This is a genomic window from Pseudophaeobacter sp. 1A09344 (genome assembly GCF_041008745.1).
Taxonomy (GTDB): Bacteria; Pseudomonadota; Alphaproteobacteria; order Rhodobacterales; family Rhodobacteraceae; genus Phycobacter; species Phycobacter gallaeciensis_A.
The window spans coordinates 284,804-398,656 of sequence record NZ_JAXGFS010000004.1; the positions used below are offsets into that span (position 1 = coordinate 284,804).

Genomic DNA, 113,853 nt, shown 5'->3' on the forward strand with positions numbered 1-113,853 from the left:
TCACCAGCATCGGGAAGAAAACCATCACCACGACAACCGCCGCCTTGGACTGCCAGTCAAAGCCGAACCACATCACCAGAATGGGCGCGGTACCAACAATCGGCAGGGCCGCGACAAAGTTACCCACGGGCAGCAGCCCCCGGCGCAGGAAGTCGCTGCGATCCACAGCCACCGCCATCAGCAGCGCTGCCACGCAGCCCATGATGTAGCCGGACAAGGCGCCCTTGATGAAGGTCTGGGAGAAATCCTGCCACAGGATCGGGATCGAGGTCGCAAAACGTGCCGCGATCAGCGAAGGCGCAGGCAGGATCACCATGGAGACCTCAAGCCCCCGCACAAGCAGTTCCCAGACGATCAGCACGGTCACGCCAAAGATCAGCGGAACGGCCAGTTTCACAGCTTGCGTCTTGGCCGCGGGACTGTTGGCCAGACGGCTGTTGATCCACCAGCCCGCAATCCAGACCAGAGCAGCAAAAACAACTTCGATCATGCGCTCATCCCCATGCGTTTAAGAACAACTCGTTCGATCAGACCCAGAAGCGCCACCAGAAGCGCCGCAAGAATGGCCGCTGCGAACAGCGCCGACCAGATCTGCACCGTCTGCCCATAGTAGCTGCCCGCCAGAAGCCGCGCGCCAAGGCCCGCAACCGCACCAGTCGGGAGTTCCCCGACGATGGCCCCCACCAGCGAGGCAGCGATGCCGATCTTGAGCGAAGCAAAGAGATACGGCAGCGAGGACGGCAACCGGAGCTTCCAGAAGCCCTGCGATGTGCTCGCACTGTAGGTCTTCAACAGGTCGAGTTGCATGCTATCGGGGCTGCGCAAGCCCTTTACCATGCCAACAACGACCGGGAAGAAACTGAGATAGGCCGAGATGATCGCTTTTGGCAGGATCCCCTGAACGCCTATGGAATAAAGCACCACGATGATCATTGGTGCCAGAGCGATGATCGGAATGGTCTGGCTGACAATGGCCCAGGGCATCACCGACATATCCATCACCTTAGAATGCACGATACCCACGGCCAGAAGGATCCCCAGGCCCGTGCCGATGGCAAAACCCAGCAGCGTCGCGGAGAGCGTCACCTGCCCGTGGTAGATCAGGCTACGTTTTGAGGTGACCTTTTTCTGCACCGTGGTTTTCCACAGTTCCACCGCGACCTGATGCGGCGCGGGCAGACGCGGGCGGTCCTGCGCCCAGGTGTCCCCAATGGCAAAAGTGTTCTTCGCCACCAACCCAAAGGTGCCCATGTCACGGCGTTCCTTGGCAGTCGCCGGGGTGATTTCGGCCCCTGCCCGTTCTGCCTGATCCAGAACGCCCTTGATGTTCATCGGAACGCAGGCTGCATACCAGAAGGCAATGATAGCGGCGACAACGGTGAGAACGGCAAAAAAGCTCTTCATGCCTTGCCCTCCCCATTCGGGTTCAACGTGGCGTTATGCGTCATCGGAGTGCCCCGCGCGCAGACCTTCACGCACCCGGTGCGCGATGTCGATGAACTCTTGACTGTCACGAATATCGAGCGGCCGCTCCTTTGGCAGGGTGCTTTCGATCACATCGGTGATCCGGCCCGGACGCGGCGACATCACCACGATCTTGGTGCTGAGGTACACCGCCTCGGGGATCGAGTGGGTGACAAAACCGATGGTCTTGTCCGTACGCGCCCAAAGCTTCAGCAGCTGTTCGTTGAGGTGATCCCGCACGATCTCATCCAGCGCGCCAAAGGGTTCATCCATCAACAGGATATCGGCATCAAAGGCCAGCGCGCGGGCGATACTGGCCCGCTGCTGCATCCCGCCGGACAATTGCCAGGGGTATTTGCCGCCAAAACCGGAAAGTTCCACCAGTTCAAGGACCTGCGCGACGCGCTTGTCCTGTTCTTCCCTGGAGTATCCCATGATCTCAAGCGGCAGCTTGATGTTCTTGGCGATGGTGCGCCAGGGATAAAGCCCCGCCGCCTGAAACACATAGCCATAGGCGCGTTTCTGGCGCGCCTCATCCGGGGTCATGCCGTTAACCGTGATGCTGCCACCGGTCGGATGTTCCAGCGCCGCCATCACCCGCAAAAAGGTGGTCTTGCCGCAGCCCGAGGGGCCGATGAAGCTGACGAAATCGCCCTTGTTGATGGTGAGGTTTACATCCTTCAGCGCCTGCACCGGCCCGTCGTTGGTTTCAAACACCAGGTCCAGGTTGCGCGCTTCGACGACGGCCTGGGGGGATCCGGCCTGGGTAGTCGTTTCGTTGTTCATGTCGTTGCCTTAATAGGACGGGAGGCCGGGCCACCATGTGCGGAGGCCCGTCTCCTGTTTGATACCAATTACACGCCGGTTGCCGGAATACCGGACCGTTCCACCGGACGCGGCGCGGACAGCTCTTTCCAGGTCGACAGCGCCTTGTTGACGGTGGTGTTGGCCTCGCGCTCGACGAATTTGCCGTGGCCTTCCTGCGTGCGGATTTCCCCGTCGTAGACAGCGACATGGCCGCGCGTCAGAGTAAAGCGCGGCAGACCTTTGACCTCCTTGCCTTCGAAGACGTTGTAGTCGATGGACGACTGCTGAGTCTCGGCGCTGATGGTCTTGGTCTTGTTCGGGTCCAGAACCACCAGATCGGCATCGGCGCCCACCAGAACCGCACCTTTTTTCGGATAGCAATTCAGGATCTTGGCAATGTTGGTCGAGGTGACGGCCACGAATTCATTCGGCGTCAGGCGGCCGGTTTCAACACCATGGGTCCACAGCATCGGCATACGGTCTTCAAGGCCGCCGGTGCCATTCGGGATCTTGGTGAAATCGCCAACGCCATAGCGTTTCTGCTCGGTCGAGAAGGCGCAGTGGTCGGTGGCCACCACCGACAGCGAGCCGGACTGAAGGCCCGCCCAGAGGCTGTCCTGATGCTTTTTGTTGCGGAACGGCGGCGACATCACCCGGCGGGCGGCGTGATCCCAGTCCTGGTTGAAATACTCGCTTTCATCCAACGTCAGGTGCTGAATCAGCGGCTCACCCCAGACGCGTTTGCCCTGCATGCGGGCGCGGCGGATGGCCTCGTGGCTGTCCTCGCAGGAGGTATGCACCACGTAAAGCGGCACACCGGCCATATCGGCGATCATGATGGCACGGTTGGTGGCCTCGCCCTCGACTTGCGGCGGGCGGGAATAAGCGTGCCCCTCGGGGCCGTTGTTGCCCTCGGCCAGCAGTTTGGCGCTCAGCTCGGCCACCACATCGCCGTTTTCAGCGTGCACCATGGCGATACCGCCCAGTTCCGACAAGCGCTGGAACGAGGAGTACAGCTCATCATCGTTCACCATCAGCGCGCCTTTATAGGCCATGAAATGCTTGAAGGTGTTGATGCCGCGGGTTTCGATCACGGTCTTCATCTCGTCAAAGACCTGCTCGCCCCACCATGTCACGGCCATGTGGAAGGAATAGTCGCAGTTGGCGCGGGTCGATTTGTTGTCCCAGCGTTTCAGCGCATCCAGCAGACTTTCGCCCGGGTTCGGCAGGGCAAAGTCGACAACCATTGTAGTGCCGCCCGCCAGACCTGCGCGGGTGCCGCTTTCGAAATCATCCGAGGAATAGGTCCCCATGAAAGGCATTTCCAGATGGGTGTGCGGGTCGATCCCGCCCGGCATCACGTAACAGCCGGTCGCGTCCAACTGCTCGTCACCCTTCAGATCGGGGCCGATTTCGGTGATCACACCGTTTTCGATCAGCACGTCGGCCTTGTAGGTGAGGTCAGCCGTGACGATGGTCCCGTTCTTGATGACTTTACTCATGGTTTCTAACTCCCTGTTATTTATATGTTCGATCCGTTTCAGACTGAACTGAAACAACCGATTGCATGTCCGTGTACGCCGATGTCGAGCGGGCCGAAAACAGATTCAACGCAAAGCGAGAAGTAGCCCGCCAGCGGCAGATATATCACCCGGTAGTCGCCATTCGGCTGGGTGACGGCCCAACAGTCCTGTGTCAGGCCGCCGGAAAAATTGACGGTGACCTCTTCCGGCTCGCACAGTGCGCTGCGAAAGGCGGCAAGGGTTTCAAAGCCCACGTTACTGGTGATCGGGAATTCGGCGACCTCCGTCTCGATCAGATGTTTGATCCGATCGGGGATGGAGAGGTCGGCGCCGATCACCGTAGGACCATCCGCCGCAACAGCAGGGTCTGGAACATGGGCTTGAGGGTCACCGGATTATTCCACGATCTCAGCAGTTTCGACCACGGCGTGGAACAGGACGTTTGCCCCTGCTTCGGCCCAGTCCTTGCTGATCTCTTCGGCTTCATTGTGGCTTAGCCCGTCGACACAGGGGCACATGACCATTGCGGTCGGTGCCACGCGGTTGATCCAGCAGGCATCATGGCCGGCGCCCGAGATAATGTCGAGGTGGGAATAGCCCAGCCGCTCGGCGGCGCTGCGCACTGCGGTCACGCATGCATCATCGAATTTCACCGGATCAAAGCCGCCGACCTTCTCGAACTCGATCTGCACGCCCATGGCATCGGCGATTTCCTGTCCCTGCTCCCGCAGGCGCAGTTCCATATCCTCGATCACCTCCAGCTCGGGGCTGCGGAAATCGACAGTGAAAACCACTTTGCCGGGGATCACGTTGCGCGAATTGGGAAAGACATCGATATGACCCGCTGCACCAACCGCATGCGGCGCATGGGACCATGCGATTTCGTCCACCGCATCCAGCACCCGCGCCATGGCAAGGCCGGCATTGCGGCGCATCGGCATCGGGGTCGACCCGGTGTGCGCATCCTTGCCGGTGATCGTCACCTGCGTCCAGCTCAGCCCCTGCCCATGGGTGACAACGCCAATATCCTTGCCTTCGGCCTCAAGGATCGGGCCCTGTTCGATATGCAGTTCAAAGAAGGCGTGCATCTTGCGGGCACCAACTTCTTCGTCGCCGCGCCAGCCGATCCGCTTCAGCTCATCGCCGAATTTCTTGCCTTCCGCGTCTTCGCGGTCATAGGCCCAGTCCTGTGTATGGATGCCGGCAAAAACCCCGGACGACAGCATCGCCGGGGCGTAACGGGTGCCTTCCTCATTGGTGAAATTGGTCACCACAATGGGGTGTTTTGTCTTGATATTCATATCGTTGAGCGAGCGAATTAATTCGAGGCCGCCCAAAACACCAAGCACGCCGTCGTATTTGCCGCCCGTCGGCTGGGTATCGAGGTGCGAACCCACATAGACCGGCAGCGCATCGGGATCGGTGCCTTCGCGGCGGGCAAACATATTGCCCATCTGATCGAGCCCCATGGTGCATCCGGCATCCTCGCACCATTTCTGGAACAAGGCGCGCCCTTCGGCATCTTCATCGGTCAGGGTCTGACGGTTGTTGCCGCCCGCAACGCCGGGGCCGATCTTGGCCATCTCCATCAGACTGTCCCACAGCCGATCGCCATTGATCTTCAGATTCTGTCCAAGCGACGTCATCGCAGCTTCCTTCCTGTTGGTCCCGTCTGTTTTGCGGGCTATTTTTGGCTTGGCGCCATTTTGGTGGCTTTGAAGCGTTGGTCAAAGTCTTTTCGGACCGGATTTGACCAACTGGTCAAACTCAAGCTACCATGAGGGCGCAGTCAGTCAAGAAATTGCGTCACAAGGACTGGGAAAACACTTGGTTTACAGGTGAAATGTGTGAAATAGAGGCGTTCTTCCGACGCCCGGACACCCAAGGACAGAAAACCCGCCAATGCCCAAGGACAGATCCCCAACCCGCATTCAGAAAAAGAATCGCGCTGCCATCCTGGACGCCGCGCTTGAGGTGTTTTCCACCCATGGTTTCCGTGGCGCCACCGTGGATCAGATCGCGGGTGAGGCCGGGCTGTCGAAGCCAAATCTGCTGTACTATTTCCCGTCGAAAGAGGCGATTTTCACCGCGCTGCTCTCGGAACTTCTGGATACCTGGCTGGATCCCTTGCGGGAGTTGGATCCCGAGGGTGAGCCGCTGGAGGAAATGCTGGCCTATGTGCAGCGCAAATTGCAGATGAGCCAGGACTTCCCCCGCGAAAGCCGCCTGTTTGCCAACGAAATCGTGCAAGGCGCGCCGCGGATGCTGGAGGCGCTTTCGACCGATCTGAAACAGTTGGTCGAGGAAAAAGCCGCCGTGATCCGAGGCTGGATGGACGAAGGTAAACTGCAACCAAGCCACCCCAAACATCTGATTTTTTCGATCTGGTCGCTGACCCAGCACTATGCGGATTTCGACGTTCAGGTCCGCACCCTGATGGGAGAAGAAGATCCGTTCGAGGCAGCACCTGCGTTTCTGGATACCTTCTATCGACGCATGCTGACGCCAACGGGTTAAACCACGTCGCACCACCCGAAAGAGCAAAAGGGGCGCCCCCACCGGGCGCCCCTCTTTATTTGTTATCAGATTGTTAAGGGCGAAAGCTCACTCAGCAGCCGTGGCCGAGGGGTTGTTCGGATGCGTCGTCCAGTTGGCGTATTGATCCGACACCACCTTGCCCGTGCGCAGATCGACCTGACCGGCGGGCACCTCTTCCATGGTGATGCAGCCTTCGACCGGGCAGACGTTGACACACAGGTTACAGGCGACGCATTCGTCATCTTTCACCGTGAATGTGCGGTCTTCGCTCATCTCGATGGCCTGGTGCGAGGTGTCTTCGCAGGCGGCAAAGCAGCGACCGCATTTGATGCAGTCATCCTGGCTGATCTTCGCCTTGGCGACATAGTTCAGATCCAGATACTGCCAGTCGGTCACGTTCGGAACCGCCATGCCGATGAAGTCCTGGGTCGAGGTGTAGCCCTTTTCGTCCATCCAGGTGGACAGGCCCGAGATCATCTCTTTCACCACGTTGAAGCCATAGGTCATCGCCGCGGTGCAGACCTGAACATTACCCGCGCCAAGCGCCATGAATTCAGCCGCATCTTTCCAGGTGGTGACCCCGCCGATGGCCGAGATCGGCAGGCCATGTGTCTGCGGGTCGCGGGCGATTTCCGCAACCATGTTCATGGCAATCGGCTTTACCGCCGGGCCGCAATAGCCACCGTGGGTACCCTTGCCGCCGATAGTCGGCTCGGGCGCCATGTTGTCGAGGTCAACCGAGACGATGGAGTTGATGGTGTTGATCAGGCTCACCGCATCGCCGCCGCCTGCCTTGGCCGCGCGGGCCGGGAAGCGTACATCGGTGATGTTCGGCGTCAGCTTCACGATCACCGGCTTGGAATAGTATTTCTTGCACCATTCCGTGACCATCTGGATGTATTCCGGCACCTGCCCCACGGCAGAGCCCATGCCACGTTCGGCCATGCCGTGCGGGCAGCCGAAGTTCAGCTCGATCCCGTCGGCGCCGGTGGCTTCGACCTTGGGCAGGATCGCCTTCCAGGCTTCTTCCTCGCAAGGCACCATGATGGAGACGATCACCGCGCGGTCTGGGTAGTCCTTCTTGACGCGGGTGATTTCCTCAAGGTTGGTCTCAAGGCTGCGGTCGGTGATCAGCTCAATGTTGTTGAGACCCAGCAGACGCCGGTCCGCGCCCCAGATCGCGCCATAACGCGGCCCGTTGACGTTGACCACTGGCGGGCCTTCGGAGCCGAGGGTCTTCCAGACCACACCGCCCCAGCCAGCCTCAAAGGCGCGGCGGACGTTGTATTCCTTGTCGGTCGGCGGCGCCGAGGCCAGCCAGAACGGGTTCGGAGATTTAATCCCCAGAAATTCAGTTGTCAGATCAGCCATTTATCTGTTCCTTTTCGTGCTCGCCTGCCGTCCCTGTTTCAGGGACAGCCGGCTGGCTTAGCCCATCAGGCTGGAATGAATGTCCATTGCGGCGTCGCGGCCCTCGGCCACGGCGGTCACGGTCAGGTCTTCGCCACCCGAGGCACAGTCGCCCCCGGCCCAGACACCTGCAACCGAGGTCCGCCCGGTTTCCGTGACCTTGATCTTGCCACCGTCGATTTCCAGCCCGTCGGGCTGTCCCTCAAGGGTCTGACCGATCGCCTTGTAGATCTGATCCGCTGCCAGGCGCAGGGTCTCGCCAGTGCCGGTTACGCGGCCATCCTTGACCTCTGTGTATTCCAGCTCAATCTCGGCAGCGGCACCATTGCCATGGATCGCCTTTGGCATCACGTTGAACATCAGCTTGACGCCCTTGGAGGCCGCCAGATCCTGTTCGAACCGGCTTGCGCCCATGGCATCGCGGCCACGGCGATAGGCGATGGTGACGTTTTCGGCGCCCAAAAGTTTCGACTGCACAGCGGCATCGACCGCCGTCATGCCGCCACCAATGACCACGACATTACGCCCCACGGGCAGCGTGGTCAGATCGTCAGCCTGACGCAGATCGGCGATGAAATCCACTGCATCGCGCACGCCGTCCTTGTCTTCGCCTTCGCTGCGCAGCGCGTTGACGCCGCCCAGACCGATAGACAGGAACATCGCGTCAAAGTCGCCCTTCAGCGCCTCAAGCGACAGTTCGGACCCGAGCTTCTTGCCGTATTCCATTGAAATACCGCCGATCTGCAGCAGCCAGTCAACTTCACGCGCCGCAAAATCATTGGTGGACTTGTAGGCGGCAATACCGAATTCGTTCAGACCGCCGGCCTTGTCCTTGCTGTCATAGACGGTGACGTCGTGACCGAGCATCGCCAGACGGTGCGCGGCCGACAGGCCCGCAGGACCAGCGCCGACAACCGCAACGCGCTTGCCCGTCGCCTCGGCGCGGGTGAAGGGATGCTCCCCCTTGGCCATCAGCGTATCGGTGGCATAGCGCTGCAGGCGGCCGATCTCGACCGGCTTACCTTCGGCAGTTTCGCGCACGCAGACCTCTTCGCACAGGGTCTCGGTCGGGCAAACGCGGGCGCACATGCCGCCAAGGATGTTCTGATCCAGAATGGTCTTGGCCGCTGACGTCGGATGCCCAGCCTGAATTTCGCGAATAAACTGCGGAATATCGATCGAGGTCGGACAGGCCGTCATGCAGGGCGCGTCATAGCAGAAATAGCAACGATCCGCGGCAACGGCGGCTTCGTGGTGATCATAGGGGGCATGCAGATCCCCGAAATTCTCGGCGATCTCTGGGGCGGACAAACGTCCAGCCTGGATCCCGGATGCCTGATGGCTACTCGCCATTGGGTGTCTCCCTGACTGTTATTTTTCTGCAAGTCAGAGTGCCACAGTTTGTTTTTTTATCAACTGGTAAAATTTTTGACGAGCCAAAAAATATCGGCCAATTCTGAGGAATGGCCGACATGCTATTGATTTATATTATGAAAGACGCTTGCTTAGTTTTTCACCATCTCGGTCAGATGTCCCGATTTGATCCAGACACGCGCTCCATCTGGACCCGCTTTGGCATCCAGTTGCCCGCCCGGCGGCAGGCGCAGCCAGTCCCAGCGGCCAAAGGTTTCATCCCCATCCTGATAGCCTCCCTCCAGCACAAACAGCTCGGCGCCGCCCTCGGCCGTGAAGGAGACTTCCAGCCCCGGGGCCCAGTTCACCAGACACACATCCTCGTGCGGATCGGAGTAAAGCGGCAGATGCGGATCCTGGGCCTCAGCAGTGTCGATATGAACAGTCTGGCGGTCTTCGGGATCGAACTGGTGCAGTTTCACCAGGATCATCGCGCCATCTGCGGCTGCTGGCGCGTGGCGGGACGTGGGCGGGTTGCGCACGTAGGAACCAACCGGGAAGTCCCCCGTTTCGTCCTGAAATACGCCGTCCAGCACGAGGTATTCCTCGCCGCCGTCATGGGTATGCGCGGAAAAGGACGAGCCCGGCGCAAAGCGCACGATGGTCGTGGCGCGGGCGACTTCCTCGCCGATCCGGTCAAGCATCTTCCGCTCGACCCCGGCAGCCGGGCTTTGTACCCAGGGAATATCGTCAAAGTGAACCGCGACACGCTGTGAAAAATCGGCATTGATCCGCATCTGTGACTCCCCTCATCTGTCGGGGACAGATCTGGGACATCCCAGGGGAATTTCCAACCGAATTCACCAAATTGTGTGTCGGCGGGCCAAAACCAAAGGCATCTGGCCCGGCAGAGAGATCAGTTCGAAAGAACCGCAGTGGCTTCGATCTCGACCTTGGCTTCATCCTCGACCAGCGCCGAGACCACAACCATCGTCATGGCTGGGAAGTGATAGCCCATCACGTCACGGTAGGCTTTGCCCACTTCGGCCTGATGCGCCATATATTCCGCCTTGTCGGTGACATACCATGTCAGCCGGGTGATATCGCTGGCCGCGCCACCCGCGGTCTCGACCACATCGAGGATATTGCGCAGCGCCTGGCTCATCTGACCTATAAAGTCTTTGGCCTCAAAGACCTGATCTGCGGTCCAGCCGATCTGCCCGCCGACGAACAGCAGTTTGCCCTCGGCGACCATGCCATTGGCATAGCCCTTGGCCGGCTTCCAGCCTTCGGGGTGCACATTGATTGCGGGCATTGCCTGTCTCCTCAATTCGGTTCTGTTTGCAGTGCTGCTGGCAATATCCGCCAGCGCGCAAAGTATTTCAAGCTTAAAATTTCATACCTGAAGCGATTTGCATTGCGGGCGGCTTCCGTGCAGCGCCCTGCGGCGCTGATACCAGGGACCAAAGAAAAACCGCGCACCGAAAGGAGATGCGCGGTAGAATTCAATCTGCAAAGCGGCTGGAAGTCACATGCCAAGCGCTTCTTTATACATGTCCAGCACCGCCTCTTCTTCGGCGATGTCGTCCTTGTCCCGCTTGCGCAGGGCGATAACTTTGCGCATGACCTTGGTGTCATAGCCGCGCGCCTTGGCTTCGGCCATCACCTCTTTCTGCTGTTCGGCGATGTCCTTCTTTTCTGCGTCCAGACGTTCGAAACGTTCGATGAACTGGCGCAGTTCCCCGGCGGTCACCCGGTAGTTTTCACTCTTTTCGTCTTCGGTCAGATCCATGTGCGGCTCCGTCAGCAAGGCATGTCATTGCGGTCGAGAAAAGGGGATAGCGGTCCGGCCTGATCACCGCAAGCCGGGAAAGCCCGCCATTGTGCCTTCGGGCGATGTTTTGCGCGCTGCGCGGGCCCCTGATACCTGTCTCAGCCTGCAAGCATCTTGCATCCACAAGGCCAATCCGCTACCCGCAGCAGCATGCAAACCGCAGGAGACTGGCATGTTTGAAATCCTTGTCTGGGTGGGCGCGGCCCTGTCCGTGGGCGGTCTCTTGGGGCTGGTCTGGTGCATCCTGCGCGTCGCAAAGGCGCGGCGACAGAAACTGGACGACGAGGCGCTGCGCGCCGTGGTGCAATCCGTGCTACCGCTGAACCTTGGCGCTTTGCTGCTGTCGGTGATCGGGCTGATGCTGGTCATGGTCGGAATTTTCCTGTCCTGACCCCTGCCCTGCGCGCACTCCAAGGCCCCCTGCAATAGAACCTGCAAAACGCCTGAAGCGGACCCTACCAAGGATCCGCTTTTTCGTTGCTTACAAGTTTTGAAATGACCGCTCCGCGTGGTGGCAGCTCAGACCGGCATATTGTCGAACTGATCTTCCACCGCTTCTTCTTCCAGCTTGGCCTTGACCCGGCGCAGGGTGCCCGGAATGGCCGAGCCCGAAGCGCGCAGCCGGGTCAGCGCGCTGAAGAATTCATCCACCAGCCGTTCACGTGCCGGCCCCGATGCGGTGCGAATCTGTTTTTCAAGATGCTGCGCATTCTGCAGCAAAACTGCGTCTGTCATGTTTCATCCTCCCTGTCGTGCGGAACATTCTGGCAGGGGTTTGAAACAGAAATACAGCAAAACTCCTTGATTTGAGTCATCATCGGCGGAGGTTGGCGCAATATCGGGCAAATTGCACAGCAGACAGGCAAAATACCGGCCAAAATACCGGCAAAAACAGCAGTCCCGGATAGATGTTTTGCGCCCCTGCAGGACCCGGTTCGGGACGCGATTGAGCCAGATCAACACCGCCCTGCCACCGGGACAGCTAAGTTAACCACACGCGAAGGGTTGAAACACATTCTGATTTCAACATATGTATAGTGAAACGCAAGGGAGAGCCCCATCATGAATCCTATCGTCAAAGCCTTCTTCGACGAAGCGACCAATACTGTTTCCTATGTTGTCCGCGATCCCAACGGCAGCGCCTGTGCCATTATCGATTCGGTTCTGGATTTCGATCATGCGGCGGGCCGGACCGACACCAGCTCAGCGGATGAAATCATCGACTGGATCACCGCGGAAGGTTTGAAAACCGAGTGGATCCTGGAAAGCCACGTGCACGCCGACCACCTGTCGGCCGCGCCCTATCTGCAAGAGCGCCTGGGCGGAAAGATCGGTATCGGCGAGAACATCACCATCGTCCAGGATACCTTCGGCAAGGTCTTCAACGAAGGCACCGAATTCCAGCGCGACGGCAGCCAGTTCGATCAGCTGTTCAAGGAAGGTGATACCTTCATGATCGGCCAGCTGCGCGGCGAAGTGCTGCACACCCCCGGTCACACACCGGCCTGCCTGACCTATGTTATCGGCGATGCCGCCTTTGTCGGCGATACGCTGTTCATGCCCGATTTCGGTACCGCACGCTGCGACTTCCCCGGCGGCTCTTCCGAAACGCTGTTCAACTCGATCCAGAAGATCCTGGCCCTGCCCGATGAAACCCGCATTTTCGTCGGCCACGACTACAAGGCGCCGGGCCGGGACGAATACGCCTGGGAAACCACGGTCGGAGAGCAGAAAGCGCTGAACATTCACATTGGTCAGGGCAAAAGCATCGAAGACTTCGTGTCGATGCGCGATGCCCGCGACGCGACGCTGGGCATGCCCCGGCTGATCCTGCCGTCGCTGCAGGTCAATATGCGCGCAGGCCAGATGCCCGAGCCGGACGATCAGGGCGATGTCTTCCTGAAAATCCCGGTCAACAAGATCTAACACCAGAACCCCGGTTGCAGCGCCGCGCCCCTGTTGGCCCGGCGCTGCAGCTTCAAAACACGCGCTGTCAGCACGAATATCCGCAGCGCAAAGACCAAGGAAACGCGAACAATGGAAACAGACTGGATCTGGGGCCTCGTCGGAGGCGGTATTATCGGCCTCGGCGGTGCCGTCTACCTTTTGGGCAATGGCCGGATCATGGGCGCCAGTGGTATTTTTGGCGGGCTCATCGATGGCAGCGGCTGGAACACCCTGTGGGAACGGCTGGCTTTTCTGGTCGGCGTGATCGTCACCCCGCTGATCCTCTGGCCGATCTATAACGTTGAGATCGACACCCATATGACCACCAATGTCGGTGTGATCATTGCGGCCGGCCTTCTGGTTGGCGTCGGAACCCGTATCGCAAATGGCTGCACCTCCGGCCACGGGGTATGCGGAATTTCCCGACTGTCCCTGCGCGGCATCGTTGCCACCGTTTTCTATATCCTGGCCGGTGGTCTGACCCTGGCCATTTTCCGTCACGTTCTGGGGCTGATCTGATGCGTATTCTTCTTTCTCTTATCGCAGGCAGCCTGTTTGGCGGCGGACTTTTCATTTCCGGCATGACCGACACCACCAAGGTGCAGGGCTGGCTGGACGTCTTTGGCAATTGGGACCCGACACTGGCCTTCGTGATGGGCGGCGCCGTTATTCCGATGTTCTTTGCCTGGCGTCTGACCCATGCCCGCAAACCGCTGGTGGGCGGCGATTTCCCGACCCTTCCGCGTCCGGAACTGGATCACCGGCTGATCACCGGCTCGGTTCTGTTCGGCATGGGCTGGGGCTTGGCCGGTCTGTGCCCGGGGCCGGCACTCGCGTCTTTGACCTACAACGGCTGGGGTGGGCTGATTTTCCTTGCTGCCATGTCGGCCGGTATGCTGGCTTCTGCGCCGATCGGCGTGCAACTGGACCGGATGGCCGCAAAGGCGTAAAGGATTGCCCATGCAAGCTCGTGACATAACGCCCCGCTACGCCGTCTCGCCGCAAATTTCGGTCGAAGACATTCCCGCAATCGCCGAAGCCGGTTTCAAACTGGTGATCTGCAATCGCCCCGATTCCGAGGTTCAGCCGAGCCATCAGGCCGCTGCCATCCGCGCCGCGGCCGAGGCTGCCGGGCTGCGCTTTGAAGAATTGCCGCTGACGCATCAGACCATGACGCCGGAAAACGTCGCGCGCCAGCGTGAGCTTTTCGAAGGCGCCGAAGGTCAGGTGCTGGCCTATTGCGCATCGGGCACCCGCTCTTCGGTAGTCTGGGCGCTGGGTCAGGCGCAGGAGATGTCGGCGGATGAGATCCTCGGCAAAACCGCAGCAGCGGGCTACGCGCTGGATGGTTTGCGTCCTGCGCTTGAGGCTGCGGGCAAGTCCTGAGCCGAAGCGAGACAGATCAAAGAGTTATTTCCCACCCCCAACTTTTAAGACCATCACTCACAACACTCAAAGACCTCAGCCCTACGGCTGGGGTCTTTTTCATTGCTCTGACATCGAGGGGCGAACTGCGGATCATGCCCCCCTCTGGCATTTACGAGGAGTGGCCAGGAGTGCCCCCAAATAGCAAAACCCGGCATCTAAATATGCCGGGCTCGTGTTTCGCTCATCCTGTTGCGAACGGATCGGGAGGCCGCAATTCAGCTGCGCTTGCCGTGATCGCCTTGTCAGCCAGAGCCAAGTCCAGCCAGTTTGGATATTTCCGCCGCAGCATCATCCGGGTTGAACTCATCCATCCCGGTGTCCGGCAACGCGGGCAAATCGCCGCCCAGGCCACCTCCCAGATCCCCGCCGAAGTTGCCGCCAAGATCCCCTCCTCCAAGGGCCGCCGCAAAATCGTTCTCCAGGTCCGCACCCAGATCTCCCCCCATATCGGAGCCGAGGTCACCACCAAGGTTGGTCATATCACCCAGACCGCCGGTATCGAAATCACCACCCAGACCGGAACCGAGACCACCGCCGCCCATGCCGCTGTCCAAGGGGTCCTGCAGATCCTCGGCTGCAATGCCAAGATCAAGCGTGGGCATTTCGTCAGCGGCGGCAGGCATAGCGTCAGCCCCGACACCATCTGCAAACCCGGCTTGATCCGCTTCCATGTCATTCACCAGCTTGGTGCGCGGCTGATTGAGGCGCACCGCGCGCGCTCCATTCAACTGCCCAAGGCGCCCTTGAGCGATCGACTGACCGCTCACCGCCTGAAGATCCGTTTCATAAAGGAATGCCTGATCCAGCGGCAGCAGATCGCCGGTCTTAAGTCCGGAAAATTCGTTGAGCGGCACCCGCATCTTGCAAAGAACGGCGGACAATTCGGCCCGCATGGCCCCAAGGTTGCGCCCAAGCGACGGACCGGAGCCGCCCCCCTTGCCCAGTTCCTCGGGCGTGGGTTCGGGCAGGATCAGGTTCAATTCGCCCTGCATGGCGCCGATGGCCAGATCAACAGTCAGGGTCAGAACGCGATAATCGTCGGCTTCCAGCCCCAGGGCCAGACTGCGCAGGTCCTCGACTTGGGCGCCAAACTGATAGCCAGAGAAGATGGCCTGGTCGGATTGGCCTTCCAACATCACGACCACCTTTTTCAAGGCGCTTTCGAGGAAATCGGCTGTCATCGCAGCATCGGTCGGTGTGTAATGCCGCTCTGTAGGGGTTTTCCCCATGACCTGACCAATGGTCTGCTTCTGGATCAGAGCAGTCACGAGGGCGGCGTCCATTGTCGCAGCGCCAAGACGGCCATCAGGGCCATCCAGAACAACCAACAGATGCTTGTCAGACAGCATCTCGGGCAGTTCATCCGACGCACGGTTCACCTGGCGTGCGGCCAGAACCGCAAGCGGCAGTTCGCACAGCTCGGCTGCTGCCCGCGCAAGCGACCGCCGCAGCGCCTTGAGCGTCAGCGAACTGCTGAATGCTCCCGACCCCTCTTTGGTTGCCGCCAGCTTGCGGGCAAGAACCCCTGGCTTGCTTCCTGTCGAATCCTGTGTCGTCGTGTCAGACATACGTCGTGAACCTGAACCCTTAGCGCCTGTTGTCTCTGTTTTAGACTACGGAGGGTTACCAAGATCTTTATTTCTGGGCTTTATGCGGCTTTTTCACGGATACCGGAAAGGGTTACCCGGAAGGCGCCGCCAGAGGCGCCTGCAAGATAGGAAATATCGCCATCCAGCCGCTGCACAATCTCGCGGCAGATCGCCAGCCCGAGCCCCGCTCCGCCAGCCCGCTCCGGGCTAACCCTCGAAAACTTCTCGAAAATCATCTGCTGGAACTCGGGCGGAATGCCGCTGCCGTTGTCGATGAAATCGATCAGCACCTGCGAGCCCTCGCGGGACACGTGGATGCTCAGCTCCGGATGTTCCGCGTCGCAGTATTTCTGGGCATTGGCGATCAGGTTGATAAAGACCTGCGCCAGCCGGTCCAGATCCGATGAAATCTTAATATCTTCACTTGCAGGATCCCGCAGCACCCGCATTGGGGTATCAAATCCCGCTACAGCTGTGGAAACCGCATGGTCCAGCACCTCCTTCAGCGTGCCACGGGTCATGTTGAGGCTGACCTGGCCGCTTTCCAGCACGCTAAGATCCAGCAGGTCGTTCAGCAGGCGCGTTAGCCGCAACGCCTCGTCATGGATGATGGTCGCATATCGGGCCTTTCCCTCCTGCGCCAGGGTATCATCGTCCCGCAGGATTTCGGAAAAGGCTCGGATCGAGGTCATCGGCGTGCGCAATTCGTGGCTGACCTGGCTGAGGAAAGCATCCTTCTGGCGCGAAATCTGCGTCAGTTTTTCGTTGGTTTCCCGCAGCTTGCGCGCCGTCCTGGACAATTCGGCAGACTGCATTTCCAAACGGTTCGAATATTCCAGCATCTGCGCTGTCTCATCCGCCACCGCCAAAAGATCCTCAACCGAAACGGAAGAGCCACCAACGATCTGACCGATCATCGCATGCGCTGCGGCCGCCCCGATCGACGCGCTCAGCTCGCGTTCCAGCCGCTCAAGGAACACCGGCGTCGGCTCTGGAAGGCTACCCCGACCGCCCTGCCGGGCCAGTTCGCGCTGGAAGAATGCCTGTGCCTCGGTGGCGCCCAGGATCCTTTGCGACATCACCATCAGGTCTTCGCTCTGCGCCACCGAGCCGGTCCAGCCGCGCGGGCCGGATGAGTGATCGAAAACATTGACGAATTGCGCGCCCTGCAGCCGCTCCATCGGGCTTGGGAAACTGGCCAGCGACACGATGCAGAACACCACGGCATTGAGCCCAATGGACCAAAGGACGGCATGCACCGTGGGGTCCAGCGCCTCGATCCCGAAAAGGGCGTGCGGGCGCAGCCAGGACAGGCCGAACAGACCTTCGGCCAGCACTGCATCGGGCAGAACCCCTCCGCCGAGGGTCGGCAGCAGCATGGTATAGGCCCAGATGCCAAAGCCGACGGTCAGCCCTGCCAGGGCGCCGCTGCGGGTAGCACCGCGCCAGAACAAGCCGCCCACCAGCGCCGGCAGCATCTGCGCCACCCCGGCAAAGGAAATCAGGCCGATCGCTGCCAAAGCCGCGCCGCCGCCGGACAGCGTGTAATAGAAGTACCCCAGCGCCATGATCACCGCGATGGTCACACGGCGGGTAAACAGCACCACATCACGCACATCCCCGGAGACCGAGGCCCCCGCCGCGCCCTGCAGCCGCAGCCAGATCGGCATCACGATATGGTTCGACACCATGGTCGACAGGGCCATAGCCGCTACGATCACCATTGAGGTTGCCGAGGAAAAGCCGCCAAGGAAAGACAGCATCGCAAGGTTCTGCTGCCCCTGATGCAGCGGCAGCGTCAGAACGAAAAGATCCGGGTTCGCCCCCGTCGGCAGCAGCTCAAGCCCGATGGCGGCGATGGGCACCACGAACATCGACATGAGCAGCAGGTAGGTCGGAAATGCCCAGGCCGCTATGCGCAGATGACGCTCGTCCTCGTTTTCGACGACCATGACCTGAAACATGCGCGGCAGGCAGACAAAGGCGGCAGCGGCAAGGAAGGTAATGGTGGCCCAGCGGCCCCCGTCCACCTGCCACTGGCCAATACGCGAGGCATCAATCCGCGCAAACGTTTCTGGCAGCCCGCCAGCGATGCCCCAGACCACGAAGATCCCCACTGCCAGCAGGGCGACCAGCTTGACCACCGCCTCCAGCGCAATCGCCGTCACCACCCCGTGGTGGCGCTCGTTGGCATTGAGGTTACGGGTGCCGAACAGGATGGCAAAGACGGCAAGGCCCGCCGAGACCCAGAATACCGTCTTGGTCTCGTTATATCCGCGCAGGGGATCAGCCTCGGCGAAGATTGAAAAAGACAGGGTAATGGACTGCAATTGCAGTGAAATATATGGCGTCACCCCGATCACGGCCAAGATGGTCACGCCGATGGCCAGCGTGTTGGACTTGCCATAGCGCGCCGATAGAAGGTCGGCGATGGAGGTGACGCGCTGACTGCGCCCGACCCGCACCAGTTTGCGCAACCCCCACCACCAGCCCAGCATGACCAGCGTCGGCCCCAGATAGATGGTGATGAATTCCAGCCCCGAGCGCGCTGCGTATCCCACCGCGCCATAAAAGGTCCAGGCGGTGCAATAGATCGACAGTGACAGCGTATAGGTCAGCGGCGAGCGCATCCAGGCGGCACTGCGCCCCCGACTGGCCATCCGGTCCGCAAGAAAGGCCACAAGAAATAGCAGCGCAACATAGGTAAAACAGACCAGGACCAGAACATTGAGAGAGGCCATCAATCGCGCGGAGCCTCTGCGCTGCCCTGCTCTGTCCCAGAACCAACCGCCGCGTCCTGTGCCTGATAGGGCTCAGCTTCGGAATGCCCGCCTGCGGTCCAGTGTTCGGCCCAGCGGCGCACCGCTTCTCCAAAGGCAAGGCTGACCGCGATCAGGATCGCCCAGACCACAAAGATATAGATGATGGCCGAGGACATCGCCATGCCCCCATGGCTGCCCGGCGCAGGATAGGGATCGGGGTCGGGCCACATCAAAGGCATCAGGAACAGCAAGGCGCCCAGGATGGGCAACAGCCGGGCAATATCCATCAGGCGGCGACGGCGATAGGTGCGCCGCTCGACAAAGGGAGCAGAGATCTCATCCTGCCGCCCGGCCCCGTCACCCCGGATCATGAGCGTCCCCGGTCAGGGCGGCAGCCAAGGCTGCCTCCTGTTGAGTGCCAAATCCGACCGCTCGGGGTCATCCCTGGCTGGCCTGAGCGTGCAGGTCCCGCACGGCTGTCAGAACCTCGGAGTTGGAAAAGGGCTTGGTCATGAACCGGGTCACGCCAGCGCGTTCGGCCATTTCCCGGTCCTTCATCTGGCCGCGGGCGGTCAGCATCAGAACCGGTAAGGAGGCAAACCCGTCGACCTCACGCAGCTCACGGATGATCTCAAGCCCGCTTTTGCCCGGTAGCATCAGGTCCAGAATCACCAGATCCGGCTGGGCCTCGCGTATCACCTCGACAGCGCCGGTCCCATCGGCGTAGGCATCAACCTGCCAGCCATCGCGCGTCAGAAGAAAGCGGATCGCCTCAGTGATATTCGGCTCATCCTCGATCAGAATTACGTGTCTGCTCATTGGCAGAAGGTCCTCCCAGCGCCGCTCCCCGGACCCATAACGGTCCCGGCGCACATGCCCGTTTCACGTTAGAGTAGCCGCGCAGCCCCGCAGCTGTCAAAACTCTTCCTTCAGGATCGACGGCTCGCGGCGGGCCGGACATCCCCGGCGCGGGCAGATCCGGCAGCTGGCGCCCACAGGTTGCGCGCCTTCCGGCACTTCGCTTTGCGGCAGGATCAGCATCACCGCGTGATAGAGCGGATCGCTGTCGAAATCCGGTGTCACATGATCCCATGCCACCGCCAAACATTTAAACGCCAGCGCCGAGCGCCCCTGCTGCACCACGTTGCGGCGTACCGGCACGTGCGGGCGCGCCAACGCGGTATAAATCGGCCAGAGCGGGCATGAGGCGCCAAAACGCGGCAGTGCAAATCCGGTCACCGGTTTGCGCACCAAGATCGAGCCCGAGGCATCGCAGATCACCAGCCCGGCCTCCTGCCCCAGCACTTCAAAAGGCAGAAGACCGATACGGCGCAGCACCGTGGGCAGGTCACAGCCGAACTGTTCCGCCAGCGCCCCAGGGCGAATACCCCCCTTGTCCAGTGCCACCCGCAATGGCTCCAGCGGCAGCGCTGCGGCATCGCGCTGATATTGCTCCAGTGCGCCGCGGGCGATCAGCCTTGCTGCATCGCTGACCAGTTCCGGCGCGCCAGAAACCAATTCCTCCGGGCTGCCGCTGCCGGTTTCCAAATCCGGGAAATGATAGCCTTGGGCGAGGAAGAAAGCCTCGGCCTCTTCATGCGGCACTCCGCGCCGGTCTGCGCCCGTATTGCTTTCGTCAAGAAAACTCACCAAGGCGCGGCTACTTTCGGCCAGCCGCAGGGAATCCTCGTTCAGGTTCTTGTGGAACCGGTCGCTCCACTCCGGCTCCAGCTCATTGGTTTCGGCCAGGATCGACGCGGTCGAGCGGATCGCCGCAGCGGTCGACAGGACCTCGTGCAGCGAAGCGGCCAGATGCGGATCGTGTGTCAGCCGGTCCGACAGGGTCTGCACCGTCCGCTCCAGCGTGGCAACACGGCGGTGACTGGTGGCCAGCACCTCGGCCCAGCCGGGGAACCGGCCCGCGAACTCATCCGCCCGGTCCAGCTCAGCCACGGGCACGCCGCTGTCTGCTGCTGCTTCGCGCAGGCTGGCGATCAGCGCCGCTTCGGCGCCCTCGCTCAACATCGAAGGTTCAACCCCCAGAACCTGCGCGATCCCGACCAGCAGTTTGCCGCCGATTCTGCGCCTGTTGTGTTCGATCAGATTGAGATATGAGGCCGAAATACCGGCCGCGCGGGCAAGTTCCGCCTGACGCATCCCGAGGATGAGCCGCCGTTCGCGGATTCTGCTGCCGGTCAGAGTGTCACGTGCCATTTTACAGGTCTTTCCCAAAAGGCCGCTATTTCAAGGGCTTTCCGCGGCGCGGCATAAGTTTCTTTACAGAATGCCGTGGAATACTGTTCATTTATTTACAGAATAAGTCTGCTTTACAAGGGATTTATTGCGCGATTTTACAAGCTGCCCTCATACTGATTTTGCACGAAAACCGTGCCGACGCCGAGCGGAAGTGAGGAGCTGCTAGGCGTTAAAATCTTAAGGGAGGATTACATGTCCAAATCTGATGTCTCGCGTCGCGGGGTACTGAAGTCCGGTGCCATGATGGGCGCTGGCGTTGCGCTTCCGACGATCTTCACTGCGTCGTCCGCAGCCGCTTACACCAACGAGCCGACCGGCAGCACCGTCACCCTCGGCTTCAACGTGCCGCAGACCGGCCCCTACGCCGATGAGGGCGCAGACGAGCTGCGCGCATACCAGCTGGCAGTCGAGCACCTGAACGGTGGCGGCGACGGCGGCATGATGAACACCTTCAGCTCGAAGGCGCTGAAAGGGAACGGCATCCTGGGCAAGGAAGTCAAATTCGTCACCGGTGACACCCAGACCAAATCCGACGCGGCCCGTGCATCGGCCAAGTCGATGATCGAAAAAGACGGCGCGGTGATGATCACCGGCGGCTCGTCCTCGGGCGTTGCCATCGCGGTTCAGGGCCTGTGCCAGGAAGCCGGCGTGATCTTTATGGCGGGTCTGACCCACTCCAACGACACCACCGGTAAAGACAAGAAAGCCAACGGCTTCCGTCACTTCTTTAACGGTTACATGTCGGGTGCCGCGCTGGCGCCGGTGCTGAAGAACCTCTATGGCACCGACCGTAACGCCTATCACCTGACCGCCGACTACACCTGGGGCTGGACCCAGGAAGAATCGATCGCAGCCGCGACCGAAGCCCTGGGCTGGAACACCGTCAACAAGGTACGCACGCCGCTGGCCGCGACCGACTTCTCGTCCTATATCGCCCCGGTTCTGAACTCCGGCGCCGACGTTCTGGTTCTGAACCACTATGGCGGCAACATGGTGAACTCGCTGACCAACGCGGTTCAGTTCGGCCTGCGCGACAAGATCGTCAACGGCAAGCAGTTCGAAATCGTCGTTCCGCTCTACTCCCGCCTGATGGCGAAAGGCGCCGGCGAAAACGTGAAGGGCATTCACGGTTCCACCAACTGGCACTGGTCGCTGCAGGACGATGCATCGAAAGCCTTCGTGCAGTCCTTCGGCACCAAATACGGCTTCCCGCCCAGCCAGGCGGCGCATACCGTTTACTGCCAGACCCTGCTTTACGCAGATGCATGTGAGCGCGCAGGCACCTTCAACCCCTGCGGCGTGGCCGAGGCTCTGGAAGGCTTCGAATTTGACGGTCTGGGCAACGGCAAGACGCTGTATCGCGCCGAAGATCACCAGTGCTTCAAAGACGTTCTGGTTGTGCGCGGGAAAGAGAACCCGACCTCCGAGTTCGACCTCTTGGAAGTTGTCGAGGTCACCCCGGCCGCTCAGGTTACCTATCCGCCGGATCACCCGATGTTTGCAGGCGGTGCCCTTGGCACCTGCAACCCGGGCGCCTGATCCGAGTGAAAAGCCGGGCGCGTCTTGCGCCCGGCCCCTTTCAGAAACGTCCGTCCATTCATCTGCCATGCGGAGCGCCTCCGCACAGAACGCCGGGGCACGTCCCGCGAACGGTCGGACTCTATCACTTCCATACTGAAGAACCCGAAGGTGGGGACTATGGACGCAATCCTATTGCAAATCTTGAACGGGCTGGACAAAGGCTCGGCCTATGCGCTGATCGCGCTGGGTTTGACACTCATTTTCGGCACGCTGGGCGTTGTGAACTTCGCCCACGGCGCATTGTTCATGATCGGCGCCTTCTGCGCCGTGACCCTGCAGCGCATTCTGAACCTCAGCTTTGAGACCGTCGACGAGAGCCAGAAAGACTTCCTTGGCAACCCGCTGAAGGTCAAGACGCCCTATGTTGAATCCTGGTTCGGCCCCGAGGTGGGCGGCGCGATCATCGACTGGGCGGTGCCGCTGGCGATCCTGTTTGCGATCCCGATCATGATCTTCGTCGGCTACGTGATGGAACGCGGGCTGATCAAGCATTTCTACAAGCGCGAACATGCGGACCAGATCCTCGTGACCTTTGGCCTGGCCATCGTGCTGCAGGAAATCGTCAAGTATTTCTATGGCGCGAACCCGATCCAAACCCCGGCCCCCGAGGCACTGAACGGCGTTGTGAATCTCGGCGCGGTCATCGGCATGGACATCGTCTATCCGGTCTGGCGCGTGGTCTACTTCTTCTTTGCGGTGGTGATCATCGGTGGCATCTTCAGCTTCCTGCAATTCACCACCTTCGGCATGGTTGTGCGCGCCGGGATGGCAGACCGGGAAACCGTCGGCCTTCTGGGCATCAACATCGACCGCCGCTTTACCATCATGTTTGGTATTGCAGCTGCGGTCGCGGGACTTGCCGGTGTGATGTACACGCCGATCAACTCTCCCAACTACCACATGGGCATGGACTTCCTGGTTCTCAGCTTCGTGGTTGTGGTTGTGGGCGGCATGGGCTCCCTGCCCGGCGCCGTTCTGGCCGGCTTCCTTCTGGGGGTTCTCGAAAGCTTTGCTTCGATGAATGAAATCAAATCCATTCTCCCCGGCATCGACCAGATCATCATCTATGTGGTCGCGATCATCATTCTGCTCACCCGCCCGCGGGGCCTGATGGGCCGCAAAGGCGTGATGGAGGACTAAGCACATGTTCGGACTGGACAAAAAAGACACTCGAATGCTGCTGCTGGTCGCCATCCTGGCCCTGTGCGCACCATTCATCCTGAACCCCTTCCCGGCAGACAGCGCCATGGCGCAGTTCAACGCGGGCTATCCTGACCTGATGCAGCGTTTCGTGATCTTTGGGATCTTCGCAATCGGGTTCAACATTCTCTTCGGCCTCACCGGCTACCTCTCCTTTGGCCACGCGGCTTTTCTGGGGGTGGGCTCCTACTCGGCGGTCTGGATGTTCAAGCTCCTGAGCATGAACGTCGTCCCGGCCATCATCCTGTCGGTGATCATTGCGGGGCTGTTCGCGCTCCTGATCGGATTTGTGTCCCTGCGCCGCTCGGGCATCTACTTCTCGATCCTGACGCTGGCCTTTGCGCAGATGTCGTTCAACCTGGCCTATTCGGTGCTGACGCCGATCACCAACGGTGAAACCGGCCTGCAGCTGACGCTGGAAGACCCCCGCGTTCTGGGTGTCTCTGCCACCGCGGACGGCTCAATCCCTGTGACAAACTTCTTCGGGATGGAGATGCGCTCGACCTTTGAAATGGCTGTGGGTCCCTGGGCCTTCCAGTTCAACGCGGGCTACTATCTGTGCGCGCTCGTTATGCTGGCCTCCTTCTATCTGGCGATCCGCATCTTCCGCTCGCCCTTTGGCATGATGCTGCGGGCGGTGAAATCGAACCAGCAACGGATGAACTACACTGGCCTCAACACCCGTCCCTACACCCTGGCTGCCTTTGTGATCTCGGGCATGTACGCCGGCCTTGCTGGTGGCCTGATGGCTTCGATGGACCCGCTGGCAGGCGCCGAGCGCATGCAGTGGACCGCCTCGGGTGAGGTGGTTCTGATGACCATCCTCGGCGGTGCCGGCACGCTGATCGGTCCGGTTCTGGGCGCGGGCTTCATCAAATACTTCGAAAACATCTTTTCGAAGATCAACGACAACGTTCTGCACAGCTGGTTCAGCTTTATGCCCGACGGGATCGAAGACTTCATGGTCTTCATCGTCCACCCCTTCATCGGCAAAGGCTGGCACCTGACACTGGGCATCCTGTTCATGCTGGTGGTGATCTTCCTGCCGGGTGGCCTCGTCGAAGGCGGGCAGCGCATTGCAGGCTGGTTCAAAGGGCGCAAGTCCAAGGACAGCTCGGCCAGCAAAAAAACCGAACCTGCGGAATAAGGAGACAGGATCAATGGGTATCCTCGAAGTCAAAAACGTGGGCAAACGGTTCGGCGGCCTTCAGGCGCTGTCGGATGTGAACCTCAGCGTCAAGGAAAACTCCGTTCACGCCATTATCGGCCCAAACGGGGCGGGCAAATCCACCCTGCTGAACTGCCTGGTGGGCAAGCTGATCCCAGACACCGGATCGGTCATGTTCGACGGTCAGTCGGTGCTGGGCCGGGCGCCTTATGAGATCAACCAGATGGGCATTTCCCGCGTGTTCCAGACGCCCGAGATCTTTGGCGATCTCACCGTATTGGAAAACATGCTGATCCCCTGCTTTGCCAAACGGGACGGGGCGTTCGAGTTGAACGCCATCGCCTCGGTCGCCAAGCAGAAGGATGTGCTGGAAAAGGCCGAGCAGATGCTGGTGGAAATGAACATGGCGGACAAGCGGCACATGCATGCCGCCGCCATGTCGCGCGGCGACAAACGGCGTCTTGAGATCGGCATGTGCCTGTCTCAGGAACCCCGCCTGTTGCTGCTGGATGAACCCACCGCCGGCATGGCGCGGGCGGACACCAACAACACCATCGATCTCTTGAAACAGATCTCGGACGAGCGCGACATCACCATCGCCATTATCGAACACGACATGCATGTGGTGTTCAGCCTGGCCAACCGGATCACGGTTCTGGCGCAGGGCACGCCGCTGGTCGAAGACGATCCGCAGAACATCCGTGGCAACCCCAAGGTGCGCGAAGCGTACTTGGGCGAAAGCGCATAAGGAGAAACACAGATGAACGTCAAACCGGATTTCTCCAAGAACGCCAACCAGGCGACAACAGCTCCGGCCTTCCTGTCAGTCTGGGACATGCACGCCTATTACGGCGAAAGCTACATCGTGCAGGGCATCAACTTTAACGTCCACGAAGGCGAAATCCTTGCCCTGCTGGGCCGCAACGGCGCGGGCAAGACATCGACCCTGCGGTCGATCGCCCGCACCGGCAGCCCCTTGGTCACCCAGGGCGAGATCTGGCTGGACCACCAGCCGCTGCACAAGATGGAAAGCCATGAAGCGGCCGCCGCCGGTCTGGGTCTGGTACCCGAGGACAGGCGCATCATCCCCGGCCTGACGGTCGAGGAAAACCTGCAACTGGCACAGATCGCACCGCCCATCGGCTGGTCCATCGAGCGCCTTTACGACCTGTTCCCGCGCCTTGGTGAACGGCGCAAGCAGGAAGGCGTGACCCTTTCGGGGGGTGAGCAGCAGATGCTGGCCATTGCCCGCGCACTGGCCCGGGACATCAAGGTGCTACTACTGGATGAACCCTATGAAGGCCTCGCGCCGGTCATCGTGGACGAGATCGAAAAGACCCTCATCCACATCAAGGAACAGGGCATGACCACGATTCTGGTGGAACAGAACGCGGTGCGCGCGCTGGAACTTGCCGACCGGGCGGTCATTCTGGACACCGGCGGGATCGTCTTTGACGGCACCGCCTCCGAGGTTCTGGAAAACGCCGAGCTGCGCGCCGAATATCTGGCGATCTGATCTCAATTCTCCCCGTCGCACTGGAGTTGTGACTGGTGCGGTTACCTCAAGACCGGTTCCCCTCGGAGCCGGTCTTTTTTGTTTCGCAGCAGGGAAATAGCGCAAAAACCTGCATAAACCAGGGTTATACGCGCCCGGTTTAGCCTCCGCATCCATCCCGCGATCTATTCCAGATCCGCCCTGCCCGCTCCGATATGTCCACCACGGCCCGCATGGCGTGCCGCAGTCACATCAGACTGTCACATCAAGGAGACTTATCATGTTCAAACCTTCTGCCCGCATCCTGGCCCTCGCCCTTGTCCTGCCTCTGTCGCTGCCCGTCGCGGCGCTGGCCTCGGATGGCAAGCCCAGCGCCGAAGTCGAAGCGCAGATCCGCGCCACACTGACCGAACAGGGCTATGAGGTGCGCAAGATCGAATCCGAAGACGGCATGTACGAGGCCTACGCCCTGAAAGACGGCAAAAAGCTGGAGATCTATCTGAACGACAAGATGGAAATTATCCGCGTCAAGGAAGACTGATACCAGCCCGGGCGGAGCCGGGATGCACGTACCGCTCCGCCCGACCAAATGCCGCATCCATTCGATTGGGAGACCCTCATGCAACGTCACTATGTCTGGGATCCGCTGATCCGTCTGTTTCACTGGTCACTTGTCATTCTGTTCGCCGCTAATGCGCTGCTGACCGATCCGGACGAACGGATTCACGAGGTATTGGGGTACGTGATCGTTGGCCTGATCGGGGTGCGCATACTCTGGGGGGTGATTGGCAGCCGTTATGCCCGGTTTTCCAGTTTCCCCCCCAGTTTCTCGGGCGCTGTCGGGCAGCTGACGGATATTGCCACTGGGCGGGTGCGTCCGCACCGGGGCCATACGCCGCTTGGCGCCCTGATGATCTACAACCTGCTGCTGACGATCCTTGGCATCGGTCTCACCGGCTATCTGATGACCACCGACATGTTCTGGGGCATCGAATGGCCCGAAGAGCTGCACGAAGCACTGGTCACCTGGGCCGAAATCTCGGTCGTGCTGCATATCGCTGCGGTGATCTATGAAAGCCGCCGCACAAGGGTCAATCTGGCGCGCTCCATGGTCTCGGGGTACAAGGACCTACCGACGAGTCCCCCGGAGACCCAACAGTGACCAACAGCAGATTTGACCCGGCCCAACCCTCCGTTCTGATCGCCCTGATCGTCGTGCAGTCCATCTGCGCGGCGATCTTTCTGGGTGATATCATTGCCGATCTTCTGATGCCCGGCGCGATGAATACTGAAGGGCGGCACGCGGCGATCGAAGCGATTGCCACCTTCGGCCTGATCGCCGCCATCGTAGTCGAAGTCCGTATCCTGATGTGGCTCTTGCGGCGCAAGGCGCATCTGGAACAAAGCCTGAAGAGCGCGCAGGGCGCCATTCAGGAAGTCATCGATACCGAGTTTTCCACCTGGAACCTGACCCCGGCAGAGCGGGATGTGGCGACCTTTCTGGTCAAGGGGCTGAGCACTGGCGAAATCGCCCAGATGCGCGGCAGCGCCGAAGGCACCGTCAAGGCGCAACTCAATGCCATCTACCGCAAATCCGGCAGCGGCAACCGCGCCGAATTGATGAGCCTTCTGATCGACACGCTGATGGGTCACGGCAAGGACACCGCCCCGGAACCGCTGGCCAAATCTGGCTGACCGGCGCATCCGGGACGGTATGTTTTGGCGCCTACTGCGCGGTCCAGCCGCCATCAACCGGAATGGCGGTGCCGGTGACGTTATGCGCCACGGGTGCACAAAGCCACAGCGCCAGCGCGCCGATTTCCGACGGGTCAGACAGACGTTTGCTAGGCTGTTTTTCGGACAGAAGATCGGCGATCCCCGCCTCCCTGTCACCGCCCATCTGCGCTGCCCGCGCCGCCACCTGCGGCTCGATGATGGCGGTTTCGGTCCAGCCCGGACAGATGCAATTCACCGTCACGCCGCCGGTGTCTCGGCTGCCCTGATCGGCATACTCCAGCGCCGCCACCCGACCAAGACCAACGAGACCGAATTTCGCGGCCACATAGGGCGCCTTGTCTTTGCTGGCGACCAACCCGTGGACCGAGGCGATATTGATCACCCGGCCAAATCCGCGCGCCGCCATGCCCGGCAGCGCCGCCTGCATGATGTGAAAGGCCGCCGACAGATTGACCGCTAGGATCGCATCCCAGGTCTCGCGCGGCATTTCGGCCAAAGGCGCGGTTTTCTGGATCCCGGCATTGTTCACCACGATATCTGCGCCGCCCCAGTCCGCAACGGCGCTCATCAGCGCATCAATCTCCTCAGGCTGGCTCAGGTCCCCGGCAAAGAAGCGTGCTTCGGGCGCCCCAGCCTCCAGCAGGGCCTCCGTCGCCGCCTGCGCGGTTGCTTCATCGGCGATGCCATGCACCGCGATACGGGCGCCCGCGGCCGCCAGTTCCTTGGCGATGGCAATGCCGATCCCCTGAACCGATCCCGTCACCAGCGCCGTCTTTCCAGTCAGATCCGTCATGCGTTTTCCTCCAGCATTTTGCGCAGCTCGGTCTTCAGGACCTTGCCGTAGTTGTTCTTGGGCAGCTCCGCCGTGCGGATATAGGCCTTGGGCCGCTTGAAGCGCGCGATCTGATCGTTGCAAAGCGCATCCAGCTCTGCCTCGGGTGCTGTCCCCACGATAAAGGCCACCACCTCTTCGCCCCAGTCGGCGTGCCTGCGCCCCACGACCGAGACCTCCTGCACATCCGGGTGCATCAGCAGCACCTCTTCGACCTCGCGCGGGTAGACGTTCGACCCGCCGGTGATGATCATATCTTTGGAACGGTCCTGCAGCGTCAGATAGCCCGCTGCATCCATGACGCCCATGTCCCCGGTCATCAGCCAGCCGTCTTTCAACGTTTCTGCGGTGGCGGTCTCATTGTTCCAGTAGCCCGGCATCACCGCATCGCCACGCACCATGATCTCTCCGACCTCTCCTGGCGGCAGCGCTGTGCCATCCGGTGATCCGATCTGCACCTCAACCGGGCTTTGGGCGCGGCCCACACCAGCCAGGCGGGCGCGCCATTCGGGATGGCTGCGGTCGATCACGTCATGACGGCTGAGCGCGGTGATCCCCATCGGGCATTCGCCCTGTCCGTAGATCTGTACAAAGACCGGACCGAAATGATCGACCGCCTCGATGATGTCCGCCAGATACATCGGGCCGCCCGCGTAGACGACCGTGCGCAGACCGCGTCCGCTGCGCCCGGCCGCCTTGGCCTGCGCGGTCATGCGCGTCACCATGGTAGGCGCGGCGAACATCTGCACGCGGCCAAAATGCTCGGCCAGATCGAAAATCTCATGCGGTTCAAATCCCCCCGACGGCGGGCAGACATGGGCGGCGCCGACCAGCACATGCAACATGGCATAAAGGCCTGCGCCGTGGCTCATCGGGGCGGCATAGAGGATCTGATCCTCAGCGCTGGCCGCATCCACATCGTTGAGATAGGCCAGCGAGACCGTGACCAGCATCCGGTGGGTGATCATCACCCCCTTTGGCCTGCCGGTGGTCCCCGATGTGTAGAACAGCCAGGCCAGATCCTGTGGTGCCCGCCGGACCGGCGCAGTCGCAGGATCCGCAGCCAGCACAGCGGCACCGTCTGCACCGAAGAAGTCGATGATATCCAGCGTCACCCCGGCCTCGCGCAGGGCCGTATCCAGACCAGCCGAGGCAAAGACCAGCCGGGTGCCGGAGTTTTCCAGGATATAGGCCGCCTCGCGCCCATGCAGCTTTGCGTTGACCGGCACCGCCGCCGCCCCGGCATACCAGATCCCGAACAGGGCGATCAGATAGTCCGGGCAATTCTTCATGAAGATCGCGACGCGGTCCCCCGGCTCGACCCCTTGCGAGACCAGCCAGCCCGCAACCCGCGCAGCCTTTTGGTGAAAGTTGCCGTAATCCGCCACCTGATCGCGGCCCAGAAACAAGGCAGGACGGTCCCCGCCCGCCGCAGCCTGACGGGCCAGCCACATTCCGATATTCATGCTAATCCTCCCATAGCGCGCCCTGTTGAGCGGCAGAAATACATTTCCATGCGGCCTCGGCCTCTTCAATTCCGCAAAAATACCCGGTTAATAGAGGTCATGACAGATATCGCCTTTAGCCATGCGCCCGTCGGCCTTGCCGTGCTGGAACGCCGTGTGATCAAACGCTGCAATCTCCAGTTCGCCGCGACCTTTGGCGGGGAGCCAGCCGACTATGACGAAATGCTGATCGCGGATCTTTATCCCACCCAGGAAGAGTTCCGTCGTATTGGCGCGCTTTTGCAGGAAGAAGAGCACCGCACCGGCAGCTATAGCGACGAACGCATCATGCGCCGCCGATCAGGAGAACTCTTCTGGTGCCGGGTGCGCGGGCGATCCGTGTCGCCAGAAGCGCCGTTTCAGACTGGTGTCTGGTCCTTTGCCGATATCTCGGACGACCGCCCCGTGGTCAGCCTAACCCCGCGGGAACGCGAGGTTGCCATTCTGACCTGCAAGGGCCTGTCGGCCAAGGAAATCGGCGCCAAGCTGAACCTCTCCTACCGCACCATAGAAACCCACCGGGCGCACCTTCTGGAAAAGTTCGGCGCCCGCAAACTGCCCGAACTGGTGGCCAAGCTGACCGGGATGCCATTATGAGCCTTTAAGAGGCCGTGACAGCTGCCTTTGGCCAATCACAGGCCCCTCTGCAATTGCGAATCCCGCGCGACGCCCCCATGTTGGCGCTAATAGACCGCGCATGATCGGCAGCGCTTTCCTTGTGGTAAAGCTTGGCCTATAAGCGCTCTAATTTCCAGCCTGCGACATCTTCGCAGGCCTGTCGGAACCGGCTGAGGACAAAATGACAGAAAAATCTCACGAAGCTGACGTGGCATTCATCAAGGCGCTGGCGGAACTGCTGCGCGAAAACGACCTGACCGAACTGCAGGTCAAACGGGACTACGGTGAAGATGACAGCCTGAACGTGCGGGTTTCACGGCAAATCGCCGCCGCCCCTGCCCCGGTGCAGACGATCGCAGCGGCACCGGCCGCTGCCGCCGCACCGGCCCCTGCAGCAGCCGCTGCAGCTCCGGCACCGGAAGCCGCAGAAGACCCCGCCAGCCACCCCGGCGCGGTGACCTCGCCTATGGTTGGCACCGTCTATCTGCAGCCCGAACCCGGCGCGCCTTCCTTCATCAAGGTCGGTGACAGCGTCAAAGAGGGTGATACTCTGCTGATCGTCGAAGCGATGAAGACGATGAACCACATCCCCGCGCCGAAATCCGGCACGGTGAAGCGCATTCTGGTCGAAGACGGCGCCGCCGTGGAGTTCGGATCCCCCCTGGTCATCGTCGAGTAAGGATCCAGCATGTTTGACAAGATCCTGATTGCCAACCGCGGCGAGATCGCCCTGCGCGTGATCCGGGCCTGCCGAGAGATGGGCATCCAGTCCGTCGCGGTGCATTCCACCGCCGATGCCGATGCGATGCACGTGCGCATGGCAGATGAGTCGGTCTGCATCGGCCCGCCCGCCGGCAACCAAAGCTATCTGTCGATCCCGGCGATCATCTCGGCCTGTGAAATCACCGGCGCCCAGGCGATTCACCCCGGGTATGGCTTCCTGTCGGAAAACGCCAACTTCGTGCAGATCGTCGAGGATCACGGGCTGACCTTCATTGGCCCCTCGGCTGCGCATATCCGCATCATGGGCGACAAGATCACCGCCAAGGAAACCGCCAAGGAACTGGGCATCCCCGTGGTGCCGGGCTCCGAAGGCGGTGTGCCGGATCTGGCCACGGCCAAGGCCGCTGCGGCCGACATGGGCTATCCCGTGATCATCAAAGCTACCGCTGGTGGCGGTGGACGCGGCATGAAGGTGGCCAAGGACGAAGCCGAGCTCGAAATGGCCTTTTCCACCGCCCGCTCCGAAGCCAAGGCAGCCTTTGGCAATGACGAAGTCTATATGGAGAAATACCTCCAGAAGCCGCGTCATATCGAGGTTCAGGTCTTTGGCGACGGCAAGGGCACCGGTCTGCATCTTGCCGAGCGTGACTGCTCGCTACAGCGACGCCACCAGAAGGTTTTCGAAGAGGCCCCCGGCCCTTCGATCAGCCCGGAAGAGCGCGCCCGTATTGGCAAGATCTGCGCCGATGCTATTGGCAAGATGGGCTATTCCGGCGCCGGTACGGTCGAATTCCTTTACGAGGACGGCGAGTTCTACTTCATCGAGATGAACACGCGCCTGCAGGTGGAACACCCGGTGACCGAAGGTATTTTCGGTGTCGATCTGGTACGCGAACAGATCCGCGTTGCCTCGGGTCAGCCGTTGTCCTTTGGTCAGGACGATCTGCAGATCAATGGCCATGCCATCGAAGTGCGGATCAACGCTGAAAAACTGCCGAACTTTACCCCCTGTCCCGGCAAGATCACCGCGTTCCACGCGCCGGGCGGTCTGGGTGTACGGATGGATTCGGCGCTCTATGACGGCTATTCGATCCCGCCCTATTACGACAGCCTGATCGGGAAACTGATCGTGCACGGCCGCGACCGGCCCGAGGCGCTGGCGCGTCTCAGCCGCGCGTTGGGTGAGCTGATCGTCGATGGCATCGACACCACCGTTCCGCTGTTCCACGCCCTGCTGCAGGAGCGTGACGTGCTGGCCGGGGATTATGACATCCACTGGCTGGAGCACTGGCTGGAAGAAAACCTGCCCGCCTGAGGGCCGGGCTGCAAATGATCGCGACGGGGCGCGTCCATGCCCGCCCTGTCGCCTGAGGGCCTGCCAATAAGGAAAAGGCCACCAAGACGACCGAAGCCACCAAAGCCCCCGGGGGCACCCGCATGAGCCTTACGCCCGAACTCTTGCTGCATGCCTATTCCGTTGGCGTCTTCCCCATGTCAGAACACCGCGACGATCCGGAGATCTTCTGGGTTGATCCGAAACGGCGCGGTATCCTGCCTCTGGATGGGTTTCACATCTCCCGCTCGCTGGCCAAACGCATCCGCAACGGCGGCTTTTCGATCACCATCAACCGCGATTTCGCTGGTGTGGTCGCGGGCTGCGCCGACCGCCCGGATACCTGGATCAACGGCGAGATTTTCGACCGTTACATGGATCTGCACCGGATCGGCCATGCGCATTCGATTGAGGTGCGGCATGGCGATGAACTGGTTGGAGGCGTCTATGGGGTGTCGCTCGGCGCGGCGTTCTTTGGCGAAAGCATGTTCTCGCGCCAACGGGATGCATCAAAGGTGGCGCTGGCCTATCTGGTGGACCGGCTGCGGCAGGGCGGATTTGTTCTGTGCGACACACAGTTCCTGACCGATCATCTGGCCTCACTCGGCGCGATCGAGATCAGCCGTGCGGCCTATCGGCGACAATTACGCGACGCCATGGAAGGGAGTGGCGATTTCACCCGCCCGCAGACACCGACGCCTCACTCGCTTTTGCAGCGGATGACCCAGACGTCATAGCGGTTGTGATCCAGCGCGTTCAGCGCCGGGCTTGAGGCGATCATCCAGCCTTCAAAGAAGACTTCGCCATTGGCCGGGCTGCGCACGGTGAGGAAGGCATAGGCATCGCCGGTCGGGTTGTCAGCAGGATAACGGCATTCGCCCAAAGTCACGATCAAGCCCAGGATTTCTGCGCTGCCACCGACGGGGATCTCGGCATCCACCGTGCGCCCGTTGACCTTATCAAGGCCGCGCAAAACGGCAGCAGAGCCCGATGCGGCCTGTTCTTGTGCCGCCTGATCCTGTTCTGACAGCTCCTGCGTAATCACCGCCTGCGCCGCGGCATCCATCGCGGTCAGGCCGAACCCGGCACAAACAGCGCAGCCCCAAAGCAGCGCCGATCTGACAGTCCGCAGCCGGGCCGCAAGGAGCGTCACTGGTCTTCTCCACCACTTCCGGAAACGAATTTCACCAGAAGCGAAATCAGGCTGACGGCGCCTTGAGTGTCGAGGATCTCTTCCCCGGCCTCCAGGTTCAGCGGCGAACCACCGGGCATGATTTCGACGAAGTTACCACCCAGCAACCCTTCGGAGGAGATCACTGCAGAGCTGTCGTCGGGAATCACGATGCCATTGTCGACGGTAAAACTGGTATCGGCGCGGAAGGTCTGCGGGTTCAGCTCGACCCCGGTGACGGTGCCGATCTTGACCCCGGCCAGCCGCACATCGGTGCCGACGGTGACCCCTTCGAGAGAGCGAAAAGAGGCGCTGAGCGGATAGCCAGCCCCGCCGCGCGACAGGCCCGCAGCCTGTCCAGCGTAGACGGCAAAGGCAAGCGCCGCCGCAACGACAACGCCACCGGCCAGAACCTCTGTGGTATTATGGGACATATCGCCTGCCTAAATCGTTATTTGTCGTCAGCTGACACCGCAAAGGTATCAGGGGTTACTCGGGAACCCAGGCCTCGTAGTCGCTGCGCCGCTCAGGCTCACCGCCACGGCGGATCGATCCGGCCGGAGCATATGCCAGCGCGGTGCCGGTCAGGTTTTCCTGATGCGGTTTTTCCCAGGTCTTATGCGCCAGCGGCTTGTCGCTCGGCACCTCGTCAAAGGTCCGGTGCAGCCAGCCGTGCCAATCGGGGCTGACGCGCGAAGCTTCGGCCTCGCCGTTGAACATGACCCAGCGGCGGCTGTCATCGGCATTGCGGTAGAACACATTGCCCGCGTCATCCTCGCCCACTTTGATGCCTTTGCGGCGGGTGTAGATAGCGGTGTTGAGCGTGGAGCCGTTCCACCAGGTCACAGCGCGCAGAAGAGAGTTCAGGATTCCCATGGGTGCCTCCGAAAATGTTGCCCCTGATATGGCGTACTTTCGGCGCGAGGTCCAGTGGGTTGCCACCCTGTGGCTAACAGCATGGCAGGAATTGGCACGATCCCAGGTTTACTGGGGCAGAAGGGCCGTAACTTCGATTTCGATCCGGTACTTTGGATCGATCAGCCCGCATTCGATCATGGTTGCAGCGGGGGGATTATCCCCAAAGGTTTCGGCCAGCATCGGCCAGCAGGCGTCGAATTCAGCCCGGTCCGGCAGGTAATAGTTCACCCGCACCACATCGGCAAAGGAAGCGCCAGCCTCCGCCAGTGCCTTTGCAATGATATCCAGCGCCGAGCGGCACTGGGAGACAACATCCTCCCCCTGCCCCACGGTGCCTGCGACATGCACGAAACCACCCGCCACAACGGCCCGGCAATAGCCGACCTTTCTCTCAAATTCACCGCCGGATGAAATGCGTTTGATCGTCATGAAATGCCCCTCTCTGTATTGAAGCCCAAACCCCATAGAAAAAGGCGAACGTCAAAACGACGTTCGCCCCTTCCACGCAACAGCGCAAATGCAATCCACATCAGCGGGTTAACCGGCCGATGCGGATTCCTTTTCGTCAGCGTAGATCATCAGAGGCTGCGCATCCGATGTCACCGCTTCCTCGTTCACGACTACCTTGGTGACGTTCTCCATGCCCGGCAATTCGAACATGGTGTCGAGCAGGATATCTTCGAGGATCGAGCGCAGGCCCCGGGCACCGGTTTTGCGTTCGATGGCTTTCTTGGCAATTGCCATCAGCGCCTCGTCGGTGAAGTCCAGCTCGGTGTCTTCCAGCTCGAACAGGCGCTGGTACTGTTTGATCAGCGCGTTCTTCGGCTTGGTCAGGATGGTGACAAGCGCGTCCTCATCCAGATCTTCCAGCGTTGCCAGAACCGGCAGACGGCCAACAAATTCCGGGATCAGGCCGAATTTCAGCAGATCTTCGGGTTCCAGATCCTGGAAGATCTCGCCCACACCGCGGTCATCGTTGTCACGCACATCGGCGCCAAAGCCCATGGCAGAGCCCTTGCCGCGCTGCGCGATGATCCGGTCGAGACCGGCAAAGGCGCCACCGCAGATGAACAGGATATTGGTGGTGTCCACTTGCAGGAATTCCTGCTGCGGATGCTTGCGCCCACCCTGCGGCGGAACGGAGGCCACGGTACCTTCCATCAGTTTCAGCAGCGCCTGCTGCACGCCCTCACCCGACACGTCGCGGGTGATCGAGGGGTTTTCCGACTTGCGGGTGATCTTGTCGACCTCGTCGATATAGACGATGCCGCGCTGCGCGCGTTCGACGTTGTATTCCGACGCCTGCAACAGCTTGAGGATGATGTTCTCCACATCCTCGCCCACGTAACCGGCTTCGGTCAGCGTGGTGGCGTCAGCCATGGTAAAGGGCACATCCAGAATGCGCGCCAGCGTCTGCGCCAGCAGCGTCTTGCCGCAGCCGGTCGGGCCGATCAGCAGGATGTTGGATTTTGCCAGTTCGATATCGCTGGCGGTTTTCTGCGCGTGGTTCAGGCGCTTGTAGTGGTTGTGCACCGCCACCGAAAGAACCCGCTTTGCCGTGGCCTGACCGATCACATAATCGTCAAGAACCTCGCAGATGTCCTTGGGCGTGGGCACGCCATCGGTGGCCTTCAGCCCCGACGCCTTGGTTTCTTCGCGGATGATGTCCATGCACAGTTCGACGCATTCGTCGCAGATGAACACGGTCGGTCCTGCAATCAGCTTGCGCACCTCATGCTGGCTTTTGCCGCAGAAGGAACAGTAAAGCGTGTTCTTGCTGTCGCCGCTTGAGTTCGTTGCCATGATCTACCTTTCAGTCCGCTCGGGCCGAAAAAGAGCCGTCAGCCCCCTTCGCCTTTTTGACAGCTTAAGACACTGCTCAAGCGGTCACAATGTCAAAGTGTGCCCCAAAGGGATAGGGGCACACACCCAGTTGATCTACCGGGCTTAGCTGGTTTCGTCGTCGCCTTTGCTGCGGCTTTCGACGATTTCGTCAATCAGGCCAAAGGCCTTGGCTTCTTCGGGCGACATGAAATTGTCACGCTCCAGCGCGCTTTCGACCTTCTCGTATTCCTGGCCGGTGTGCTTCACGTAAATTTCATTGAGGCGGCGCTTCAGCTTCAGCGTTTCCTCGGCGTGGATCATGATATCGGTCGCCTGACCCTGATACCCGCCGGACGGCTGGTGTACCATCACGCGGCTGTTGGGCAGCGAAAAGCGCATGCCGGGCTCACCCGCGGTCAGCAGAAGCGAGCCCATCGAGGCCGCCTGACCAATCACCAGGGTCGAGACCTTGGGCTTGATGTACTGCATGGTGTCGTAGATCGACAGGCCCGAGGTCACAACACCGCCGGGGCTGTTGATATACATCGAGATTTCCTTGGACGGGTTTTCCGCCTCAAGGTGCAGCAGCTGCGCCACGACCAGCGAGCTCATCCCATCGTGAACCGGACCGTTGAGGAAGATGATACGCTCTTTCAGCAGGCGCGAGAAGATATCGTAAGCGCGCTCACCCCGGCTGGTCTGTTCAACCACCATGGGCACCAGAGTGTTCATGTATGTTTCTGTCGGATCAATCATTAGGACCTGCCTGCTTTGAATTATGTCCGCCATCATATCGGACCAACTGTTACCTGAGTCTTAGTGCTCGCCCAAAAGGCCTGCAAGGGGCGGTATGCGAATTTAAACTGCCTGCGCCCGTCCTGCCGCTCCTCCTGCGACCGGTTCCGCACCCCGGGTCAGCAGGTCGCTATTCGCGAATCCCCGGTCGCAATTCCCCGGCCTGCCTGCAAAACTCTGGCTTAAGACACAGAGACACTCCCGGCGGCGGATCCATGCCATGACAGATGACAGCTTCGTTCAAAAAGGTGCGGCGGCAAAGCTGGACGTGCCATTTGAAGGGGAACCGCAGGATTTCTATTTCCTGCTGCTGAAAAAGGCGACGATGCTGCCCGTCGCAGCCGCAATCGAACCTTTGCGGATCGCCAATCAGGTTACCAACACGCGGCTTTATCGCTGGTTCGTGATGACCGAGGATGGCGAACCGATCCGGTGTTCAAACGGGATGATGATTACGCCGGACATGCCCCTGCGCCCCCTGCCCGCCGACAGTCTTGGCTTTGTCTGTGCCGGGGTCGAACCCCAAAGCACCGCTGGCGAGGCCACGCTCAACTGGCTGCGCCGCGAAAGCCGCTTTGGCCGCTCCATCGGTGGCATCTGCACGGGCGCCTTTGCACTGGCGCAGGCCGGGCTGATCAAGGATCAGAAATTCACCCTGCACTGGGAGAACCAGCCGGGGTTCATCGAACGATTTCCGCGCTTGACCCCATCCGCCAATACATTCGAGGTTTCGGGCCCCCTGATGACCTGCGGCGGCGGCAATGCCGCGACCGACCTGATGCTGAGCCTCATTGAAGCGCGCCACGGCAAACAGCTGGCCATTATCGTGGCCGACATGTGCCTGCATGCCCGCTCCGGCGGACAGGCCGCACCGCAGAAGTCGAATTTCGCGGTGGCCATTGGCAGCCGCAATCAACGTCTGCTAAACGCCTTGCAGCTGATGCAGGAAGCGATCGAAGAACCGCTTCAGATCGGCGATCTTTGCGCCCGATTGGATATCTCCCGTCGCCAGCTGGAGCGGCTTTTTGCCCGCTACCTGAACCAGAGCCCGATGCACGTCTATTGCGATATGCGGCTCAGTCATGCCTTTGCCCTGATGAATGAAACCTCGATGTCGGTGACCGAGATCGCGCTGGCTTCGGGCTTCAACAGCACCACGCATTTTTCCCGCCAGTTCAAACGCAAATTCGGTGCCAGCCCGCATTTCTTCCGTAAAGGCTGGTCCTGACACCCAACAGGCTGATGCCCGGCGCCCAAGTAAGAACGCCCCGGCAAATGCCGGGGCGTTGGTTGTTTTTCGGACAGATCAGACAGGCCGTGTTCAGGCCAGATCGAAGCGATCTGCGTTCATCACCTTGGTCCAGGCCGCCACGAAGTCATTGACGAATTTCCCGCCATTGTCCGCCTGGGCATAGACCTCGGCCAGGGCGCGCAGTTGCGAGTTGGAGCCAAAGACCAGATCACAACGGGTGGCTGTCCATTTGACCTCTCCGCTGGCGCGGTCGCGGCCTTCGAACTCCTGTGCCTCGTCCGAGGTGGGTTTCCACTCGGTCGACATATCCAGAAGATTGACGAAAAAGTCGTTGGACAGGGTTTCAGGCTTATCCGTGAAAACACCATGGGTAGTCTGCCCGACGTTGGTGTTCAGAACCCGCAGGCCACCGACAAGTGCCGTCATTTCCGGCGCCGTCAGCGTCAGCAGCTGCGCCCGGTCCAGCATCATCTCTTCCGGCGCAACAGTGAATTGCGTCTTCTGGTAGTTGCGGAAACCATCAGCCACCGGTTCCAGCACCTCGAAGGATTCCACATCGGTCTGCTCAGCCGTTGCGTCTGCACGTCCCGGTGTGAAAGGCACAGTGATGTCCTGCCCAGCCTTCTTTGCAGCCTGCTCGATACCAACCGAGCCACCCAGCACGATCAGATCTGCCAGCGACACCTGTTTGCCATCGCTGCGGCCTGCGTTGAAGGCGCCCTGGATCCCTTCCAGCACGCCCAGAACACGGGCCAGCTGTTCGGGTTGGTTGGCTTCCCAGTCCTTTTGCGGCGCAAGACGGATACGGGCACCGTTGGCACCGCCCCGCTTGTCCGACCCACGGAAGGTCGAGGCCGAGGCCCAGGCGGTCGAAACCAGCTCAGGGATGGTCAGATCCGACGCCGCAATCTTCTCTTTCAGTTCGGCGATTTCCGCCTCACCAATGACCGGATGGGTCACGGCAGGGATCGGATCCTGCCAGATCAGATCTTCGGCGGGAACCTCATCGCCCAGGTAGCGCGATTTCGGCCCCATGTCGCGGTGGGTCAGCTTGAACCAAGCGCGGGCAAAGGCATCTGCGAACTCTTCCGGGTTCTCGTGGAAACGACGCGAGATCTTCTCATAGGCCGGGTCCATGCGCATTGCCATGTCGGCAGTGGACATGAAGATCGGAACCTTCTTGGACGGATCCTCCGGATCCGGCGCCATGTCCTCTTCCTGGATGTCCTTGGGAGTCCAGACCCAGGCACCGGCCGGGCTTTTGACCTTTTCCCATTCGTATTTGAACAGCACGTCAAAATAACCGTTGTCCCATTTGATCGGGTTCGACGTCCAGGCGCCTTCCAGACCCGAGGTGATGGTGTCACGGCCCTTGCCGGATTTGTAGCTGCTGAGCCAGCCAAAACCCATCGCCTCCATCGGCGCGGCTTCGGGTTCGGCGCCCACATGGGCGGCATCGCCTGCGCCGTGCATCTTGCCGAAAGTGTGGCCACCAGCGGTCAGCGCGACGGTTTCCTCGTCGTTCATCGCCATGCGGGCAAAGGTTTCGCGGATGTCGCGGCCCGAGGCGATGGGGTCCGGGTTACCGTCAGGACCTTCCGGGTTCACATAGATCAGGCCCATCTGTACGGCTGCCAGCGGGTTTTCCAGCTCACGATCGCCAGAATAACGGCTGTTTTCCGTGTCAGAGGTCGCCAGCCATTCGTCTTCGGCGCCCCAGTAGATGTCCTCTTCCGGCTCCCACACGTCAGCGCGGCCACCGGCAAAACCGAAGGTCTTGAAGCCCATGTCCTCAAGCGCGCAGTTGCCCGCAAGGATCATCAGGTCGGCCCAGGAAATCTTGTTGCCGTACTTCTGCTTGATCGGCCACAACAGGCGACGCGCCTTGTCGAGGTTGCCGTTATCCGGCCAGCTGTTCAGCGGCGCAAAACGCTGCTGCCCCGTGCCACCGCCCCCGCGGCCATCGCCGGTGCGGTAGGTGCCTGCGCTGTGCCATGCCATGCGGATGAACAGACCGCCATAGTGACCGTAATCCGCCGGCCACCAGTCCTGGCTGTCGGTCATCAGCGCATAAAGGTCTTTCTTCAGCGCCTTCAGGTCGAGTTTTTTGAATTCCTCTGCGTAATCAAAGGCCTGCCCCATCGGGTCGGACTTTGCGCTGTTCTGATGCAGGATCCGCAGGTTCAGCTGGTTCGGCCACCAATCGCTGTTGACGCGCGCGCCAAAGGTGGTTGTGCCGCCGTGCATCACCGGACATTTGCCGCTGGGAATATCATTGCCGTCCATTTTTTCCTCCGATTATTGCTACGTTTCTGTCGTCGTGGCGCGACCCCTGCCCCGGAATGCGTCATTCCAGAAGGACAAGTGTCTGTCAGGAGAAGAGCCTTTGCGTGGAGTGCAGAAACGCAGATAGGGTCCGCACCCCTAAAGGCCTCCCTCCCTTAACCTAGAAACGTTCTAACAAATCCGTGTGATAAAAATAAGTTATTTTTACTGATAGCAATCATAGTAAATTCCTATGCCCTTGTTCGCGGATGCGCGAACCACAGCGACCCAGCCAACAATCAATCCTGATCGGCAATAAAAAACAGGCGCGGAAGCGATCCGCACCTGTTTTCAGAAATGTATTGCCAGATGGACTGCCCGGCCCCGCCGCCCCATGAAGAGCGGCAATGCCAGAACCATATGGCCGTCAGACCATCAGCCGCCGAAGGACTTCAGATAGGCGATGACCGCTTCGATGTCGTCGTCTTTCTTCAGCCCAGCAAAGGACATTTTGGTCTTTTTCATGTATTTCTTAGGCTTTGCCAGGAAGGCAGAAAGCTCTTCTTCGGTCCAGACCAGACCGTCTTCATTGGCCGACTTCATGGCCTTGGAATAACGGAAGCCTTCCACAGCACCAGCAGCGTGACCAACGATTCCGTTCAGAACCGGACCGGTCTTGTTCTTGGCTTTGTCACCCACCTGGTGGCAAGACTTACACTTTTTGAAGACCTTTTCGCCATCTGCAACCAGTTCAGGGTCCAGCGCGGCAACCTCTTCCACCGGCTCAGCGGCGGCAGGCTCTTCCGCCTTGGCCTCTTCAACCACGGCTTCACCGGTTTCCGCTGGCGGGACTTCGCCGGTTTCGTCCGGGGTCACATCGAGAACCGCCGCACGCATGGTGATTTCCACGCTGTCCTTGCAGTTTTCCATGCAAGGCGTGTCGGTCCAGAAATGCGCTTCGGAGGTCAGGCGGTCATCGACGATGAAGCCATCCGCGTTGGGCATTTCCACATCCAGGAAGTTCTCGTTCGACAGGGTGAACTCGTCATCCACCAGATCGTTGGAGTACAGGATATAGGCCACGATGGCATAGACCTCATCCGGTTCCAGCGTCTGCGCCGCGCCAAACGGCATCGAGCGGTTGACGTAATCCCAGGTGGTCGACAGATGCGGCCAGTAGGAACCCACGGTCTTCAGCGGGTCCTCGTGGTCCAGCGTGTCGGCACCGCCCGCCAGTTTCGGCCAGTTTCCAACGCCCTCGGCGAAATCGCCATGGCAGACAGCGCATTGTTCGGCAAAGATTTCTTCGCCGGTGAACACGTCACCCGATCCTTCGGGCAGGCCGGTGCCATCGGGGCTGACGTCCTGGTTCCATGCGGCGATCTCTTCGGGCAGCGCCGGACGGCCCAGTCCGAATTTCTCTGCATAGGCAGGCACCGCCAAGGCGGTGGCCACTGCTGTTGCTGCGATCAGATTAGGAAACTTCGACATTTTCCGCCTCTCCGTTTGCCTTCACCCACCAGGTCTGGATGGAATTGTTGTGATAGATCGAGTTCAGACCACGCACGTCGCGCAGCTGGGTCTTGGTCGGCTGCACGTAGCCCGAGCTGTCGCGGGCGCGGCTTTGCAGGAACATTTCCTGACCATCCCAGTCGATATCGAGGTAGAAGCGCGTCAGCGCCTTGTCGGTTCCGGGCGCCGCAAGGCGGGCCTCATTCCAGGTCTTGCCGCCATCAATGGAGACATCAACGCCGGTGATGTGGCCGCGACCGGACCAGGCCAGACCGGTGATGACCAGCGGCCCCTTGCCGTGGGTAATCGGCGACTGCGGGCTGGGGCTGGTGACAACGGATTTCGCATCCATTTCCCACGTCCATTTGCGGCTGGTGCCGTCGGCCAGCGTGTCGGTGTACTTCGAGGTTTCCTCGCGGGATTCAACCGGGCCGTTGGTGACTTCGATGCGACGCAGCCACTTGACCCACATGTTGCCTTCCCAGCCGGGAACGACCAGACGCACCGGATAGCCGTGCTCTTTGCGCAGGGCTTCGCCGTTGGCCTTGAAAGCCACCAGAACGTCGTCCAGCGCCTTGTCCATCGGGATCGAACGGCCGTTAGAGGAGGCATCGGCGCCTTCCACATAGACCCATTTGTCCTTCAGATCGCCTGCAGCATCCAGACCGGCCTCTTCCAGCAGCGTGCGAAGGCTGACGCCGGAATATTCCATGTTGTGGATCATGCCGTGGGTGAACTGGGCGCCGTTCAGCTGGGCACCGGCCCATTCCATGCCCGAGTTCGCCGCGCATTCGCAGAAGTAGACGCGGTTTTCACGGGGAAAACGCTCCAGATCTGCGTAGGAGAAGACCAGCGGCGTGTCGACCAGACCGTTGATCATCAGGCGGTAGTCTTCTTTCTTCAGCTCGATCGCGCCCGAGTGGTGACGTTCGAACGCACAACCCTGCGGCGTGATGGTGCCATCCAGCGCGTGGATCGGGGTAAAGTTGATCGACGAAATCGTATCGGCGGTCAGCCATTCCACGTTGCGGCGGATCACATCCGATTCATAGCTGATCGGAAGACCATAGGGGGTGGCGTCGACGCCATCACCCAGGCCGCTGGCCCATTCCTGGACTTCCGTGATCAGCGGGTCAGGCCCGGCCGCCTGGGCCGCACCAGCAACCGCAGATCCGGCCCCGGCCGCAGCCGCACCTGCCAGAAACTGACGGCGCGACGGGGTGAAACCCTTTGAATTATCGCTCATCTTGTTCATGCCTCCATATTTAGATGAGTGCCCAGACAGGGCCTCATCGGCGCAAAATTTGCCCGTCAGGCGGCGGCGCTGATTAAGCGCCGACCACCTTGACCGAGTTGTTCGGGTTGACCGTGACGGTGCCCATTTTCTTGATGTGGTTTTCGACGACGTCCCAGATCTGCGGACCTTCGGTGCCTTCGTTGACGCTGGCCCAGCCGGCGACCATGTAGGTCTTCGCCGGATCGATCGCCTCACCATTCTTCAGCAGCGTCATCTCGGTGATCCGTTCGCCCTGCGGTTTGGTGATGTCGATGCGGTAGCCCATGCCACCGATGCGCACCATGTCGCCGCCCTGCTGGTAATAGGGGTCCGGGTTGAAGATGTTGTCAGCCACGTCTTCCAGGATCACCTTGATGAATTCACCGGTCATCTCGCTGCGATAGGCAGCGCCATAGCTCATCGAGGTGACGTTCCAGATGTCTTCGCGGGTGATATCGTCACCCGGCACCAGAGACGGGCCCCAGCGTACGCCGGGCGACATTGCGATATCAGCTTCCCGCTCGCTCAGCAGCGCATCGCAGATCAGATCGTCCCAGGTGCCGTTGAAGTTGCCGCGGCGATAGAGCAGCGAGTCGGTCTGGCCGATCACCTCTTCCAGCTCGGCTTTGAACGGCGCGCGCTGTTCGTCGATCAGCTTGGAGATCACAGGATCGGGCGCGATGACATCCGAGAAGATCGGGATCAGCTTGTGCTTCAGACCCATCATCTGGCCATCGCGCACGTCCAGATCCACGCGGGAGACGAATTTGCCGTTGGAACCGGAGGCGATGATGTGGGTCGTGCCCACCAGCACCGGTTCGGGCAGCGCATCGTGGGTGTGGCCCGACAGAATCACGTCGATACCGGTGACAACGCTGGCCATCTTCTTGTCCACGTCGAAACCATTGTGCGACAGGCAGACCACCACATCGGCGCCTGCTGCGCGCACTTCGTCCACCATCTCCTGCATATGCTCGTCACGGATCCCGAACGAGTATTCCGGGAACATCCAGCCGGGGTTCGCGATGGGCATATAGGGGAAGGCCTGACCGATGACGGCGACCTTGGCGCCGCCGCGTTCGAAGAACTTGTACGGCTTGAACAGCTCGGCCGGTTCGTCCCATTCCGAGTCAAAGATGTTCTGCCCCAGCGCGGCAAAGGGCAAACCTTCGACGATCTCATTCACACGGTCAGAGCCCAGCGTGAACTCCCAGTGGAAGGTCATCGCATCCGGTTTCAGCGCGTTCATCACGTTGACCATGTCCTGACCTTCGGTCTTGTGACAGGTCATGGAGCCGTGCCAGGTGTCACCGCCGTCCAGCAGCAGCGCATCAGGCCGATCCGCACGGATGGCATTGATCACTGTCGACATGCGGTCCAGACCGCCTACGCGCCCGTATCCTTTGGCGAGGGAGGAAAAATCGTCATAGGTAAGCGCGTAAGCGGAAGGACTGCCATCCGCGATGCCATAGGCCTTGCGGAAGTCGGCACCGGTGATATGCGGCACCTGACCCTTGTTCGCGCCCACCCCGAGGTTGATCGAGGGTTCACGGAAATAGATCGGTTTCAGCTGCGCATGAATGTCGGTGACATGGATGATGCTGATATTGCCGAAGGTATCAAACTCCAGCAATTGATCCTGAGTCAGGCTTTGCTGCGCCGCAAGACGCCCCCAATTGCCAAAACCAGATGCCCCGACCAGGGCAGAGGCGGCCATCGAAACCTGCAGAAAATCACGGCGCGAGATCATGGTACTCTGATATCCTGTGTAAACATACGACATATTCGCATGTGTGAATATTGAAAGAACGAAAGACCCCGCACCATGAACTGGCACGGGGTCGTTCCGGGTTTAGTTACGGACAGACGGTCCTTCGACCGACAGGCCGTTGCCGCGCGAAGCGACATAAAGCTCAAGTGCGACGAAATCCTGCGAACCGGGCTTGTAGGTTTCGGCGCGGGTATCACGTACGCAGCCTTTGAAACGGGCATGAACTGTGTTCAGCTTGGCGTTTTTCAGGCGGTAGGCCGGGAAGCCATTGATCTGGCCTTGGCTCAGGTGGTCGGCGCGGATCATGTTGCCATAGTTGTCTTCATGGCAGTTCGCGCAGGACAGCTCGAGCTGGCCGGTACGCGTGTAATACATTTCCTTACCTTTTTCCCACATCGCCTGAACCGGACCATCGGTGGCAACGTTGACGGGCATGCCACGCGACTGGACAGAGATCAGAGCCTCCATCGACGCCATGTCACCTCCAGTGTATTTCCACTTGTCGGCGCCCATCTGGTTTTCGCGGCAGTCGTTGATCTGCATGGCCAGGGTGCGGACTTCGCCAGCTTCTTCGTTCCACTTGGGATAGACTGCGCGCACGCCTTTCATGCTGTCGGCAACATCGTCGTGGCAGGACGCGCAGGACTTGCCTTCGGATCCTTCGACGGTTTCCCAGCTGTCCATTGCTTGATCAACAAAGACCATCGCGGGGTTTTCGAAATCGTCCATCTGCAGGGCCTGGGTCTCGTCCGAGCGGAAGTGCCAGCCAGACATGACTTCGTCCAATGCGTCAGCGACTGCAGCCGGAGCCGCAGTCTTGGTGACCATTTCGATCTCTTCGTTCACCACGAGCGTGTCGTCGTCTGCGCCGGCGAAGGCGGCCATCGGCAGGGCCAGCACGGCGGCAATGGCAGTGAGTGCCTTATATTTCATTCCATATCCTCCCTTGGGTATCCGCCTCGCCCGCCGGAGTGGCGGACGAGACGCTTGCCTTTGAGATCCGGAAAGGATCAGGCGATCTTGATCGACTTCGCCGTGTCGTAGACGGATCCATCATCGTCATACCATGTGAATTTGAAGTCGCCTGCTTCAGGCACGGTGGCTTCAAACTCAATGTAAGGGTTGGTGGAAATCGCCGGTTCCATCGTGACGTCGATCACCATGGCGCCGTTAAACTCGCAAGTGAAACGGTTGATGATCGAACGCGGAATGACGTTGCCTTCCTTGTCCTTACGCTGGCCGCTTTCCATCTTGTGGCTGATCAGCGTCTTGATGGTGACGGCTTCGCCAGCAGCGGCTTTCTTCGGGACCTTGACGCGGGGTTTTACACCGGATGCCATGTCTTAACTCCTTGAATTCGGAAAGGGATGCGGGGCGATCAGCCGCCGCAGCCTCCGATGGTCACTTTCACAGCGGCGCTTGCCTTGGCAAAGCTGCCGTCTGCCATTTTAGCAATGGCCACGACGTCCTGGGTACCAGCAAGGCGGATCCGGGTGGATGCGGACTGGCTGGCGGCACCGGGGCCGAAGTTGAAGGTTGCAACGCCGGGGGTCGGGTTGCCGGTGGCCAGAACCATGATCGCGGTCGCGCCGGGGGCGTTGACCGAAATCGGCACGGTGTTGCCATTTTCGGCAATCTCCGGCGCAGTCAGTTCAATACCGCTGTCGGCCATATCGGCACCGCCGGTGAACTCGGCGATCTTATCGTCTGCCGATGCGCTCAGGCGGTAAGGCAGAACCGTCAGCGCGGCGGCGCCCAGGCCCATAGCCAGGGTTTCGCGACGTGAGAACTCCATCATTTGTCTCCTTTGACTTCGCTCGGACAAGCAGCTGAGAGCTGCTGTCTCACTCTTCTTTCAGCGTCGCGAGGAAAGCGACGACATCTTCAATTTCCTGGGCGGTCAGGATCGGCGGCAGCGGCTCTGTGCCCGCTTTGCCGGTGTAGGCATCGCCCGGACGGATAAACCCGTCGACCTTGTAAAATGCGGGCATCATGGTGCCCTCGAAGGTCATTTTTGCGTTTGCCACCAGACCGCGCAGCTCAGCCTCGGTCCAGCGCTCCCCCGCGCCGTCCAGCATGGGGCCGATTTCGCCGTGGAACGGCACATCTGCCAGTGCGGTGACTTCGTGGCAGGCCACGCAGTTGCCCTTGGATTTGGTCCCGGCCACGATTGCGCCATTGGCCGCATCGCCAGCAACACCCGTCAACGATTCGGCAATTGCGCCATCCTCGGTGAATTTCACGTCTTTCGGCGCGACTTCGCCCGCCTGCGACATGGTCCCGGCCAGACACATGGCCAGTGTCAGAGATAGTCTCTTCATGGTTCCTCCCGTTGGCTGCCACCGCGAAGTGGCCTGCTTAGCTATTGCATACCGTAGGCCACCGAAGGCCTGGGACGCAACAACAAATTCATTAATGTGAATTTTAATTCTATTGCGCAAAGGATCAATCTGCCGATCCATTGTTGCGCTCCTGAATGCGGCGCGCGTGATACCTTTGGAAATCCTCCCCGTTATCAAGCTCGTACCGCTTCTCGTTGACCCAGGTGAACATATCGAGCGTGGTGCCCGGTCCAAAGGCCCCCGGCATGATGGACACGGCAGCCTGCACCGCGGTCTGATCTTCGGGCACCTCTTCCGGCAGGAAAAGAATCGTCGGTGTGAACAGCACGTTCCACTTCCGCGCCATCTCCCGCTCCTGCAGGGTTTCGCCGTCGAAATCCGTCACCTCGGTGGATCCGTGCAGGTTCAGCTGAACGACGAAATAATTCTCTTCGATGTAGTTGCTGACTTCCGGACGCGGGAACACCTCCTCGTGCATCTTGGCGCAGTAGATGCAGCCCCGCTGCTCAAAGAAAAGAACCAGCCGCTTGCCCTCTGCATTCGCCTCGGCAAGATCTTCCTGAAGGTCCTTGAAGGTGTCACGCATCCATGCGGTTTTATGAAGGCCGTCGTCGCCCACCTCGACCGCTGCCACCGGCCCGGCCAGAAGCACTGGAAGCGCCAGCGCGGCAAGCGGTGCGGAAATCATTTTGAGTAATCTATTCATTGCCTTGTCTCTCCCATTTATGGTGACAGTCAGCCAATTGTGGACAGTCCGGGCATCCAGCGGATCATTGCATCGGCAATGTAGCTGACACCTCCGGTGACAATCAGCACAGCGAACAGGATCAGCATAACCCCCATCGCCTTTTCCACCCAAGCAAAAGCGGTCCGGTGCCGCGCCACCCAGGCCAGGAACGGCTTTGCAAACAGGGCGGCAACGACGAAAGGCGCCGTCATTCCAACGCCGTAGACCAGCAAGAGCAGGCCACCGCGCCAGATGTCCCCCATGCCGGAGGCGATCATCAGGATCGACGCCAGCGCCGGTCCCACGCAGGGAGTCCAGCCAAAGCCAAAGGCCAGCCCCATCAGATAGGCCCCAATCAGCGTGGAAGGCTCGGCCGAGCTTTCCATGCGTGCCTCGCGGTATAGGAGCGGAATGCGCATCACGCCCAGGAAATGCAGGCCGAACAGGACCAGCACCCCGGCGGCGCCATAGGCCAGAATATCCATGTAGCGCCCGAATAACTGCCCCAGCGCGGTAGCTCCCATGCCCATCAACATGAAAACCGTGGTGACACCAGCTGCGAAACACAGCGCAGAGATCACCAGCCGACGCTGCGCCCCCGGCGCAATGCGCCCGTCGCCGCGCAGTTCAGCCATCGAAAGCCCGCCCATGTAGGACAGGTAAAACGGCACCATCGGCAGGATGCAGGGCGTGAAAAAGCTCAACAAACCGGCAAACAGGGCCCCAAAGTACGATATTTCGAGCATCTCAGCTCCTTTTTTGGGCGCATTAGCCGATATTCGGGGACGGCGCGCCTTGTCTCATTCACATATTCAAATTAAGTTGTGTTACATAAAGAACCTACTCACTGCACCTTCGTCAACGGCTTCGAACGGCTTCATCATGGTTTTTGCGTCCACAGTTCCTCTGCGGCCCTTGCTGCTGCTGCGCCGGTTGCTGGCCGGTTTTTTTGTGCTGTGCACGCTCAGCCTACCTGCCCGGGCAGTGGAACTGGTGATGGTCGAACAGCATGGCTGCGAATGGTGCGCGCGCTGGAACGAAGAAATCGCGCCAATCTATCCCAAAACGGCCGAAGGCGCCTTTGCGCCGCTGCGCCGGGTGGATCTGCGCAATATGCCGGATGACTTGGAAACAACTCGTCGCGTTCTTTTTACCCCGACCTTCTTGATTGTGGAGGACGGTCATGAGAAGGCCCGGCTCGAAGGATATCCGGGGGCCGATTTTTTCTGGCCCCTGCTGGAGGCGCTGCTGCGCGATCATGCAGACTTTGCGCCGGATGGAGAAGTGGGCGACAGCTGACCGGTCTGGAGACCGACACGTCTGGCTGACTGGGACAAGTATAGATGTGCGGGGCCATTCGGCCCGCCACAAAGGAGAATGAGCGATGGGGTTGCCGCAATTTTCGGTAGACATGGCAGATGACGATCTTGAGAAGATGATGGACAACGCCACCACGGCGTCCAATTTCCTCAAGGCGATCAGCCACGAAGGTCGTCTCATGATCCTGTGCCATCTGGTCACCGGCGAGAAATCCGTCACCGAGCTGGAAGAGCTGCTTTCGGCGCGTCAGGCAGCGGTATCGCAGCAACTGTCCCGCCTGCGCCTTGAAGGTCTGGTTGTGCCGCGCCGCGACGGCAAGGCCATCTACTACCGGCTGGCAGACGACCGTCCGCGCCGCATCCTCGAAGTGGTCTACGACCTCTTCTGCAACTAAGCACGACCTAGATTTTCTCCCTGCCCTACCCGTCTTGTCCCGGTCCGGGGCCAGCAAGATACGCACGGCCTGAGCGACCTGTAGATCCTTCAACATCTGTCCGCTCGGTTGTGTTCCCGAGCTCCCATAGCTGACCACCTGCCCATCGACAGCAGGCGGCGACAGCGCGATGCCGCTTGCATCGCACACCTCCTTTCTGCATGACTCGAAGGATAGGAAACCTGCCGGGAGGGGCGTCTCATGTTTGATATGCTGACAGAACATCACCTGGCGGCCATTGCAGGCCTCGTAGGCGGAATCCTTCTTGGCCTTGCTGCCCGGCTGGGCAGGTTCTGCACGCTTGGCGCGATCGAGGACGTCCTTTATGGCGGCTCCACCCTGCGCATGCGTATGTGGATATTGGCAATCGGCGTCGCCGTTATCGGCAGCTTTTCCCTTATTGCAGCAGGACTTATGGATGAAAGCGAAAGTTTCTACCTCAGCATCAGATGGATGCCTCTGGCTTCAATCATCGGGGGTTTGATGTTCGGCTACGGAATGGCGCTCAGCGGCAATTGCGGCTATGGCGCTATCGCCCGACTGGGCGGCGGTGATCTGCGCAGTTTCGTCATCGTGCTGGTCATGGGCGTGTCCACCTATGTGGTTCTTTCCGGTCCGCTTGCGCCCTTGCGCAATTTCTTCTTTGAGCAGCATCAGGTCACGACCGATATTCCCCCCGGGCTGGCCCATCACGCCGCTGCCCTGACGGGTCTGCCACTGCACACCATCGGGCTTGCCGTCGGCGCCGTGCTGGTCATCGCCGCGCTTTGCGGACGCGAACTGCGTCAGGACAAGAGCGCGGTCTTCTGGTCCGTGATCGTCGGCCTTGCCATCGTTTCGGGCTGGGGCCTGACCAGCGAGGTCAACCAGACCGGTTTCGAAGCCCTCCCGGTGGTGTCGCATTCCTTTTCTGCCCCTCTGGGTGAGACTATTTTGTGGACCATGACCGGCAGCCTGCGCCCCTTGTCCTTTGCCGTCGGCTCCATCGCAGGGGTCTGGGCCGGGGCCTTCATCGGCTCGCTGATCAAGGGGCATTTTCGCTGGGAGGCCTGCGAAGACCCCCGCGAATTGCGCCGCCAAATCGTGGGTGCGGGCATCATGGGCGCAGGTGCCGTCATCGCCATGGGCTGCACCGTCGGTCAGGGGCTCAGCGCCTTTTCGCTGCTGGCCGTTTCCGCGCCGGTCACCTTTCTGGCGATTTTTGCCGGGGCGGCGATTGGCCTGCGGCAGCTGATCGAAGGCTTCCGCCCCGCCGAGTGATCTGGATCCGCCCCTTCGCCGACGCTGCCACAGCTTGATATACGGGGCATCGGCTCCAGATGAAGTATCACGAACAGGCGAAAAACGGCCCAAGTTGTAACGGTTTGGTAAAACCTTGGAGCACGTCACGCAATTGTTACAGGTCCGCGCAACTTAGCACGCGACGACGCACCGTCGGCATCTGGAACTTTGGAGCAAGCCATGGACCGCAAGCAAATCATCAACGATCCCGAAATCGGCAACAAGGCGGAAGCCTATGAAGCCTTTGACGACATCCCTACCAATCCTCGGCTTGAACGCACCATCGGCGATGTGATCAACGCCCGCTATGGCCGTCGCGACCTGCTTAAGGGCATGCTGGGCGTCTCCGCCACCACTGCCCTGTTCGGCACCTCCGCCCTGACCGCCCCGACCGAAGCGGCTGCAGGCAGCCATGGCGCGGGTCGCTACAACTTCGAAGAACTAACCTGGGGCAACGACGAAACCCACCATATCGCCGATGGCTATGATGCCGACGTTCTGCTGCGCTGGGGAGATCCGATCACCGCCGATGCTCCGGAATTCGATGTGATGAACCAGACCGCCGAAGCCCAGCTGAAGCAATTCGGCTACAACAACGACTACGTCGGTTTCACCCCGCTGAACGCCGAAGGCACCCGCGGCCTGCTCTGCGTGAACCACGAATACACCAATGAAGAGGTCATGTTCCCGGGCCTTGGCCGTCAGGACAAGGCAGGCTTTGAAGGCATGACCAAGGAGCTGATCGACATCGAAATGGCCGCCCATGGTGGCACCGTGGTCGAGATCGCCAAGGGTGCAGACGGCAAATGGGCCGTGGTGCGCGATGGCAAGATGAACCGCCGCATCACGCCGCTCAATACCGAGATGACCATCGACGGCCCCGCCGCCGGTCATGACCGGATGAAAACCAACGCCGATCCTTCGGGTATGTCGGTCATCGGCACGCTCAACAACTGCGCCGGCGGCATGACCCCCTGGGGCACCTACCTGATGGCCGAAGAGAACTTCCACGGCTATTTCTGGACCGATACGGTCGACGGCGACGGCAAACCCGATATCTCGGCCCAGCCCGAAGCCAAGAACATGAAACGCTACGGCGTGCCGGGCCGCTGGTATGCCTGGGGCAAGTTCTACGACCGCTTCAACATCGACAAGGAGCCCAATGAGCCAAACCGCTTTGGCTGGGTTGTTGAAGTAGACCCGCGTAACCCCGACGCCAAGCCGGTAAAACACACCGCCCTGGGCCGTTTCCGCCACGAAGGCGCCGAAACCACTGTTTCCTCTTCGGGCAAGCTGGTCGTCTACATGGGCGACGACAACCGCTTTGACTACCAGTACAAATATGTCTCGAACGGCGTAGTGTCCGACGATGCCGTCGCCAACAGCGCCCTGCTCAGCGACGGGACCCTCTACGTGGCCCGCTTTAACGAAGACGGCAGCGTAGAATGGTTGCCGCTGGTGCATGGCACCGGCCCGCTGACCACTGAAAACGGTTTTGCCAGCCAGGCCGATGTCCTGATCGACACCCGCCTTGCAGCCGATGCCCTGGGCGCCACGCCGATGGACCGCCCCGAAGACGCGCAGCCGCGCGGCGACGGCACCGCCTACATCATGCTGACCAACAACTCCAAGCGTAAAGAAGAGCAGGTCAACGCGGCCAACCCCCGGGCGAAATCCAACTTCGGTCACATCATCGAGGTCAAGGAAGACGGCGGCGATCACGCGGCCACCCGTGGCACCTGGTCGATCCTGGTGAAATGCGGCGATCCCAAACTGGCCAAGGTCGGCGCCCAGTGGAACCCGGAAACCAGCGCGAACGGCTGGTTCGGCTCCCCGGACAACTGCGCCTTTGACGCCGATGGCCGCCTTTGGGTCTCCACCGACCAGGGCAGCAAATGGGGCAAGACCGGCAAATCCGATGGCCTTTACGGTGTCGAAACCGAAGGCGATCTGCGTGGCACCTCCAAGCTGTTCTTCCGCTGCCCCGTCGGCGGGGAGCTCTGCGGCCCCTACTTCACCGACAACGGTGAAACCCTGTTCCTGGCGGTGCAGCACCCCGGCACCGATGGCACCAAGGCCCTGAAAGGCTTCGAGCGCGCCTCGACTTTTGAGGATCCGGCCACCCGGTGGCCCGACTTTGATCCCAAGATGCCGCCGCGCCCCTCGGTCGTCGTGGTTACGAAAAAGGGCGGCGGCAAGATCGCCATGTAATCTTTACCCTTGGCATGAACAAAGCATTCAACGCGCCCTCAAAAGGGGCGCGTTTTTCTTTGCTGATGCCGCCCAACCTCCCGCCGGGGCATAGTCAGCAGCACGGGGATGTGACACCTGCGTGATTGCAATCCGGGTTAGGCTTGTGGTTCCACAAAGCAACGGAGCCAATGATGAACCTGCGCCCAATCCTCGTCGCACTTGCCTTCAGTCTGCCAATGCTGTCCGGACTGGCCTTTTCGACCGTTACCCTGAGCGCGCAGGCAAGCATCGCCGGAGAGGTGTCTGCCCGCCCCGGCTGGGAGGTGCATAACACGGCGAAATCCTACCAGCAGCTGTTGCAGGATACGCAGGCGGCGGTGCGCGCCAGCGATCTGGCCATCGTCACGCAGGCCGGTCCCACCGGCGCCGCAGCGGCGCGCGGGATCACCATTCCGGGCAACCGGGTCATCGGCGTCTTCAACAATGTCTTTGCGGTCAACATTCTGGAAACCTCGACCGCCGCCATGATCGAAGCCCCGATCCGCCTCTATGTCACCGAAATCCCGGGCGGCACGGCGCAGCTCTCTTACAAACGGCCCAGTCATGTCTTTGCCCCCTACCGGGACGAAGGCGGCGACAGGCTGATGGCGCTTGCAGAGGAGCTGGACCAGCGGTTTGATCAGATCGCACAGGAGGCAGTGAAGTAACGCCGCCAGGTCACAGAGCCGTGAGGGTGCTTGCACCCGGCGTCAGGGCAGGCAATCTGGCCGTGACATCAGATAGGAACAAATCGCCATGACTGACAGTTTACGCGCCGCCGACGTTCTGGCCCGGCGCCTTTATGCGGCCGGGTGCCGCCACGCCTTTGGCATGCCCGGTGGCGAGGTGCTGACGCTGGTCGACGCGCTTGAGGCAGCAGGCATCACCTTCCATCTGGCGAAACACGAAAACGCTGCCGGCTTCATGGGCGAAGGTGTGCATCATGCCGATGGTGCCCCGGTCATTCTGGTTGCCACCCTCGGCCCCGGCGCGCTCAACGGGGTCAATGTGGTGGCCAACGCCCATCAGGACCGGGTGCCGATGCTGGTTCTCACCGGCTGCGTCGATGCAGCCGAGGCGCAAAGCTACACCCATCAGGTGCTCGACCATGGCGCCGTCTTTGCCTCCATCACCAAGGCGACCTTCCGTCTGGATGCGGATGCGGCTGACGTGATCGCAGACAAGGCGGTCGCCATCGCGACCGAGCCGCGCAATGGTCCGGTGCATATCGACGTGCCGATCTCGGTCGCGGATGCGCCCGCCAGGGATCGCAACATCCGCCGCGCGCCTGCTGCGCCCACCCAGCCAGACAATGACACACTGGCGCAGGCGCGCAGCTGGCTGGCGCAGGCCGAGCGTCCCTTTGCCATCATCGGACTTGATGCGGTGGCCGAAGGCGCGGGTCCTGCCCTTCGCGCCTTTCTGGAGGCGCATCAGATCCCCTTTGTCACCAGCTACAAGGCGAAGGGCATCCTGCCCGAAGATCACCCCCTGTGCCTTGGCGGCGCCGGGCTGTCCCCCCTGGCGGACAGTCACCTGTTGCCGCTGGCGGCGCAGTCGGATCTGATCCTGTCGCTTGGCTATGATCCTATCGAAATGCGCCCCGGCTGGCGCAACGCCTGGGACCCTGCCCACCAGCGCGTGATCGAGATCGCTGCCGAACCCAACACCCATTACATGCATCAGGCCAGCCTCAACATCGTGGCGCCGCTTACCCCCGCGCTGGATGCCCTAACGGAAAAAGCCGAGACAGCGCCAACGCGCTGGCCCGGCGGAGAGCTGAGCACCGTGCAACAGGCGCTGCACGCCGCCTTTGATCCGCAGGATGACAGCTGGGGACCGGCGGCAGTGATCGCCGAATGCCGCGCCATCCTGCCTGCCGAGACGCTGGCCACGGCAGACAGTGGGGCCCACCGGATCTTGCTCAGCCAGATGTGGCAGTGCAACGAGGCGCGCGGGCTGATCCAGTCATCCGGGCTTTGCACAATGGGCTGCGCCGTGCCGATGGCGATCGGGCGCAAGCTGGCGCAACCGGACCGTCCCGTCGTCAGCTTTTCCGGCGATGCAGGCTTCCTGATGGTGGCCGGGGATCTGGCCATCGCTGCCGAATTGGATGTGGCGCCGATCTTCGTGGTCTTTGCCGATGCCAGCCTCGCCCTGATTGAGCTGAAACAGCGTCAACGCCAGCTTAAAAACCGCGGCGTCGATTTCGCCCGGCACGATTTTGCCGCGATGGGCCGGGCCTTTGGCGGCAACGGCGTGACGGTACGTAACCGGACGGAACTGCGCGCCGCCCTCACCGATGCCTTGGCTTCTGATCGTTTCACTGTCATCTCTGCCGAAATCGAACCCGGAGGATATGATGGACGCATCTGACACGCTGCCACACGGGGCCCTTGACGGGGTCAAGGTTCTCGACCTGTCGCGCATTCTGGCCGGCCCCACCTGTACCCAGCTGCTGGGCGATCTCGGCGCCACGGTCATCAAGGTGGAAAACCCGAAATCGGGGGGGGACGACACCCGCCAATGGGGCCCACCCTATGCCGTGGACGCCGACGGCAACCCCACGGATCTGTCGGCCTACTACATGGCCGCCAACCGCAACAAACGCTCGGTCGCGGTGGATATCACCACCTCCGAAGGTCAGGCCGAGATCCGCAGGCTCGCTGCCGAGGCCGATATCCTGATCGAGAATTTCAAACCCGGCGGACTGGCGAAATACGGGCTGGATTACGCCAGCCTCAAGGATGAGTTTCCCCGGCTGGTCTATTGCTCGATCTCGGGCTACGGGCAGACCGGCCCCAACAACCACCGCCCGGGATATGATCTTGTGGCACAGGGGTTTAGCGGCATCATGTCACTCACCGGCGATCCCGAGGGGCAGCCCGTGAAGGTTGGCACCGGCATCGCCGATGTGATGTGCGGTATGTATGCCTGCATTGGCATTCTGGCTGCGCTGCGCCACCAGGAAAAAACCGGTGAAGGGCAGCAGATCGACCTCGCTCTGGTCGACAGCACCATTGCCTGGCTGATCAACGAAGGCGTCGCCTATCTCAACACCGGCACCTTGCCGACCCGGCGCGGCAACGAACACCCCAGCATCATGCCTTATGGCGTCTACGAGACCTCGGACTCCCACGTCATCCTGGCGGTGGGCAACGATGCCCAGTTCCGGCGCGTGATGGAGTTCCTCGGGCTCGAAGGCCTTGCAGACGATCCCCGTTTTGCCACCAACCCGGCGCGGCTGGAGCATCGCGCAGCGCTCAACGACATCATGATCCCGGCGCTCAAACGCTTCACCATGGACGAGGTGATCGCCGCGATGGAGGCCCGCAAGGTGACGGCCGGTCCAGTGCAGACGCTCGACCGGGTCTTCGCCTCCGATCAGGTGGCTGCGCGGGGCATGGCCATCGACATGCAGGCCGGGGACACTCCCGTGAAACTGCTTGGAAATCCGCTCAATTTCTCGCGCACCCCGGTCACATACCGCCACGCACCGCCCAGCTGCGGCGCTGACAGCGACCGGATTCTCGGCTCCGAGGACCCGTTTTCCAAGGCTTAGGCCATATTCTGCCCGGCACGATCCGGCCGAATGTTACAAAAACCGGCAAACGCCTGCCTTCGTGGTGGGCGTTTTGCGTTTCAAAGACCCGTCTGGCGGGAAATTGCCCGCAAATATTACAGGTTTCAGCGGGTTTCCCCACCTTCAAACACGCGCCTTCACCAAAGCGAGAGCGCCCGTCGCGCGATGAAAACCACTGTTCTAACCTTCCCCTAGTGAACAACACCGGTGGTAAGGATTGGACCCAAATGACACATGATCTCTTCGGACAGGAGACGAGCCTGAAAGATCCCGAAATGCTGGATCTGTGGAACGCGGTTCAGATCGGGGTTCTGTCGCACAGCGCAGAGGCCCCGGTGCATCTGGGTAAGCTGTTGGAGGCTACCCCCGAATTCACCCTTGGGCAGGCAGCCAAGGGTTTGTTCCTGCTGCTGCTGGGCCGCCGCGAAATGCGCACCCCTGCCCGCGATGCGCTGGCTGCTGCCCGCATCGCCTATGCCTCTGCCCTGCCCCGGGAGCGGCTCTTCGCCGATGCGCTGGAGCTGTGGCTGGCGGGCCGCCCCACCGCCGCCGTTGAGAAGCTGGAGCAGGTCCTGCGCTCTCACCCTGCCGACAGCCTTGCCATGAAGATGAGCCAGGCGATCCGTTTCGTCCTTGGCGACAGCGCCGGGATGCGCCGGTCAGTGGAACGGGTGATGCCCGCCTATGCGCCGGATCACCCCGGACGCGGCTATCTGCTTGGCTGTCACGCCTTCGCGCTGGAGGAAACCGGCGACTATAATAAGGCGGAGACTGCGGGGCGTCAGGCACTCTGGATGGCGCCGGATGACGCCTGGGGCCTGCATGCGGTGGCGCATGTGCATGACATGACCGGCAATGCCAAGGCCGGGCTCGACTGGCTGACCGGCCGCGAAGAGGCCTGGAGCCATTGCAACAACTTCCGCTATCACGTCTGGTGGCACAAGGCGCTGATGCATCTGGACCTGGGCCAGACTGACACCGTTCTGGACCTATACGACCGCGAGATCCGCCAGGACAAGACCGACGATTACCGCGATATTTCCAATGCCACCTCGCTGCTGATGCGGCTGGAATTGGAAGGCATTGCCGTCGGCAACCGCTGGGAAGAACTTTCCGACCTCTGCGCCGCCCGGACCGAGGATGGCAGCCTGATCTTTGCCGATCTGCACTACCTTCTGGCGCTGGCCGGGCGCGGGCGCCCGGATGAAACCACCCGGATGGTGCAGCGTATCCACGCCGATGCGGCAGCCGCAGGCGGGGACGAGGCGCGGCAGCGCATGGCAGATCCCGGCCGCGCCGCCGCCAGCGGGCTGGAGGCATTTGGCGAAGGTGATTTCGCGCTGGCCTTTGACCACCTGGCGCAGGCCCGTGGCTCCATGCAACTGGCCGGTGGCAGCCACGCCCAGCGCGACGTTTTTGAACGCATGACCATCGATGCCGGGATCCGCGCAGGTCGCCTGAGCGAGGTATCCCGCATGTTGGACAGCCGCCGCGCCCAGCGCGGCGGCGCCGAGGACAACTATGCTCTGGCCCGCCGCGCCCTGATCAGCGAGGCGCGCAATCAGCCGGACAGCCGCAGCCTGCCGGCCGAGTGATCTGCGAAATGATCCGAGCGCGCCCGGATGCCGGTCCTGGCCTCGGGCGCGCCCTTACATCGCCGCCACAAAGTTTGATTGACAGGAAGGACACCGCTTAACGATGGCGCGTATTTCCAAGTTCCCCTCTCCCGCAGCAGAGATTCCGGCCGTGGCAGGTCCGGCAGCGGCCAACACCCGCCGTGCGCCCGCATCGGAGCATGCCCCAGCCCCGGCAGGCGGGCAAAAACGCGTCCGCGACCCGCGGCTCGATTTCTATCGCGGCATTGCCATGTTCATCATCCTGGTCGCTCATATTCCTGGCAACCGCTGGACCGGCTGGATCCCGGCCCGGTTCGGGTTTTCCGATGCGACCGAGATTTTTGTCTTCTGCTCGGGCATGGCCTCGGCCATCGCCTTTGGTGGGTCCTTTGCCCGCCGGGGCTGGCTGATGGGCACTGCGCGGGTGGTATTCCGCTGCTGGCAGGTATTCTGGGCTCATATCGGCCTGTTCTTCTTTGTCGCCATGACCATGGCGGCACTGGACCTGACCGGTGCCTTTGAAAAAAGCTACGTCAACTCTCTGAACCTTGGCCATTTCTTCAATGACCCGATGCCGCAGCTGGTGGGCCTGTTCACCCTGACCTATGTGCCGAACTACTTTGACATCCTGCCGATGTATCTTGTGGTTCTGGCCTTGATGCCGCTGATGATAGGGTTGGAGCGCATCGGTCTCTGGACCGTTGCCGCAGCTTCGGCGCTGATCTGGCTGGCCGCGAACCCCTATATGATCGGCCTTGGACCGGACGGAGCATCCCTGCCTGCCGAACCCTGGTCGGCGCGGGAATGGTTCTTCAACCCCTTCGGCTGGCAATTGCTGTTTTTCACCGGCTTTGCCTTCATGAAAGGCTGGCTTCCGGCGCCGCCCGTGTCGCGGGCACTGGTGCTTGTATCTGCAGCCTTCCTGATCTTCTCTGCCCCCTTTGGCTCCTGGAAGGTCTTCCTGTGGGTTGAGGCCTGGAACGACGATCTGGCCGCCGCCATCCGCCCGGCCTGGGCATTTACCGACCAGTGGCGCGAGAAAACCGATTTCGGCCTGTTGCGCTATGCGCACTTTCTGGCACTGGCCTATCTCGGCTGGGTGGCCGCCGGGGCTGGTGGTCAGCGGCTGATCACCTCCGGCCATTCGGAGCTGGCGCGGCTCTGGTCCTTTGCCCTGCGCATCATCACCAAGGTCGGGCAACAGTCCCTTGCGGTCTTCGTCTTCTCGATGGCGCTGGCCCGGCTGATCGGCTTTGCGCTGGATCAGACTGACCGGGGCATCCTGATCACCGCTGCGGCAAATATCGCCGGGTTCTGCCTGATCATCGCCTGTGCCTTTGCCGCCGCCTGGTTCAAATCCCACCCCTGGAGGGCAAAGCGATGAGCCGTCTTTCGCGCCGCGGTTTCCTTGCCGGTGTCTCCGGCCTTGCGCTGACAGCTCCGCTCGCGGCCAAGGCCGCCTCCGTTCCGTTCCGGCATCAGGATGTTATCGACAAGGCCCGCATGCTGGCACAGATGCCTTATCACACGCGTGCTAAGGTGCCGCAGGACTGGCTGGATCTCACCTATGAGGATTATCAGACCCGCTGGTTCCGCAGCCGCGACGCGCTGTGGAGCAAGACGGAACGCAGCTATAATGTCGATTTCTTCCTGCCGGGCCTCTATTTCCCCCGTGCGGTGCAGATGCACAGCGTCGCGGACGGGCTGGCGCAGCCTGTTGCCTTTGATCTGACCCTGTTCGACAAGACAGACAAGGCGCCGGATCTCAGCACCAAAGGAGCGCTGGGATATTCGGGCTTTCGCTTGCGCACCGAACTGAGCGAGCCGGGCAAGAAGAACGAATTCTGCGTCTTTCAGGGCGCCAGCTATTTTCGGGCCATCGGCATCGGGCAGGCCTATGGGCTGTCGGCGCGCGGGCTGGCCCTTCACACCGGCGACGCCGAAGGCGAGGAATTCCCCGAGTTCACCGAATTCTGGCTGGAGGCCCCTGCCCCCGGCCAACGCCACATGGTCGTGCATGCGCTGATGGATTCGCCCTCGGCCGCAGGCGCCTACCGGTTCACCATCACCCCAGGCGCCGCCTGCGTGATGGAGGTCGAAGCAACGCTGTTCCCACGCGAAGAGCTGACCCACGCGGGAATCGCGCCGCTGACCTCGATGTTCCTGTTTGATCGCACCAACCGCAACCGGTTCGACGATTTCCGCCCCGCCGTGCACGACAGCGACGGGCTTTTGATCGAGAATGGCAACGGCGAAACCCTGTGGCGACCACTGGCCAATCCGGCGCAGCTGCAGGTGTCCTCCTTTGTCGACGAGAACCCCCGAGGTTTCGGGTTGATGCAGCGCAGCCGCAACCTGTCGGACTTCGCCGATCTGGAGGCGCATTATCAGGACCGGCCCAGCCTCTGGGTCGAACCCAAGGGCGATTGGGGCAAGGGAGCCGTCACGCTGGTAGAGATCCCGGCGGACAAGGAAATCTACGACAATATCGTCGCCTATTGGCGCCCGCGCACGCCCTATCCTGCCGGAGCCGAGGTGCGGCTTGATTACCGCCTGACCTGGGGCACCGGCCCCACTGGTACGCTGGCGCAGGTGGTGGACACCGCCGCGGGCGCACGTGTCTTTGGCGATCCGGGGCGGATCATGACCGTGGATTTCGAAGATCATCCGCTTTTGGCAGGCGATCCCGAAAACGTCGACGTCGTGCTTTCCTCGCCGCATGTCGAGCTCAGCACCGGGGTCCTGCAGCGCAATCCGGCCACCGGTGGCCTGCGGCTCGCCTTCAGCTTTGAACCCGGTGACCGCTCCCTTGTGGAGCTACGGGCGGCGCTGCGCCGGGACGGGCAGCCTGCCACCGAAGTCTGGCTTTACAGGTGGACCGCATGAAAGATCTGATCTCCGCCCCCTCTGCGGCGAAAATGCTGCCGCCCGAACAGCCCATGGCGATGCCAGAGCAGAACTTTGGCGCCGCTTTCCGCGACATGAGCGCCCCCGGGACCGCGCCGCAGATGCGCGTGGCGCTCTGGCGGGTCATTGCCTTTTCACCGGCGATGGTTGCAACCGCCTTGCTGACCTTCGTGATGCAAGGCTGGTTTGCCGATGGCGGCTTCATGATGATCGAGGTTCTGCTTCTGGCGCTCATTGCCTTCAATTTCTTCTGGATCTGCTTTTCGGTCTCCACCGTGCTCCTGGGCCTGTTCAGCCTGTGGCAGCGCGGGCAAGAGGCCGAACGCCGGGTTCCGACCGGTACCATCGCACCCGACACGCCGCCGCTTACCGTTGCGGTGCTGGTGCCCGTCCACAACGAAGATCCGGCCGCCGTGTTCGGCAACGCCCGCACTATGCTGGAGGATCTGCATGCCTGGGGCGGTGCGCATGATTACGCCATGTTCATCCTGTCCGACACACGGGATGACCTGATCGCGGCGCAGGAACTGGCGGGCGTAGAGGCGCTGCGCGCCGCGCTGCCGCCCGGTATCCGGCTCTACTATCGCCACCGCGAGGACAACACCGGGCGCAAGGCGGGCAATATCGCGGATTGGGTGCGCCGCTGGGGTGGCGGCTATGACGCCATGCTGGTGCTGGATGCCGACAGTCTGATGACTGGCCGGGCGATTGCCCAACTGGCCGATGCGCTGCGCCGAGATCCGGCAGCCGGACTGATCCAGAGCTTCCCACAGCTGATCGGCGCCAGATCCGTCTTTGGCCGCATGCAGCAGTTTGCCAACGGGGTCTATGGCCTTGCCATGGCCGAAGGGCTGGCACGCTGGGTCGGCGCCGAGGGTAACTACTGGGGCCATAACGCCATCCTGCGCACCCGCGCCTTTGCCGCCTGCGCCGGACTGCCCGAGCTGCAACAGACATTCGGCGGCAAGACCCTGATCATGAGCCATGATTTCGTCGAGGCTGGTCTGTTACGCCGGGCCGGCTGGGGCGTGCATTTCCTGCCCCGTATCCAAGGTTCCTATGAAGAGACGCCGCCGACCCTGATCGATCACATCCTGCGCGACCGGCGCTGGTGCCAGGGCAATCTGCAGCACCTGAAACTGCTAAGCGCGCAGGGTTTCTGCGCGATTTCACGGTTCCATCTCTTGCATGGGGCGATCGGGTACCTGATGGCGCCGATCTGGTTTGCGCTTCTGGTGATATGGGCGCTGATCGGTGAAGACGGAGAGACATCGGCGCTGCAGTATTTCAGCCCCGCCGACCCGCTGCGCCCCTCCTGGCCGGATATGTCAGAGCCGCGCCATGTCGCCGTGATCCTGGTTATCTATGCGATGCTGCTGGCGCCGAAACTTCTGGCCCTTGCCGCGCTGCCCCTGACTGGTGCGCGGCTATCGGATTATGGCGGAGGGCGACATTTCGCGCTCTCCGTGACCTCCGAAATCCTGCTGGCAATCCTTTATGCGCCGATCCTGATGGTGCAGCAGATGATCGCCGTCCTGCGTAGCGCCTTGCGCTTGCAACGGGGCTGGGCGCCGCAGGCGCGTGACGGCGGGCGCTATGGGCTGAAGACCATGCTGATCTGTCATGCACTCGAATTCACCAGCGGTCTTGCGCTCAGCGCCGGGATCCTGGCCGGGATGGTTTCCGTCTGGCTGGCGCCAATTGCCCTGTCGCTGTTACTGGTGCTGCCGCTGTCGGCCCTGTCGGGGATGCGTCCCGCACTTCGGCTCAGGTTCTGGATGGGCACGCGCGAGGTTTTTGCCGAACCCCGTATCGCCCAGACCGCCCGGACCTATCGCAAAGCGGTTGAACGCGTCTTTGCCGGGGCACCTGACCACCGTTCAGCGGCGGAATAGAAGAACCCCGTACCCCGGGCGTCAGTCCGGGGTACGCTCAAACCACTCGACTACCCGCGTCGGCCAAGTGTCCGGAATGCGGTGCCCCCCCGGACCGAGCGTCAGTTCAATATCGCCCCCGGATTGGCAATCCCAGCGGCGATGCAGCTCTGCTCCGGTAACCCACAGGCGATCAGGCGCGTCATCGGCGCAGCCGTTCACCTGCCGCCACAGGGCCAGCCCGGCAAAGATATCATCCTGTTCGCGCGTGCTGCTGCCCAGAATGCGCCCCTCCAGTGGCACGACCTTGTCGGCCCAGCCGTGAGTATGCAGCAACCGCACCGGACCGGCGCAAGTCTCGGGCCGTGGCCGCCAGAATCCCCCCGCCACCGGAGCGAAGGCGGCAAAATCCCCGGGATGGGCGCAAGCGAGGTAGTTCACCATAAAGGCCCCGGCGGAAAATCCAGCAAGAACAACCCGCTGCCGGTCGATGCCGAACCGCGACTCCGCATCGCCAAGGACCTGTTGCAGGAACTGCGCCTCATCCCGTCCCTCGGCGCCAGGCAGGAAGTTCCACGACCTCTTGCCATTCCAGCGCGGCAAGGCGGTCGGCGCGATCAGCGCATAGCCCCGGTCCTGCAACTTCTGAACCAAGGCGCGGTTGCGCAGCACCCCGGCGCCCGAACCGCCATAGCCGTGCAGAAACACCACCGCCGGAGTGCCTTTTGCTTCCGCACTGGCCGAGGCGCCCGGATCGGGTGTGGCGATGTGGTAGTCACCGGACGGCAGATCGCAAGCTTCTGCTGCAGCGCCGCAGCCTGCCAGCGCAGAGCCCGAGCAGAGTGCCGTCACGAACAACGAAAGAAGAATTCTTCCGGCCCGGCGCCGGAACAGGCTGCGCCAGTGGCGCGTGGGGCCTAGCCCTGCCACCGCGCCACCGGCAGGTTGCCCGCGATCCATCCCGGTCCGGCACCAGAGCCGAGCATACCTTCGGGTACATCCATGATCTGTGAAAACCCTGCCTCTGCCATGCGCCGCACCATCCGGGCCGAACGCACACCGCGGGCGCAGATCAGCGCCACCGGCGCGGCGCGGTTTCCACCCAAAGCGCGGGACAGCGCCTCAGTAAAATCGTCACGACGCATGTCAATCTGGACGCTACCGACCGGAACGCCGGTACTGCGCCATTCCCGGGGTGTGCGGATGTCCACCAAGGTAATCGACCCCGCTCCGGCAGCGGAAAACGCCTCGGCCACGGACAGGCGCGGACGGTCGTGATCCGGCGCGGGCCGATAGCGCCAGGCCACCGCGCCGACCGCCGCAGCGCCCAGAAGGATGCCCGCAGAGGACAACAGCTTGCGCCGCGACATAGTGACCGGCCGCCCGCTGGCCTCCTGCGTCTCCGCACTGATTGGGTCTTGCATCTGCGTCTCTCCAATAACCGGGAAAACACGCCCCGCAGCGCCGTGTTTCAGGCGGGTGTCATCCCTTTGGACACCGTTCTAGCAGCATTTGTATTCCCGATCAGCACAGAGGGCGAATTTTGGCCATTCAAAATCTTGTCAACTCCGCCCCCCAGCCCCAAGTAGTGGCGCAACGTCCAACAATTCCAGCGTCATTTGCCCGATCTTCCTCAGAACCGGGCCTGCGGGGCTGGCACAGAAGCGAAAAATTGCTTAGGCAAAGTCAAAATTCGCCTAGCCCTACCAGGAGATCTGCACGTGTCCCTGTTTTTGATTGCGGCCCTGCCTTTTCTAGGAGCGGTCTTTCCCGCTCTGCTGATCCGGGCGGGGCGTAACGCCTCCGCTTCGGCGGCTGGTCTGACCACCTTCCTGGCCCTAACCGGCCTTCTGCTGCATGCCCCCGCTGTATTTCGCGGAGAGGTCATCACAGCCACATTCGACTGGCTGCCCGGTCTGGGGCTCAATGCGAATTTCTTTCTGGATGGGCTTGGGTTTCTCTTTGCTACGCTGATCCTTGGGATCGGAATGCTGATCATCCTCTACGCGCGGTTTTACCTGTCGCGCGAAGATCCTATGGGACAGTTCTACACCTACCTGTTGCTGTTCCAGGGTGCGATGGTCGGCATCGTCCTCTCAGATAACATCTTGTTGTTGCTGGTGTTCTGGGAGCTGACCTCGCTGTCCTCCTTCCTGCTCATCGGATACTGGAAACACCTGCCCGAAGGGCGTCAGGGCGCGCGCATGGCGCTGACCGTGACTGGCTCCGGTGGCCTAGCGATGATCGGGGGCATGCTGATCCTCGGCAATATCGTCGGTTCTTATGATCTGAGCGTGATCCTGGAGAACAAGGACCTTATCCAGGCGTCGCCGCTCTACCTGCCCGCGCTGATCCTGATCCTGCTGGGCTGTTTCACCAAATCGGCACAGTTCCCGTTCCATTTCTGGCTGCCCCACGCCATGGCGGCGCCGACGCCGGTTTCGGCCTATCTGCACTCCGCCACCATGGTGAAAGCAGGCCTGTTCCTGATGGCGCGGATGTGGCCGGTTCTGGCCGGCACGCCCGAGTGGTTCTATATCGTGGCGACCACCGGCCTTGTGACAATGCTCATCGGTGCCGTGATTGCCCTGTTCAAGGATGATCTCAAAGGTCTGCTGGCCTTTTCCACCGTCAGCCATCTGGGCCTGATCACCATGCTTCTGGGGTTTGGCACCAAGATCGCAGCGGTTGCCGCAGTATTCCACATCATCAACCACGCCACCTTCAAGGCGGCGTTGTTCATGTCGGCCGGAATCGTCGATCACGAAGCGCACACCCGCGACATCAAACGTTTGGGCGGTCTGCGCCACCTGATGCCGGTGACCTTCACCATCGCCTTTGTCGCCGCCCTGTCGATGGCGGGTATCCCGCCCTTCAACGGCTTCCTGTCCAAGGAGATGATGCTGGAGGAAACCGTACACACGGTCTGGGCCGGATCGCACTATCTGGTGCCGGGCCTTGCACTGATCGCGGCGCTGTTCTCGGCAGCCTATTCCTTCCGCTTCATCGTTCATGTCTTCTTTGGCCCCAAGCGGGACGACTATCCCGCGCATCCCCATGATCCGGGTGCGGGCATGTGGCTGGCCCCGGCCTTCCTGATCACGCTGGTGGTGCTGATCGGCCTGTTCTCGGCCAAGATCGCCGGGCCACTGGTGGCCGTGGCCGCTGGCGCCGTGATTGGTGGAGAAGAACTGCCCTATTACTCGCTGAAACTCTGGCATGGTTTGACGCCCGCCCTTTACATGTCGCTGGTGGCTGTGGGCGGCGGTGGGCTGCTGCTCGCGCTGCACAAGCCCCTGATGCGCGCCTGGAACGCCGCCCCCCGCCCCGAGGCCAAGGATATCTTTGATGCCCTGATGGCGGTGCTGGCGCGTCTGGCAAAGGCGGTGACCGACGGGCTGCACAATGGCTCCATCACCCGCTATGGCGCGGTGATGATCAGCTTTACCGTGGCGATCAGTTGGTATGCCTATTCCACCGGCACCACTGGCCCGGCAACCCGCAGCCTGCAGGAAATCGGCGCGATCCCGGCACTCGGGTGGCTCAGCCTGGTTCTCGCAACGCTGCTGATCGTTGCGCGTCACCGCAACCGCCTGCTGGCACTGGTCCTGATCGGCGTCGTGGGTCTGGTGGTCTCCATGTCGTTCAACTACCTGTCGGCCCCCGATCTGGCGCTGACCCAGCTGTCGGTCGAGGTTGTGACCATCGTGCTGATGCTTCTGGCGCTGAACTTCATGCCCAAGGAAACCCCGGTCGAGACCCCGGCGCTGATCCGGCTGCGCGATGGTGCCATCGCCGTTGTGGCTGGTCTTGGCGCAGGCGGGCTGATCTATGCGCTGATGACGCGCGATTTCGCGGCGCCCAGCATTTCCGAATTCCACCTCGCCAACTCTTACAAGGGCGGCGGCGGCACCAATGTGGTGAACGTCATTCTAGTGGATTTCCGGGGCTTTGATACCTTTGGCGAGATTATCGTTCTCGGCATCGCGGCACTGGTCATCTATGCCCTGACCGAGGCGGTTCTGGGCACCCGCGTGCGGGCCTATCTGCTGAACCGCAAACCGGATCTGCCGCAGGCAGGCGATGCCCACCCGATGATGATGGTAGTCGCGACCCGCGTGATGATGCCGCTGGCGTTGATGGTGGCGGCCTATATCTTCTTCCGCGGCCACAACCTGCCGGGCGGTGGTTTCATCGCCGGTCTGATCGCGGCCATTGCTGTCATCATGCAATACATGGCCTCGGGCTTTGCCTGGACCTCTGAACGGCAGCGGTTCTACTACCACGGTATCATCGGCTCCGGCGTGCTGATCGCCGCCGCCACCGGTATCGGTGCCTGGTTCAACGACATGCCGTTCCTGACCTCGGCCTTTGGCTATATCCACTGGCCGCCGCTGAAAGAATTCGAATGGGCAACCGCCGCCCTGTTCGACCTCGGCGTCTTCCTTGCGGTGGTCGGCGCGGTGCTGCTGGCACTGGAAAGCCTCTCCCGCTTTGCCTGGCAGCCGGGGATTTCCTCGGAGTACGCCATGGACATCAACCCGGCCCGCGATGACGAGCCCAAGAACGAAAACGAGGTCTGAGCATGGAACTTCTGGTTGCTTCGGCTGTTGGTATCCTGACCGCCGCAGGGATTTACCTGATCCTGCGCAAACGCACCTTTCCGGTGATTCTGGGCCTGTCGCTGGTATCCTATGCGGTGAACGTCTTCCTGTTCGCCACTGGGCGCCTGATGGTCAACGCGCCGCCCATCCTCAACAAATACGAGGAAGTCGCCTACACCGATCCGCTGCCGCAGGCGCTGGTTCTGACGGCGATCGTGATCTCTTTCGGGATGACGGCGGTCGTGGTGATGATCGCGCTGGGGGCGTTCCTGTCCTCGCGCGATGACCGCATCGACATGACCCGCGATACGCAGACGGGAGAGGACACATGAACCATCTTCTGATTGCCCCTATCGTTCTGCCCGCGATCGTTGCACCCTTCATCATCATGGTGGTGCGCTACCATCTGGATCTGCAGCGCATCTTCTCGATTGCCAGCACGGTTGCGATTGCCCTGATTACCCTCGTTCTGGCCAGTCAGGCCGCCGATGGCACGGTACAGGTCTATGAGCTCGGCGACTGGCCTGCGCCCTTTGGCATCGTGCTGGTGCTGGACCGGCTGTCGGCGATGATGATCGTCCTGACGGCGGTGCTTGCGCTGGCGGTGGTTCTATACGCCATCGGAACCGGCTGGGACGCGCGCGGCGCCAATTTCCATGCGCTCTTCCAGTTCCAGCTGATGGGCATCATCGGTGCCTTCCTGACCGGCGACGCCTTCAACCTCTTCGTTTTCTTCGAGGTTTTGCTGATCGCCTCTTATGGTCTGATGATCCACGCAGGCGGCGCCACAAGGTTCCAGGCCGGTGTGCAATATGTCGTCTACAACCTGCTGGGATCGACACTGTTCCTGTTTGCGCTTGGCACGCTCTATTCCGTGACCGGCACGCTCAACATGGCCGATCTGGCGGTGCGGGTGGCCGAGCTTCCGGCCGAGGACACTGCCCTGTTGCGGGTCGGCGCGATCATGCTCTTGTTGGTCTTTGCCATCAAAGCCGCGGTGCTGCCGCTGCATTTCTGGCTGCCAGCCTCTTATGCCAACGCGCCTTTGCCGGTGGCGGCCCTGTTTGCGATCATGACCAAGGTCGGCGCCTATGCCATCCTGCGTATGTACACGCTGGTCTTTGGCCCCGAGGCCGAGATCACCGCGGGTCTGGCCGGCGACTGGCTGCTGCCCGCGGCGCTGCTGACGCTTGCCGTGGGGGCCATCGGTGTTCTTGGCGCGCGTGAGATCGGGCGGCTTGTCGCCTTTGGCGCCATCACCTCGATGGGGACCCTGCTGACGGCGGTGGCGCTTTTCACCCCGGATTCTGTAGGCGCTGCGCTTTACTACACCGTGCATTCGACGCTTGCGACGGCCTTCCTGTTCCTGGTCGCCGACATGGTGATGGAACGTCAAGGCGGCGAGATCGCCCCGAAACCGGTGATGAAGCAAAGCGGGCTGATCGCGGCGCTGTTCTTTGGGGGATCCATCGCCATGGCGGGTATGCCGCCCCTGTCCGGTTTCCTGGGCAAGCTTCTGGTGATGGATGCGGCGCGCGGGCATGATCTGGTCTGGTGGATCTGGGGCGTCATTCTGGTGTCGTCGCTGATTACCATCATCGGTCTGGCGCGGGCTGGCAGCCTGATCTTCTGGAAAAGTCACGGACTTGCTCCGCAAGAGGATGCTGAAAGCGAAGTGGAAGCGGATGACACAGAAGAGGCGCCGGTGCAGGCGCAACGCGGCTCGTCCCTGCCTTTCGTGGCCAGCTTCGGTCTTCTGGCCGGGCTGATCCTGCTGACCGTCTTTGCAGGTCCGATGATGGACTACGCCGAGGCCACCTCCGCGCAACTCTTTGCGCCGGATGCCTATATTGACACCGTCCTGGGGAGGACCGGGGAATGAAACTGATGCATCGACTTCTGCCGCACCCGGTGCTGACGCTGCTGCTGACCCTCACCTGGGTTCTCATCGTCAACAGCTTCACGCTGAACTCGCTGGTCTTCGGCTTTCTGCTGGGCCTGCTGATCCCCTTCCTGACCCAGCCGTTCTGGCCGCAGCAACTGCGCATGAAACACCCGGTCAAGATCGCAGCCTATATCCTGATCGTGATCTGGGACATCGTTGTTGCCAATATCACCGTGGCGCGGATCGTGGTGTTCAAGTCCAACGCAAAACGGCACCCCAACTGGGTCACCGTTCCGCTGGAGCTGCGCACCCCCGAGGCGATCACCGTGCTGGCCGGCACCATCACCATGACGCCGGGCACCGTCACCGCAGACGTCTCCGCCGAAGGTCACGCCCTGCTGGTGCATTGCCTTGATTGCGACGCCCCTGATGCGGTTCGGGACGAAATCAAAGAGCGCTACGAGCGCCGCCTGATGGAGATTTTCGAATGATTGAAACTGCGGCTCTTTTTGCTTTTGTCTGCTTTGCGCTGGCGCTTTTGATGAACCTCTGGAAGGTGATGTTCGCCGCCGCCATGGCTGATCGTATCCTTGCGCTTGATACCATGTTCATCAACGCAATCGCGCTGATGGTTCTTTATGGGCTGGCGCTCGGAACCGAGATCTTTTTCGAAGCGGCGATGATCATCGCCATGCTCGGTTTCGTTTCAACCGTGGCCTACGCGCGCTTTATCCTGCGCGGCAATATCATCGAGTGAGGCTCTTATGGATATGATACTCGACGTTCTGATTGCAGGCTTTCTGGTCATGGCCGGTGTGTTCGGCTTTGTTGGCTCCTACGGCCTGTTGAAACTCAATGACCCGATGTCGCGGCTGCACGCTCCGACCAAGGCGACGACGCTGGGCGTGGGCGGGGTCCTTCTAGCCTCGATGGTGCACGCTATCGCCTTTGAAGGGCGCCTGTCGCTACACGAATTGATGATCACGCTGTTTCTGTTCTTGACCGCCCCGGTGACCGCGCATTTCATCGCCAAGGTGCACATTCACCGTCGCGAGGAAACAGGCACTCTGCCTTCGGCTGGACCGGATGCGATCTGGGCCACCCACAACACCCCGCCGGAAGATCCCGAAAGCACAGATCAGCCGCAATAGCCCCACCCCGGGCCATTGGCCCACGGCCCCAGAAACAGAAAGTGAGCCACCGAAATGGATACCTCCCGCCTGCCCCAAACCAAAGATGTGGTTTTGATCGGAGGCGGGCATGCCCATGCGCTGGTGCTGCTGAAATGGGGGATGCGCCCGCTGCCCGGCGCGCGGCTGACGCTGATCAACCCCGGCCCCACCGCGCCCTATTCGGGGATGCTGCCCGGCTTTGTCGCCGGTCACTACGCGCGGGGCGATCTTGATATCGATCTGGTCCGGCTGGCGCGCTTTGCCGGGGCGCGACTGGTGCAGGGCGCGGCCGAGGGACTTGATCCCGAAACCCGCAATGTCCGGGTGCCGGGCCGACCTGACATCACTTATGACGTGGCCTCGGTCGATGTGGGGATTACCTCTGACATGCCAAACCTGCCCGGGTTTGCAGAACATGGCATCCCGGCGAAGCCGCTTGGTAGTTTTGCCCGCCGCTGGGACGCGTTCCGCGGCGGCGATGGCCCTGCCCGCATCGCGGTGATCGGCGGCGGCGTGGCCGGAGCCGAGCTGGTTCTGGCGATGGCTCATGCCCTGCGCAGCCGGGGCCGTCTGGAACAAGCCACCCTGATCGACAGCGGCCCGGTTCTGGGCACCGCCAGCGCCGGGATCCGCGAGCGGCTGCGCCGCGCCTTTTCCGAGCAAGGCGTCACCGTCGTTGAAAACACCGCCGTCAATCGCATCCATTCCAGCCATATCGAGCTGGAAGGCGGGCGCGAGATCCTGTCCGATTTCACCACCGGCGCTGCCGGGGCGCGCCCTCATGACTGGCTGGCCGATACCGGGCTTGAGGTACAGGACGGCTTCCTTACGGTTTCGGACAGCCTGCAAACCTCGGACCCGCAGGTTTTTGCTGCCGGGGATTGCGCCCATCTGGCCTATGCCCCGCGCCCCAAGGCCGGCGTCTACGCGGTGCGGCAAGCCCCGGTTCTGCTGCACAATCTGCGCGCCGCCATCACCGGCGATCCGATGCGCCACTACCGGCCGCAGAAGGATTACCTGAAACTGATCTCCATGGGCGCCAAGGAAGCGCTGGGAGAAAGGTTCGGCACCCAGTTTTCCGGCCCGATGATCTGGCGCTGGAAGGACCGGATCGATCAGAATTTTATGGAGCAATTCCGCAGCCTGCCCGAAATGGAGGTGCCGGATCTGCCGCCCGAACATACGCTGGACCTGCCCGCAGTGCTGGGCGACAAACCCATGTGCGGCGGCTGTGGTGCCAAGGCCGGGCGCGCCGCCTTGCATGCGGCAGGCGTGTCGCGCGTGGCAAGTCTGCGTGAGGATGTCACCGCCCTGCCCGGAGATGATGCCGCGCTACTGACCATGGGCGATGTGCGGCAGGTGATCAGCACCGACCATCTGCGCGCCTTCAGCCTTGATCCCTTCGTGATGGCCCGTATCGCAGCGGTGCACGCGCTTGGCGATATCTGGGCCATGGGCGCCGCCCCGCAGGCCGCCACAGCCAACTTGATCCTGCCGCGTCTGGCGCCAGCCCTGCAGCAACGGACCCTGATTGAAATCATGACCGCCGCGCGCAGCGTGATGGAGGATGCAGGCGCCGAGATCATCGGCGGTCATACCTCGCTGGGGGATGAGCTGACTGTGGGGTTCACCGTCACAGGGCTTTGCAACCAGGATCCTGTGACCCTTGCCGGGGCGCAGCCGGGCGATGCATTGGTTCTGACCAAACCGCTCGGCTCCGGCGTAATCATGGCCGCCGAAATGGCAGGCAAGGCCGAAGGCGCCTGGGTCACCGCTGCGCTTGAACAGATGGCACAGCCGCAGGCCGCAGCCTCCCGCATTCTGGCACCCGAAGCCCACGCGATGACCGACGTCACTGGCTTTGGTCTGGCCGGGCATCTCCTTGGCATCTGCGAGGCTTCAGGCGTCAGTGCAGAGATTGATTTTGCCGCCGTGCCGCTGATGGAGGGCGCCGCTCAACTGGCCGACAGCGGCATCCGCTCCTCGCTATTCCCGGAAAACGCCGCGTTGCTGCCGGAATGGCGCACCAATGGCGCGCAGGATCTGCTGTTCGACCCGCAGACCGCTGGCGGCCTGCTCGCGGCCCTACCGCAGGACAAGGCCGAAGGGGTGCTGCAGCAGCTGAAAGAGGCAGGTTACCCGGCGGCGATCATCGGGAAGATTACCCAAGGCGCAGGGCAAATTGTTCTGACTTAAAAGCCCTTTGCGGCCAGACCTTCAAGCGTGTCGCAGATGGTTGTGGCGGCAGATTGCAGCGTCTGATCGTCCAGATCCTTCAGTTGTACTTCTGCCACGGCATCAGCGCCGATGTTGCGGCGTGAACTGCGGTAGGCCGGATCGTAATGCTGTTCCATCAGGGCCCGTGCCAGGCCTGCCATATCGCCCTCTTCGATCAGGGACAGCCAGCCATCCACCACCGCATTCGAGCGACGCGCACGAAGCCGCTCCAGCATTTCGGACAGTGTATCCGCATCTGGCAGACCGTCGCTGTAGGTCCGCAGCAGGTAGCGGCAGCGTTCTTCGACCGAGGCGCTGACCTCGATCCGTGGCGCCTGTTTCATCAGGCTCCAGAGGCTGGGGGGAATGATCCGGTCTCCAACCTTGCTCGATTCCGCCTCGACAAGCACAGGGCGGCTGGGGTCCAGACGGCTCAGCGCACCCGCAAGCGCAGATTCAAAGGCCTTCTGGCCGGGCTGGTCCTCCGGCATGCCCCCCAAAAGCGAGCCGCGATGGTTGGCCAGCCCTTCCAGATCCAGCACCTGCGCGCCCAGTTCTGCCACATGCTTCAGAAGGTCGGTCTTCGCCGTGCCGGTATAGCCATCCAACAGCACAAGCCGGTAAGGCAGATCATCCTCATACAACATCTGATGCACCAGCCTGCGGTAGGACTGGTAGCCGCCTGAGATCATCTCGGCCCGCCAGCCGATCTGCTGCAAGAGATAGGTGAAACTGCCGGAGCGCTGCCCACCGCGCCAGCAATAGACCAGCGGCCGCCAGCCGCCTTCGTATTGGCTCAGCGTCTCTTCGATGTGCCGCGCGGCATTGCGGAACACCATGGCAGCACCCAGCTTGCGCGCCAGAAAGGGGCTTTCTTGCACATAGATCGTGCCAACCTCGGCCCGTTCTTCATTGTTCAGGACCGGCAGGTTGATGGCACCGGGGACGTGATCCTCTGCAAATTCGGCCGGGCTACGTACATCAATGATGGTGTCATAGCCATGATCGTACATATCCTGAAGGGAAGAAAAACTTTTTACCATGAAACAGGGTCTAGCCCGCTGCATCCACAAGGGAAAGCGGGTTTTACCGGCCAGGCCGCCGATTGACCGGCTGCGACACCGTATATGGTGGCCATTTACCCACTATTCTGGTTTATCTGTGCATCACAGTCGGACGAGACAGCAACAGCCGGAACAGGGTTTATGGACGCACAAGACGAGGATGATCACGCGTTGGATCTGCATCAGTTTCCCGGTCACCTGATCCGCCGCTTGCATCAGATTTCAGTGGCCCAGTTCACCGAAAAGGTCGCCGCCCACGACATCGACCTCACCCCTGTTCAATACGCCGCGCTGAAAGCCATTGATGCCAACCCTGGCATTGATCAGGCCTCGGTTGCGGGGCTTATTGCCTATGACCGGGCGACACTCGGCAAGGTGATCGACCGGCTGGAAGCGAAACAGCTGATCGACCGCACCGTCAGCCCGCGGGATCGCCGCGCGCGACAGCTGACCCTGACCGAAACTGGCAAAGAGGTTCTGGCCCGGGCGCACCCCCTTGTGCGCGAGGTGCAAGGCGAGATCCTGACCGGCCTCAGCCCTGAAGAGCAGGAACAATTCATGGCGCTGCTGCAAAAGGCGACAGCCGCTGGCAACGAACGCAGCCGCGCCCCCCTGCGCAGACCGCCCCGGCAGCCCTAGCGCGTATAGCCTAAAAGGCATTCGCGTGAAGGCTTATGCTTTGGCCGCGTGTTTCGACAGCCCCGGAACACGTCTGTAAAAACGCAAAACGACCAGTTTTCAGAACGCGGGGCGCGAAACGCGCCACCCGACTGAAAACCGGTCGTTTTTGCCTAAAGCGCCTGCGCTCTTAGGCCGCTTTCAGCGCCTGGGACTCGGTGGCTCCGAAGAACTCCGAATGCAGCAGTGCAATGGCTGCGTCCTTATCCTCGCGCTGCAGGATGAACTGGGTGTCCACATTGCGTGGCCCCTGCGTTGCACCGCGCGGCAGAATATCCTTCTTCTCAAGGGCATTCATCCCGCGGGCCAGGACGTGCAGGCCACTCAGATCGCGTCCCACGACGGAGATCAGCGACAGCTTTTCGCTGTTGACCTCGGCCTGCGGGAAGCGGGCCAGCAGATCGGCCTCGACCCGGCGCATCGATTTTAGCGAGGCGTCCAGATAGTGGGTCACCGTATTGGCATTGGTCACCTTCGACACGATCCGCACGTTGTGGCGTGTCAGGATGTCCAACACCGCAGCGTCATAGCCTTTGACGCCGACCATGTCCTGTTCGAACAGCTCCAGCGCAATAATATCAAGGCCGGTGACGATTTCGGCCGCTGCCTTGGGCGCGGGTTGATCGTCGATAACCGTGCCCGGATCATTGGGCTCAAAGCAGTTGGTGACGCGCAGCGGCACACCGGACTGACGCAGGGTCTTTGCCGCCGAGGGGTGGATCGCCTCCATGCCGAGGTTTGCCATCTGGTCCGCCACGTCATAGTTGGTGTGGCCCAGTTTGCGGGCGTTCTCGGCACCGACCAGTTTGGGATCGGCAGAGGACAGGTGGAATTCCTTGTGAATGATCGCCTCACGCGCGCCGGTCTGTGCTGCCAACTGCGAGAAGGTCACCTCAGAATAGCCCCGGTCGAATTCCCGCATCAGGCCTTCGGTGCATTGCGCGTAGCCGGTGACGATGGGCATTTCCTGCGCCGGGTCGACCCCTTCCAGAGCCGTTTCAATCCGCTGTTCCAGCGACATATCCGCATCGCCGCGCCAGCCGGACAGATCCACCAGGCGCGCGTTGACGCCCGCCCGCTGCAACATCAGCACGGCCACCAGCGCCGAATGCGCCTCGCCGAGACCAGAGAGCAGCTCCCGGATCTGCAGCAGATGCGTGTTGAGGCGGAAATGTCCGTAGGAGCACAGGCGCTGCAGGTCGATCAGACAGTTGCGGGCGCCTTCGATACGTTCCTGCACAAAGGCCGTTGCCTGGGCAACATCGCCGGCATTGTCCAGAACCGCCTCATGCGCGGCGATCATCGCGGCCGACACCTCGTTCAGGGCATCGAACCAGCCGTGGTCATCCTCGGCATTGGCAAAGCGGGCATAGACACCAGGGGCACCGGTCTTCTTGTGCTCCAACAGTAGGTTGGTGATGCCACCAAAGGCGGACACCACGAAAATACGCCCGTATTCGGGCTCATCGTTCTTGATGAACAGCGTATCCCGTAGCTCGTTCAGGCGGGACATGGATGTCCCGCCGATCTTTTCTACAGTATGGGTCATGGCTTAAGCCTCGACGGTTTCTGGCGCCGCGTAGGATCCGTCTTCCCGGTGTACTTCGGTTCCCGTAACGGGCGGATTGAAGCAGCAGGCCATCACGAGCTGTTCGTCAGCCTTCAGCACGTGGCGGTCGTGTTTGTCGAGCGCATACATCACACCGGGGCGGATGTGATGCGTCTCGCCGGTCGCCAGGTCGGTGATCGACCCGCTGCCCTGCATGCAATAGACGCTTTCAAAGTGGTTCTTGTATTCGAACGTATGTTCCGAGCCTGCCTCAAGGAAGGTGATGTGGAACGAGAAGCCCATTCCATCATCGGCCAGAAGCATACGGACGCTGGTCCACTCCGCATCGCTGACCACGCGGTCGCGGTCTTTTTCAAGGATATCGTTATAGTCACGGACAATCATTGTCTTACTCCGCTGCAACTTTGGTTGTTCCGATCACGTCCCGCGCGGCATCCTTGAGAATGCTGAGGCCAGCTTCGAGCTGGGCGTCGGGCGTGGTCAGGGGGGCGAGGATCTTGACGACCTCATCATTGGGGCCGGAGGTTTCGACAATCAGGCCATTCTGGAACGCACGGGCGCAGATATCGCCAGCCAGTTCACCAGATCCGACATCGACACCGCGCATCATGCTGCGACCCTTGAGCCGCGAGCCGGGCACCATGTCGGCGATTTCCTGCAGGGCCTTTTCGACGATCTTCGCCCGGCGGGCGATGTCATCCTGAAAGGCGTTATCCGACCAGAATTTCTCGATCGCGACGCGGGCCGTGATAAAGGCATGGGTGTTGCCGCGGAAGGTGCCGTTGTGTTCGGCCGGGCCCATCACATCATGCTCGGGCTTCACCAGAACCAGCGCCATCGGCAGGCCAAAGCCCGAAACCGATTTCGCCATGGTGACGATGTCGGGGTCGATGCCGAACTCCTCGAAAGAGAAGAAGGTGCCGGTGCGGCCGCAACCGGCCTGAATGTCGTCGATGATCAGCAGAGCGCCTGCTTCCTTGGCAAGACGTGCAACGCGCTGCACCCATTCAGGGCGCGCAGCGTTCAGGCCGCCTTCGCCCTGCACGGTTTCCAGCAGGATTGCGGCAGGTGCGTCCAGACCCGAAGACGGATCGTTCAGCATCGCCTCCAGGTAATCGGCAGTGTCGGTGCCCTGCCCCATGTAGCCGTCAAACGGCAGACGGGTCACGTTATTGAGGGGCAGCCCGGCGCCGCCGCGGTGATAGCCGTTGCCGGTGGCGGCCAGCGCACCCTGCGTCACACCGTGGAACCCATTGGTGAAGGCCACGATATTGCTGCGTCCGGTCACCTTGCGGGCAATTTTCATCGCCGCTTCGACCGCGTTGGCACCGGTGGGACCGGTGAACATCACCTTGTGGTCCATGTTACGCGGACGCAGGATGACGTTCTCGAAGGTCTCGAGGAAATCGGCCTTGGTATCGGTGTGCATGTCCAGACCATGGGCGATGCCATCGGCCTGCAGATGCGCGATCAGCGCCTCTTTCATGTCCGGGTCGTTGTGCCCGTAGTTGAGCGACGAGCAGCCGGCCAGAAAATCGATATAGGTTTGACCGTCGCGGGCAGTCATTTCAGAGCCCTGCGCGGAGGTAAAGACGGTATCAAAGCCGCGGCAATAGCTGCGTGCCTCGGATTCCCGACGTTTGAATACAGTTGTGGTGGAGGTGTTCGTAGACATACGACCTCTTTTGGGTGGGAGAAGAGTTGAAAGTGAAAACCGACGTCTGCGCGGCTCAAGCAGCCAGCTGAGCGCGCTCGTCCAGGGGGATGGTCACCAGGTTTTCCGTTTTGTGACGATCCTGGAAATGCAGCGCCTGCGTGTAGTAGGGCTGAATATCCAGACCGCTGTCCTGAAGCTTGGCGAACTTGCGGAACAACGCCCAGGAGGCGTCATTGTCGGCGGTAATCGTGGTTTGCAGGCGGGTGACGCCTTCACAGGCTTCACGCTGCATGATCGATTGCAGCATCAACGCGCCCAGACCGCGACCACGTGCCTTTTCGGACACGGCAACCTGCCAGACAAACAGCGTTTCGGGATCATTGGGCATGACGTAGGCAGAGATCCACCCCACAGCCTCGCCCGACAGCTCGGCCAGTACGCATGTGTCGGCAAAATGATCGCACTGCAGCAAGTTGCAGTACATCGAATTCTCGTCAAGCGGCCTGCAGCTGCGGACCAGCTCCCAGATATCCGCGCCATCCGACGCTGTCGGTTTGCGCAGAGTGGGCAGCGGGATCCGCCTCGGGTCAGCGTGGTATTGCATGTGTTCGCTCCTTTCGCTTCGGCAATCGAAATAGCAGCGCCTCACGAAAACTTCAACAGGCAAAGCAAAATTTGCGACACAAACGTCGCTTTTAGGCATTATGTCGCGGATATCGTCGCATTTAGCCCCCTTCATCCTTTATATTTCAAAGTGTATTCTGCTTTGAATAGCGTCATATCTTCCTATATAGTTTGATGATCAAAACAACGGAGTCTTCATGGATCGCATCGACAGCAGCTTGATCGCGCTTCGGCGCATCGTCCGGGCCACCGAATTGTTCGGACGTGAGATACGACAAACCACTGGCGTGACACCTGCACAGTTCCGGGTTCTTCAGATCATCGGAGAACAGGGCTACAGCACTGCCAAGGCGATTTCTCTGCGGATGCGGGTGTCCCAGGGCACCATCACCTCGTTTGTCGACAAGCTGGTGCGTGACGGTCTGGTGCTGCGTGAAAAGTCGAGCCAGGACCGGCGGCAGACCAATATCCTGCTGACCGATGCCGGTCGTCAGGTCCTGACTGAGGCACCCGATCCGCTGCAACAACGCTTTGTACGCAAGTTCAACGCGATGGAAGACTGGGAGCAGGCGATGCTGGTGGCGGGCCTTGAACGCGTGGCGGCGATGCTGGATGCCGACGACATCGACGCGTCCCCAGTGCTGGACACAGGCGACATCCGCCACGCCGTCGACCACTAGGCCGGGCACCGCGGGGCGCCGGGCTTACACTGCGCCGCGCAAAGTGCCCCTTGCGAAAACGCGACCCCATACAGACAGACGACCCCAAGGGCGGGCGCGCATAGCCTTCCCCTTTTGCAGGGGTCGGGCGGTTTTGGAGCCCAGACATAGCCCCCCTTGCCCCACGGAGGCATGGAAACCCCAGCCACTCATCCCTCTTCACGGCAATATTTTAAGACGATTTATCAATGACCTACAAAGTAAATGTAAAAAACATTTACTTGCAGACTTGCAGGGCGCAGGCGAGCGCACGATATTGAGGATGTGAAGGTGATTTACATCAACCCAATACCGGAGGTTCCAATGACGAGTATCACCCCCACCGCAGCCGCCCCGCATGACCAGGGCTGGTTTTCCCGCAGCGAGGCCTGGCTGGACAGCAAGGGCAAAGGCGCCTGGATTGCTGCCATGGTGCTTGGCTTTGTGTTCTTCTGGCCAATCGGCCTCGCCCTGTTGTTTTACATGATCTGGAGCAAACGTATGTTCAACAAATCCTGCCGCCACCGCAAATCCTGGACCCGCCACGGCATGTCCGCCATGACCTCGAGCGGCAACAGTGCCTTTGACGCCTACAAGGCCGATACGCTGCGCCGCCTGGAACAGGAACAGGATGATTTCAACGCCTTCCTGCAGCGCCTGCGCGAAGCCAAGGACAAGGCGGAATTCGACGAATTCATGGAACAGCGCGCCGCCGCCCCTGCCGAAGCGCAGGACATCGGCAACGAGGATATCGGCGACAAACGCCACTGATCCTTACTGACATCAGCGCCTCCCGCCCATAGATACGGGTGGGAGGCGCTCGCTTGCTTGCCTGCCCCACACGCCCGCAAAACAGGACACCTGAGATGACCGCCCTGCCCGACCCGGATTACCAAGCTGAATTCTACGCATCGGTTGCCCCCAAACGGCTGCTGGCCTGGGTCGTCGACAGCCTGATCATATTCGGCCTGTGTATGGCGACAGTGGTGATGACTGCCTTTGTCGGGCTCTTCATCTGGCCGCTGCTCTATCTGACGATCGGCTTTGCCTACCGGACGATTACCATCGCCAACGGCTCTGCCACGCTGGGGATGCGCTTTGCCGGGATCGAGCTGCGCGACCTTTCCGGCCAGCGGATGGATCTGCAGATGGCCGCGCTGCATACGGGTGCTTATACGGTTGCTCTGGCCGTGCCGCTTTTGCAGGTGGTCTCGGTGATCATGATGCTGACATCGGCACGCGGTCAGGGGCTGGGCGATGCCATTCTCGGCACGGTGATGCTGAACCGGCGCAGCATCCAGCGATAGCGGTCAACTCGGGGCAAACATCCCGCTTGGCAATCACTGTTAAACCATTTGTGCAGACCGGCCTTGGCGGGCGGGTTGGTCGTTGCTATCGTGAACTTCAGCCTTATTGTGTTTTTTGACAAGCCTTGGACTCAAGCCCGACCCTATGCGCCATACACTTCCGATCGCACCGCAGTTCTATGTGACTGCGCCCCAACCATGCCCCTATCTGGAGGGGCGGATGGAGCGGAAGCTGTTCACGGCGTTGCAGGGCGATGGTGTCGAGCAGCTGAACAATAGCCTCTCGCAACAGGGGTTCCGGCGCTCTCAGAACGTGCTGTATCGTCCGTCCTGTTCGGAATGTTCGGCCTGCCTGTCGGCGCGCATCAACGTGGCAGAGTTCACGCCCAGCCGCAGCCAGAAACGCACCAGCAAGCGCAACGCGCATCTGGTCCGCCGGGCGACATCGCCCTGGGCGACCGAGGATCAGTACCAGCTGTTCCGCGACTATCTGGACAACCGCCATGCGGATGGCGGCATGGCCGATATGGACGTGTTCGAATATGCCGCGATGATTGAGGAAACTCCGGTGCGCAGTCGGGTGGTGGAATACACCAATCCCGAAGACAACGCACTGACTGCGGTGTCGCTGACCGATGTGCTCGAAGACGGGTTGAGCATGGTCTATTCCTTCTACAACCCGAACCTGCCGCAGAATTCGCTGGGCACCTATATGATCCTCGATCACATTGACATCGCGCGCGATGCCGGGCTGCCCTATGTCTACCTCGGCTACTGGGTCAAAGGCAGCCCCAAGATGGGGTATAAGGTCAAGTTCTCGGGCCTTGAGGTCTATCAAGGGGGCAAGTGGACCGCGATGTCCGAGGTTCAAGATACTGCGGACAGCCCTGCGACCGATACGATTTCCGAACAGGTCGCCAATATTCAGCTTCCCCAGCAGCCGGTCCACCGCGGGCGGTAACTCTCCAGCAGTCGGGGCCCTAGCCCCCAACCACGCAGCCAACGGCTGAAGGCGCCCCTTGGGGCTGCACGTGCGTCTCCACAGCTCGACCTCTACGCTATCCGGCGGATCTCGCCGGGTCCGGCCTGTCTGCCTGTGCGCTCCAGTCACTACCATCTGCACCGCCGCCATGAAAAAGGGGCCCACGAGGGGCCCCTTAAGTCTTTGTGATATCCTGAACCGGATCAGCCCGGCATCAGCGCCGGTACGATGGTCACGATCGACGGGAACAGCCACAGGATCGCCAGACCCACCACCTGGATCAGCACGAAGGGTAGAACCCCGCGATAGATATGACCCGTCGTCACCTCCTTCGGTGCAACCCCGCGCAGGTAGAAAAGCGCAAAGCCGAAGGGCGGTGTCAGGAACGAGGTCTGCAGGTTCACCGCAACCATGATGGTCACCCATTTCGGATCGAAGGAGCCGCCGTAGATCACCGGCCCGACAATTGGGATCACGATGTAGATGATCTCAAGGAAGTCGAGCACGAAGCCCAGGAAGAACAGCACCAGCATCACGATCAGGAAGACCGTCATCTCGTTATCAAAGCTCTTCAGGAACTGCTGGATGTAGTGCTCACCGCCAAAGGAGATCACCACCAGGTTCAGAAGCTGCGAGCCGATCAGAATGGTGAAGACCATCGAGGTCACCTTCGCCGTCTCACGCACGATCGGCGTCAGAACGCCGCCCTTGAACAGCACCCAGCAGCCAAACAGCAGGCCGAACAGCGCATAAAGGTAGGCCGCATAAGCGAAGAAGAAGGCCACCCAGCTTTCGAACGACACATTGTCCTGATTGATCCGCAGATCGAAGTTCACCCCGATCAGGATGCACAGGATCACCGCGGAGGTGGACCAGATGATCACCTTGCCCGAGCGTCCCTCGTCCTGCAGACGGCGATACGCCGCCAGCATGATGGCACCGCCTGCCCCCAGCGCCGCAGCGGGCGTCGGGTTGGTGATACCGCCAAGGATCGAGCCGAGCACGGCCACGATCAGAACCAGCGGCGGGAAGACCACCCGGATCAGATCGTTGCGCGCACAGCGGATCGCCGCCTCTTTACAGCCGTAAAGCGCGATCGCCAGCGGGATCAGCATCAGCAGCACCGTCGCCCCGGGGGACGTGGTCGGCGCGATCAGCAGAATGTCGACCAGTGCCAGCAGCAGAAGACCGATGGCCCCTACGATCAGCGGCTTGGTATCGCGCGACGGCGCAACACCGCGGCCAACGGCCAGAACCAGGCCCAGCAGAACGATGATCACCGCGATACCGGTGCCAATCGGCGCCGCGTTGGCAATCTTCTCAACCTCTGCCGCAGCGATCTCTTCCTCGCTCAGACGCTCAGCCGAGGCGACACCGCCAGCGGCATCAATCGCCTTCTGCTCTTCCACCGCTGCATCCCAGGCTTCCTGACCATGCAGTTCGATCATCGAGGCCTGACATTCCGCCCCGACCGAGGTGCGCAGCGACGCGGTCTGACCAGCGTCGGAGAAGCTGGACACATTGATGTTCTGCGAGCCAACGACGCCGAACGAGCCAAGCAGCACGGTACCGACGATGATCGCAGCAGGCGCGCCCAGGAACCAGGTCAGGGCCTCGGTGCGGGTCACCGGTTCGTCACTGGCGCCGCCGAGCTCAACCGCAGGTGCCTTTTCCGGGTTCATCAGCGCATAGCCAAAGGCATAAAGCGCATAAAGAAGCGCCAGCATGATGCCCGGCAGCAGCGCCGCCTGGAACAGGGTCCCGACCGAAACGACCGCAGGCTCACCCAGGAAGGTCAGCGCATCGGTACAGCCCGCTTCCTGCGCACGGTTTTCCTGCGCAGTGGAGTAAAGATCCCCTGCCAGCGTGCCCAGAAGAACGATCACGATAGAGGGCGGGATGATCTGCCCCAGCGTGCCCGAAGCCGCAATCACACCCGTCGCCAGCTCCGGCGAGTAGTTGTTGCGCAGCATGGTGGGCAACGCCAGAAGCCCCATGGTCACCACAGTCGCGCCCACGATGCCGGTCGAAGCGGCCAGGAAGGCCCCCACAACCACGATGGACACGGCCAGACCGCCGGGCAGCGGGCCAAAGACGCGCGCCATGGTGGTCAGCAGATCGTTGGCGATCTTCGACCGCTCCAGGGTGATCCCCATCAGAACGAACATCAGAACCGCCAGCAGCGTTTCAATCGACGCCCCTGCCAGAACCCGCTCGTTCATGCGGTTCACGATGAAGGAGACGTTGCGATCCATCGCGCTTTCCCAGCCCTGCGGGAACACATGCTCGGCAACGCGTGGAAGATCCGGATATCGGAAGATGGATATGACATCGGGTTTGACGCCCGAATTCACCAGATCCCGGTAGACCTGCGACGAGGTGTCGATGGCCTGGTGAACCAGAAGCCCGGCACTGTCGAGCGCCGCGATAATCCCGAAGGAGATGATGCCGGCGCCGCCGATGGCAAAGGCCACCGGGAAGCCGGAAAGAATGCCTCCGAAAAGGCAGAAGAATACGATGATCAGGCCGATTTCGACGCCATCAAGACCGAATAGCATGTCAGCTGTCCCTTAGTTTAATGCGCGCCTTCATAGGCTTCTTCGCCCTCTCCAAGGGTATCCTTGTCGAGGTATTTGTTTTCACTACCCTGACCTTCGACGAACTCGAGGAACGAGCGGTAGAAGAAGGCAATGGCGTGCAGGAAGACGATGCCTGCAAACGAGACCAGCAGGATCTTGAACAGGAAGTACCCGTTGAAGCCGTTCGGGCTGAACCCGATGGTTTCCACGTTCCAGCGCAGCGCACGTGCTTTCATCACCAGCCGGTCAAGCCCATCAGAGGCCGAAGGCTTCGGCACGATCAGGTGGCGCCACAGGAAGAACCAGCCATACATCCAGGTCAGAACAGCCGCAGGCATCATGAAGATCAGCGAGCCGATCATGTCGATGACCCGCTTGGCGCGGAAACTGATGCCGGAGTAGATCAGGTCAACCCGCACATGGCCGCCCTGCACGAATGTGTAGGCAACGCACATACAGACCACCAGCGCGTTATAGAGCTTCAGCTCTTCGGCAAACCACGAGATGTCCATCTGCAGTTCGATCCCCAGACCGAAACTCATGTCCGGCCGGGCAAAGACCCGCTGCATGAAGACAATGATGATCTGCTGGATCACCATGATCAGACCGGCCCAGGCGAACAGGCGGCCGATGGTATTGGCAAAGCCTTCCAGCCCGCGCACCACGCCCCACATGACTTGGCGCTGGTAAATCCCCACCGCTGTCAGAACCAGAAACGCGGTAAACACTACAAAGAAGAACTCGACCGAGCCACCGAAGTAGACAAAGCGCATAAGCGACTGTTTGTCCTCTACGGACTCCAGCCCTCCGGTCCATGCCAGCCATTCGCTGGTATGGGAGAGCGCGTAGCCAAGATTGTAAAAGGCGCCAGCGATGTTCTGGACCAGCCAGACAAGACCACCCCACAGGGCGCCGAAAAAGGAAATGCCACTGTCGTCCTGCATTGTTCCCCCGGGATCATTGATTGCGGCGGGTCTTTAGATGAGCTGGCGGTGCTCCACAAGGAGCTGGCTTGCCCGGTTCGACCTGCTGCAATGGAAAAGGGATCCCCCGCACAATGGCGGAGGATCCGATGAAAGCGTAAGTACGCCGCTTAGCCCAGAACGCGGTCGCGCTGCGACACGTAGGTGCCCGAGGAAGTCTTGATCCAGGCAGAGGAGGACTTCATCGAAGCCATGGCGCTGTCGTGGATCTTCTTGTAGAGATCGTCGCCCATGTTTTCCGCATGCACTTCCATGGAAGCCTTACCGAAGGCATCCCAGACGGAGTCCGGGAATTCCATCAGTTTCACGCCACCGGCCTGCAGACGCTGCAGAGCGGCACCGTTGTTGGCCAGGAACTGTGCCAGGTTCCACTGGTGGCATTCAGCCGACGCGATTTCGATGATCTTCTGATGCGCGGGGCTCAGGCTCTCGAATACGTCGCGGTTGGTTGCAACCGACAGACCCGCACCCGGCTCGTGGAAGCCAGCGGTGTAGTAGGTCTTGGTGATTTCCTGGAAGCCGGCTTTTTCGTCCGCCCAGGGGCCGATCCACTCGGTGCCGTCGATGGCGCCAGAGGACAGAGCCTGGTACACTTCGGAACCCGGGATGTTCTGAACGGAAGCGCCCAGTTTACCCAGTGCCTTGCCGCCCAGACCCGGCATACGGAACTTCAGACCGTTGAAGTCTTCGGGGCTGTTGATCTCTTTGGAGAACCAGCCGCCAGCCTGCGCGCCGGTGTTGCCGCCGAGGAAGGATTTCAGACCAAAGATCTGACCCAGCTCGTCGTGCAGCTCCATACCGCCGTCGAAGTAGTACCAGTTGGACAGTTCCTGCGCGGTCATGCCGAAGGGCACGGCGGTAAAGAAGGCATAGCCCGGGTGCTGACCAACGAAGTAGTAGTCGGCGCCGTGGTACATGTCAGCCTGACCCGAGGAAACGGCGTCAAACACTTCAAACGCGCCAACCAGTTCGCCTGCGGCTTTGATGTCGACAGTCAGGTTGCCATCGGACATGGCGGTGACGTTGTCTGCAACGCGCTGCGCGGCGTCAAACACGCCAGCCAGGCCACGACCCCAGGTGGTAACCATGGTCAGGGTGCGCTTACCCTGAGCATAAGCCGGAGCTGCCAGAGTGGACGCAGCAGCGGCGGTACCGCCCAGAGCGGATGTTTTCAAAAAGGAACGACGATCCATGATGTTTTCCTCCCAGATATATGGATTGCCCGCAGCAAAGCCTTGGGCGGATCGGTTCGAGTGGCGTCAGCCTAGCCACGGGGCCAAACTTGTGAATACCTAGTACTGCGTAGATCGGCGCTTTTTTGGTAAGTTTCAGTCCGATTGTTGCACTAATTTTGAGCGCAGGCTTCTTTTGTTACGCAGGTGACGGCAAAATCTGCCTCAAAGCCCCCTTTGCTTTCGGATTTCGATTGCGTAACGATTCGCCTTCCCTCTCTCACAGCCGCCGGACAGCCCTATGCCCCCGTTCTCCAGCCTGTTTTCCAGCCTGTTTCGACCAAACTATGCGCAGAAACTTTCGCTTCTGGCGACGCTGCCTCTGGTGGTGGCAGTGGCGGCGATTGCGCTCTTGGTGGCCAATCAGTCCCGCGCCCTCGCCGAGCGGGAGATCAAGGCCTTGGAGCGCCAGCTGATCGAAGCCAAGAAGGCCGAATTGCGCAACTATGTCACCCAGGCCCGCAATGCCTTTTCCCATATCTATGGTCTGGCTGCGCCGGATGATGCGGATGCAAAGGAACGGGTGACGCAAATCCTTAGCGCGATGATCTACGGCCAGGACGGGTTCTTTTTCGTCTATGATTATGACGGCAACAATCTGGTCAGCCCCCGACAGACCGAGTTCATCAATCAGAACTGGCGCGGGCTTACCGACAGCCAGGGCACGCCGGTCGTGGACACCTTCATCGAGCAGGCGCGCCAAGGCGCAGGCTGGCACAGTTTCATGTGGGAAAAACCATCGACTGGCGAAGAAGCGCAGATGGTAACCTACGTCCTTGGCCTGCAGGACTGGCAATGGGCGGTCGGGACCGGCGTCTTCATCGACGATGTACTGGCCTCGGTCGCCGCCAGCCGCGCCGAGGTGGAAGCCCGGGTGCGCCGGACCTTTATCTATATTGGCGGAATTACCCTTGTCGCACTGGTCCTTGTCTTTGCATCGGGCATGGTTCTGAACATCCGCGAACGCCGCCTTGCCGATGCCAAGCTGAAGGAACTGACACAGCGGGTTTTCGACGCGCAGGAAGAAGAGCGTGGACGCGTGGCCCGCGAGCTGCACGACGGGATCAGCCAGCTTCTTGTCGGGGTGCGCTATGCGCTGGACAACACCCGGCGGCGCCTGATGCGGGGCGATCACGATGGCGCTTCGGATCCGCTCGACAAGGGCATCGAACACCTTGGCATCGCCATCTCCGAAGTGCGCCGCATCAGCCGGGATCTGCGCCCGGGAGTGCTGGATGATCTGGGCCTTGGTCCTGCGCTGAAGGCGCTGACCGATGATTTTGCGGCCCGCACCGGAATCGAAACGGATTTTACCACTGTGGTTTTCCGCAACCGGCTGGATCAGGACGCCAAGATCGCCATGTACCGCATCGCGCAGGAGGCGCTGACCAATATAGAACGGCACGCGGATGCAAGCCATGTCAGTATAGACCTGCGTGGCCACGCCCGCGGCGCCACCATGCGCATCAGCGACAATGGCCGTGGCCTGCCCCAGAAAAAGCCCGAAGGCGAGCCGGGCATCGGCCTGCGCAACATGCAAGAGCGGATCGATCAGCTTGACGGCACCTTGCGGATTCTGTCATCACGGGGCACCCAGAGCGGCACGGTGATCGAAGCGACACTCCCTTTGAGCCATCTGCTGCCTCCGGGGAACGAAGCCGCTCCGAAACGCGTGTCGTAGTGGCAGATGCAGGATCCGTATCTCTGCCGGGTCCGAAGCATATAGGCAGTTGGGGGATGGCACTCTGCTGAAAGACGGAAATTGCGAGCCTGTGCGTGTCCTGATCGTGGACGACCACCCGATGGTCGCCGAGGGCATCCAGTCGATTCTCGAAAGCTATGATGACATCGCGGTGGTCGGATCGTTGACCGACGGCGAAGAAGCGGTGAGCCGCGTCGCCGAGCTGGCGCCCGATGTGATCCTGATGGATCTCAACATGCCCCGGTTGGGTGGCCTCGGCGCCACCGAAATCATATTGGAGCGCAGCCCCAGCACTCGTATCCTGATCCTGTCGATGCACGACAGCCCGGAATATATCTCTACCGCGCTCAGCCATGGCGCCATGGGATATGTGCTAAAGGACGTGCCCACCGAAGAGATCAAGGATGCTATCGACGCGGTGATGCGCGGTGAACGCTATCTCTGCACCGGCGCCGAAGGGTCGCTGAAGCCCAAGGACAGCGGTTTGCGCGAGGCGCTGACCGGGCGCGAACAGACCATCCTCTTGGAACTGGCTCAGGGCAAATCCAACAAGGAAGTTGCCCTTGCGCTCGATATCTCGGTGCGCACAGTGGAAACCCACCGCAAGAACATCAAGCGCAAGCTGGGCATTTCCTCGACCGCCGGCCTCACCCGCTATGCGCTGCAACACGGCGTTCTACAGGGCACTGGCGTCGGGCTGTAGCCCCTGCTCCCCCCATTTCTGGAGCACGCGACACCTGCGGCTGAGTCCCTGCGGCTCGGGTTTCGGTCACATTTCCGGGATTCTCCTTTTGAGAAATGTCGCAACGCGCCCCTTGAGCGCAAGAAAATGTCGAAAGACGGGCATTTTTGATGGGTTTGCCTGTTGACGCCCCTGCCGGCCGGTCATAGTCTGCGCTTCAACGCAAAAGAGGAGCCTGGGGTAAATGACCTCCCTAGTCGTCATTGTAGGAACCAAGCGCATGGGCCGGTAACGGTTGACCATAATCTGACCCATGCGCCTCCGACCTAGAAAATCGGGGGCTTTTTTTATGCGGAATGGACGTTGCCGCCAACTGGAGCAAAAGCAGATGACACGTGAAATGACCGGCGCAAAAATGGTTGTTCAGGCCCTGAAGGATCAGGGCGTGGACACGGTATTCGGATACCCCGGTGGCGCCGTGCTTCCGATCTATGATGAAATCTTCCTGCAGAACGATATCCGCCACATTCTGGTCCGCCACGAGCAAGGCGCGGTTCACGCCGCCGAAGGATATGCGCGTTCGACCGGAAAGCCGGGCGTCGTTCTTGTCACCTCGGGGCCCGGTGCAACCAATGCGGTGACCGGCCTCACCGATGCGCTGCTCGATTCCATTCCGCTTGTGGTGCTGACCGGTCAGGTGCCGACCTTCATGATCGGTTCAGACGCCTTCCAGGAGGCGGACACCGTTGGCATCACCCGCCCCTGCACCAAGCACAACTGGCTGGTGAAGGACACCGACAAGCTGTCCGGTACCCTGCACGAGGCGTTCCATGTCGCCACCTCGGGCCGCCCCGGTCCGGTTTTGATCGACATTCCGAAAGACGTGCAATTCGCCACCGGAACCTACACGACGCCGCGCCCCTCGGCCTCGCATTACCAGCCGCCGGTCAAGGGCGATATGGAAGAGATCACCGAACTGGTGGCCGCCATCGAGACCGCCAAACGCCCGGTGTTCTATACCGGCGGCGGCGTGATCAACTCCGGCCCCGGCGCCAGCCAGCTGCTGCGCGAACTGGTGGATGCCACTGGCATTCCCGTAACCTCGACCCTGATGGGCCTTGGCGCCTATCCTGCCTCGGGCCCGAACTGGCTCGGCATGCTGGGCATGCACGGTCTTTATGAGGCCAACATGGCGATGCACGACTGCGATCTGATGATCAATATCGGCGCGCGGTTCGATGACCGGATCACTGGCCGCATCGATGCCTTCAGCCCGAAATCGACCAAGGCGCATATCGATATCGATCCTTCCTCGATCAACAAGGTGATCCGCGTCGATATCCCGATCGTCGGTGATGTGGGCCACGTGCTGGAAGATCTGCTGAAGGTCTGGAAATCCCGCGGTCGCAAGACCAACAAGGAGGCGCTGGCCAAATGGCAGGCCAAGATCTCCGAATGGCGCGCGGTCAATTGCCTGTCCTACACCCCGTCCGAAGGCACCATCAAACCGCAATACGCGCTGCAACGCCTTGAGGAGCTGACCAAGGGTCACGACCGCTATGTCACCACCGAGGTTGGGCAGCACCAGATGTGGGCGGCGCAGTTCCTTGGCTTTGAGGATCCCAACCGCTGGATGACCTCAGGCGGACTTGGCACCATGGGCTATGGATTCCCGGCCTCCATCGGCGTGCAGATGGCGCACCCCGACGCGCTGGTGATCAACGTTGCCGGTGAGGCATCCTGGCTGATGAACATGCAAGAACTCGGCACCGCCGCGCAATACCGCTTGCCGGTAAAACAGTTCATCCTCAACAACGAACGCCTTGGCATGGTGCGCCAGTGGCAGGAACTGCTGCACGGTGAACGCTACAGCCACTCCTGGTCCGAAGCGCTGCCCGATTTCGTGAAGCTCGCCGAGGCCTTTGGCGCCAAGGGCATCATCTGCAAGGACCCCAAGGATCTGGACGATGCGATCATGGAAATGATCAACCACGACGGTCCGGTTGTCTTTGATTGTTTGGTCGAAAAGCACGAGAACTGCTTCCCGATGATCCCCTCGGGCAAACCCCACAACGAAATGCTGCTGGGCGAAGCCGAAACCCAGGGCGCCATTCAGGCCGGAGGTGCGGTGCTGGTTTGATCCACACCGCTCCCCCTTCACCGAATTGATGGGCCCGGCAATCGCCGACACGGCCCGATAGGAATGAAAAAGGACAATTCCATGTCTGCCCTACACATCAAAAAAGGCGCCAGCAAACATTCGGCGTATAACCTGCGGCCCACGTTTTCCGACGTACAGGAACGTCACACGCTGGCATTGCTGGTTGAAAACGAACCCGGCGTTTTGGCCCGTGTCATCGGCCTGTTCTCCGGCCGCGGCTACAACATCGAAAGCCTGACCGTCGCCGAAGTCGATCACACCGGGCACCTGAGCCGCATCACCGTGGTCACCACCGGCACGCCGCAGGTGATCGAACAGATCAAGGCACAGCTGGGCCGTATCGTTCCAGTCCACGAGGTGCACGATCTGACCGTCGAAGGCCCTGCGGTCGAGCGGGAACTGGCAATCCTCAAGGTCGTGAGCGATGGTGACAAGCGGGTCGAGGCCCTGCGCCTGGCCGATATCTTCCGCGCCAATGTCGTGGACAGCACCCTGGAAAGCTTCATCTTCGAAATCACCGGCGCCCCGGACAAGATCGACGCCTTTGCCGATCTGATGCGCCCGTTGGGTCTGATCGAAATCGCCCGTACCGGCGTTGCTGCCCTGCTGCGCGGCACCTGATTGCCGCGCCGGGAGGACCACCCGCCCCTTCCGATCACATGTCTTGCACCGATAACACAAAAGGCCGCCCAATCTGGGCGGCCTTTTTGCGACGTCCGGGTCAGTAGAAAATCACAGGGCCTGCAGCGCCAAGTCCGCGTGTAACAAAGCGCTGCGCCAGACCGTTCCGACAGTACGGGGGTTACCCGTACCGCGCGGCCGTGTGCCATTTTGAGAAAGCCGGAAAGGGTATCACATTGCCTTCCGTTACCACCTCGACACCGCCAGACGCTTCAAAACTCCGCCCTGCACCTGTTGCGCGAGCCGGATGATCGGCCGTCACCGCTGTTGAAGCCGCTTTTGGCAGCGGTGCTGCCTCGACCAGCATCTCGGACAGGTCAGGATACCCGACCTCTTCCAGAATGACCGCATTGGCTGCCAACCGCATATTGCCTTTTTCGGTCAGGTCAAACTGTACCCAATCTCCCTTACACACCGCCGTCTGTGAGGCATCTCTGTGCCGGGAATAATAGGCCAGATCCCCCTGATCCTCACACCAGATAATTGCTTTTCCGACGGCGACATCACTCCAAAGTACATATCCGATCATGTTGCAAGCCTCGTTCGTTTATCGCTCAATTCTGGGCCAATTGGAGAGGCGCCAACATGGCAAATACTGCGTCGGACTATTGCAATTTGTGTCAGCGAGGATAGTATCCCGACGTGATTTAGAGACAACATTGACGCGATAAAGCGACAACCCATCGTAAAATGGAAATATTTGTCGCGATCAGCGGTCGGGGATTGAGGCCACAATGGCTGCCATAGCAACAGCAAGAGATGACAACCGCGCCCGGCAATCGCGTTCTCCCGCAGAATTGCGCGACATGTTTGGCGCCAACCTGCGTCATCTGGCACAGCAATACCCCTCCATCTCCGAACTGTCGCGGCGCCTTGGTATCAACCGGACGCAGTTCAATCGCTACATGTCCGGCGAAAGCTTTCCGCGGCCGGACGTTCTAGACCGGATCTGCTGCTTCTTTGATGTGGATGCGCGTATCCTGCTGGAGCCGGTCGACACAGTTGGCAAACAGGACAAGATCCTGCACGGCGCCTTTCTCAATGATTTTCTGGGCCATGGGATCGAGCAGCTGAGCGAGCAGATCTTCCCCTCTGGCTATTACCGTTTTACCCGTCGTAGCTTCATCAACGGGGACAGTTTTGTCGTTGGTCTGGTGCGCGTAAGCCGTGACGGAGGCGGCGTCGCCTATATCAAGGGTTTTGAGGCCAAGGATGCGATGCGGTTTCAGGGCCTGCCCGAAGACCCGGCATCGCGTGAGTTCCGCGGCGTGCTCAGCTGTCACGAGGACGGCGTCGCCTTCCTGATTTCACGGCGCCGCGCGATGACCTTTTCCTTCAACTACTTGGCGCGCGTGGCCTCGCTTGAAAACAATTTCTGGGTTGGCTACGTGGCCCGCACCGTGCGTGAAAGCGGCGATGAACGGGTCACCCGGATGGTCTATGAATACCTCGGCCGCGACATGGGGCCTGCGCTGGCCGTGGCCCGCAATGCGGGCTTTGTGAGCGAAGAGGACCTGCTGCCCTACCACCGCCGCCTGCTGCGCATCAACGAACCGTTCTCCTGACCAGGGACGCCCTGCCGCCCTAGGTCGGTGATGTGGCGAGCCGGTAGATGTGCCAAGTGGCGTGGCCAAGCAACGGCAGCACCACCAGCAGACCGGCAAAGGCGGGCAGCATGGCTGCAAAGGTCAGCACGGCAATCAGCACCGCCCAGAGCATCATCAGCGCAAAATTCCGCTGCACATAGGTGAAGCTGGTGATCATCGCGGTCACGAAATCGACCTCCCTGTCCAGCAGCAGCGGCAGAGAGATCACCGTGATCATATAGAGCAGCAGCGCGAACAACGCGCCAACGACAGTTCCGACCGCCAGCATCGTAAGCCCCTCGACCGACAGGAAGACATCCAGAGAGGTGGAGATATTGGTCATGGTCGACAGCCCCAGAAACAGGGCAAAGATCATGTGGCCAAGGAAAAACCAGAACAGAAACACCACAATGATGATGGCGCAGATCGACGGCAGCTGGCGGCGGCTTTGCTGCAGAACCACCCCCAGAATGGCCCGGGCGTCCATTGCCTGCCCCTGTTCGCGCCGGTGTGAGACCTCATAAAGCCCCACCGCCGCAAAGGGACCGATCAGCGGAAATCCGATGGCCGCCAGCACCAGCCAGAAGGTGGTGCCGGTCTGCGCGGTAACCCAGGCCATCGCCCAGCCCGCCAAGACGTAAAACCCGGCAAAGAACAACCCGTATCCGGGCTTGGCCAGGAAATCCGCCCAGCCGCGTCGCAGCGCCTCGCGCAGGATCCCTGCGGTCATCGGCTGCATTTCCGGTACACCAAATGCCTTTTCTGTCATCGAAACGCTTCCTCCCCGAAACGTTTCCCCTCCCCCGGGTCCTCCTTAACCCTGTGGAGGGGCGTTTTGCGGCCATTGCGTGGCCGCGTGATACTGCTGGCCCAGTGCCAGGATATTCTGATCCTGCCCCTGCGCGCCAAAGATCTGGATGCCCATCGGCAGGCCCGCCTCGCTGAACCCAGCAGGCGCGCCAAGGCAGGGCAGCCCCAGCAGGCTGACCGGCACCACCACCTGCATCCAGCGGTGATAGGTGTCCATCTCAACGCCTGCGATCTCCCGCGGGTAATCGATATCGACCGGGAACGGCCAGCATTGCGCCGTCGGCAGGATCAGGGCGTCGTAGTCCTGGAACAGCCGCGCTGCGGCCCGCTGCCAGTCAGAGCGCGCATCGGACGCCTCCTGCACCTGTTGCGCTGTCATAGAAAGGCCACGCTCCAGCTCCCAGATGGCGGTGTCCTTCAGATGCTCGCGGCGATCGTTGAACACCCGCAGTCCCGCTGCAACGGCAAAGGAGCGCAAGGTGATCCAGGCCTCCCAGATGCGGTCCGCCGGGAACGGCGGCGCCACGGCTTCAACCGTATGCCCCAAGTCTTCGAACGACTTTGCCGCCGCCTCGCATAGCTCAAGGATTCCCGGCTCCATCGGAAAGGCCCCGCCCCAGTCGCCAAGCCAGCCAATCCGCATCTTTTCGACCTCCGGCAGCGGCATCACCGGAGCCCCACCCGAGGCCAGCGGCTGACGCGGGTCCGGTCCGCTCATCACGTCCAGGAGCAGACCGATATCCTCGGGGCTACGCGCCATCGGGCCAAGCGTCGCCAGAGGGTGCAGGAAGACGTCTCCCTTGGGTTCTGACGGCACCCAGCCCCAGGTCGGTCGGAAGCCGTAGACATTGTTCCAGCCAGCCGGGTTCCGCAGGGATCCCATCATGTCGGATCCATCCGCCAGCGCCACTATCCCGGCGGCCAACGCCACCGCTGAGCCACCGGAAGAGCCGCCACAGGTCCGCGTGGGATCAAACGGGTTGTTGGTCGCGCCATAGACCGGGTTGAAGGTATGGGAGCCGAGGCCGAATTCGGGGGTATTGGTCTTGCCAATCAGGATCGCCCCCGCCGCGCGCAGGCGCGATACGAACAGCTCATCCTCGGTCGGTACAAAATCCTTCATCAGGGGGGAGCCCTGGGTCGATGCGATGCCTTTGACGTTGGCAAGATCCTTGATCGCCATCGGTAGCCCGTGCAGCGGCCCCAGCGGTACATTGGCGGCGCGCATCGCGTCGGCACGGCGCGCCTCTTCCATCAGCTCTTCTGCCGGGCGCAGTCCCACGATGGCGTTCAGATCCGGGTTCACCGCCTCGATCCGCGCCAGGGTATGCTCCATCAGCGCGGCGGCAGTCAGGCTACCATCTTGCAATTGGGCCAGAATATCGCTGGCAGAGCTGTAATCTGTCATAGTCGGCGTGACTCCGTTCATTTGTTAAACAGAGCCTAGCCGCAGATTTTTACAAAGGAAAGCCGTGACTTGCCCCGAGGCTAACCTCGGGTCACCCGTAGGCCGGATTACTCCGCCTGCGCGTCCGCGCGGCTCTTGCCGGACACGTTCATCGCCAGTGTCGCCGCCATGAAGCCGTCCAGATCGCCATCCAGAACGCCCTTGGTGTCAGAGGTCTCGTGCCCGGTGCGCAGATCCTTGACCATCTGGTAGGGCTGCAACACGTAGGACCGGATCTGGTTGCCCCAACCCGCGTCGCCCTTGTTCTCGTGGGCTTCGTTGATGGCCGCGTTGCGACGGTCCAGCTCCAGTTGATACAGGCGCGATTTCAGGGCCTTCATGGCGATATCGCGGTTCTGGTGCTGGGATTTTTCCGAGCTGGTCACCACGATCCCGGTGGGATGGTGGGTGATCCGCACCGCCGAGTCGGTGGTGTTGACGTGCTGACCGCCCGCACCGGACGAACGGTAGGTATCGATACGGATATCCGCCGGGTTCACCTCGATGTCGATATTGTCGTCCACCACCGGGTAGACCCAGACCGAACAGAAGGACGTGTGGCGTTTGGCAGCCGAGTCATAGGGTGAAATCCGCACCAGACGGTGCACGCCGCTTTCGGATTTCAGCCAGCCATAGGCATTGGGGCCGGAAATCTTGTAGGCGGCGGATTTGATGCCTGCCTCTTCACCAGCGCTTTCGGATTGCAGCTCGACCTTGTAGCCTTTCTTCTCGGCCCAGCGGACGTACATTCGCGCAAGCATCGAAGCCCAATCGCAGCTTTCAGTGCCGCCGGCACCTGCGTTGATCTCAAGGAAAGTATCGTTGCCGTCCGCCTCGCCGTCCAGCAGCGCCTCCAGCTCCTTCTCGGCGGCCTTGTCCTTAAGCGCCTTCAGAGCGTCCTCAGCGTCGGTGACGACCTCTTCGTCCTCTTCCATCTCGCCAAGTTCGATCAGCTCCATATTGTCTGCCAGATCCTGCTTGATGCCCTTGTAGGTATCAATCGCATCGACCAGCATCTGGCGCTCGCGCATCAGTTTCTGCGCCGCTTCGGGATCGTCCCACAGTCCCGGATCCTCGACCCGGGCGTTGAATTCCTCCAGCCGGAACTCCGCAGTTTCCCAATCGAGCCGCTGGGCGAGAAGCTCCAGCGATTTTTCAATCTCGGTCACGATATTCTGGGTTTCAGCGCGCATCTTGGGAGTATCCTGTCATGACGTTCAGGCTGGCGTGATAGCCCAGAGACCAAGGCAGAACAAGGGTCTGCGCCTGTCCATCGCCAAGCAGTGCGTATAGGCGGCCGACAATCGCACCCCGCGCGCAATACCCCCGTCAAAGCCGGTGCCCGCAAAGACACAGGCGGGCGGTCAGTAAAGGCCGCCCGAACTGATGGTGCCAAAGCTGGCCTTTGGCCCCAGAACCGCGGTTCCACCGCTTGAGGTGGTAACCTTGCGCCCGGATTGTTCGACCTCTTCGATCAACGGCAGGCTGGATCCCATGGCAAAGCCGCCATCGAAGGTCATGCCAAAGATCGGCTCAGCCCCGTCGCGGAAGTATTCCGCCACCACATAGGCACCCGAAGCATCATCCGGCAAAGGCGCGCCGGTATAGCGGTCGATCTTGATGAAATGGCCGCCTTCGGGCACTTCGAAGGGACCGCCGCCGAATTTCTCGACAGCCTTGGTCATGAACTGCTGGAACACCGGCCCGCACATGGTGCCGCCATAGGCGCCACGTCCCATCGGGCGGGGCTGGTCAAAGCCCATGTAGCAACCCGCAACGATATTGGAGGTGAAGCCGACGAACCAGACATCGCGCGAATCGTTGGTGGTGCCGGTTTTGCCCGCGGTGGGCACCGGCAGGTTGATCACGCTAGAGGCGGTGCCGCGGTCGACAACCCCCTTCATCATCGAGGTCAGCTGATAGGCGGTGATCGGATCCATCACCTGTTCGCGGTCGGCAACGATACGCGGTGCCCGTCCAGGCTCCAAGGAAGCCACGGCGCAATCGACGCAGTCGCGGTCATCGTGGCGGTAGATCGTCTTGCCAAAGCGATCCTGAATGCGGTCCACCAGGGTCGGCTGCACCCGCTGGCCGCCATTGGCGAACATCGCATAGGCTGCAACCATCTTGTAGAGCGTGGTTTCCTCGGCCCCCAGCGAGTTGGCCAGATAGGTGCCCATATTGTCATAGACGCCAAAGCGTTCCGCATAGCCCGCGACCACCGGCATGCCGACCTCTTGCGCCAGTCGGATGGTCATCAGGTTCCGGCTCATCTCGATCCCGGTGCGCAGCGGCGTCGGACCGTAGAACTTGTTGCTGGAATTCTTGGGCCGCCACAGACCTTGCGGCGTGTTGATCTCGATCGGGGCGTCGACGATGATGGTCGCCGGGCTGTATCCACTGTCCAGCGCCGCCGCATAGACGAAAGGTTTGAAGCTGGACCCAGGCTGTCGCTGCGCCTGGGTGGCGCGATTGAACACCGAATGCTGATAGGAGAACCCGCCCTGCATCGCCAGAACGCGGCCGGTGTTGACGTCCATTGCAACGAAACCGCCCTGCACTTCGGGGACCTGCCGCAGCGACCAATGGCTAAAGGCATCGTCTTTCATCTCGGCGCGGACCAGCACCACGTCTCCGCGGGTGAAGTTGTCCTTGAAATTGCCCTTCATCCACTTGATGTCAGAGCGCGGCACGCTGCCGGTTTCGGCAACGCCTTCTACGCCAACGGTAAGCGACTGATCGGCCACTGTCAGCACCACGGCAGGCAGCCATTTGCCACCCAAGTCGATGTCGCGGGACACATCGGCTTGTCCCAGCGCCTCGCGCCAGGTCTCTTCGGAGGCGAGTTCCTCTTCGGTGAGAGCTACCCCTGTGCCCTTCCAGATCCCACGCGAACGGTCATATTTCTCCAGACCTTTGCGCATGGCCAGCGCGGCCTCTGTCTGCATTTCCTCGTCGATGGTGGCGCGCACGGTGAAACCACCGGTAAAGAACTCGCCTTCCCCAAAGTCCTGCGACAGCTGGCGGCGGATTTCATCGGTGAAATAATCGCGCGGCGGCAGAGCGGTACGGAAGCTTTCGAAATCGCCATTCTGGACCGAGCGCAGCGGCTGTTCGACCTCCACCTTGTAGACGTCTTCAGAGATATAGCCGTTCTCGTACATCTCGCGCAGAACGTAGTTGCGCCGGGCAAGCAGCCGGTCCTTGCGCCGAACCGGGTGATAATCTGACGGCGCCTTGGGCATGGAGGCCAGCGTGGCAGCTTCGTGCGGGGCCAATTCGCCAAGGGTCTTGTTGAAATAGGTCTGCGAGGCCGCCGCGACCCCGTAAGAATTCTGACCCAGGAAAATCTCGTTCAGATAGAGCTCAAGAATTCGGTCCTTGTCGAGCGTTTCCTCAAGCCGGGTGGCGAGGATGATTTCCTTGATCTTGCGCTCGGCCTTACGGTCACCGGACAGAAGAAAGTTCTTCATCACCTGCTGGGTAATGGTCGAGGCACCGCGCACGTTGGACCCGCGCGAGCGAACCGCTTCAATCGCGGCGGCAGCAATACCACGGGCATCATAGCCGGCGTGGGAATAGAAATTCTTGTCTTCGGCAGAGATGAAGGCCTGCTTCACCAGCGCCGGGATCTCGTGCGACGGGGTGAACAGGCGGCGTTCTTCGGCGAATTCGTCGATCAGCTGTCCTTCGCCCGAATAGATCCGGCTGATGGTCGGGGGCTGGTATTGCGCCAGGGATTCGTGGCTGGGCAGGTCGCGCCCATACATCCAGAAGACCGCGCCAATGGTCAGTGCAACCACCGCCACGCCAAGCGTGATGGTACTGAAAATGGAGCCGAAGAAGGATAGAATGAACCTGAGCACGGAATAAAGCCTCTCTCGCACGGTCCCGCCTATATAGGAGCCCCTGTTACCGGGGTCAAAACGGGAAGCGGCGAATATATGCCGCTGGTGTCAGGAAAACCATAGAGGATTCGGGGCTGCAGCGACAGGTGCTGTCGCAACCAGTGGGTCAGTCGGCACCTGCGCGCCGATCCCCATGGGCGCCTTTTTCCTGCTTTCCGGCTACTGGCGTACCAGCGGGCGCAGCGCATCATCGCGGATACGCCATTCGATCAGGCCAGACAGAACACCGCGCGCCGCCTGGGCGCGCCACTCCGGGTCCTTCAGGTTCTTCAGATCGCGGGCGCTGGACAGGAAGCCGATTTCGATCAGGACCGACGGGATATCCGCCGATTTCAGCACCGAAAATCCGGCCGAGCGCATGGGCCGCCGGTTGAGCGGTCCGCCCTGCTCCGCCAGCCCTTCGACGATGGCGCGCGCCAGCGCCTCGCTGCGTGGCTGGGTTTCCTGCCGGGCAAGATCCAGCAGCACATCCGTCACCAGATCATCCGCCGCGCTAAGGTCTGTCCCAGACAATAGATCCGACCGGTCGTGCCGCTCGGCCAGGGTGGCCGATGCCTTGTCCGAAGCCTCTTTCGACAGGGTATAGATGGTCGATCCCCGCGCGCCGCCTTCGGAGAGGGAATCCGCGTGCAGTGAGATGAACAGATCCGCTCCGGCCTGATGCGCCAGCGCAATCCGGCGCTCCAGCGATACGAAGTAATCCCCATCACGGGTCAGCTGCACCGAAAACTGGCCCGAGCGCACCAGCATTTCACCGAGTTCGAAGGCAAATTGCAGCATCAGGGTCTTTTCATCGAGGCCGCCCTCGACCTGCGCACCGGGATCGATGCCGCCATGCCCCGGGTCCAGCACCACCAGCAGCGGCGCATTGTCATCACGCGGAGCAGCCGGTGTCAGCGGCTCGGGCGCGGGCAGGTCCCAGCGCCGGTCCTGCGGGGCGCCAGCACTGGCGGCAAACTGTTCGGCATCTGTTTTGTCCAGCGTGACCGACAGGATCGCGCCCGCTGTCACCGGATCAACCTCCATCCCAGCAGCACTAACCTGCATCGGTCCGACCAGCGCCAGAACCATGCGCGACCAGCCCGGCACATAGGTTCCGAACTGCACATCGCGCAGGTTTTCGCCTTGGATCAGGTTCTCCCGGCGCAGCCCCGTCCAGTCCACCTCCTGAAAGTCGAGCACCAGACGCGGAGGGTTGTCGAGCGTGAAAAGGCGGTAGGGCACCCCCTGACTAAGGTGCAGATCAATCTCTGCCCCCTGCCCCGCGTCCCTGATGCGGCTCTGCTCGGCATCAATGCGCGCGAGCCCGGAAAACCCCTGCGCCATAGCCGCGCCGCCCAGAAACAGCGCCGCGATGATCGCCAATATCCTGCCTGTCATCCTGTTCCTGCCCATTCTGTTTTGCTTCTGACCAGCGGGTGTTTGCACCCACCGCCCCCATCGCCTTTGACGGGGACCTTAACGGTTTTCCATGAAACTGCGCAGACGCGACAGCCCTTCTTCGATATCGGCGGTGGAGCGCGCATAAGAGAACCGCAGCGTTGTGGCGCCCCGGACCGGATCGAAATCCAGCCCCGGCGTCACCGCAACCCCGGCCTTTTCCAGAATTTCGGCGGCAAATGCACGGCTGTCCTGCGTCAGCTCCGACACATCCGCGTAGACGTAGAATGCCCCGTCCGGCGGTGCGATCTTGCTGAAACCCGCCTTGGGCAGCCCCTCCAGCATTAGTTGCCGGTTGCGGGCATAGACCGCCAGGTTTGCCTGCAGTTCCTCCTCGCAATCCATCGCGGCCAGCGCCGCCACCTGGCTTGCGTGCGGCGCGCAGATGAACATGTTCTGAGCCAGACGTTCCACCACCCGCACATGATCCTCAGGCACCACCATCCAGCCAACGCGCCAGCCAGTCATCGAGAAATACTTGGAGAAGGAGTTGATCACATAGGCATCATTGGTCAGCTCCAGAGCGGTGACCGCTTTGGCCTCATATTCGATCCCGTGGTAAATCTCATCCGAGATGAAGGCTGCGCCAGCCTCTTGCGTCGCGCCGATCAGCGCCGCCATGGCATCGCGGTTCAGCATCGTGCCGGTCGGGTTCGCCGGAGAGGCCACCATCAGCCCGGCGAGATCAAGCCCGGAAAGATCGCTTGGCACCGGCTGAAGGCGGTTTTCCGCTGCCGTTTCAATATCCACCGGCGTTAGCCCCAGTGCATGCAGGATCTGCCGGTAGGACGGATAGCCCGGCGCGCCGATGCCGACCCTGTCACCGCTGTCAAAGAGCGCCGTGAAGGCCAGCAGGAACGCCCCGGACGAGCCGGAGGTCACCACCACGCGCCCGGGATCCAGATCCACGTTATACCATTCGCCATACATGCGTGCGATACGTTCGCGCAGCGCCGGAATCCCCAGCGCCACGGTATATCCCAGCGCATCGTTTTCAAGCGCCCTGACCAGCGCTTGCTGCGCCGCCTCCGGCGCCCCGGTCGAAGGCTGGCCGACCTCCATGTGAATGATACGGCGCCCGGCCTCTTCGGCCTTGCGGGCGGCCTCCATGACATCCATCACAATAAACGGATCGACCTCTGAGCGGGTTGAGTTTCGCATGATGTTCTCCCATGGTGCGCGCATGACTTTTGACCGTTTCTCTCGTCTGGCGTCAATCCCGGCTCTGGTGTTTTGCCTGCTGGCCTATGCGGCGACGGCTGTGCAGGCGGCATCGATCACCCTGTTGCGGGACGCAGATGTGGAACAGGCGCTGAACCGGCTTGCGGCGCCGGTTCTGCAGGCGGCGGGGCTCAATGCGCGGCGCACCAAGATCCTTGTGGTCAACGAGTCCAGCTACAACGCCTTTGTTTTGGATAACCGCACGATTTTCGTGCATTACGGCCTGATCCTCAAGTCCGACAGCCCCGAGATGCTGCAGGCCGTTTTGGCCCATGAAGCAGCCCATATCGCAAACGGCCATCTGGCCCGGCGGATGCAGAACATGCGTTCGGCCGGAAGTGCCGCCGGGCTGGGCATGGCGCTGGCGGTTCTGGCCGCCGCTGCGGGCGCTGGAAGCGAGGCTTCGACCGGGATCGCTATCGGCACGCAAAGTTCGGCCCTGCGCGGCTTCCTGTCACACACCCGCGCCGAGGAAGCTTCGGCCGACCGCTCGGCGGCGGGGTATCTGAGCCGCGCCGGCGTCAATCCGCAGGGGCTGGTTGATCTGCACCAGACATTTGCCGGACAAGAAGTGCTGAGCGCGCAGCATCAGGACCCCTACATGCGCTCGCATCCACTCAGCCGCGACCGCATCCGCGCGGCGCAGGCCTATGTCGCCAGCCACGGCACCGACATCGCGACCGACCCAGCGGCCGAGTATTGGTTCGCCCGGCTGCGCGGCAAGCTGTCTGCCTTTGTCCGCTCTCCGAAGTGGACGCTGCGGCGCGCAAGCAGCGAGAGCCACAAGGATGTCCGGCTCATGCGGGAGGCGATCGCCTATCACCGGCTCAACAATCGCAAGAAGGCGCTGACCGCCATAAACGGCGCCATCGCGCTGCGCCCCAAGGATCCGTTTTATCACGATCTCAAAGGTCAGATCCTGATGGAAAACCGCGACTGGAATGCCGCGCTTTCCAGTTACGGGCAGGCGGTCGCGCTGGCCCCCTCGGACCCGCTGGTTCTGGCCAGTTATGGCCGGGCGCAACTTGCTGCCGGGCAGCCCCGGGCCGCGCTCAAATCGCTGGAAAAATCCCGCGGCATCGATTTTCGCAACACGGTGCTGCTGCGGGACATGGCGCAGGCCTATGCCAAAACCAAACAGACCGGGCTTGCCGCGCTGGTGACAGCGGAACGCTATGCCCTGCAGGGGCGTCTGGACGACGCCGGTCTGCATGCCAAACGCGCCACCGCGCTTTTGCCCACCGGATCGCCAGCCTGGCGCCGGGCGCAAGACGTGCTGGTGGCCTATGAGAAAACACAGAAAAGGAAACGAAAATGATCCGTGTTACACGTGCAGCAGCAGGTGCTGCCACTGCTCTTGCGCTGCTTGGCGCCCCCGCGCAGGCGCTGGACCTTTCGAACATGAGCGCCGCCGAACGCGAGGCGTTTGGCGCTCAGGTGCGCGAATACCTGATGGAAAACCCTGAGGTGATCCTTGAGGCCGTGAACCTGCTGGAGCAGCGTCAGGCCGCCGCCGAAGCCACCCGCGATCAGGCGCTGGTGGCCGACAACCTGCAGGAGTTGGAAAACGACGGCTATTCCTGGGTCGGTGGCAACCCCGAGGGCGACATCACCCTGGTCGAGTTCATGGACTATCGCTGTGGTTATTGCCGCCGCGCCGCGCCCGAGGTGGCGGAGCTGCTTGCCAAGGATGGCAACATCCGCTGGGTGGTGAAGGAATTCCCGATCCTGGGCGAAGCCTCGGTGCTGTCGTCGCGCTTTGCTGTTGCAACCAAACAGCTGGCTGGCGACGCTGCCTACAAATCCGTGCACGAAGCCCTGATGGAAATGACTGGCGAGCCGGGCGAAGTTGCCCTGCGCCGTCTGGCCGACGGGCTTGATCTGGATGCCGACGCCATCCTCGCCCATATGGATTCCGAGGACGTCACCCGCGAATTGCGCCAGACCCGCGATCTGGCCCAGCGTCTGTCGATCTCCGGCACGCCGACGTTTGTTTTGGGCGGGGAACTGCTGCGCGGCTACCTGCCTGCCGATCAGATGGAAGCCCTGGTGGCGGAGAACCGCAAGAACCGCGGCTGACCCGCGCTGCGGCTTCGGCCCGAGCCATCATGGTGAAACGCAAAACGGGGCGCCCTTGGCGCCCCGTTTTTGTTAGTCCTGCATATTGCACCGGTATCGGGCTCTCTGCTTATTCAGCGGCGGCTGCCTCAGCCGCGTTGATTTCTGCAGCCTTCTGTTCGACCTGTTCAACGATATGGTCGACCATCTCTTCATTGCTCATCTTGTGGCTGGCCTTGCCCGCCAGATAAACCATCCCGGCCCCGGCCCCGCCGCCGGTGAAGCCAACATCGGTCATCAGCGCCTCACCCGGACCATTCACGACGCAGCCGATGATCGACAGGCTCATCGGGGTGTGAATATGAGCCAGACGCTCTTCGAGCGCTTCGACCGTCTTGATCACGTCAAACCCCTGCCGCGCGCAGGAGGGGCAGGAGATGATATTGACGCCCCGGTGGCGCAAGCCCAGAGATTTCAGGATCTCAAAGCCGACCTTCACCTCTTCGACCGGATCCGCAGAGAGGCTGACGCGCAGGGTATCACCAATGCCCATCCACAAAAGCTGCCCCAGACCGATGGCCGATTTGATGGTGCCGGAGACAAAGCCCCCTGCCTCGGTAATCCCAAGGTGGATCGGCGCATCCGTCGCCTCGGCCAGTTGCTGATAAGCGGCTGCCGACATGAAGACATCAGAGGCCTTCACTGAAATCTTGAACTCGTGGAAATCGTGATCCTGCAGGATGCGGATATGATCGAGACCGCTTTCGACCATCGCTTCGGGGCAAGGCTCACCGTATTTGTCGAGCAGGTGCTTTTCCAATGAGCCGGCGTTGACGCCAATCCGGATCGAACAATTGTGGTCGCGGGCGGCCTTGATCACTTCGGCGACGCGTTTTTCATCGCCGATATTGCCGGGATTGATGCGCAGACAGGCGGCGCCTGCCTCGGCTGCCTCAATCCCGCGTTTGTAGTGGAAATGGATATCCGCAACGATGGGCACCGGGCTTTCGCGCACGATTTCCTTCAGTGCCTTGGACGAAGCCTCATCCGGGACAGAGACGCGCACCAGATCCGCGCCCGCCTCCGCGGCGGCCTGCACCTGGGCGATGGTCGCGGCGACATCGGTGGTCAGCGTATTGGTCATGGTCTGCACCGCGATGGGCGCATCCCCGCCAATCGGCACGTTCCCTACATGGATCTGGCGGCTCTTGCGGCGCTCGATATGGCGCCAGGGTCGAATGTGATTCAGCGACATGCGGTCCGTCCCCTATGGTCCTGCTGCTCAGCCGGTAGATACGTGCTGCGGGCCGCGTCTGCAATGGCAGGCGCGGTCAGACACAGTAAAAGCGGAAAAAGGATCAGTCCTGTGCGCTGTCGACCTGCAGCTGCGCCACCAGGGTCGCAAGGGCGCGGTTGCGGTCATCCTCAAGATCGGCGACCTCGAACCGGCCCGAAATCGCATCCGGGGACAGATCGACATTCTTGGTTACCCGTCCACGCTGGCCCACGGGACCAAAATGCTGTCCATTGACCGCGAAATAGATGCCGCTGCTTTCCCCGGTCTTCAGGGTCGGCGCAACTTCGGTCAGGGGAATCTCGAACCGGTCGCCCGGCTCCATGATCCCTTCGAAGATGACGCTGCCATCCGCGGCGGTCACCTCGACCCATGCCGGACGTACGGCAAGCATTTCCGCGCTCGGCGCCACCTCTTCGACGACCTGCGGTACCGTCAGCTGCTGCCCGGCGATGTCCGCAGGCAGGCTGGCCTCGGCCAATTGGATGGATGGCAGATCGGGTTCGGCAAAGTTGCCAAAGGTGCGCGGATCAAGCGTTGCAATCGGCGCGTCCCGGGCTTCGAGAACCGGAATATCCAGCGCCTGGGGGCGATAGAGCCGGTCCAGCGCCGCTGCCGCAGGATCCGTATCCGCATTCGCCAGGTTCAGCTGCGCGCCTTCCAGCGGGTCCACATCCGCCAGCACAAGCGGCGTCTGATCGACCGGTGCGAACTGCACCTGCTGCACTTCTTTCAGGATGCTCCAGCCACCGTAGCCGATGCCAGTGATCAGCGCCGCCAGCACCATCAGCGATCCGATGGCGCGTGGCTCCACATGACTGAACAGACCACCCGCAGAGGGGGCAAAGGGCGTGTTGGGCGAGGTGAACGGGTCGCTGCCCAGCCCACTGGCATTTGCCGCTTGTGCACCGGGTGCAGCCTTTGCCTTTCGCACCGAGGCCTCGGCCGACATGCCGTGGGCAACCGTAAAGCCGCTTTCGCGGCAGAAGGTCTCAAACGCCTCTTCGGGATCCATGTTCAGATAGCGCGCGTAAGAGCGCACATACCCGGCGATGAAGCCGGGCGTGTCAAAAACTGAAGGATCGGAATTTTCAATCGCAGCGATGTAAGACGCCTTGATGCGCAACTCTCGTTGCACATCAAGCAGGGATTTCCCCATGGTTGCGCGCTCGCCGCGCATCATGTCGCCAAGCCGCAGCTCAAAGTCGTCAAAACTTTTGGGCGCGGATGGCTCACCCTGCTCTTTTGATTTGCGCTGAGTAAGGCGCCCGATCATGCCTGCTGTCCCATCTTTACCTGCCGCAACCGGATTTTGATGTCTGCAGAATCACCCTAACGACTCAAGCTGACCAATCCGTTGATGAAACGATAACACACTCAACAGTTTTGAACACAGAACTGTGCACTACCCGGCCAATTCGGCGCGATTCAGCGCACAATGCGACCAAAGACCGTCCATTGCCTTGACCAAAGCGTCGATTTCCAGCGGCCCATGCACCGGCGACGGGGTAAACCGCAGCCGTTCGGTGCCGCGCGGGACTGTGGGGAAGTTGATCGGCTGAACGTAAATGCCGAAATCCGACAGCAGCATATCGCTCAACTTCTTGGTGTGAACCGGGTCGCCGACGATGACCGGCACGATGTGGCTGCCGTGATCGATGATCGGGAGGCCCAGCCCCTTTAGGCGCATTTTCAGGATCTTTGCCTGTTCCTGATGCTTCTCGCGCAGCTCGGGCGCGGTTTTCAGGAAAGCCACCGAGGCCGCCGCCCCGGCTGCAACCGTCGGGGCCAGCGAGGTGGTGAAGATAAAGCCGGGTGCATAAGAACGGATGGCGTCGCACATCTTGGCCGAAGCCGCGATATAACCACCCATCACGCCAAATGCCTTGGCCAGGGTTCCATTGATGATGTCGATACGGTCTGCCAGACCGTCGCGCTCAGCCACACCGCCGCCGCGCGGGCCGTACATCCCCACCGCATGCACTTCGTCGAGATAGGTCAGCGCGCCAAATTCATCGGCCAGATCGCAGATCTCTTCGATGGGACCGAAATCGCCATCCATGGAGTAGATCGATTCGAAGGCAATCAGCTTGGGCGCCTCCGGATCGTCTGCTTCCAGCAGTTCGCGCAGATGAGCCACGTCATTGTGCCGGAAGATACGCTTGGCACCGCCGTTGCGGCGCACGCCTTCGATCATCGAAGCATGGTTCAACGCATCGGAATAGATGATCAGACCGGGAAACAGCTTGGGCAGGGTCGAAAGCGTTGCGTCATTGGCCACATAGGCCGAGGTGAACAGCAAGGATGCCTCCTTACCGTGCAGATCCGCCAGTTCAGCCTCAAGGCGTTTGTGATAGACGGTGGTGCCCGAGATGTTGCGGGTTCCGCCGGAGCCTGCGCCAGTTGCATCGATCGCCTCGTGCATCGCGGCCAGAACCACCGGGTGCTGCCCCATGCCAAGGTAATCGTTACCGCACCAGACGGTGATATCGCTTTCGCTGCCATCGGGACGGGTCCAGACCGCATGCGGGAACTGTCCGTTCTTCCGTTCGATATCGATGAAGGTCCGGTAGCGGCCTTCTTCGTGAAGGCTTTCAATCGCTGCGTCGAGTTTCGCGGTATAGTCCACCGGCATCTCCATAGCTGTAAGTCTGGCACCCAGGGCGCTGGCGCGAAGGCAGTCCCATTCACATTTATGAATAACTACCCTAGACGCCGATTTTGATCAACTGCTTACGCAAAAGGCATGTTGCGCAACATTGATGCAGGTCAAATAGACCTAAGCAACTGAGCCCACAACCCGGCGCGGGCGGCTATTTCCTGACAATTGCGTGGCACGCGGCGCTGAAAGGCGCCGGGCATAGAGGATCGGAAACTCTGGAAAATACCTGCATGGACAGCCGGCTATGGCGGTTCATCCCCTCGTCCAGCTTCCCCACTGGCGCCTCTTTGACGGCGCTGCTACGGTCCGCGACAAATCATCACAAACCATAATCAGAACGCAGGAGTGAGACATGTCATTGAATGAAGTGCTGGACCGGATCGACGCCGATGTGAACGCAGCAACGGACCGGCTGCTGGACCTTCTGCGGATCCAGTCCGTCTCGACCGACCCGGCCTACAAGGCAGAATGCGAAAAGGCGGCTGACTGGCTGGTGGCAGATCTCAAATCCATCGGCATCGACGCCGAAAAGCGCGTAACCCCCGGTCACCCTATGGTGGTGGGCCACGTGGGGCAGGAAAACAAGGACGCGCCGCATGTCCTGTTCTACGGCCACTATGACGTGCAGCCGGTCGATCCGCTGAACCTGTGGAAGACACCGCCGTTCGAGCCGCAGCTGGAAGAGACAGAAAACGGCACCGTCATCCGGGGCCGTGGCGCATCCGACGACAAGGGCCAGTTGATGACCTTTGTCGAGGCTTGCCGTGCCTGGCAGGCGATCCACGGCTCCCTGCCCTGCCGCATCACCTTCTTCTTCGAAGGCGAAGAGGAATCGGGGTCGCCGTCGCTGGTGCCCTTCATGAAAGAACACGCCGAAGAGCTGAAAGCGGATATCGCGCTGATCTGTGACACCTCCATGGTGTCGCGCGGCGTGCCCTCCATCGCCTCGCAGCTGCGCGGGATGCTGAAGGATGAATTCACCCTGGTCGGCCCGCGCATCGACCTGCATTCCGGCCACTATGGCGGCCCGGGCCTCAACCCGCTGCGCGAAATCAGCCGCATCGTCGCCTCTTTCTATGACGAGGACACCGGCAAGATCGCCGTCGAAGGCTTCTATGAGGGCGTGAAAGAGGTGCCCGAGGACCAGATGCGCCAGTGGGAAGGCTGCGGCTTTGACGCAGACGACTACCTTGGCAACGCCGGATACACTCAGGCCCATGGAGAAAAGGACCGCAGCATCCTAGAGCAGCAATGGGCGCGCCCGACGCTGGAAGTCAACGGCCTGTGGGGCGGCTATAACGGCGCCGGATCGAAAACCGTGATCCCCTCCGAAGCGCATTGCAAGATCACCTGCCGTCTGGTGGGGGACATGGACCCCGACGCGTTGCGCGTGAAAATCCGCAAGCATATCGAAGATCGCCTGAAACCCGACTGCAAGGTGGTCTGGGACAACGATCTGGAAGGGTCGCGCGCTTCGGTGATGGATATCACCCGCCCCGAATTCACCGCCGCCCGCGGCGCGCTGAGCGACGAATGGGAGCGCGAGGCGGTCTTCTGCGGCATGGGCGGATCGATCCCGATCGCGGGCTTTTTCAAATCCATCCTCGGCATGGAATCGATGCTGATCGGGTTTGCCAATGAAGATGACGCGATCCATTCGCCGAACGAGAAATACGACCTCAAGAGCTTTCACAAAGGCATCCGCTCCTGGGCGCGGGTTCTGGAGGCACTGACCAAGTCGTAAGGGGCCAAGATAGGGGAGCGGCGGCTCCCCGCCATGCCCGACCCTGTGGGCCGGGCATCCCTCATTCAGGGAAGTCACACCACTCAGGGAGGTCAGGTGGATGGCCACAGAAATCGAAACAGGCCGCGCCGAGGTGAACGGCCAAACGATTGCCTACACCCGACAAGGCAGCGGACCTGCCGTTCTGCTGCTGCATGGGTTCCCGCAAACCCGCGCCATGTGGGATGCCGTGGCACCACGCCTTGCCGAACAGTTCACCGTGGTGACCGCCGATCTGCGCGGTTATGGCGACAGCAGTAAGCCAGACGATATGGCCGCGATGAGCTTTCGCGAGATGGGCGCCGATCAGGTGGCCCTGATGCGCTCACTCGGCCATGAGAGCTTTCACCTCGTCGGCCATGACCGCGGCGCGCGTACAGCACACCGGATGGCGCTTGATAGCCCAAACGCCATCGCTAGCCTAACGGTGATGGACATCGTCCCCACCCACCTGCTGCTGGCCGATCTGCATCAGGAGGTCGCCCGCGCTTACTACCATTGGTTCTTCCTCGCGCAGCCCGCCCCTTTTCCTGAACGGATGATCGGGGCGGACCCTGATTACTATTTTGAAAGCTGCCTGTTGGGCTGGGGCGGCGCGACGCTGGAGGATTTCCCGGCCGAGGCGCTGGAGGCCTACCGCCAGAGCTGGCGTGATCCGGCCTGCATCCATGCGATGTGCAACGATTACCGCGCCGCAATCGATGTGGATTTCGCGCTAGATGCCGCTGATCTGGACCGTCAGGTCTCCTGCCCCGCGCTGGTCCTTTATGGCGCCACCGGCGCAATGGCGAAACAATACGATGTGGACGCAACCTGGGCGCCCCGCCTAGCCAACATGGGCGCTGCGGCCATTCCGGGCGGGCATTTCTTCGTGGACCAGCACCCATCGGAAACCGCGGAAGCGCTCCTGGACTTTCTCAGTGAACAACCAGCGTTCTGACACCCGGTGGTCTTGGCGCCGATGGTGTCGGCTACATGGGCACTGAGCCTGTGCAGACTCTCGCGGCCTTGGCCGATGATAGAAGGCACAGCGCGGCCACCCACCCTTACTGCCAATACCCCGCTCTGCAGGCAGTCTACCCCTTGCGTGCGCGCAGGTCTCTTGCGGCCTTGAGCACCAACAGCACCAAGGGGGTTCCGTGCATCAGTAGATCGAACCAGTCGAGGGCGCGCTGCAATTCGCCTGCAAACAGCATCCTGAGCTTTTCCCACAGGTGCGGTTCGGGGAAGAAAGGCGCCAGCCCCAGAAGCAGTGCGACAATGATCGCAGTCGTCCAGTCGATGGAATCCAGCAGTTTCATGACGCTCGCACCTGGTCCTGATTTTTCGAGGAGAAAGGAAGTGGCGCGGTTGACGGGGCTCGAACCCGCGACCCCCGGCGTGACAGGCCGGTACTCTAACCAGCTGAGCTACAACCGCGCATGGCCTATATAAGGCGTTCCGACCGGTCCCATTTCGGGAATTCCCATTGTCACATGGGACCAGACGTATGAGTGGCGCGGTTGACGGGGCTCGAACCCGCGACCCCCGGCGTGACAGGCCGGTACTCTAACCAGCTGAGCTACAACCGCGCATGGCCTATATAAGGCGTTCCGACCGGTCCCATTTCGGGAATTCCCATTGTCACATGGGACCAGACGTATGAGTGGCGCGGTTGACGGGGCTCGAACCCGCGACCCCCGGCGTGACAGGCCGGTACTCTAACCAACTGAGCTACAACCGCTCGCTGCCCGTCCAGCATCTCTGCCGAACGTTGGGGTGTAATATTCCCAGGCCTCGGGTATCGTCAAGCGGTGTTTTGTCATTTTATCCGCTTTCGGCCAAAAAAATTCATTCCCAGATGTAAAGCATTGAAACCAAGAGGAAAGCTCCCTATCCCTCCCCGCACTCGCGAACCAAAGACCCGTATTCGCCCCGTCGCCGTGAACCAGAGCAACTGTCGGATCAGCAATAGCGCTCAGGGCCGATCCACTGCTCATCCGAATAGCGGTCGCCATGCGCCCATCCCACGGGCAACACAGTCTCGATCCGTTCCAAGTCCTCAGGCGTCAGCGTCAGATCCGCGCCCGCGACGCATTCCCCAAGGTGTTTGACGCTGCGGGTCCCGGGGATCGGGATCACGTGGTCGCCGCGGGTCAGCAGCCAAGCATTGGCCAGAGCCGCCGCCGAGGTCCCCATCTGCGCCGCAAGTGCACGGAACTTATCGGTGATCCGCAGGTTCTCACTCAGATTCGGCTCCATGAACCGCGGGTTGCCAGCAAGGAACGGCAGTTGCGGGATCCGCGCCTTCGGAATCGGGTTGTCTGTCAGCAAGGAGCGCCCCACCGGCGAGAAAGCCACAAAAGCCACCCCGAGTTCGGCGCAGGCCTGTACCAGGCCAAGATCGGGGAACCGGGTCGACAGGGAATACTCCGATTGCACAGCCGCAACAGGAAAGGCCGTCATCGCCCGCCGCAGGGTTGAGGGCGCCACCTCCGAAAGACCGATCGCGCGTGTCTTGCCCTTTTCCACAAGGCGACCAAGGTTCGCCGCCGTTTCCTCGGGCGTGAAACGCGGATCGCGGCGGTGCGCATAGAACAGATCGACACACTCGACGCCCAGCCGCTGCAAGGATTTGTCCAGCTCTGCCTCAAGATGCTCTGCCGAGTTATCAAAGCACCGGTTGCCATCGGCATCGCGCGTGATCGTGGCCTTTGTCGAGATCACAAATTCATCACGCGCCCCGGGATTGGCGCTCAGGTAAGATCCGATGGCGTTTTCGGATTTTCCCATGCCATAGATATTGGCGCTGTCCAGCAGCGTCACACCCAGATCCCGGCAGCTGTCGAGAATGGCGTGGCTTTCGGCCTCATTGGTGGGGCCGTACATGTCTGAAAAGGACATCGCGCCATAGCCGATGCATCCGACCTCTGGTCCCTGGGCTCCAAGTTTGCGCTGCTTCATGAACTCTCTTTCCGGCTTCGA

At 61.2% G+C, this 113,853-nt stretch carries 108 protein-coding genes and 3 tRNA genes (1 of these 111 running past the window's edge); 51 read left to right on the plus strand and 60 right to left on the minus strand.

Translation table 11 applies throughout. From position 1 onward, the window contains the following. From SM765_RS09270 to SM765_RS09295, 6 genes are all read right to left on the minus strand, one after another. Positions 1-490, minus strand: partial view of an ABC transporter permease gene (locus SM765_RS09270; protein WP_274829054.1) — the 5' portion only. It extends 356 nt beyond the left edge of the window; the window shows 490 of its 846 coding nt (coding positions 1-490); its start codon is at positions 488-490; the stop codon falls past the left edge of the window. Further along, the gene (locus tag SM765_RS09275; protein ID WP_274837199.1) at positions 487-1,404 is read right to left on the minus strand and encodes an ABC transporter permease; all 918 of its coding nucleotides are present in this window, start codon (positions 1,402-1,404) and stop codon (positions 487-489) included. The genes SM765_RS09270 and SM765_RS09275 overlap by 4 nt, the downstream gene beginning before the upstream one ends. Before the next feature lie 33 nt (positions 1,405-1,437). After that, positions 1,438-2,250 carry an ABC transporter ATP-binding protein gene (locus SM765_RS09280; protein ID WP_065270522.1) on the minus strand — a complete coding sequence of 271 codons (813 nt, stop codon included), beginning with the start codon at positions 2,248-2,250 and terminating at the stop codon, positions 1,438-1,440. A gap of 68 nt (positions 2,251-2,318) precedes the next feature. Next, complete coding sequence (gene hydA / locus SM765_RS09285) at positions 2,319-3,773, minus strand: dihydropyrimidinase (RefSeq protein WP_065270523.1); 1,455 nt, start codon at positions 3,771-3,773, stop codon at positions 2,319-2,321. Positions 3,774-3,811: 38 nt separating this feature from the next. Continuing rightward, positions 3,812-4,132, minus strand: a complete 321-nt coding sequence (locus SM765_RS09290; RefSeq protein WP_274833427.1) for a hypothetical protein — start codon at positions 4,130-4,132, stop codon at positions 3,812-3,814. 57 nt (positions 4,133-4,189) lie between these two features. After that, positions 4,190-5,440, minus strand: coding sequence for a Zn-dependent hydrolase (locus SM765_RS09295; RefSeq protein WP_274837200.1), 1,251 nt, complete (start codon positions 5,438-5,440; stop codon positions 4,190-4,192). Positions 5,441-5,696: 256 nt separating this feature from the next. Between SM765_RS09295 and SM765_RS09300 the strand changes: the two genes are divergently transcribed. Next, positions 5,697-6,311, plus strand: a complete 615-nt coding sequence (locus SM765_RS09300; RefSeq protein WP_274837201.1) for a TetR family transcriptional regulator C-terminal domain-containing protein — start codon at positions 5,697-5,699, stop codon at positions 6,309-6,311. An 87-nt stretch (positions 6,312-6,398) separates the two neighbouring features. Here the strand turns inward: SM765_RS09300 and preA are convergent, their stop codons facing one another. The 5 genes from preA to SM765_RS09325 form a co-directional block, all read right to left on the minus strand. Further along, positions 6,399-7,703 carry an NAD-dependent dihydropyrimidine dehydrogenase subunit PreA gene (gene preA / locus SM765_RS09305; protein WP_274829050.1) on the minus strand — a complete coding sequence of 435 codons (1,305 nt, stop codon included), beginning with the start codon at positions 7,701-7,703 and terminating at the stop codon, positions 6,399-6,401. A 57-nt stretch (positions 7,704-7,760) separates the two neighbouring features. Beyond that, on the minus strand, positions 7,761-9,095 hold the full coding sequence (locus tag SM765_RS09310) for an NAD(P)-dependent oxidoreductase (protein WP_274837202.1): 1,335 nt from the start codon (positions 9,093-9,095) through the stop codon (positions 7,761-7,763). 152 nt (positions 9,096-9,247) lie between these two features. Continuing rightward, positions 9,248-9,892 carry a cupin domain-containing protein gene (locus tag SM765_RS09315; RefSeq protein ID WP_274837203.1) on the minus strand — a complete coding sequence of 215 codons (645 nt, stop codon included), beginning with the start codon at positions 9,890-9,892 and terminating at the stop codon, positions 9,248-9,250. 119 nt (positions 9,893-10,011) lie between these two features. Further along, positions 10,012-10,410 (minus strand): RidA family protein, encoded by a 399-nt coding sequence (locus tag SM765_RS09320; RefSeq protein ID WP_065270530.1) that lies wholly within the window; start codon positions 10,408-10,410, stop codon positions 10,012-10,014. Between the two features lie 213 nt (positions 10,411-10,623). Continuing rightward, positions 10,624-10,887 carry a DUF2312 domain-containing protein gene (locus SM765_RS09325; protein ID WP_065270531.1) on the minus strand — a complete coding sequence of 88 codons (264 nt, stop codon included), beginning with the start codon at positions 10,885-10,887 and terminating at the stop codon, positions 10,624-10,626. 214 nt (positions 10,888-11,101) lie between these two features. On the opposite strand from SM765_RS09325, the gene SM765_RS09330 reads away from it, so the two are divergent. Then, positions 11,102-11,320, plus strand: coding sequence for a hypothetical protein (locus SM765_RS09330; protein WP_065270532.1), 219 nt, complete (start codon positions 11,102-11,104; stop codon positions 11,318-11,320). A 128-nt stretch (positions 11,321-11,448) separates the two neighbouring features. Here the strand turns inward: SM765_RS09330 and SM765_RS09335 are convergent, their stop codons facing one another. Next, the gene (locus SM765_RS09335) at positions 11,449-11,664 is read right to left on the minus strand and encodes a hypothetical protein (protein WP_065270533.1); all 216 of its coding nucleotides are present in this window, start codon (positions 11,662-11,664) and stop codon (positions 11,449-11,451) included. Positions 11,665-11,991: 327 nt separating this feature from the next. On the opposite strand from SM765_RS09335, the gene SM765_RS09340 reads away from it, so the two are divergent. The 4 genes from SM765_RS09340 (at position 11,992) to SM765_RS09355 (ending at position 14,262) form a co-directional block, all read left to right on the plus strand. After that, entirely contained in the window at positions 11,992-12,855 is an 864-nt protein-coding gene (locus SM765_RS09340; RefSeq protein ID WP_274833421.1) for an MBL fold metallo-hydrolase, read from the plus strand. A 111-nt stretch (positions 12,856-12,966) separates the two neighbouring features. Further along, on the plus strand, positions 12,967-13,395 hold the full coding sequence (locus SM765_RS09345; protein ID WP_065270535.1) for a YeeE/YedE family protein: 429 nt from the start codon (positions 12,967-12,969) through the stop codon (positions 13,393-13,395). Beyond that, positions 13,395-13,826, plus strand: coding sequence for a DUF6691 family protein (locus SM765_RS09350; protein ID WP_274837204.1), 432 nt, complete (start codon positions 13,395-13,397; stop codon positions 13,824-13,826). Before SM765_RS09345 ends, SM765_RS09350 begins: the two co-directional genes overlap by 1 nt. A gap of 10 nt (positions 13,827-13,836) precedes the next feature. Continuing rightward, complete coding sequence (locus SM765_RS09355) at positions 13,837-14,262, plus strand: protein tyrosine phosphatase family protein (protein WP_274837205.1); 426 nt, start codon at positions 13,837-13,839, stop codon at positions 14,260-14,262. 284 nt (positions 14,263-14,546) lie between these two features. Here SM765_RS09355 and SM765_RS09360 read toward each other — a convergent pair whose 3' ends face one another. The 5 genes from SM765_RS09360 to SM765_RS09380 all read right to left on the minus strand — a co-directional run bounded on the left by SM765_RS09360 (position 14,547) and on the right by SM765_RS09380 (position 20,869). After that, on the minus strand, positions 14,547-15,872 hold the full coding sequence (locus SM765_RS09360) for a FliM/FliN family flagellar motor switch protein (RefSeq protein WP_274835929.1): 1,326 nt from the start codon (positions 15,870-15,872) through the stop codon (positions 14,547-14,549). Between the two features lie 80 nt (positions 15,873-15,952). Further along, complete coding sequence (locus SM765_RS09365; protein ID WP_274835930.1) at positions 15,953-18,634, minus strand: sensor histidine kinase; 2,682 nt, start codon at positions 18,632-18,634, stop codon at positions 15,953-15,955. After that, positions 18,634-19,026: a hypothetical protein gene (locus SM765_RS09370; protein ID WP_274829036.1), complete on the minus strand. Its 393-nt coding sequence runs from the start codon at positions 19,024-19,026 to the stop codon at positions 18,634-18,636. Before SM765_RS09370 ends, SM765_RS09365 begins: the two co-directional genes overlap by 1 nt. Before the next feature lie 67 nt (positions 19,027-19,093). Then, on the minus strand, positions 19,094-19,474 hold the full coding sequence (locus SM765_RS09375) for a response regulator transcription factor (RefSeq protein WP_065270541.1): 381 nt from the start codon (positions 19,472-19,474) through the stop codon (positions 19,094-19,096). Positions 19,475-19,570: 96 nt separating this feature from the next. Next, a complete protein-coding gene (locus SM765_RS09380) occupies positions 19,571-20,869 on the minus strand; it encodes a helix-turn-helix domain-containing protein (protein WP_368981493.1) in 1,299 nt (432 codons plus the stop codon). 234 nt (positions 20,870-21,103) lie between these two features. Between SM765_RS09380 and SM765_RS09385 the strand changes: the two genes are divergently transcribed. From SM765_RS09385 to SM765_RS09420, 8 genes are all read left to right on the plus strand, one after another. Then, entirely contained in the window at positions 21,104-22,450 is a 1,347-nt protein-coding gene (locus SM765_RS09385) for a substrate-binding protein (RefSeq protein WP_065270543.1), read from the plus strand. 159 nt (positions 22,451-22,609) lie between these two features. Continuing rightward, positions 22,610-23,632 (plus strand): branched-chain amino acid ABC transporter permease, encoded by a 1,023-nt coding sequence (locus tag SM765_RS09390; RefSeq protein WP_065270544.1) that lies wholly within the window; start codon positions 22,610-22,612, stop codon positions 23,630-23,632. Positions 23,633-23,636: 4 nt separating this feature from the next. Then, complete coding sequence (locus SM765_RS09395) at positions 23,637-24,839, plus strand: branched-chain amino acid ABC transporter permease (RefSeq protein ID WP_065270545.1); 1,203 nt, start codon at positions 23,637-23,639, stop codon at positions 24,837-24,839. Between the two features lie 13 nt (positions 24,840-24,852). Continuing rightward, on the plus strand, positions 24,853-25,608 hold the full coding sequence (locus SM765_RS09400) for an ABC transporter ATP-binding protein (protein ID WP_065270546.1): 756 nt from the start codon (positions 24,853-24,855) through the stop codon (positions 25,606-25,608). Positions 25,609-25,620: 12 nt separating this feature from the next. After that, positions 25,621-26,376 carry an ABC transporter ATP-binding protein gene (locus tag SM765_RS09405; RefSeq protein WP_274837207.1) on the plus strand — a complete coding sequence of 252 codons (756 nt, stop codon included), beginning with the start codon at positions 25,621-25,623 and terminating at the stop codon, positions 26,374-26,376. Between the two features lie 259 nt (positions 26,377-26,635). After that, on the plus strand, positions 26,636-26,896 hold the full coding sequence (locus tag SM765_RS09410; RefSeq protein ID WP_065270548.1) for a PepSY domain-containing protein: 261 nt from the start codon (positions 26,636-26,638) through the stop codon (positions 26,894-26,896). Positions 26,897-26,974: 78 nt separating this feature from the next. After that, positions 26,975-27,517 carry a cytochrome b/b6 domain-containing protein gene (locus tag SM765_RS09415; RefSeq protein WP_065270549.1) on the plus strand — a complete coding sequence of 181 codons (543 nt, stop codon included), beginning with the start codon at positions 26,975-26,977 and terminating at the stop codon, positions 27,515-27,517. Beyond that, positions 27,514-28,050 carry a helix-turn-helix transcriptional regulator gene (locus SM765_RS09420; protein ID WP_274837208.1) on the plus strand — a complete coding sequence of 179 codons (537 nt, stop codon included), beginning with the start codon at positions 27,514-27,516 and terminating at the stop codon, positions 28,048-28,050. The genes SM765_RS09415 and SM765_RS09420 overlap by 4 nt, the downstream gene beginning before the upstream one ends. Before the next feature lie 31 nt (positions 28,051-28,081). On the opposite strand, the gene SM765_RS09425 is transcribed toward SM765_RS09420, so the two are convergent. Continuing rightward, a complete protein-coding gene (locus tag SM765_RS09425) occupies positions 28,082-28,885 on the minus strand; it encodes a 3-hydroxybutyrate dehydrogenase (RefSeq protein ID WP_274837209.1) in 804 nt (267 codons plus the stop codon). After that, positions 28,882-30,390, minus strand: coding sequence for a class I adenylate-forming enzyme family protein (locus tag SM765_RS09430; RefSeq protein ID WP_274837210.1), 1,509 nt, complete (start codon positions 30,388-30,390; stop codon positions 28,882-28,884). The genes SM765_RS09425 and SM765_RS09430 overlap by 4 nt, the downstream gene beginning before the upstream one ends. Before the next feature lie 99 nt (positions 30,391-30,489). On the opposite strand from SM765_RS09430, the gene SM765_RS09435 reads away from it, so the two are divergent. The 4 genes from SM765_RS09435 (at position 30,490) to aat (ending at position 33,840) form a co-directional block, all read left to right on the plus strand. Beyond that, a complete protein-coding gene (locus SM765_RS09435; protein WP_065270553.1) occupies positions 30,490-31,026 on the plus strand; it encodes a LuxR C-terminal-related transcriptional regulator in 537 nt (178 codons plus the stop codon). A gap of 202 nt (positions 31,027-31,228) precedes the next feature. Next, positions 31,229-31,726, plus strand: a complete 498-nt coding sequence (gene accB / locus SM765_RS09440; RefSeq protein ID WP_065270554.1) for an acetyl-CoA carboxylase biotin carboxyl carrier protein — start codon at positions 31,229-31,231, stop codon at positions 31,724-31,726. 9 nt (positions 31,727-31,735) lie between these two features. After that, positions 31,736-33,085: an acetyl-CoA carboxylase biotin carboxylase subunit gene (gene accC / locus SM765_RS09445; protein WP_065270555.1), complete on the plus strand. Its 1,350-nt coding sequence runs from the start codon at positions 31,736-31,738 to the stop codon at positions 33,083-33,085. A 122-nt stretch (positions 33,086-33,207) separates the two neighbouring features. Continuing rightward, positions 33,208-33,840, plus strand: coding sequence for a leucyl/phenylalanyl-tRNA--protein transferase (aat, locus tag SM765_RS09450; protein ID WP_274835933.1), 633 nt, complete (start codon positions 33,208-33,210; stop codon positions 33,838-33,840). Here aat and SM765_RS09455 read toward each other — a convergent pair. The 6 genes from SM765_RS09455 to SM765_RS09480 form a co-directional block, all read right to left on the minus strand. Beyond that, on the minus strand, positions 33,804-34,169 hold the full coding sequence (locus SM765_RS09455) for a DUF2155 domain-containing protein (protein WP_065273488.1): 366 nt from the start codon (positions 34,167-34,169) through the stop codon (positions 33,804-33,806). The two genes, aat and SM765_RS09455, sit on opposite strands and share 37 nt — an antisense overlap. Positions 34,170-34,252: 83 nt before the next feature. Continuing rightward, positions 34,253-34,708 carry an outer membrane lipid asymmetry maintenance protein MlaD gene (mlaD, locus tag SM765_RS09460; RefSeq protein WP_065270557.1) on the minus strand — a complete coding sequence of 152 codons (456 nt, stop codon included), beginning with the start codon at positions 34,706-34,708 and terminating at the stop codon, positions 34,253-34,255. A gap of 55 nt (positions 34,709-34,763) precedes the next feature. Then, the gene (locus SM765_RS09465; protein WP_065270558.1) at positions 34,764-35,150 is read right to left on the minus strand and encodes an NADH:ubiquinone oxidoreductase subunit NDUFA12; all 387 of its coding nucleotides are present in this window, start codon (positions 35,148-35,150) and stop codon (positions 34,764-34,766) included. A 108-nt stretch (positions 35,151-35,258) separates the two neighbouring features. Further along, positions 35,259-35,621: a RidA family protein gene (locus SM765_RS09470; RefSeq protein ID WP_274837211.1), complete on the minus strand. Its 363-nt coding sequence runs from the start codon at positions 35,619-35,621 to the stop codon at positions 35,259-35,261. 108 nt (positions 35,622-35,729) lie between these two features. Next, the gene (gene clpX / locus SM765_RS09475) at positions 35,730-36,995 is read right to left on the minus strand and encodes an ATP-dependent Clp protease ATP-binding subunit ClpX (RefSeq protein ID WP_065270561.1); all 1,266 of its coding nucleotides are present in this window, start codon (positions 36,993-36,995) and stop codon (positions 35,730-35,732) included. 144 nt (positions 36,996-37,139) lie between these two features. After that, positions 37,140-37,772, minus strand: a complete 633-nt coding sequence (locus SM765_RS09480; protein WP_065270562.1) for an ATP-dependent Clp protease proteolytic subunit — start codon at positions 37,770-37,772, stop codon at positions 37,140-37,142. Positions 37,773-38,031: 259 nt separating this feature from the next. On the opposite strand from SM765_RS09480, the gene SM765_RS09485 reads away from it, so the two are divergent. Further along, positions 38,032-39,039: a GlxA family transcriptional regulator gene (locus tag SM765_RS09485; protein WP_065270563.1), complete on the plus strand. Its 1,008-nt coding sequence runs from the start codon at positions 38,032-38,034 to the stop codon at positions 39,037-39,039. Between the two features lie 93 nt (positions 39,040-39,132). Here the strand turns inward: SM765_RS09485 and katG are convergent, their stop codons facing one another. From katG to SM765_RS09535, 10 genes are all read right to left on the minus strand, one after another. Further along, on the minus strand, positions 39,133-41,349 hold the full coding sequence (gene katG / locus SM765_RS09490) for a catalase/peroxidase HPI (protein ID WP_274835934.1): 2,217 nt from the start codon (positions 41,347-41,349) through the stop codon (positions 39,133-39,135). Between the two features lie 414 nt (positions 41,350-41,763). After that, on the minus strand, positions 41,764-42,819 hold the full coding sequence (locus SM765_RS09495) for a c-type cytochrome (RefSeq protein WP_065270565.1): 1,056 nt from the start codon (positions 42,817-42,819) through the stop codon (positions 41,764-41,766). Beyond that, positions 42,803-44,086 carry a sulfite dehydrogenase gene (gene soxC, locus SM765_RS09500; protein ID WP_065273489.1) on the minus strand — a complete coding sequence of 428 codons (1,284 nt, stop codon included), beginning with the start codon at positions 44,084-44,086 and terminating at the stop codon, positions 42,803-42,805. Before soxC ends, SM765_RS09495 begins: the two co-directional genes overlap by 17 nt. A gap of 82 nt (positions 44,087-44,168) precedes the next feature. Then, complete coding sequence (soxB, locus tag SM765_RS09505) at positions 44,169-45,866, minus strand: thiosulfohydrolase SoxB (protein WP_274829019.1); 1,698 nt, start codon at positions 45,864-45,866, stop codon at positions 44,169-44,171. A 102-nt stretch (positions 45,867-45,968) separates the two neighbouring features. Beyond that, on the minus strand, positions 45,969-46,820 hold the full coding sequence (soxA, locus tag SM765_RS09510; RefSeq protein WP_065270567.1) for a sulfur oxidation c-type cytochrome SoxA: 852 nt from the start codon (positions 46,818-46,820) through the stop codon (positions 45,969-45,971). Between the two features lie 77 nt (positions 46,821-46,897). Further along, on the minus strand, positions 46,898-47,227 hold the full coding sequence (gene soxZ, locus SM765_RS09515) for a thiosulfate oxidation carrier complex protein SoxZ (protein WP_065270568.1): 330 nt from the start codon (positions 47,225-47,227) through the stop codon (positions 46,898-46,900). Positions 47,228-47,265: 38 nt separating this feature from the next. Then, positions 47,266-47,682 (minus strand): thiosulfate oxidation carrier protein SoxY, encoded by a 417-nt coding sequence (gene soxY, locus SM765_RS09520; protein ID WP_274837212.1) that lies wholly within the window; start codon positions 47,680-47,682, stop codon positions 47,266-47,268. A 49-nt stretch (positions 47,683-47,731) separates the two neighbouring features. Then, a complete protein-coding gene (gene soxX, locus SM765_RS09525; RefSeq protein ID WP_274837213.1) occupies positions 47,732-48,208 on the minus strand; it encodes a sulfur oxidation c-type cytochrome SoxX in 477 nt (158 codons plus the stop codon). Positions 48,209-48,332: 124 nt separating this feature from the next. After that, positions 48,333-48,935 carry a thioredoxin family protein gene (locus SM765_RS09530; RefSeq protein ID WP_274837214.1) on the minus strand — a complete coding sequence of 201 codons (603 nt, stop codon included), beginning with the start codon at positions 48,933-48,935 and terminating at the stop codon, positions 48,333-48,335. Positions 48,936-48,964: 29 nt separating this feature from the next. Continuing rightward, positions 48,965-49,702: a cytochrome c biogenesis CcdA family protein gene (locus SM765_RS09535; RefSeq protein ID WP_065270571.1), complete on the minus strand. Its 738-nt coding sequence runs from the start codon at positions 49,700-49,702 to the stop codon at positions 48,965-48,967. Positions 49,703-49,838: 136 nt separating this feature from the next. Between SM765_RS09535 and SM765_RS09540 the strand changes: the two genes are divergently transcribed. The 11 genes from SM765_RS09540 to mdoH all read left to right on the plus strand — a co-directional run bounded on the left by SM765_RS09540 (position 49,839) and on the right by mdoH (position 64,223). Next, a complete protein-coding gene (locus tag SM765_RS09540; protein ID WP_065270572.1) occupies positions 49,839-50,255 on the plus strand; it encodes a hypothetical protein in 417 nt (138 codons plus the stop codon). A gap of 85 nt (positions 50,256-50,340) precedes the next feature. Continuing rightward, positions 50,341-50,670, plus strand: a complete 330-nt coding sequence (locus SM765_RS09545; protein WP_065270573.1) for an ArsR/SmtB family transcription factor — start codon at positions 50,341-50,343, stop codon at positions 50,668-50,670. 240 nt (positions 50,671-50,910) lie between these two features. Then, the gene (locus tag SM765_RS09550) at positions 50,911-51,969 is read left to right on the plus strand and encodes a YeeE/YedE family protein (RefSeq protein WP_065270574.1); all 1,059 of its coding nucleotides are present in this window, start codon (positions 50,911-50,913) and stop codon (positions 51,967-51,969) included. 201 nt (positions 51,970-52,170) lie between these two features. Then, positions 52,171-54,201 carry a PhoX family protein gene (locus SM765_RS09555; RefSeq protein WP_274837215.1) on the plus strand — a complete coding sequence of 677 codons (2,031 nt, stop codon included), beginning with the start codon at positions 52,171-52,173 and terminating at the stop codon, positions 54,199-54,201. A gap of 218 nt (positions 54,202-54,419) precedes the next feature. Next, on the plus strand, positions 54,420-54,890 hold the full coding sequence (locus SM765_RS09560; RefSeq protein WP_274837253.1) for a DUF302 domain-containing protein: 471 nt from the start codon (positions 54,420-54,422) through the stop codon (positions 54,888-54,890). A gap of 88 nt (positions 54,891-54,978) precedes the next feature. After that, positions 54,979-56,598, plus strand: a complete 1,620-nt coding sequence (locus SM765_RS09565) for a thiamine pyrophosphate-binding protein (RefSeq protein WP_274837216.1) — start codon at positions 54,979-54,981, stop codon at positions 56,596-56,598. Beyond that, positions 56,585-57,784: a CaiB/BaiF CoA transferase family protein gene (locus tag SM765_RS09570; RefSeq protein ID WP_370570985.1), complete on the plus strand. Its 1,200-nt coding sequence runs from the start codon at positions 56,585-56,587 to the stop codon at positions 57,782-57,784. Before SM765_RS09565 ends, SM765_RS09570 begins: the two co-directional genes overlap by 14 nt. A gap of 248 nt (positions 57,785-58,032) precedes the next feature. Further along, on the plus strand, positions 58,033-59,400 hold the full coding sequence (locus SM765_RS09575) for a tetratricopeptide repeat protein (RefSeq protein ID WP_274837218.1): 1,368 nt from the start codon (positions 58,033-58,035) through the stop codon (positions 59,398-59,400). Positions 59,401-59,503: 103 nt separating this feature from the next. Continuing rightward, positions 59,504-60,805, plus strand: coding sequence for an OpgC family protein (locus tag SM765_RS09580; protein WP_368981494.1), 1,302 nt, complete (start codon positions 59,504-59,506; stop codon positions 60,803-60,805). Beyond that, on the plus strand, positions 60,802-62,307 hold the full coding sequence (locus tag SM765_RS09585) for an OpgD/OpgG family glucan biosynthesis protein (RefSeq protein WP_274837220.1): 1,506 nt from the start codon (positions 60,802-60,804) through the stop codon (positions 62,305-62,307). The genes SM765_RS09580 and SM765_RS09585 overlap by 4 nt, the downstream gene beginning before the upstream one ends. Next, positions 62,304-64,223 carry a glucans biosynthesis glucosyltransferase MdoH gene (gene mdoH / locus SM765_RS09590; RefSeq protein ID WP_274837221.1) on the plus strand — a complete coding sequence of 640 codons (1,920 nt, stop codon included), beginning with the start codon at positions 62,304-62,306 and terminating at the stop codon, positions 64,221-64,223. The genes SM765_RS09585 and mdoH overlap by 4 nt, the downstream gene beginning before the upstream one ends. A gap of 21 nt (positions 64,224-64,244) precedes the next feature. Here the strand turns inward: mdoH and SM765_RS09595 are convergent, their stop codons facing one another. After that, complete coding sequence (locus SM765_RS09595) at positions 64,245-65,162, minus strand: CE1 family esterase (protein WP_274838991.1); 918 nt, start codon at positions 65,160-65,162, stop codon at positions 64,245-64,247. Next, entirely contained in the window at positions 65,120-65,626 is a 507-nt protein-coding gene (locus tag SM765_RS09600) for a rhodanese-like domain-containing protein (protein WP_274833396.1), read from the minus strand. Before SM765_RS09600 ends, SM765_RS09595 begins: the two co-directional genes overlap by 43 nt. A gap of 297 nt (positions 65,627-65,923) precedes the next feature. Here SM765_RS09600 and SM765_RS09605 point away from each other — a divergent pair, with 297 nt between their 5' ends. Genes SM765_RS09605 through selD form a run of 7 tightly spaced genes read left to right on the plus strand, consistent with a single transcriptional unit; the run spans position 65,924 to position 74,059 of the window. Beyond that, positions 65,924-68,785 (plus strand): monovalent cation/H+ antiporter subunit A, encoded by a 2,862-nt coding sequence (locus SM765_RS09605; protein WP_274837223.1) that lies wholly within the window; start codon positions 65,924-65,926, stop codon positions 68,783-68,785. A gap of 2 nt (positions 68,786-68,787) precedes the next feature. Further along, a complete protein-coding gene (locus tag SM765_RS09610; protein WP_274835944.1) occupies positions 68,788-69,138 on the plus strand; it encodes a Na+/H+ antiporter subunit C in 351 nt (116 codons plus the stop codon). After that, positions 69,135-70,688, plus strand: coding sequence for a monovalent cation/H+ antiporter subunit D (locus tag SM765_RS09615; RefSeq protein WP_274835945.1), 1,554 nt, complete (start codon positions 69,135-69,137; stop codon positions 70,686-70,688). Before SM765_RS09610 ends, SM765_RS09615 begins: the two co-directional genes overlap by 4 nt. Continuing rightward, positions 70,685-71,182: a Na+/H+ antiporter subunit E gene (locus SM765_RS09620; protein ID WP_274835946.1), complete on the plus strand. Its 498-nt coding sequence runs from the start codon at positions 70,685-70,687 to the stop codon at positions 71,180-71,182. Before SM765_RS09615 ends, SM765_RS09620 begins: the two co-directional genes overlap by 4 nt. Next, positions 71,179-71,448, plus strand: coding sequence for a K+/H+ antiporter subunit F (locus SM765_RS09625; RefSeq protein WP_065270586.1), 270 nt, complete (start codon positions 71,179-71,181; stop codon positions 71,446-71,448). The genes SM765_RS09620 and SM765_RS09625 overlap by 4 nt, the downstream gene beginning before the upstream one ends. 7 nt (positions 71,449-71,455) lie before the next feature. Continuing rightward, positions 71,456-71,842: a Na+/H+ antiporter subunit G gene (locus SM765_RS09630; RefSeq protein ID WP_065270587.1), complete on the plus strand. Its 387-nt coding sequence runs from the start codon at positions 71,456-71,458 to the stop codon at positions 71,840-71,842. A gap of 54 nt (positions 71,843-71,896) precedes the next feature. After that, complete coding sequence (gene selD, locus SM765_RS09635; protein WP_274837224.1) at positions 71,897-74,059, plus strand: selenide, water dikinase SelD; 2,163 nt, start codon at positions 71,897-71,899, stop codon at positions 74,057-74,059. On the opposite strand, the gene mnmH is transcribed toward selD, so the two are convergent. Then, positions 74,056-75,123 (minus strand): tRNA 2-selenouridine(34) synthase MnmH, encoded by a 1,068-nt coding sequence (gene mnmH, locus SM765_RS09640; RefSeq protein ID WP_274837225.1) that lies wholly within the window; start codon positions 75,121-75,123, stop codon positions 74,056-74,058. The genes selD and mnmH overlap by 4 nt on opposite strands. 162 nt (positions 75,124-75,285) lie before the next feature. Between mnmH and SM765_RS09645 the strand changes: the two genes are divergently transcribed. Further along, the gene (locus tag SM765_RS09645) at positions 75,286-75,783 is read left to right on the plus strand and encodes a MarR family winged helix-turn-helix transcriptional regulator (protein ID WP_274837226.1); all 498 of its coding nucleotides are present in this window, start codon (positions 75,286-75,288) and stop codon (positions 75,781-75,783) included. A 169-nt stretch (positions 75,784-75,952) separates the two neighbouring features. Here the strand turns inward: SM765_RS09645 and SM765_RS09650 are convergent, their stop codons facing one another. Genes SM765_RS09650 through ectA form a run of 4 tightly spaced genes read right to left on the minus strand, consistent with a single transcriptional unit; the run spans position 75,953 to position 79,653 of the window. After that, a complete protein-coding gene (locus tag SM765_RS09650) occupies positions 75,953-77,371 on the minus strand; it encodes an aspartate kinase (RefSeq protein ID WP_274837227.1) in 1,419 nt (472 codons plus the stop codon). A 3-nt stretch (positions 77,372-77,374) separates the two neighbouring features. After that, a complete protein-coding gene (locus SM765_RS09655; RefSeq protein WP_065270592.1) occupies positions 77,375-77,776 on the minus strand; it encodes an ectoine synthase in 402 nt (133 codons plus the stop codon). Positions 77,777-77,780: 4 nt separating this feature from the next. Further along, on the minus strand, positions 77,781-79,067 hold the full coding sequence (ectB, locus tag SM765_RS09660) for a diaminobutyrate--2-oxoglutarate transaminase (protein ID WP_274828982.1): 1,287 nt from the start codon (positions 79,065-79,067) through the stop codon (positions 77,781-77,783). A gap of 55 nt (positions 79,068-79,122) precedes the next feature. Then, positions 79,123-79,653 (minus strand): diaminobutyrate acetyltransferase, encoded by a 531-nt coding sequence (gene ectA / locus SM765_RS09665; protein ID WP_065270594.1) that lies wholly within the window; start codon positions 79,651-79,653, stop codon positions 79,123-79,125. 217 nt (positions 79,654-79,870) lie between these two features. Here ectA and SM765_RS09670 point away from each other — a divergent pair, with 217 nt between their 5' ends. The 4 genes from SM765_RS09670 to SM765_RS09685 all read left to right on the plus strand — a co-directional run bounded on the left by SM765_RS09670 (position 79,871) and on the right by SM765_RS09685 (position 82,639). Then, on the plus strand, positions 79,871-80,353 hold the full coding sequence (locus tag SM765_RS09670; RefSeq protein WP_065270595.1) for a MarR family winged helix-turn-helix transcriptional regulator: 483 nt from the start codon (positions 79,871-79,873) through the stop codon (positions 80,351-80,353). A 342-nt stretch (positions 80,354-80,695) separates the two neighbouring features. Then, the gene (locus tag SM765_RS09675; protein ID WP_274837228.1) at positions 80,696-81,142 is read left to right on the plus strand and encodes a DUF2852 domain-containing protein; all 447 of its coding nucleotides are present in this window, start codon (positions 80,696-80,698) and stop codon (positions 81,140-81,142) included. A gap of 95 nt (positions 81,143-81,237) precedes the next feature. Next, positions 81,238-81,678, plus strand: a complete 441-nt coding sequence (locus SM765_RS09680) for an RDD family protein (RefSeq protein WP_065270597.1) — start codon at positions 81,238-81,240, stop codon at positions 81,676-81,678. 145 nt (positions 81,679-81,823) lie between these two features. Beyond that, positions 81,824-82,639: an arginyltransferase gene (locus SM765_RS09685; protein ID WP_274837229.1), complete on the plus strand. Its 816-nt coding sequence runs from the start codon at positions 81,824-81,826 to the stop codon at positions 82,637-82,639. Between the two features lie 224 nt (positions 82,640-82,863). Here SM765_RS09685 and SM765_RS09690 read toward each other — a convergent pair whose 3' ends face one another. The 3 genes from SM765_RS09690 to SM765_RS09700 form a co-directional block, all read right to left on the minus strand. After that, entirely contained in the window at positions 82,864-85,218 is a 2,355-nt protein-coding gene (locus SM765_RS09690; protein WP_368981496.1) for a TRAP transporter large permease, read from the minus strand. Between the two features lie 17 nt (positions 85,219-85,235). Continuing rightward, a complete protein-coding gene (locus SM765_RS09695) occupies positions 85,236-86,183 on the minus strand; it encodes a TRAP transporter small permease subunit (RefSeq protein WP_065270600.1) in 948 nt (315 codons plus the stop codon). Between the two features lie 149 nt (positions 86,184-86,332). After that, positions 86,333-87,415, minus strand: a complete 1,083-nt coding sequence (locus tag SM765_RS09700; protein WP_065270601.1) for a TRAP transporter substrate-binding protein — start codon at positions 87,413-87,415, stop codon at positions 86,333-86,335. A gap of 280 nt (positions 87,416-87,695) precedes the next feature. On the opposite strand from SM765_RS09700, the gene SM765_RS09705 reads away from it, so the two are divergent. The 4 genes from SM765_RS09705 to ilvN all read left to right on the plus strand — a co-directional run bounded on the left by SM765_RS09705 (position 87,696) and on the right by ilvN (position 92,620). Then, entirely contained in the window at positions 87,696-89,135 is a 1,440-nt protein-coding gene (locus tag SM765_RS09705; protein WP_065270602.1) for a cache domain-containing protein, read from the plus strand. A gap of 91 nt (positions 89,136-89,226) precedes the next feature. Continuing rightward, a complete protein-coding gene (locus SM765_RS09710; protein ID WP_274833384.1) occupies positions 89,227-89,859 on the plus strand; it encodes a response regulator transcription factor in 633 nt (210 codons plus the stop codon). A gap of 367 nt (positions 89,860-90,226) precedes the next feature. Next, positions 90,227-91,978: an acetolactate synthase 3 large subunit gene (locus SM765_RS09715; RefSeq protein WP_274828959.1), complete on the plus strand. Its 1,752-nt coding sequence runs from the start codon at positions 90,227-90,229 to the stop codon at positions 91,976-91,978. 81 nt (positions 91,979-92,059) lie between these two features. Beyond that, a complete protein-coding gene (gene ilvN / locus SM765_RS09720) occupies positions 92,060-92,620 on the plus strand; it encodes an acetolactate synthase small subunit (RefSeq protein ID WP_065273495.1) in 561 nt (186 codons plus the stop codon). 181 nt (positions 92,621-92,801) lie between these two features. On the opposite strand, the gene SM765_RS09725 is transcribed toward ilvN, so the two are convergent. Continuing rightward, a complete protein-coding gene (locus SM765_RS09725) occupies positions 92,802-93,209 on the minus strand; it encodes a hypothetical protein (protein WP_274837230.1) in 408 nt (135 codons plus the stop codon). Positions 93,210-93,486: 277 nt separating this feature from the next. On the opposite strand from SM765_RS09725, the gene SM765_RS09730 reads away from it, so the two are divergent. Further along, positions 93,487-94,245, plus strand: a complete 759-nt coding sequence (locus SM765_RS09730) for a helix-turn-helix domain-containing protein (RefSeq protein WP_065270606.1) — start codon at positions 93,487-93,489, stop codon at positions 94,243-94,245. A gap of 19 nt (positions 94,246-94,264) precedes the next feature. Here SM765_RS09730 and SM765_RS09735 read toward each other — a convergent pair whose 3' ends face one another. The 6 genes from SM765_RS09735 to SM765_RS09760 form a co-directional block, all read right to left on the minus strand. Next, positions 94,265-95,035: a DUF2189 domain-containing protein gene (locus tag SM765_RS09735; protein ID WP_274828954.1), complete on the minus strand. Its 771-nt coding sequence runs from the start codon at positions 95,033-95,035 to the stop codon at positions 94,265-94,267. A 45-nt stretch (positions 95,036-95,080) separates the two neighbouring features. Beyond that, a complete protein-coding gene (locus SM765_RS09740; protein WP_274836493.1) occupies positions 95,081-96,484 on the minus strand; it encodes an amidase in 1,404 nt (467 codons plus the stop codon). A 107-nt stretch (positions 96,485-96,591) separates the two neighbouring features. Next, a complete protein-coding gene (prfB, locus tag SM765_RS09745) occupies positions 96,592-97,716 on the minus strand; it encodes a peptide chain release factor 2 (RefSeq protein ID WP_065270609.1) in 1,125 nt (374 codons plus the stop codon). 171 nt (positions 97,717-97,887) lie between these two features. Then, positions 97,888-100,389 (minus strand): penicillin-binding protein 1A, encoded by a 2,502-nt coding sequence (locus SM765_RS09750; protein WP_274837231.1) that lies wholly within the window; start codon positions 100,387-100,389, stop codon positions 97,888-97,890. A 201-nt stretch (positions 100,390-100,590) separates the two neighbouring features. Continuing rightward, on the minus strand, positions 100,591-101,811 hold the full coding sequence (locus SM765_RS09755) for an N-acetylmuramoyl-L-alanine amidase (protein ID WP_274837232.1): 1,221 nt from the start codon (positions 101,809-101,811) through the stop codon (positions 100,591-100,593). 78 nt (positions 101,812-101,889) lie between these two features. Further along, positions 101,890-103,032 (minus strand): pyridoxal phosphate-dependent aminotransferase, encoded by a 1,143-nt coding sequence (locus SM765_RS09760; RefSeq protein WP_274836495.1) that lies wholly within the window; start codon positions 103,030-103,032, stop codon positions 101,890-101,892. Here SM765_RS09760 and SM765_RS09765 point away from each other — a divergent pair. Further along, positions 103,031-104,410, plus strand: coding sequence for a M48 family metalloprotease (locus SM765_RS09765; protein ID WP_274836499.1), 1,380 nt, complete (start codon positions 103,031-103,033; stop codon positions 104,408-104,410). The genes SM765_RS09760 and SM765_RS09765 overlap by 2 nt on opposite strands. Then, positions 104,407-105,171: a DsbA family protein gene (locus tag SM765_RS09770; RefSeq protein ID WP_274836496.1), complete on the plus strand. Its 765-nt coding sequence runs from the start codon at positions 104,407-104,409 to the stop codon at positions 105,169-105,171. The genes SM765_RS09765 and SM765_RS09770 overlap by 4 nt, the downstream gene beginning before the upstream one ends. Before the next feature lie 109 nt (positions 105,172-105,280). Here the strand turns inward: SM765_RS09770 and ispG are convergent, their stop codons facing one another. From ispG to hemA, 3 genes are all read right to left on the minus strand, one after another. After that, on the minus strand, positions 105,281-106,405 hold the full coding sequence (gene ispG, locus SM765_RS09775) for a flavodoxin-dependent (E)-4-hydroxy-3-methylbut-2-enyl-diphosphate synthase (protein ID WP_065270615.1): 1,125 nt from the start codon (positions 106,403-106,405) through the stop codon (positions 105,281-105,283). A 103-nt stretch (positions 106,406-106,508) separates the two neighbouring features. Further along, the gene (locus tag SM765_RS09780; RefSeq protein ID WP_274828942.1) at positions 106,509-107,720 is read right to left on the minus strand and encodes a helix-turn-helix domain-containing protein; all 1,212 of its coding nucleotides are present in this window, start codon (positions 107,718-107,720) and stop codon (positions 106,509-106,511) included. A gap of 129 nt (positions 107,721-107,849) precedes the next feature. Beyond that, entirely contained in the window at positions 107,850-109,073 is a 1,224-nt protein-coding gene (gene hemA, locus SM765_RS09785; RefSeq protein ID WP_274838992.1) for a 5-aminolevulinate synthase, read from the minus strand. Between the two features lie 385 nt (positions 109,074-109,458). Between hemA and SM765_RS09790 the strand changes: the two genes are divergently transcribed. Both SM765_RS09790 and SM765_RS09795 read left to right on the plus strand, forming a co-directional pair. Next, complete coding sequence (locus SM765_RS09790) at positions 109,459-110,850, plus strand: M20/M25/M40 family metallo-hydrolase (protein WP_274837234.1); 1,392 nt, start codon at positions 109,459-109,461, stop codon at positions 110,848-110,850. A gap of 100 nt (positions 110,851-110,950) precedes the next feature. Then, complete coding sequence (locus tag SM765_RS09795; RefSeq protein ID WP_274837235.1) at positions 110,951-111,829, plus strand: alpha/beta fold hydrolase; 879 nt, start codon at positions 110,951-110,953, stop codon at positions 111,827-111,829. A 136-nt stretch (positions 111,830-111,965) separates the two neighbouring features. Here SM765_RS09795 and SM765_RS09800 read toward each other — a convergent pair whose 3' ends face one another. The 5 genes from SM765_RS09800 to SM765_RS09820 all read right to left on the minus strand — a co-directional run bounded on the left by SM765_RS09800 (position 111,966) and on the right by SM765_RS09820 (position 113,832). Continuing rightward, on the minus strand, positions 111,966-112,190 hold the full coding sequence (locus SM765_RS09800) for an RND transporter (RefSeq protein ID WP_274837236.1): 225 nt from the start codon (positions 112,188-112,190) through the stop codon (positions 111,966-111,968). A 41-nt stretch (positions 112,191-112,231) separates the two neighbouring features. Next, positions 112,232-112,308: transfer RNA gene (locus SM765_RS09805), tRNA-Asp, on the minus strand. Between the two features lie 75 nt (positions 112,309-112,383). Beyond that, positions 112,384-112,460, minus strand: a tRNA-Asp gene (locus SM765_RS09810). Positions 112,461-112,535: 75 nt separating this feature from the next. Then, positions 112,536-112,612: transfer RNA gene (locus SM765_RS09815), tRNA-Asp, on the minus strand. Positions 112,613-112,833: 221 nt separating this feature from the next. Then, on the minus strand, positions 112,834-113,832 hold the full coding sequence (locus SM765_RS09820) for an aldo/keto reductase (protein ID WP_274838753.1): 999 nt from the start codon (positions 113,830-113,832) through the stop codon (positions 112,834-112,836). Positions 113,833-113,853: the final 21 nt, after the last annotated feature.

Coding starts and splice junctions, on each gene's coding strand:
- SM765_RS09275 (WP_274837199.1), bottom strand. CDS start 1,404: ATGAAGAGCTTTTTTGCCGTTCTCACCGTTGTCGCCGCTATCATTGCC.
- SM765_RS09280 (WP_065270522.1), bottom strand. CDS start 2,250: ATGAACAACGAAACGACTACCCAGGCCGGATCCCCCCAGGCCGTCGTC.
- hydA (WP_065270523.1), bottom strand. CDS start 3,773: ATGAGTAAAGTCATCAAGAACGGGACCATCGTCACGGCTGACCTCACC.
- SM765_RS09295 (WP_274837200.1), bottom strand. CDS start 5,440: ATGACGTCGCTTGGACAGAATCTGAAGATCAATGGCGATCGGCTGTGG.
- SM765_RS09300 (WP_274837201.1), top strand. CDS start 5,697: ATGCCCAAGGACAGATCCCCAACCCGCATTCAGAAAAAGAATCGCGCT.
- preA (WP_274829050.1), bottom strand. CDS start 7,703: ATGGCTGATCTGACAACTGAATTTCTGGGGATTAAATCTCCGAACCCG.
- SM765_RS09310 (WP_274837202.1), bottom strand. CDS start 9,095: ATGGCGAGTAGCCATCAGGCATCCGGGATCCAGGCTGGACGTTTGTCC.
- SM765_RS09315 (WP_274837203.1), bottom strand. CDS start 9,892: ATGCGGATCAATGCCGATTTTTCACAGCGTGTCGCGGTTCACTTTGAC.
- SM765_RS09320 (WP_065270530.1), bottom strand. CDS start 10,410: ATGCCCGCAATCAATGTGCACCCCGAAGGCTGGAAGCCGGCCAAGGGC.
- SM765_RS09325 (WP_065270531.1), bottom strand. CDS start 10,887: ATGGATCTGACCGAAGACGAAAAGAGTGAAAACTACCGGGTGACCGCC.
- SM765_RS09330 (WP_065270532.1), top strand. CDS start 11,102: ATGTTTGAAATCCTTGTCTGGGTGGGCGCGGCCCTGTCCGTGGGCGGT.
- SM765_RS09335 (WP_065270533.1), bottom strand. CDS start 11,664: ATGACAGACGCAGTTTTGCTGCAGAATGCGCAGCATCTTGAAAAACAG.
- SM765_RS09340 (WP_274833421.1), top strand. CDS start 11,992: ATGAATCCTATCGTCAAAGCCTTCTTCGACGAAGCGACCAATACTGTT.
- SM765_RS09345 (WP_065270535.1), top strand. CDS start 12,967: ATGGAAACAGACTGGATCTGGGGCCTCGTCGGAGGCGGTATTATCGGC.
- SM765_RS09350 (WP_274837204.1), top strand. CDS start 13,395: ATGCGTATTCTTCTTTCTCTTATCGCAGGCAGCCTGTTTGGCGGCGGA.
- SM765_RS09355 (WP_274837205.1), top strand. CDS start 13,837: ATGCAAGCTCGTGACATAACGCCCCGCTACGCCGTCTCGCCGCAAATT.
- SM765_RS09360 (WP_274835929.1), bottom strand. CDS start 15,872: ATGTCTGACACGACGACACAGGATTCGACAGGAAGCAAGCCAGGGGTT.
- SM765_RS09365 (WP_274835930.1), bottom strand. CDS start 18,634: ATGGCCTCTCTCAATGTTCTGGTCCTGGTCTGTTTTACCTATGTTGCG.
- SM765_RS09370 (WP_274829036.1), bottom strand. CDS start 19,026: ATGATCCGGGGTGACGGGGCCGGGCGGCAGGATGAGATCTCTGCTCCC.
- SM765_RS09375 (WP_065270541.1), bottom strand. CDS start 19,474: ATGAGCAGACACGTAATTCTGATCGAGGATGAGCCGAATATCACTGAG.
- SM765_RS09380 (WP_368981493.1), bottom strand. CDS start 20,869: ATGGCACGTGACACTCTGACCGGCAGCAGAATCCGCGAACGGCGGCTC.
- SM765_RS09385 (WP_065270543.1), top strand. CDS start 21,104: ATGTCCAAATCTGATGTCTCGCGTCGCGGGGTACTGAAGTCCGGTGCC.
- SM765_RS09390 (WP_065270544.1), top strand. CDS start 22,610: ATGGACGCAATCCTATTGCAAATCTTGAACGGGCTGGACAAAGGCTCG.
- SM765_RS09395 (WP_065270545.1), top strand. CDS start 23,637: ATGTTCGGACTGGACAAAAAAGACACTCGAATGCTGCTGCTGGTCGCC.
- SM765_RS09400 (WP_065270546.1), top strand. CDS start 24,853: ATGGGTATCCTCGAAGTCAAAAACGTGGGCAAACGGTTCGGCGGCCTT.
- SM765_RS09405 (WP_274837207.1), top strand. CDS start 25,621: ATGAACGTCAAACCGGATTTCTCCAAGAACGCCAACCAGGCGACAACA.
- SM765_RS09410 (WP_065270548.1), top strand. CDS start 26,636: ATGTTCAAACCTTCTGCCCGCATCCTGGCCCTCGCCCTTGTCCTGCCT.
- SM765_RS09415 (WP_065270549.1), top strand. CDS start 26,975: ATGCAACGTCACTATGTCTGGGATCCGCTGATCCGTCTGTTTCACTGG.
- SM765_RS09425 (WP_274837209.1), bottom strand. CDS start 28,885: ATGACGGATCTGACTGGAAAGACGGCGCTGGTGACGGGATCGGTTCAG.
- SM765_RS09430 (WP_274837210.1), bottom strand. CDS start 30,390: ATGAATATCGGAATGTGGCTGGCCCGTCAGGCTGCGGCGGGCGGGGAC.
- SM765_RS09435 (WP_065270553.1), top strand. CDS start 30,490: ATGACAGATATCGCCTTTAGCCATGCGCCCGTCGGCCTTGCCGTGCTG.
- accB (WP_065270554.1), top strand. CDS start 31,229: ATGACAGAAAAATCTCACGAAGCTGACGTGGCATTCATCAAGGCGCTG.
- accC (WP_065270555.1), top strand. CDS start 31,736: ATGTTTGACAAGATCCTGATTGCCAACCGCGGCGAGATCGCCCTGCGC.
- aat (WP_274835933.1), top strand. CDS start 33,208: ATGAGCCTTACGCCCGAACTCTTGCTGCATGCCTATTCCGTTGGCGTC.
- SM765_RS09455 (WP_065273488.1), bottom strand. CDS start 34,169: ATGGATGCCGCGGCGCAGGCGGTGATTACGCAGGAGCTGTCAGAACAG.
- mlaD (WP_065270557.1), bottom strand. CDS start 34,708: ATGTCCCATAATACCACAGAGGTTCTGGCCGGTGGCGTTGTCGTTGCG.
- SM765_RS09465 (WP_065270558.1), bottom strand. CDS start 35,150: ATGGGAATCCTGAACTCTCTTCTGCGCGCTGTGACCTGGTGGAACGGC.
- SM765_RS09470 (WP_274837211.1), bottom strand. CDS start 35,621: ATGACGATCAAACGCATTTCATCCGGCGGTGAATTTGAGAGAAAGGTC.
- clpX (WP_065270561.1), bottom strand. CDS start 36,995: ATGGCAACGAACTCAAGCGGCGACAGCAAGAACACGCTTTACTGTTCC.
- SM765_RS09480 (WP_065270562.1), bottom strand. CDS start 37,772: ATGATTGATCCGACAGAAACATACATGAACACTCTGGTGCCCATGGTG.
- SM765_RS09485 (WP_065270563.1), top strand. CDS start 38,032: ATGACAGATGACAGCTTCGTTCAAAAAGGTGCGGCGGCAAAGCTGGAC.
- katG (WP_274835934.1), bottom strand. CDS start 41,349: ATGGACGGCAATGATATTCCCAGCGGCAAATGTCCGGTGATGCACGGC.
- SM765_RS09495 (WP_065270565.1), bottom strand. CDS start 42,819: ATGTCGAAGTTTCCTAATCTGATCGCAGCAACAGCAGTGGCCACCGCC.
- soxC (WP_065273489.1), bottom strand. CDS start 44,086: ATGAGCGATAATTCAAAGGGTTTCACCCCGTCGCGCCGTCAGTTTCTG.
- soxB (WP_274829019.1), bottom strand. CDS start 45,866: ATGATCTCGCGCCGTGATTTTCTGCAGGTTTCGATGGCCGCCTCTGCC.
- soxA (WP_065270567.1), bottom strand. CDS start 46,820: ATGAAATATAAGGCACTCACTGCCATTGCCGCCGTGCTGGCCCTGCCG.
- soxZ (WP_065270568.1), bottom strand. CDS start 47,227: ATGGCATCCGGTGTAAAACCCCGCGTCAAGGTCCCGAAGAAAGCCGCT.
- soxY (WP_274837212.1), bottom strand. CDS start 47,682: ATGGAGTTCTCACGTCGCGAAACCCTGGCTATGGGCCTGGGCGCCGCC.
- soxX (WP_274837213.1), bottom strand. CDS start 48,208: ATGAAGAGACTATCTCTGACACTGGCCATGTGTCTGGCCGGGACCATG.
- SM765_RS09530 (WP_274837214.1), bottom strand. CDS start 48,935: ATGAATAGATTACTCAAAATGATTTCCGCACCGCTTGCCGCGCTGGCG.
- SM765_RS09535 (WP_065270571.1), bottom strand. CDS start 49,702: ATGCTCGAAATATCGTACTTTGGGGCCCTGTTTGCCGGTTTGTTGAGC.
- SM765_RS09540 (WP_065270572.1), top strand. CDS start 49,839: ATGGTTTTTGCGTCCACAGTTCCTCTGCGGCCCTTGCTGCTGCTGCGC.
- SM765_RS09545 (WP_065270573.1), top strand. CDS start 50,341: ATGGGGTTGCCGCAATTTTCGGTAGACATGGCAGATGACGATCTTGAG.
- SM765_RS09550 (WP_065270574.1), top strand. CDS start 50,911: ATGTTTGATATGCTGACAGAACATCACCTGGCGGCCATTGCAGGCCTC.
- SM765_RS09555 (WP_274837215.1), top strand. CDS start 52,171: ATGGACCGCAAGCAAATCATCAACGATCCCGAAATCGGCAACAAGGCG.
- SM765_RS09560 (WP_274837253.1), top strand. CDS start 54,420: ATGCTGTCCGGACTGGCCTTTTCGACCGTTACCCTGAGCGCGCAGGCA.
- SM765_RS09565 (WP_274837216.1), top strand. CDS start 54,979: ATGACTGACAGTTTACGCGCCGCCGACGTTCTGGCCCGGCGCCTTTAT.
- SM765_RS09570 (WP_370570985.1), top strand. CDS start 56,585: ATGGACGCATCTGACACGCTGCCACACGGGGCCCTTGACGGGGTCAAG.
- SM765_RS09575 (WP_274837218.1), top strand. CDS start 58,033: ATGACACATGATCTCTTCGGACAGGAGACGAGCCTGAAAGATCCCGAA.
- SM765_RS09580 (WP_368981494.1), top strand. CDS start 59,504: ATGGCGCGTATTTCCAAGTTCCCCTCTCCCGCAGCAGAGATTCCGGCC.
- SM765_RS09585 (WP_274837220.1), top strand. CDS start 60,802: ATGAGCCGTCTTTCGCGCCGCGGTTTCCTTGCCGGTGTCTCCGGCCTT.
- mdoH (WP_274837221.1), top strand. CDS start 62,304: ATGAAAGATCTGATCTCCGCCCCCTCTGCGGCGAAAATGCTGCCGCCC.
- SM765_RS09595 (WP_274838991.1), bottom strand. CDS start 65,162: ATGGATCGCGGGCAACCTGCCGGTGGCGCGGTGGCAGGGCTAGGCCCC.
- SM765_RS09600 (WP_274833396.1), bottom strand. CDS start 65,626: ATGCAAGACCCAATCAGTGCGGAGACGCAGGAGGCCAGCGGGCGGCCG.
- SM765_RS09610 (WP_274835944.1), top strand. CDS start 68,788: ATGGAACTTCTGGTTGCTTCGGCTGTTGGTATCCTGACCGCCGCAGGG.
- SM765_RS09615 (WP_274835945.1), top strand. CDS start 69,135: ATGAACCATCTTCTGATTGCCCCTATCGTTCTGCCCGCGATCGTTGCA.
- SM765_RS09620 (WP_274835946.1), top strand. CDS start 70,685: ATGAAACTGATGCATCGACTTCTGCCGCACCCGGTGCTGACGCTGCTG.
- SM765_RS09625 (WP_065270586.1), top strand. CDS start 71,179: ATGATTGAAACTGCGGCTCTTTTTGCTTTTGTCTGCTTTGCGCTGGCG.
- SM765_RS09630 (WP_065270587.1), top strand. CDS start 71,456: ATGGATATGATACTCGACGTTCTGATTGCAGGCTTTCTGGTCATGGCC.
- selD (WP_274837224.1), top strand. CDS start 71,897: ATGGATACCTCCCGCCTGCCCCAAACCAAAGATGTGGTTTTGATCGGA.
- mnmH (WP_274837225.1), bottom strand. CDS start 75,123: ATGGTAAAAAGTTTTTCTTCCCTTCAGGATATGTACGATCATGGCTAT.
- SM765_RS09645 (WP_274837226.1), top strand. CDS start 75,286: ATGGACGCACAAGACGAGGATGATCACGCGTTGGATCTGCATCAGTTT.
- SM765_RS09650 (WP_274837227.1), bottom strand. CDS start 77,371: ATGACCCATACTGTAGAAAAGATCGGCGGGACATCCATGTCCCGCCTG.
- SM765_RS09655 (WP_065270592.1), bottom strand. CDS start 77,776: ATGATTGTCCGTGACTATAACGATATCCTTGAAAAAGACCGCGACCGC.
- ectB (WP_274828982.1), bottom strand. CDS start 79,067: ATGTCTACGAACACCTCCACCACAACTGTATTCAAACGTCGGGAATCC.
- ectA (WP_065270594.1), bottom strand. CDS start 79,653: ATGCAATACCACGCTGACCCGAGGCGGATCCCGCTGCCCACTCTGCGC.
- SM765_RS09670 (WP_065270595.1), top strand. CDS start 79,871: ATGGATCGCATCGACAGCAGCTTGATCGCGCTTCGGCGCATCGTCCGG.
- SM765_RS09675 (WP_274837228.1), top strand. CDS start 80,696: ATGACGAGTATCACCCCCACCGCAGCCGCCCCGCATGACCAGGGCTGG.
- SM765_RS09680 (WP_065270597.1), top strand. CDS start 81,238: ATGACCGCCCTGCCCGACCCGGATTACCAAGCTGAATTCTACGCATCG.
- SM765_RS09685 (WP_274837229.1), top strand. CDS start 81,824: ATGCGCCATACACTTCCGATCGCACCGCAGTTCTATGTGACTGCGCCC.
- SM765_RS09690 (WP_368981496.1), bottom strand. CDS start 85,218: ATGCTATTCGGTCTTGATGGCGTCGAAATCGGCCTGATCATCGTATTC.
- SM765_RS09695 (WP_065270600.1), bottom strand. CDS start 86,183: ATGCAGGACGACAGTGGCATTTCCTTTTTCGGCGCCCTGTGGGGTGGT.
- SM765_RS09700 (WP_065270601.1), bottom strand. CDS start 87,415: ATGGATCGTCGTTCCTTTTTGAAAACATCCGCTCTGGGCGGTACCGCC.
- SM765_RS09705 (WP_065270602.1), top strand. CDS start 87,696: ATGCCCCCGTTCTCCAGCCTGTTTTCCAGCCTGTTTCGACCAAACTAT.
- SM765_RS09715 (WP_274828959.1), top strand. CDS start 90,227: ATGACACGTGAAATGACCGGCGCAAAAATGGTTGTTCAGGCCCTGAAG.
- ilvN (WP_065273495.1), top strand. CDS start 92,060: ATGTCTGCCCTACACATCAAAAAAGGCGCCAGCAAACATTCGGCGTAT.
- SM765_RS09725 (WP_274837230.1), bottom strand. CDS start 93,209: ATGATCGGATATGTACTTTGGAGTGATGTCGCCGTCGGAAAAGCAATT.
- SM765_RS09730 (WP_065270606.1), top strand. CDS start 93,487: ATGTTTGGCGCCAACCTGCGTCATCTGGCACAGCAATACCCCTCCATC.
- SM765_RS09735 (WP_274828954.1), bottom strand. CDS start 95,035: ATGACAGAAAAGGCATTTGGTGTACCGGAAATGCAGCCGATGACCGCA.
- SM765_RS09740 (WP_274836493.1), bottom strand. CDS start 96,484: ATGACAGATTACAGCTCTGCCAGCGATATTCTGGCCCAATTGCAAGAT.
- prfB (WP_065270609.1), bottom strand. CDS start 97,716: ATGCGCGCTGAAACCCAGAATATCGTGACCGAGATTGAAAAATCGCTG.
- SM765_RS09755 (WP_274837232.1), bottom strand. CDS start 101,811: ATGACAGGCAGGATATTGGCGATCATCGCGGCGCTGTTTCTGGGCGGC.
- SM765_RS09765 (WP_274836499.1), top strand. CDS start 103,031: ATGATGTTCTCCCATGGTGCGCGCATGACTTTTGACCGTTTCTCTCGT.
- SM765_RS09760 (WP_274836495.1), bottom strand. CDS start 103,032: ATGCGAAACTCAACCCGCTCAGAGGTCGATCCGTTTATTGTGATGGAT.
- SM765_RS09770 (WP_274836496.1), top strand. CDS start 104,407: ATGATCCGTGTTACACGTGCAGCAGCAGGTGCTGCCACTGCTCTTGCG.
- ispG (WP_065270615.1), bottom strand. CDS start 106,405: ATGTCGCTGAATCACATTCGACCCTGGCGCCATATCGAGCGCCGCAAG.
- SM765_RS09780 (WP_274828942.1), bottom strand. CDS start 107,720: ATGATCGGGCGCCTTACTCAGCGCAAATCAAAAGAGCAGGGTGAGCCA.
- SM765_RS09790 (WP_274837234.1), top strand. CDS start 109,459: ATGTCATTGAATGAAGTGCTGGACCGGATCGACGCCGATGTGAACGCA.
- SM765_RS09795 (WP_274837235.1), top strand. CDS start 110,951: ATGGCCACAGAAATCGAAACAGGCCGCGCCGAGGTGAACGGCCAAACG.
- SM765_RS09800 (WP_274837236.1), bottom strand. CDS start 112,190: ATGAAACTGCTGGATTCCATCGACTGGACGACTGCGATCATTGTCGCA.
- SM765_RS09820 (WP_274838753.1), bottom strand. CDS start 113,832: ATGAAGCAGCGCAAACTTGGAGCCCAGGGACCAGAGGTCGGATGCATC.